This window comes from Anaerolineae bacterium (assembly GCA_013178015.1).
In the GTDB taxonomy this organism is placed as follows: Bacteria; Chloroflexota; Anaerolineae; order DRVO01; family DRVO01; genus Ch71.
Window position 1 is genome coordinate 1 of sequence record JABLXR010000005.1, and the last position, 111,279, is coordinate 111,279.

93 protein-coding genes and 1 pseudogene are annotated in these 111,279 nt (G+C 66.5%); 42 read left to right on the forward strand and 52 right to left on the reverse strand.

Features of this window, described 5'->3' with window-relative positions; genetic code table 11:
• Both HPY83_02470 and HPY83_02475 read left to right on the forward strand, forming a co-directional pair.
• Positions 1-769 (forward strand): methyltransferase (locus HPY83_02470; protein NPV06811.1); only part of this gene is annotated, 769 nt, incomplete at its 5' end.
• Entirely contained in the window at positions 760-1,479 is a 720-nt protein-coding gene (locus HPY83_02475; GenBank protein NPV06812.1) for a GNAT family N-acetyltransferase, read from the forward strand. The genes HPY83_02470 and HPY83_02475, both read left to right, overlap by 10 nt.
• A gap of 35 nt (positions 1,480-1,514) precedes the next feature.
• On the opposite strand, the gene rpsU is transcribed toward HPY83_02475, so the two are convergent.
• Together rpsU and HPY83_02485 are read right to left on the reverse strand one after the other, a co-directional pair.
• On the reverse strand, positions 1,515-1,733 hold the full coding sequence (rpsU, locus tag HPY83_02480; GenBank protein ID NPV06813.1) for a 30S ribosomal protein S21: 219 nt from the start codon (positions 1,731-1,733) through the stop codon (positions 1,515-1,517).
• A 988-nt stretch (positions 1,734-2,721) separates the two neighbouring features.
• Complete coding sequence (locus HPY83_02485) at positions 2,722-3,090, reverse strand: hypothetical protein (protein ID NPV06814.1); 369 nt, start codon at positions 3,088-3,090, stop codon at positions 2,722-2,724.
• Positions 3,091-3,820: 730 nt separating this feature from the next.
• On the opposite strand from HPY83_02485, the gene HPY83_02490 reads away from it, so the two are divergent.
• The 6 genes from HPY83_02490 to HPY83_02515 all read left to right on the forward strand — a co-directional run bounded on the left by HPY83_02490 (position 3,821) and on the right by HPY83_02515 (position 9,125).
• Positions 3,821-5,461 carry a hypothetical protein gene (locus tag HPY83_02490; GenBank protein NPV06815.1) on the forward strand — a complete coding sequence of 547 codons (1,641 nt, stop codon included), beginning with the start codon at positions 3,821-3,823 and terminating at the stop codon, positions 5,459-5,461.
• A 37-nt stretch (positions 5,462-5,498) separates the two neighbouring features.
• Positions 5,499-5,660: a DUF1059 domain-containing protein gene (locus HPY83_02495; protein NPV06816.1), complete on the forward strand. Its 162-nt coding sequence runs from the start codon at positions 5,499-5,501 to the stop codon at positions 5,658-5,660.
• Between the two features lie 121 nt (positions 5,661-5,781).
• Entirely contained in the window at positions 5,782-6,771 is a 990-nt protein-coding gene (locus tag HPY83_02500; GenBank protein NPV06817.1) for an aldo/keto reductase, read from the forward strand.
• Positions 6,772-6,825: 54 nt separating this feature from the next.
• Positions 6,826-7,080: a hypothetical protein gene (locus HPY83_02505; GenBank protein ID NPV06818.1), complete on the forward strand. Its 255-nt coding sequence runs from the start codon at positions 6,826-6,828 to the stop codon at positions 7,078-7,080.
• 769 nt (positions 7,081-7,849) lie between these two features.
• Entirely contained in the window at positions 7,850-8,389 is a 540-nt protein-coding gene (locus HPY83_02510; protein NPV06819.1) for a PH domain-containing protein, read from the forward strand.
• Positions 8,390-8,681: 292 nt separating this feature from the next.
• A complete protein-coding gene (locus HPY83_02515; protein ID NPV06820.1) occupies positions 8,682-9,125 on the forward strand; it encodes an SRPBCC domain-containing protein in 444 nt (147 codons plus the stop codon).
• Between the two features lie 275 nt (positions 9,126-9,400).
• On the opposite strand, the gene HPY83_02520 is transcribed toward HPY83_02515, so the two are convergent.
• On the reverse strand, positions 9,401-13,966 hold the full coding sequence (locus HPY83_02520) for a PAS domain S-box protein (GenBank protein NPV06821.1): 4,566 nt from the start codon (positions 13,964-13,966) through the stop codon (positions 9,401-9,403).
• 398 nt (positions 13,967-14,364) lie between these two features.
• On the opposite strand from HPY83_02520, the gene HPY83_02525 reads away from it, so the two are divergent.
• The 5 genes from HPY83_02525 (at position 14,365) to HPY83_02545 (ending at position 18,788) form a co-directional block, all read left to right on the forward strand.
• Positions 14,365-15,489: an amidohydrolase/deacetylase family metallohydrolase gene (locus HPY83_02525; GenBank protein ID NPV06822.1), complete on the forward strand. Its 1,125-nt coding sequence runs from the start codon at positions 14,365-14,367 to the stop codon at positions 15,487-15,489.
• A 92-nt stretch (positions 15,490-15,581) separates the two neighbouring features.
• On the forward strand, positions 15,582-15,818 hold the full coding sequence (locus HPY83_02530) for an AbrB/MazE/SpoVT family DNA-binding domain-containing protein (GenBank protein ID NPV06823.1): 237 nt from the start codon (positions 15,582-15,584) through the stop codon (positions 15,816-15,818).
• Entirely contained in the window at positions 15,808-16,239 is a 432-nt protein-coding gene (locus HPY83_02535) for a type II toxin-antitoxin system VapC family toxin (GenBank protein ID NPV06824.1), read from the forward strand. The genes HPY83_02530 and HPY83_02535 overlap by 11 nt, the downstream gene beginning before the upstream one ends.
• Positions 16,240-16,295: 56 nt before the next feature.
• A complete protein-coding gene (locus HPY83_02540) occupies positions 16,296-17,414 on the forward strand; it encodes a beta-lactamase family protein (protein ID NPV06825.1) in 1,119 nt (372 codons plus the stop codon).
• Positions 17,415-17,642: 228 nt separating this feature from the next.
• Positions 17,643-18,788 carry an aminotransferase class V-fold PLP-dependent enzyme gene (locus HPY83_02545; protein NPV06826.1) on the forward strand — a complete coding sequence of 382 codons (1,146 nt, stop codon included), beginning with the start codon at positions 17,643-17,645 and terminating at the stop codon, positions 18,786-18,788.
• 82 nt (positions 18,789-18,870) lie between these two features.
• On the opposite strand, the gene HPY83_02550 is transcribed toward HPY83_02545, so the two are convergent.
• Entirely contained in the window at positions 18,871-19,662 is a 792-nt protein-coding gene (locus HPY83_02550; protein ID NPV06827.1) for a sugar phosphate isomerase/epimerase, read from the reverse strand.
• 16 nt (positions 19,663-19,678) lie between these two features.
• On the reverse strand, positions 19,679-20,473 hold the full coding sequence (locus HPY83_02555; protein ID NPV06828.1) for a 2,4-dihydroxyhept-2-ene-1,7-dioic acid aldolase: 795 nt from the start codon (positions 20,471-20,473) through the stop codon (positions 19,679-19,681).
• Between the two features lie 250 nt (positions 20,474-20,723).
• Here HPY83_02555 and HPY83_02560 point away from each other — a divergent pair, with 250 nt between their 5' ends.
• Together HPY83_02560 and HPY83_02565 are read left to right on the forward strand one after the other, a co-directional pair.
• Complete coding sequence (locus HPY83_02560) at positions 20,724-21,962, forward strand: amino acid permease (GenBank protein ID NPV06829.1); 1,239 nt, start codon at positions 20,724-20,726, stop codon at positions 21,960-21,962.
• 100 nt (positions 21,963-22,062) lie between these two features.
• The gene (locus HPY83_02565) at positions 22,063-22,548 is read left to right on the forward strand and encodes a hypothetical protein (protein ID NPV06830.1); all 486 of its coding nucleotides are present in this window, start codon (positions 22,063-22,065) and stop codon (positions 22,546-22,548) included.
• 131 nt (positions 22,549-22,679) lie between these two features.
• Here the strand turns inward: HPY83_02565 and HPY83_02570 are convergent, their stop codons facing one another.
• The 5 genes from HPY83_02570 to HPY83_02590 form a co-directional block, all read right to left on the reverse strand.
• Positions 22,680-23,183 (reverse strand): hypothetical protein, encoded by a 504-nt coding sequence (locus tag HPY83_02570; GenBank protein NPV06831.1) that lies wholly within the window; start codon positions 23,181-23,183, stop codon positions 22,680-22,682.
• Between the two features lie 38 nt (positions 23,184-23,221).
• Positions 23,222-24,121, reverse strand: coding sequence for an amidohydrolase family protein (locus tag HPY83_02575; protein ID NPV06832.1), 900 nt, complete (start codon positions 24,119-24,121; stop codon positions 23,222-23,224).
• Positions 24,122-24,192: 71 nt separating this feature from the next.
• Complete coding sequence (locus HPY83_02580; GenBank protein ID NPV06833.1) at positions 24,193-25,365, reverse strand: Gfo/Idh/MocA family oxidoreductase; 1,173 nt, start codon at positions 25,363-25,365, stop codon at positions 24,193-24,195.
• 132 nt (positions 25,366-25,497) lie between these two features.
• Positions 25,498-26,565 (reverse strand): LysM peptidoglycan-binding domain-containing protein, encoded by a 1,068-nt coding sequence (locus tag HPY83_02585; protein NPV06834.1) that lies wholly within the window; start codon positions 26,563-26,565, stop codon positions 25,498-25,500.
• 61 nt (positions 26,566-26,626) lie between these two features.
• Positions 26,627-26,797: a hypothetical protein gene (locus HPY83_02590; GenBank protein ID NPV06835.1), complete on the reverse strand. Its 171-nt coding sequence runs from the start codon at positions 26,795-26,797 to the stop codon at positions 26,627-26,629.
• Between the two features lie 522 nt (positions 26,798-27,319).
• On the opposite strand from HPY83_02590, the gene HPY83_02595 reads away from it, so the two are divergent.
• Together HPY83_02595 and HPY83_02600 are read left to right on the forward strand one after the other, a co-directional pair.
• The gene (locus HPY83_02595; GenBank protein NPV06836.1) at positions 27,320-28,258 is read left to right on the forward strand and encodes an ABC transporter ATP-binding protein; all 939 of its coding nucleotides are present in this window, start codon (positions 27,320-27,322) and stop codon (positions 28,256-28,258) included.
• A 40-nt stretch (positions 28,259-28,298) separates the two neighbouring features.
• Positions 28,299-28,982, forward strand: a complete 684-nt coding sequence (locus HPY83_02600) for an ABC transporter permease subunit (GenBank protein NPV06837.1) — start codon at positions 28,299-28,301, stop codon at positions 28,980-28,982.
• 372 nt (positions 28,983-29,354) lie between these two features.
• Here HPY83_02600 and HPY83_02605 read toward each other — a convergent pair whose 3' ends face one another.
• On the reverse strand, positions 29,355-29,798 hold the full coding sequence (locus HPY83_02605) for an Rrf2 family transcriptional regulator (GenBank protein ID NPV06838.1): 444 nt from the start codon (positions 29,796-29,798) through the stop codon (positions 29,355-29,357).
• Between the two features lie 278 nt (positions 29,799-30,076).
• Between HPY83_02605 and HPY83_02610 the strand changes: the two genes are divergently transcribed.
• Positions 30,077-33,355: an error-prone DNA polymerase gene (locus HPY83_02610; protein NPV06839.1), complete on the forward strand. Its 3,279-nt coding sequence runs from the start codon at positions 30,077-30,079 to the stop codon at positions 33,353-33,355.
• A gap of 302 nt (positions 33,356-33,657) precedes the next feature.
• Here HPY83_02610 and HPY83_02615 read toward each other — a convergent pair whose 3' ends face one another.
• On the reverse strand, positions 33,658-33,798 hold the full coding sequence (locus HPY83_02615; GenBank protein ID NPV06840.1) for a type II toxin-antitoxin system Phd/YefM family antitoxin: 141 nt from the start codon (positions 33,796-33,798) through the stop codon (positions 33,658-33,660).
• Positions 33,799-34,002: 204 nt separating this feature from the next.
• Between HPY83_02615 and HPY83_02620 the strand changes: the two genes are divergently transcribed.
• The 4 genes from HPY83_02620 to HPY83_02635 all read left to right on the forward strand — a co-directional run bounded on the left by HPY83_02620 (position 34,003) and on the right by HPY83_02635 (position 39,075).
• Positions 34,003-34,857 carry a sugar phosphate isomerase/epimerase gene (locus HPY83_02620; protein ID NPV06841.1) on the forward strand — a complete coding sequence of 285 codons (855 nt, stop codon included), beginning with the start codon at positions 34,003-34,005 and terminating at the stop codon, positions 34,855-34,857.
• 14 nt (positions 34,858-34,871) lie between these two features.
• Positions 34,872-36,299, forward strand: a complete 1,428-nt coding sequence (locus tag HPY83_02625) for a hypothetical protein (protein ID NPV06842.1) — start codon at positions 34,872-34,874, stop codon at positions 36,297-36,299.
• Positions 36,300-36,433: 134 nt separating this feature from the next.
• A complete protein-coding gene (locus HPY83_02630) occupies positions 36,434-37,783 on the forward strand; it encodes an IS4 family transposase (protein ID NPV06843.1) in 1,350 nt (449 codons plus the stop codon).
• Between the two features lie 218 nt (positions 37,784-38,001).
• Positions 38,002-39,075 carry a TIM barrel protein gene (locus HPY83_02635; protein NPV06844.1) on the forward strand — a complete coding sequence of 358 codons (1,074 nt, stop codon included), beginning with the start codon at positions 38,002-38,004 and terminating at the stop codon, positions 39,073-39,075.
• 215 nt (positions 39,076-39,290) lie between these two features.
• On the opposite strand, the gene HPY83_02640 is transcribed toward HPY83_02635, so the two are convergent.
• Entirely contained in the window at positions 39,291-40,076 is a 786-nt protein-coding gene (locus HPY83_02640; GenBank protein NPV06845.1) for a hypothetical protein, read from the reverse strand.
• Positions 40,077-40,932: 856 nt separating this feature from the next.
• Between HPY83_02640 and HPY83_02645 the strand changes: the two genes are divergently transcribed.
• Positions 40,933-41,247 carry a hypothetical protein gene (locus HPY83_02645; GenBank protein NPV06846.1) on the forward strand — a complete coding sequence of 105 codons (315 nt, stop codon included), beginning with the start codon at positions 40,933-40,935 and terminating at the stop codon, positions 41,245-41,247.
• Positions 41,248-41,250: 3 nt separating this feature from the next.
• Here HPY83_02645 and HPY83_02650 read toward each other — a convergent pair whose 3' ends face one another.
• The 11 genes from HPY83_02650 to HPY83_02700 all read right to left on the reverse strand — a co-directional run bounded on the left by HPY83_02650 (position 41,251) and on the right by HPY83_02700 (position 51,737).
• A complete protein-coding gene (locus HPY83_02650; protein ID NPV06847.1) occupies positions 41,251-41,730 on the reverse strand; it encodes a hypothetical protein in 480 nt (159 codons plus the stop codon).
• Between the two features lie 110 nt (positions 41,731-41,840).
• A complete protein-coding gene (locus tag HPY83_02655) occupies positions 41,841-42,371 on the reverse strand; it encodes an ECF transporter S component (protein ID NPV06848.1) in 531 nt (176 codons plus the stop codon).
• A 114-nt stretch (positions 42,372-42,485) separates the two neighbouring features.
• Positions 42,486-43,988: a PLP-dependent aminotransferase family protein gene (locus tag HPY83_02660; GenBank protein ID NPV06849.1), complete on the reverse strand. Its 1,503-nt coding sequence runs from the start codon at positions 43,986-43,988 to the stop codon at positions 42,486-42,488.
• 270 nt (positions 43,989-44,258) lie between these two features.
• Positions 44,259-44,984 carry an aspartate/glutamate racemase family protein gene (locus tag HPY83_02665; protein ID NPV06850.1) on the reverse strand — a complete coding sequence of 242 codons (726 nt, stop codon included), beginning with the start codon at positions 44,982-44,984 and terminating at the stop codon, positions 44,259-44,261.
• 8 nt (positions 44,985-44,992) lie between these two features.
• Positions 44,993-45,622, reverse strand: coding sequence for a DUF1847 domain-containing protein (locus tag HPY83_02670; GenBank protein NPV06851.1), 630 nt, complete (start codon positions 45,620-45,622; stop codon positions 44,993-44,995).
• Positions 45,623-45,697: 75 nt separating this feature from the next.
• Positions 45,698-46,960, reverse strand: a complete 1,263-nt coding sequence (locus HPY83_02675; GenBank protein NPV06852.1) for an MFS transporter — start codon at positions 46,958-46,960, stop codon at positions 45,698-45,700.
• 93 nt (positions 46,961-47,053) lie between these two features.
• On the reverse strand, positions 47,054-48,697 hold the full coding sequence (locus HPY83_02680) for a DUF4445 domain-containing protein (GenBank protein NPV06853.1): 1,644 nt from the start codon (positions 48,695-48,697) through the stop codon (positions 47,054-47,056).
• 292 nt (positions 48,698-48,989) lie between these two features.
• Positions 48,990-49,664 (reverse strand): class I SAM-dependent methyltransferase, encoded by a 675-nt coding sequence (locus tag HPY83_02685; GenBank protein ID NPV06854.1) that lies wholly within the window; start codon positions 49,662-49,664, stop codon positions 48,990-48,992.
• Complete coding sequence (locus HPY83_02690; GenBank protein ID NPV06855.1) at positions 49,661-49,918, reverse strand: hypothetical protein; 258 nt, start codon at positions 49,916-49,918, stop codon at positions 49,661-49,663. Before HPY83_02690 ends, HPY83_02685 begins: the two co-directional genes overlap by 4 nt.
• 27 nt (positions 49,919-49,945) lie before the next feature.
• The gene (locus HPY83_02695) at positions 49,946-50,623 is read right to left on the reverse strand and encodes a DUF1638 domain-containing protein (GenBank protein ID NPV06856.1); all 678 of its coding nucleotides are present in this window, start codon (positions 50,621-50,623) and stop codon (positions 49,946-49,948) included.
• A gap of 262 nt (positions 50,624-50,885) precedes the next feature.
• Positions 50,886-51,737 carry an MBL fold metallo-hydrolase gene (locus tag HPY83_02700; protein ID NPV06857.1) on the reverse strand — a complete coding sequence of 284 codons (852 nt, stop codon included), beginning with the start codon at positions 51,735-51,737 and terminating at the stop codon, positions 50,886-50,888.
• 564 nt (positions 51,738-52,301) lie between these two features.
• Here HPY83_02700 and HPY83_02705 point away from each other — a divergent pair.
• Both HPY83_02705 and HPY83_02710 read left to right on the forward strand, forming a co-directional pair.
• Positions 52,302-52,553 (forward strand): cold-shock protein, encoded by a 252-nt coding sequence (locus HPY83_02705; GenBank protein NPV06858.1) that lies wholly within the window; start codon positions 52,302-52,304, stop codon positions 52,551-52,553.
• A gap of 175 nt (positions 52,554-52,728) precedes the next feature.
• Complete coding sequence (locus HPY83_02710; GenBank protein ID NPV06859.1) at positions 52,729-54,423, forward strand: hypothetical protein; 1,695 nt, start codon at positions 52,729-52,731, stop codon at positions 54,421-54,423.
• A gap of 189 nt (positions 54,424-54,612) precedes the next feature.
• Here HPY83_02710 and HPY83_02715 read toward each other — a convergent pair whose 3' ends face one another.
• On the reverse strand, positions 54,613-56,019 hold the full coding sequence (locus tag HPY83_02715) for a hypothetical protein (GenBank protein NPV06860.1): 1,407 nt from the start codon (positions 56,017-56,019) through the stop codon (positions 54,613-54,615).
• Between the two features lie 328 nt (positions 56,020-56,347).
• Here HPY83_02715 and HPY83_02720 point away from each other — a divergent pair, with 328 nt between their 5' ends.
• Both HPY83_02720 and HPY83_02725 read left to right on the forward strand, forming a co-directional pair.
• Complete coding sequence (locus HPY83_02720; protein ID NPV06861.1) at positions 56,348-57,523, forward strand: phosphoribosylaminoimidazolecarboxamide formyltransferase; 1,176 nt, start codon at positions 56,348-56,350, stop codon at positions 57,521-57,523.
• A gap of 235 nt (positions 57,524-57,758) precedes the next feature.
• Positions 57,759-59,930, forward strand: coding sequence for a response regulator (locus HPY83_02725; protein NPV06862.1), 2,172 nt, complete (start codon positions 57,759-57,761; stop codon positions 59,928-59,930).
• On the opposite strand, the gene HPY83_02730 is transcribed toward HPY83_02725, so the two are convergent.
• The gene (locus tag HPY83_02730) at positions 59,887-61,080 is read right to left on the reverse strand and encodes a response regulator (protein ID NPV06863.1); all 1,194 of its coding nucleotides are present in this window, start codon (positions 61,078-61,080) and stop codon (positions 59,887-59,889) included. The genes HPY83_02725 and HPY83_02730 overlap by 44 nt on opposite strands.
• 650 nt (positions 61,081-61,730) lie before the next feature.
• On the opposite strand from HPY83_02730, the gene HPY83_02735 reads away from it, so the two are divergent.
• The 5 genes from HPY83_02735 (at position 61,731) to HPY83_02755 (ending at position 67,649) form a co-directional block, all read left to right on the forward strand.
• The gene (locus tag HPY83_02735) at positions 61,731-62,879 is read left to right on the forward strand and encodes an extracellular solute-binding protein (GenBank protein NPV06864.1); all 1,149 of its coding nucleotides are present in this window, start codon (positions 61,731-61,733) and stop codon (positions 62,877-62,879) included.
• Between the two features lie 153 nt (positions 62,880-63,032).
• A complete protein-coding gene (locus HPY83_02740; protein ID NPV06865.1) occupies positions 63,033-64,169 on the forward strand; it encodes a hypothetical protein in 1,137 nt (378 codons plus the stop codon).
• Positions 64,170-64,174: 5 nt separating this feature from the next.
• Positions 64,175-65,104: a sugar ABC transporter permease gene (locus tag HPY83_02745; protein NPV06866.1), complete on the forward strand. Its 930-nt coding sequence runs from the start codon at positions 64,175-64,177 to the stop codon at positions 65,102-65,104.
• Positions 65,105-65,115: 11 nt separating this feature from the next.
• Positions 65,116-66,015 carry a carbohydrate ABC transporter permease gene (locus tag HPY83_02750; protein NPV06867.1) on the forward strand — a complete coding sequence of 300 codons (900 nt, stop codon included), beginning with the start codon at positions 65,116-65,118 and terminating at the stop codon, positions 66,013-66,015.
• Between the two features lie 197 nt (positions 66,016-66,212).
• Entirely contained in the window at positions 66,213-67,649 is a 1,437-nt protein-coding gene (locus HPY83_02755; protein NPV06868.1) for a hypothetical protein, read from the forward strand.
• A 64-nt stretch (positions 67,650-67,713) separates the two neighbouring features.
• On the opposite strand, the gene HPY83_02760 is transcribed toward HPY83_02755, so the two are convergent.
• The 7 genes and pseudogenes from HPY83_02760 to HPY83_02790 form a co-directional block, all read right to left on the reverse strand.
• Entirely contained in the window at positions 67,714-69,162 is a 1,449-nt protein-coding gene (locus HPY83_02760) for a radical SAM protein (GenBank protein ID NPV06869.1), read from the reverse strand.
• 8 nt (positions 69,163-69,170) lie between these two features.
• Positions 69,171-69,542 carry a GxxExxY protein gene (locus tag HPY83_02765; protein NPV06870.1) on the reverse strand — a complete coding sequence of 124 codons (372 nt, stop codon included), beginning with the start codon at positions 69,540-69,542 and terminating at the stop codon, positions 69,171-69,173.
• Positions 69,543-70,544, reverse strand: coding sequence for a flippase-like domain-containing protein (locus HPY83_02770; GenBank protein ID NPV06871.1), 1,002 nt, complete (start codon positions 70,542-70,544; stop codon positions 69,543-69,545).
• Positions 70,545-70,596: 52 nt separating this feature from the next.
• Positions 70,597-71,574, reverse strand: a complete 978-nt coding sequence (locus tag HPY83_02775; GenBank protein NPV06872.1) for a glycosyltransferase — start codon at positions 71,572-71,574, stop codon at positions 70,597-70,599.
• A 43-nt stretch (positions 71,575-71,617) separates the two neighbouring features.
• Positions 71,618-71,853: pseudogene (locus tag HPY83_02780) on the reverse strand (DUF2283 domain-containing protein).
• Complete coding sequence (locus HPY83_02785) at positions 71,841-72,149, reverse strand: hypothetical protein (protein NPV06873.1); 309 nt, start codon at positions 72,147-72,149, stop codon at positions 71,841-71,843. Before HPY83_02785 ends, HPY83_02780 begins: the two are co-directional and overlap by 13 nt.
• Positions 72,149-73,549, reverse strand: coding sequence for a radical SAM protein (locus tag HPY83_02790; GenBank protein ID NPV06874.1), 1,401 nt, complete (start codon positions 73,547-73,549; stop codon positions 72,149-72,151). Before HPY83_02790 ends, HPY83_02785 begins: the two co-directional genes overlap by 1 nt.
• Positions 73,550-74,079: 530 nt before the next feature.
• Here HPY83_02790 and arfB point away from each other — a divergent pair.
• A complete protein-coding gene (gene arfB / locus HPY83_02795) occupies positions 74,080-74,505 on the forward strand; it encodes an aminoacyl-tRNA hydrolase (GenBank protein ID NPV06875.1) in 426 nt (141 codons plus the stop codon).
• A gap of 157 nt (positions 74,506-74,662) precedes the next feature.
• Entirely contained in the window at positions 74,663-74,839 is a 177-nt protein-coding gene (locus tag HPY83_02800) for a DUF1059 domain-containing protein (protein NPV06876.1), read from the forward strand.
• Between the two features lie 85 nt (positions 74,840-74,924).
• On the opposite strand, the gene HPY83_02805 is transcribed toward HPY83_02800, so the two are convergent.
• Complete coding sequence (locus tag HPY83_02805) at positions 74,925-75,977, reverse strand: Gfo/Idh/MocA family oxidoreductase (protein ID NPV06877.1); 1,053 nt, start codon at positions 75,975-75,977, stop codon at positions 74,925-74,927.
• Positions 75,978-76,748: 771 nt separating this feature from the next.
• Here HPY83_02805 and HPY83_02810 point away from each other — a divergent pair.
• The 4 genes from HPY83_02810 (at position 76,749) to HPY83_02825 (ending at position 82,948) form a co-directional block, all read left to right on the forward strand.
• Positions 76,749-77,978, forward strand: a complete 1,230-nt coding sequence (locus HPY83_02810; protein ID NPV06878.1) for a glycosyltransferase family 4 protein — start codon at positions 76,749-76,751, stop codon at positions 77,976-77,978.
• A gap of 43 nt (positions 77,979-78,021) precedes the next feature.
• The gene (locus HPY83_02815; GenBank protein NPV06879.1) at positions 78,022-79,518 is read left to right on the forward strand and encodes a PIG-L family deacetylase; all 1,497 of its coding nucleotides are present in this window, start codon (positions 78,022-78,024) and stop codon (positions 79,516-79,518) included.
• Between the two features lie 64 nt (positions 79,519-79,582).
• Positions 79,583-80,335, forward strand: coding sequence for a GNAT family N-acetyltransferase (locus HPY83_02820; protein ID NPV06880.1), 753 nt, complete (start codon positions 79,583-79,585; stop codon positions 80,333-80,335).
• 240 nt (positions 80,336-80,575) lie between these two features.
• Positions 80,576-82,948, forward strand: coding sequence for a hypothetical protein (locus HPY83_02825; protein ID NPV06881.1), 2,373 nt, complete (start codon positions 80,576-80,578; stop codon positions 82,946-82,948).
• A 69-nt stretch (positions 82,949-83,017) separates the two neighbouring features.
• On the opposite strand, the gene HPY83_02830 is transcribed toward HPY83_02825, so the two are convergent.
• Positions 83,018-84,445 carry a thioredoxin domain-containing protein gene (locus HPY83_02830; protein ID NPV06882.1) on the reverse strand — a complete coding sequence of 476 codons (1,428 nt, stop codon included), beginning with the start codon at positions 84,443-84,445 and terminating at the stop codon, positions 83,018-83,020.
• A 124-nt stretch (positions 84,446-84,569) separates the two neighbouring features.
• Positions 84,570-85,565: an ABC transporter ATP-binding protein gene (locus HPY83_02835; protein ID NPV06883.1), complete on the reverse strand. Its 996-nt coding sequence runs from the start codon at positions 85,563-85,565 to the stop codon at positions 84,570-84,572.
• A gap of 628 nt (positions 85,566-86,193) precedes the next feature.
• On the opposite strand from HPY83_02835, the gene HPY83_02840 reads away from it, so the two are divergent.
• The 3 genes from HPY83_02840 to dnaA all read left to right on the forward strand — a co-directional run bounded on the left by HPY83_02840 (position 86,194) and on the right by dnaA (position 90,127).
• Entirely contained in the window at positions 86,194-86,964 is a 771-nt protein-coding gene (locus tag HPY83_02840; GenBank protein ID NPV06884.1) for a sugar phosphate isomerase/epimerase, read from the forward strand.
• Positions 86,965-87,175: 211 nt separating this feature from the next.
• The gene (locus HPY83_02845) at positions 87,176-88,492 is read left to right on the forward strand and encodes a coproporphyrinogen III oxidase family protein (protein ID NPV06885.1); all 1,317 of its coding nucleotides are present in this window, start codon (positions 87,176-87,178) and stop codon (positions 88,490-88,492) included.
• Between the two features lie 276 nt (positions 88,493-88,768).
• Positions 88,769-90,127 (forward strand): chromosomal replication initiator protein DnaA, encoded by a 1,359-nt coding sequence (gene dnaA / locus HPY83_02850; protein NPV06886.1) that lies wholly within the window; start codon positions 88,769-88,771, stop codon positions 90,125-90,127.
• A 213-nt stretch (positions 90,128-90,340) separates the two neighbouring features.
• Here dnaA and HPY83_02855 read toward each other — a convergent pair whose 3' ends face one another.
• From HPY83_02855 to HPY83_02875, 5 genes are all read right to left on the reverse strand, one after another.
• Positions 90,341-91,012, reverse strand: coding sequence for an L-2-amino-thiazoline-4-carboxylic acid hydrolase (locus HPY83_02855; GenBank protein ID NPV06887.1), 672 nt, complete (start codon positions 91,010-91,012; stop codon positions 90,341-90,343).
• A gap of 44 nt (positions 91,013-91,056) precedes the next feature.
• Positions 91,057-91,662: a pentapeptide repeat-containing protein gene (locus tag HPY83_02860; protein ID NPV06888.1), complete on the reverse strand. Its 606-nt coding sequence runs from the start codon at positions 91,660-91,662 to the stop codon at positions 91,057-91,059.
• 9 nt (positions 91,663-91,671) lie between these two features.
• Complete coding sequence (locus tag HPY83_02865) at positions 91,672-92,172, reverse strand: pentapeptide repeat-containing protein (GenBank protein ID NPV06889.1); 501 nt, start codon at positions 92,170-92,172, stop codon at positions 91,672-91,674.
• Between the two features lie 712 nt (positions 92,173-92,884).
• A complete protein-coding gene (locus HPY83_02870; protein NPV06890.1) occupies positions 92,885-93,289 on the reverse strand; it encodes a DUF2089 domain-containing protein in 405 nt (134 codons plus the stop codon).
• A 218-nt stretch (positions 93,290-93,507) separates the two neighbouring features.
• The gene (locus HPY83_02875) at positions 93,508-95,613 is read right to left on the reverse strand and encodes a xylan esterase (GenBank protein NPV06891.1); all 2,106 of its coding nucleotides are present in this window, start codon (positions 95,611-95,613) and stop codon (positions 93,508-93,510) included.
• Between the two features lie 212 nt (positions 95,614-95,825).
• Between HPY83_02875 and HPY83_02880 the strand changes: the two genes are divergently transcribed.
• Positions 95,826-96,497: an MBL fold metallo-hydrolase gene (locus tag HPY83_02880; GenBank protein ID NPV06892.1), complete on the forward strand. Its 672-nt coding sequence runs from the start codon at positions 95,826-95,828 to the stop codon at positions 96,495-96,497.
• 130 nt (positions 96,498-96,627) lie between these two features.
• On the opposite strand, the gene HPY83_02885 is transcribed toward HPY83_02880, so the two are convergent.
• The 11 genes from HPY83_02885 to HPY83_02935 all read right to left on the reverse strand — a co-directional run.
• On the reverse strand, positions 96,628-98,550 hold the full coding sequence (locus HPY83_02885; protein ID NPV06893.1) for a glycoside hydrolase family 127 protein: 1,923 nt from the start codon (positions 98,548-98,550) through the stop codon (positions 96,628-96,630).
• 226 nt (positions 98,551-98,776) lie between these two features.
• Positions 98,777-99,808 carry a hypothetical protein gene (locus HPY83_02890; GenBank protein ID NPV06894.1) on the reverse strand — a complete coding sequence of 344 codons (1,032 nt, stop codon included), beginning with the start codon at positions 99,806-99,808 and terminating at the stop codon, positions 98,777-98,779.
• Between the two features lie 201 nt (positions 99,809-100,009).
• Entirely contained in the window at positions 100,010-100,618 is a 609-nt protein-coding gene (dhaL, locus tag HPY83_02895; protein NPV06895.1) for a dihydroxyacetone kinase subunit L, read from the reverse strand.
• A gap of 38 nt (positions 100,619-100,656) precedes the next feature.
• Entirely contained in the window at positions 100,657-101,685 is a 1,029-nt protein-coding gene (locus tag HPY83_02900; GenBank protein NPV06896.1) for a dihydroxyacetone kinase subunit DhaK, read from the reverse strand.
• Positions 101,686-101,759: 74 nt separating this feature from the next.
• The gene (locus HPY83_02905) at positions 101,760-102,566 is read right to left on the reverse strand and encodes a fructose-bisphosphate aldolase (protein ID NPV06897.1); all 807 of its coding nucleotides are present in this window, start codon (positions 102,564-102,566) and stop codon (positions 101,760-101,762) included.
• Positions 102,567-102,950: 384 nt separating this feature from the next.
• Complete coding sequence (locus tag HPY83_02910; protein ID NPV06898.1) at positions 102,951-105,764, reverse strand: hypothetical protein; 2,814 nt, start codon at positions 105,762-105,764, stop codon at positions 102,951-102,953.
• A gap of 52 nt (positions 105,765-105,816) precedes the next feature.
• Positions 105,817-106,920: a DUF4432 family protein gene (locus tag HPY83_02915; protein NPV06899.1), complete on the reverse strand. Its 1,104-nt coding sequence runs from the start codon at positions 106,918-106,920 to the stop codon at positions 105,817-105,819.
• A gap of 37 nt (positions 106,921-106,957) precedes the next feature.
• Positions 106,958-108,076: a hypothetical protein gene (locus HPY83_02920; GenBank protein NPV06900.1), complete on the reverse strand. Its 1,119-nt coding sequence runs from the start codon at positions 108,074-108,076 to the stop codon at positions 106,958-106,960.
• Between the two features lie 70 nt (positions 108,077-108,146).
• A complete protein-coding gene (locus HPY83_02925; GenBank protein ID NPV06901.1) occupies positions 108,147-109,031 on the reverse strand; it encodes a polysaccharide deacetylase family protein in 885 nt (294 codons plus the stop codon).
• Positions 109,032-109,056: 25 nt separating this feature from the next.
• Positions 109,057-110,223, reverse strand: coding sequence for an aminopeptidase P family protein (locus tag HPY83_02930; GenBank protein ID NPV06902.1), 1,167 nt, complete (start codon positions 110,221-110,223; stop codon positions 109,057-109,059).
• A gap of 82 nt (positions 110,224-110,305) precedes the next feature.
• On the reverse strand, positions 110,306-111,279 hold a 974-nt coding region (locus HPY83_02935), incomplete at its 5' end, for a hypothetical protein (GenBank protein NPV06903.1).

Sequence of the window (111,279 nt, forward strand, 5' to 3'; positions counted from 1 at the left end):
GGAGTTCGGGCCCATCTCGGGAGAGGACCTGGCCCACTGGGAGCGAGCTGTCCGCCGAGCCTTCGACGACACCGACCGAGCCACCATCGCCAACTTTGGGGGCACCGGGTTCGGGGACATTGCCCTGGTGCCTGCCCCTTGGCTCAAGCACCCCAAGGGCATCCGGGACGTGGCCGAGTGGTACATGAGCACCGTCACTCGCCGTGACTACGTCTACCGCGTCTTCGAACGTCAGGGCGAGATCGCCCTGGCCAACTTGGAGCGCATCCATCGGGTAGTGGGCGAGCGGGTCACCGTGGTGAGGGTCACCGGCACCGACTTTGGGGCTCAGCAAGGTCCTTTCATCTCCCCCCAGTCTTACCGGGAGCTGTTCTACCCCTTCCACCGGGCGGTCAACGATTGGGTGCATGAGCACACCAATTGGAAGACCTTCATCCACTCCTGCGGCTCCGTGCGCGCCTTGTTGCCGGACTTCATCCGGGCCGGGTTCGACGTCTTGAATCCGGTGCAGTGTTCGGCGGCGGAGATGGATCCGGGGGAGCTCAAGCAGTGCTATGGGGAGGAGGTAGTGTTCTGGGGGGGTGGGGTAGACACCCAGCGCACTTTGCCCTTTGGCACCCCGGAGGAGGTGCGTCGGGAGGTGCGGGAGCGGATGGAGACCTTCTCTCCTGGGGGAGGGTTCGTATTCGCCGCGGTGCACAACATCCAGGCTGGTGTGCCGGTGGAGAACCTCCTGGCGCTCTTCGATGCGGTGAGAGAGTGGCGATAGTGGATGGCGGATCGCGGGCAGGGGGAAGTGGCGGCGCCGGACGGGAGCACGTGCCCCCACCGGTCGCCATACGCCGCTCGCACCGCCTGCGAGGCGAGCTCCGCCAGCAGTTCGAGGCCATCTACCGGGACAGCTTCCCTCCGGAGCAGAGGGAGGACCTGGACCGCCTGGCAAGAAGGATCGCCCTCGGTCAGGCGGTGCTATACACCGCCCACGGCCCCTCGAAACTGGTTGGCTTCGCCCTCATCCTCCCCCTAGAGGTACAAGGGGTGTACCTCCTCGACTACCTGGCAGTGGACCCCGCCCATCGCGGCTGCGGTGTGGGCCGGTCGCTGCTGGGCCACGTGAAGGGCGCCCTGCGCCGGTGCCCCGGGGCCTCGGGGATCTTCATCGAGGTGGAGTCGGACGAGTGGGGGGCGGAGGCGGAGAGGGGTCTGCGCAGTCGGCGCATCGCCTTCTACAGGCGCAACGGCGCTGTGCCCCTGCCGCTGCGCTCGCATCTGCGCGTGCCAGCTCTGGCGGGCGGGGGTCACCTGTACAGCAGGCTCCTCTGGGTGTCGCTTGGGGGGCCGCCGCCGAGGGGGGAACGGCTCAGGCAGTGCATCAGGTCCTTCTTCTCCCAGGCCTACGGCATGTCGCCGGAGGATGCTCTGGTGGCCGAAGCGCTGGGAGGCATCGGAGAGAACGAACCGGGGCCTACCTCGAGGTAGGCTCCGGTTCATCTGTACTCGCGGAGGGCGCCGGGCTAGTAGCTCCGGGCGCGGCGCTCCTCCGCCTGGCGAGCTTTGCGGCGAGCCTTGCGGACGGCCTTGGCTTTGGCCAAGCGGTCTTTCTCTCCCTTGCTCACGTGCCAGCGACGCTTGCGCACTTCAGAGAGGATTCTCTCTCGCTGCACCTGCTTCCGGAACCGCTTGAGCAGCTGCTCCTGGGACTCGCCGGGGCGACGCTCTACGCGCATGTAAATCTCACCCCCTAACTGACCAGGATACGCGGGGCAAAGACGCTTTCACCCTGCCGCGGTCTTAACTTTGATCATACCACATATTAGCCCCACGGCTCAACGTAGAGCCCAGACGCGTAGGGCGTTGTCGAAGTCCTGTGCCAAGCCAGCAGAGATGGGTACCGGAGAATACTGCGGGCGAACACAAGGTTCGCCCCTACGGCTGGGGGGTTGCCGAAGTGCTGGGGCAGGCCACCAGAGATGGGTACCGGAGACACTGCGGGCGAACACGAGGTTCGCCCCAAGGCTAGGGCGTTGTCGAAGTGCTGGGGCAGGCCACCAGAGATGACTATCGGAGCCAGGCTGGGCGCTATCGGGGGCTACATCGCCTCTGTTCCCTGCCTGCTCGCTGGCCGGCGGTGGTTGCTGGCTCGACTGTGAGAAAGCCCTACCAGAAGCGAGCAAAGGGCGTTACTGGGCGATCCCGCTCAGGTCCTCTGCTGTTCCGCCCTTGACGCAGAGGCGCCCATCCTGGTAGGGGCGCCGCCTTGCCCTGCCGCACCATGGTGCATCGTGGCCTGGCAGACTGCCGCACCGCGGCTTGCGGTACTCAGGAGCACCCCGGAGCTAGAGCCGGCAAGGCAAGCAGTCCGGTCGGCCTGGGGAGCAAGACGACGGCGTCCCGGCGGGCTGAGGCCGCTCTTGGGTAGTCAGCACCCCCAGGTGCGGCAGCATCCAGATGCCTACGCAGGCTGTTGGAGCTCAGTGGGGCGTCGGCGCGCGAACTCCTCTGACGATATCGAGCCCCGAGCCACTAGGAGGCGGAGCTGGCCCCTGTGCTTCATACCGGGGAGGCTCCCGGCTGGTAGTGAGACTCGGCCAGGCCGCCAAGACAGGCTTGGCTCGCTGTGGCCTGGCCGTTCATGAGCGGGCGCGTGAATGCGCCCAGCCACCGATCCTGAGCGGTTGCGCCCCAAGGTGTCCCAGGACGGCGGCTGCCCCGGCCCGCCGTTCAGGCCGCCCCGAAGGCCTGCTTTGCCTCCGGCTGGAGCAGGTACCATATGATCAGGGCCCCGATGACGGTCCAGATGGGGAAGCCCAGCAGTGAGATCACCGCCAGGATGATAGCTCCCCACCGACCCCAGTCTCTCAGTTGCCAGAGACCGATGCCCACCGCCAAGTAGGCCACGGCCAGAATGAGGGCGATCAGCAGGCCGAAGCCGACTGCGAATAGCCCGAAGATTGCCCCCGGGTCGTTGGCGGCAAAGAGGATGGGCAGCACGGCAAACAGCACTATGGCCAGGCTGCCCAGGAAGAAGAGCGCGCTCATCACGAAGTGGTAGATAGCGGTTATGCTCACGCCGTCGGGTCTTCTCTGCATGCCACACCTCCAGACCAATCGCTGCAGACCAACGCTTGCCATTATGCCACACTTCGTGTCATGTGTTGACCGCGTCCGGTTCCAGAGGAGGGGCACTCCTGCCCCGGGGATGGCAGGAGCCCGCATCCGACAGCGGCCTCGGGGTTAGCTCATGGCTCCTGAAGGCGCGCCTTTACAGCCTGCGTTGCTTTCCCTATAGTGTTCCCAACACGTAGCTATGAGAGCTCAGGATCGGCGGAACGAGTGTGTTCAGATGGCAGTCGCAGGGAGTAGACCCGCGTAAGCGCATTCTACACAGGCCTCCAGGGCCCGCTCTTCGGCCGGCTACGAGGACAAGGCGATGTGGTTCAGCTCCTTCCTGAGGAGTGAGCGCCCCGGGCTCGGCGAGCCGGTGGAGGCATGGCGCGCGTGGGCGCGCGCACTCCTCGGACGGAGGTACGCCAAGCGCGGCGAGCAAGTGGGAGTATAGCGCGCGTGGGCGCGCGCACTCCTCGGACGGAGGGTGCACCAGGCGCGATGGGCCGGTGGAAGCATGGCGCGCGTGGGCGCGCACTCCTCCTAGAGAGGGTGGAGCTGGAATGCAGCCGGGGCCTGCTCTCGCAATCTGAGCGCAGCGAAGGACCTGAGCGGCAGTGGCCGTCTCAGGACCCATCCCTGCCGATCCTGAGGTGTGGCGCTTAGCCGACAGCGTGATGTCAGCCTTCGGTGTCGTAAGGCGAAGGAGTTGGAAATGCGCGCCAATGTTGTTGTCGATGCTGTCCGTTCCCGTGCTATTCGTCTCTATTGCGGCCTTCTCATCTTGGCTCTCGCCGCTACGCCGCTGGGGGCCGTGGCGCAGGACGCCGAGACCGATGCCCCGCTGGAGCCCGCCGTCCATGAGGGGGCCGACGAGGTCGTCCTCATCAACCGCAACGACGGCCGTGTTGTGATCCAAGACTTCGCCGTCGAGCCCGGCACAGCGGATCTCACTGGCAAGTACGACATCTTCGGCGGGCCCTACTACGACGTGGCCGCCGGAGACTTTGACGGCAATGGTCGGCGGGAGATCGTGGTGATCGGCGGACTGGCGGTCACCCAGCCTGGACCCATCCTCAACGTGTGGGACCCGGTGGCCCTGCGCGCTGGCGAGCCCCAACTGCCGAATCTCTCCGTGAACGTCAGCCCCAACGTCTGGACCCACGTGGCCGTCGGCGACATCAACCACGATGGGCGAGACAAGATCGTCGCCATACGTACCGCCGATGAAGGCATCATACGGGCCCACATCGTCGCCTTCGGGTTCGACCCCGGCACCGGCCAGTGGCGACCCAGCCCCCTATGGGACCTGCCTACCGCCGGCGGCTTCGTGGACCTAGACGTAGGTGACTTCGACGGCGACGGCGCGGACGACGTCATTCTGGCCCGCGAGGGCCGCATCATCATCGTCAACGATGGCGAGGCTCCCACCGTCACCCACTTCCAGGCCGAGATCGGTACCCTATCCAGCTGGACTAGGGCCAAAGTGGGCAACATTGACGGTGTGGGCACCCCGGAACTGGTGCTCCTCCGACCGCAGCCTGCCCTCTCGGATGGTGTGCCCGCCGCCGTGCTGGCTATCCACCCCACTGGAGTCTCAACCTGGACCGACGTGGCCCGCTGGGGATTCACTGACCCGCCGGTAGACATAAGGCTGAGTGACATCAACACCGACGGAGTGCCCGAAGTGATTGCCCTCACCACCGGGGCCGGTGCCTCCATCTACACCCTCAACCCTCGCCTGCCCGCGGAGGCCGGTGGCATAGAGGACCGGCTTCTCATCGGCGACAACCTGTGGGGTCCGGTGCTCCGCCTGGGCGACGCCAACGGCGATGGGCGGCCGGAGCGTATGCTGGTGGAGCGCAACGGGACCTTTCTGCGAGTCTGGGACTACTATCCCGGCGGGGGCACCGCGGACGTTGTGGGCAACGGGCCCTATTGGCGGAACTTCGTCGCCGCTAACCTGGACGGACCGGGCGTCCAGCTTCGGCCGCGCCTGAGGGTTCCGGATTACGTCAGCCTCTTCTATCACTTGAGCGCGGCAAGGGGCACGTCGGAGACCATAGCGATAGAGAACGTGGGCAGCGGTTCCTTCAACTGGATCGCGGTGATGGGCGCCTGCCCCTGGCTCAACGCCTCTCGCCTGGTGGGTACGGCCGGACAGACCATCACCTTCAGTGTCGTGAGCGCCTTTCTCCCTGGCACCACGCCTGGTACCACTGCCACCTGTCCGGTAGGTGTGCAGGCCACCGCCACGGACGGAGGTATCGTCTTGGAGAACAACCAGGCGGTCACGGTATCGCTTCTGCTGGTCTCCAACCTGCGGACCACGCGTCTGCCTCTGGTATTCCGTTAGTGTCCGGACGATAACCAACAAGAAAGAGGAGTTAGTGATGGCCAAGCATTTTCAGTGTGGTTACTGCGACTACGTTGCCCGAGGCGAGACGGACGAGGAGGTCCTTGCCGACATCGCCCGACACAACCGCGAGGCGCACGACATGCAGATGACGGAGGAAGTGCGCCAGCGCGTCCTCGCCGGCATCGAGGAGGAGTAACCCGCACCACCAGTATTGCCGGAGGATCGGGAACCTCGTTCTCCGATCCTCCGCGTTCCTAGGCAGGCGCTTCCTCACCCTGATACAATGCGGCCAACCCTGGCATCAGCAGGAGCAGCTAATGCAGTACCGTCGATTGGGGCGCACCGACCTGACCGTCTCCGTTCTAGGCCTGGGTTGCTGGGCGTTCGGAGGTGGTCCCTACTGGGGCGACCGCGACGAAGGGAGATCCATCGAGACTATCAGGACTGCCTTCGAGGTGGGGGTCAACTTCTTCGATACCGCCGAAGGCTACGGCGATGGTCACTCGGAGGCCGTACTGGGCCGCGCCCTGGTCGGGCGCCGTCAACAGGCCATCATAGCCACCAAAGTGAGTTCCGGACACTTGGCTGCCGAGGACCTGCGGCGCGCTTGCGAGGCCAGCCTACGCCGGCTACAGACCGACTACATAGACCTGTACCAGATTCACTGGCCCAGCCGAGAGGTCCCCATGGAAGAGACCCTGGCGACTCTGAAGGGCTTGCGGGATGAGGGCAAAGTCCGGGCGCTCGGAGTGAGCAACTTCGGGCCCCAAGACCTGCGCGAAGCCCTCTCGGTAGGGCGGATCGAGTCCAATCAGCTGCCTTACTCGTTGCTGTGGCGGGCTATCGAGTACGAGATCCAGGACCTTTGCCTGGCGAACGACGTGAGCATCCTGTGCTACAGCCCTCTGGCTCAGGGGCTGCTCACCGGGCGATGGCGGACCGCTGACGAGGTGCCTCAGGGCCGCGCTGTCACCCGATTCTACTCCTGCGAGCGTCCCGGAGTGCGCCACGGCGAGCCAGGGGTGGAGGCGGAGACGTTTGAGGCCATAGCCGAGATCGAGCGAATCGCGAACGAGTTGGCCGAGCCCATGGCCAACCTGGCTCTGGCCTGGCTACAGCATCAGCCTGGCGTTGCCTCGGTACTGGCCGGCGCTGGCAGTCCGGCTCAGCTGCGGATGAACGCCCAGGCAGCCGACCTGAAGCTGGATGCGGACGTCCTGGATCGCCTCGACCAGGCGACCCAGGGGCTCAAGGCTCGGTTGGGGCCAAACCCCGACATGTGGCAATCGACGTCGCGCTATCGCTAGATCCGCCCCGGCCACACCTCCGGTACGGGAGGAAGTGTCAGCGAGGTGGCAAACATGGGCCGCAACCGAGACTACCTGCCCGAAGGCATCGAGGTGCCGGAGACGTTTGCCGGCGAAGAACGACTGCGCCAGTGGTTCATCACCGGGGTGCACGACGGCATAGACGAGATGGGCCTGCCCAGCGAGAACGGCTTCAGTCACAGCCACGAGCCCGATGCCTGGCAGGCGTATCGGGCCGGGTATGAAGCGGGGCGGCGCTGGCGCCGCGAACCTCCTGACACCCTCATGGAGGAAGACGAGCCTCGCTAGTACGCGCGCCTGGCGGGGGTGCGCCTGCCCTACCACTGGAAGTCGGGCCGCGGCACTCCGGCCTGCGTGGCTTTCTCCCAGGCCCACGCTCGCAGATGCCCGAGGAGTTGGCGCGCCTAGGCGCGCAAGGGCCCCAGCACCAAACGGTCCCGCGTGAGTACCTGAGGATGCCGACGCTTCGGAAGTGGCTTGCGCGCACCAGGCCGCAACACCTTGCTCGGCCGGCCGGACGGGCTCCGCGCTTCGCCAAATCTCGAGGAGTTCGCGCGCCCACGCGCGAGAGGGTCGTGGCGGGCTGCTGCTCTGCCCGGGCTCGCCTCGCTGAGCTTGAGTGGCTGCGCCCCCAGTTGGCAGAAGCTTGGGACCGAGGGGACGAGTGGATTGGGCAGGCAGTCCTGTGAGGCACACCCGAGTCAGGTGGCTTCTTCACAGGCTGTCAGGGCAGGCTCTCTGCCCAGTTGGGAGGGGGAGGCGATAGCACTCAGGTGCCACTTGAGGAGTCAGCGGCCCAGGCGTGGTAGGCACGCGGAGACAGCGCGTGTGAGCGCGGGCGCTTCGCGAGCGAAGGTACCTGGAGCGCGATCGGGGCTTGCTTCGGCAGCCTGACCGCACTGGAGTCCCTGAGCGGTGCTGCTGGGGCGAATGCTTCCCGCGATTCTGGGCTGTGACTCCAGTTGAAGCGCCTTGCCTTTGGCCCTATCATGGTACTGTCGGTGGGTACCTCCATATGTAGAGGGTGCCGGGAGCGATGCCGACTCATGGGGGGCACATGGCGTCAGTGGAAGAGGTGAGAGCTAAAGTCTCCGCGCGTATCTGGCAGTCCGTCGCTCAGAGTGGGGTGGAGCTGGCGGCTATACCCAGCGACCAACTACAGGTCTTGGTGGACGCCATCACCGACGGGGTGCTGGTGGCGGTGGACGAGGTGTTGGATGGTCTGTCAGCCGAGGGGGCCTCGGCCGATGAAGCCCCGACGGACGAGGGAGAGACGGTACTGTGGGCTGGGCGGCCGTTCCTCTCGCTGGTGGAGCACTATCTGGTGACCTCAGAACGCATCCGGATCACCCGAGGGCTGCTGGGGAAGGACCGCCAGGACATCGAGCTGGCGCGGCTGCAGGACATAGACCACAAACAGACCCTAGGCGAGCGCTTGCTCAATCTGGGCGACATCATAATCCACAGCCACGACCCGGCCCGTCCGCACGCAGTCCTGCGCAATGTCTCTGATCCGGTGGAGGTCCACGAGGTGATCCGCCGGGCGATGCTGGACGCGCGTCGGCGGCACCGCCACACCTTCCAGGAAGAGATGTAGGCATGGTAGACTGGCCCAATCCCGCGTCGGCTCTCTGGTGCCGCCGCCGGTCGGAGAAGGATGGGGCGGCTGACGAGGCTTGGCCGGACGCGGCTTGAGTGAGGAGGTGGGACTGCTGAAGCTCTAGGTCGCTTCACCGACAGCCTGGCAAGCTCGGCCGCGAGGATGCCGGCGATCCGGCAATGGACCGGACACGGTAGGCCCGCAACTGGGGATGTCCACCTGCTATCGGCATTGCTGAGGTCGCGCCCTCAGCGACGGGGGCGAGGCCCTAGGCAGACAGGAGGTTCCCATGAAAGAGGTCCGCTCTGAGATCGAGATTGACGCTTCTCCCGACCGGATTTGGCAGATTCTCACCAATTTCAGCGCCTATCCCGAGTGGAACCCCTTCATCACCCGGGCGAGTGGGGTCGCCAAGACGGACGCACGCCTCAGCATCCGCATAGAACCGCCGGGTGGGCGCGCCATGACCCTCAAGCCGCGAGTGCTCAGGACGGAACGGAACCGCGAACTGCGATGGCTGGGGCGGCTATGGGGAATCGGAGGCCTGTTCGAAGGCGAGCACGCACTCAGCATCCAGCCTCTGGATGGCGGCCGGGCGCGCGTCGTCCAGCAGGAGAGCTTCCGCGGGCTGCTGCTGCCTCTCCTCAAAGGAACGGTGGACGCCACGCAGAAGGGCCTGGAGGCCATGAATCAGGCCCTGAAAGCCAGGGCGGAGCAGTCGTCCGGCGGCTGAGGCCAAGGTGCCATGGTCTGCGGGAGCCAGGCCTCTCCTCCGCGCCGGAGCAGGCGTCGCCGACTGGCGCCACAGGCTTGGCTCCGACCGCATTTCCGCTCCTCTTTGAGCCGGTCTCGGCTGGCACGGAGCTCCTCTCCAGGCCGCTCCTGGGGCAGGCACGGTGGCCTGCCCCGTAGCAAATGGCGGGACCTGCGGGGGCCGGAGGAAGCCCTCCTCGCTGGTCTGGTTGAGTCCTTCGCTCCTGTGGCACGGCGCCGCGCGCACAGCTCGCTTCACGAGGAGAGGGGCAGGTGCACCCGGAAGGTACTGCCGCGGTTGAGCCTGCTCTCCACCTCCAGAGTGCCCTGGTGAGCTTCCACTATGCTGCGGACGATGTAGAGCCCCAGGCCGGTGCCTCCTCTGTCTTCCCCGGCCACGTTCCGGGCCCGGTAGAAGCGCTCGAAGACCCGGGGCAGATCCTCCTCCGGTATGCCAATACCGGTGTCCCGTACCTCGACTACGACCCCCGACTCGTCTGGCCTGGCTACTAGCGTCACCCGCCCGCCAGCCGGGGTGAACTTAACCGCATTGCCCAAGAGGTTGTCCAGGACCTGCCCCAAGCGTCTGGCATCCGCTACCAGAGGCGGCAGGGCTCGGTCCACTTCCAGCACCAGGGTGACCCCTCTATCGGCTGCCGCCGGGCGAACCTGCTCCACCGCCCTCTCTATCACCTCGGGGAGCGCGACTTGCTGCTTCTTTAGCGTGTAGCGCCCCGTTTCCATGCGGGACACATCCAGGAGATCGTTGATGAGCCACTCCAGTCGCTGGCTGCTCTCGTAGACCGTCTCCAGGAAGTCCCTCTGAAGCGGGCTCAGCTCCCCGGGGCCGCCGTCTAGCACGATCTCGGTGTAGCCCATGATGGCGGCCAGCGGCGATCTCAGCTCGTGGGAGACACTGGCCACGAACTCCGACTTCATCTGCTCCAGCTTGAGCCTTTCGGAGACGTCGCGCACCGAGCACACGTATCCCAGTCGCCGGCCCTCCTCGTCATCCAGGGGCGTGACCACACGTTCGGAGGGGAAGACGCTGCCATCTCGTCTGCGCATGGGGAACTCCGCCAGCATGAGGAATCCCTGAGCGGCCACCGCCTGGTCTCGAGTGCGGCAGAAGCTCGCGTGGGCTCCCTCATCTACGTGCAGCATGCCCATGCTGTTGCCCAGCATCTCCTCCCGCTGGTAGCCGAAGGTATCACAGGCTGCCTGATTGCAGTCCAGAATCACATCGCCATCGGCACTAGTGACAAAGATGGCGTCTCTGAGAGCGTCGAAAGTCCGCTGCAGGAGTCTCTGTGAGCGGCGCAGCTTCTTCTCTGCCTCGGTTCGCTCCGACACCTCCTGACGCAGCCGCAGGTTGGTGGCGAGCAACTGCGCCTCAGACGCTTGCACTCGCTCCAGCAGTGCCTGTCTCTGTCGTTCAGTCTCGCGTATGGTAGTGACGTCCTGCACTACTGCCACTGCCCCGGTGATGCTGCCGTCACTGCCGTGAATGGGGGCACTGTTGATGAGTAGGTCTCGGCGCGGCCCATCGGGAGGGGCGAACTGCACTGCCACCCCATGGAGAGAGACGCCCTCCCTGGCCGAGCGGGTCAGTGGCCTGTCCTGCTCTGCCAGAGGCGATCCATCAGGCAAATGAAGCGGCGGAAGTTGCCGCGACCAAAGCGGGCTTGACAGCGACATGCCATAGATGCGCTCCGCTGCCGGATTGGCCAGCACCACCCGGCCGTCCTGATCCGTCACGATGATGCCCTCGGGGGCGTTGTCTATGATCGCTTTGAGGCGGGCGCGCTCGGACTCGATTTCCAGCGCCAGCTTCTGTAGCTCCTCTCGCTGCGCCAGCAACTCCTCGGCCTGAGCCTGAAGTTCCTCTGATTGGACGAGGAGCTCCTCGTTCGCCTCCTGGAGGTGGATCTGTGTCTCCCTCAGAGGGGTCACGTCACTTAAGGTCACCACCGCCCCCCATATCTGGCCCTCGGCATCGCGGATGGGAGCGGCACTCAGCGAAAGCCAAAGCTTCCGACGCGAGCCAGCCGGACGCACCGACACCGTCTCGGACTGGACCGTCTCCCCTCGCAGCGCCCGATAGGGAGCGGTCTCTTCTGGGGGGATGGGCAGGTCGTCCACGCCTCGCGGGTCCAGCGCCTCAATTCGCCGAACCAGGGGAGCCTGAGGACCGCCCTCTGGATAGTGGAGCATGTGCCGGGCGGCGTCGTTCATGCGCACTATCTCGCCGGAAGGGCCGTACACGATCAGACCATCAGCGATGGCGGCCATGATCGCCTCCAGCTCGCTGGCACGGCGCTGGAGCTGACGGGCCAGTTCTTCCACCCACTGCCGGGCTAGCACCGACTCGGTCACTTCCAGGAGCGAGAACACCAGCCCGCGGACCTTTCCCCGGTTGTCCTTGACGGGAACCAGGGTCCAGTCCCAGTAAGTCACCCCCCGTTCCGGCTGATCGGCATAGGTGAAGGGCTTCTCCGAGAAGCGAACAGCCTCGCCCGTGTCCCGCACCCGTTCGAAGATGGCCTGGTTTTCCTCGTTGGGGAAGAGCTCGAAGTGGTTGCGGCCTATCAGCTCTTCCCGGGAGTGCCCACACCCGGCCACGTAGGCTGAGTTGACCAGCACGAAGTTGAACTGCGGATCTAGGTAGGCTAGCTGCGCCTGGGTGTTCTCCATGATGGTCTGCAGAACATCGCGCTCGCGAGCCAGGTCGGCAGCCAACGCCTCGATCCGCTCCCCGGCCCGCACCCGTTCGGTGATGTCATAGATGGTCCCCTGAACCCGATAGGGCCTGCCCGTCGCTGGGTCCGGAACACTGGCGATAAACTCCTGCACCCACCGCACCTGCCCGTCCTTGCGCAGGATACGATACTCCCGTTGGTCGCTGAAGCCAGGCTCTGACACCAAGCGTTGGGCGCTGGCCAGCACCCGCGGCTGGTCTTCCGGATGGATGACCTGATCCCATCGAGGGGACCCGGCGGTGAACTCCTCTTCGGTGTAGCCGGTAATGGCCTCCACTGCCCCGTGGAAGAACTCGGGGACGAAGTCCATCCCGCCGCGATAGGCGATGCCCTGGAACGCACCCATGAAGGCCCGGTATCTTTCCTCGCTGGTCCGAAGGGCTGCTTCTGCCGTCAGCCGCTCTAGCCCCACTGCCAGGCTGCCCGCCAAACCCTCAAGGAAGGAGACCGCCTCGCGATCAACCATGCCCTTCCGATGATCGGCCAGATAGAGCGCGCCCACCGTCGCCTCGCGGGCCCGCAGGGGAACCACCACCAGAGACTCGAAGCCTTCTATGACACATCGGCCGCGGAGTTGCCCCTCCAGCTCTTGCAGGTTAGTGGTATGCAGCAAGTCGCTGATGCTGGGAGTCCAGAAGCTCCCACCCTCGCTCACGTAGGGATAGCCGCGTCTGAGCCGCCCTTCGATCACCGCTCCGCATATGCAGTCCAAGGAACCGGACCTCCCGCACGCGGCCTGCCCGGTGGTCGCGGAACGCAGGCTATCCTCGGCCTGGATGAACTCCGAGCTGAGGCCTTCGCTAGCGATGAAGCGGTAATCACCATCGCTATGCAGGCGGACGGCGACCATCTGGCATCCGGCGGCGCCCCTGAGGATGGCAGTGACGCCGCGCATGAGCTCGCCCACCGAGGAAGCCGAGTTGAGGAGCTCAAGCAGCTGGACCGACGCCCGGCGCCGGTAGGCAGTGGCGTGTTGCCCGGTCACATCCCGAATAACTGCCGCCACCCGACGCACTTGACCTGACGCATCGCTGACCGGGTAGTACGACACCAGGAGACGACGCCGCCCCAGATGCTCATAGTGACGAGTCATTTCGAAGTGCAGCTCTTCACCCTGAAAGCAACGATCCAGCAACGGGCGCAAGGTCCGTTCGAATAGCTGTGAACCTAGGACCTCCCCCACGCGTCGGCCCACAACCTCTTGGCGCTCCCGGCGCTGGTAGTGCAGGTAGGCGGAGTTGGCCAGGGTCACGACGTACTCACGGTCCACCGCCACCACCAACTCCCGTGCCGCCTCCAGGGCCACTTCGATGTCCTGCCGAGTCCGGGGCGCGATCTGGTCCAAAGCGTCACAGGCGAGGTCCAACACGCCCACTGGCTCCCCCGCATTGCCCAGGATCGAAACCGCAGCGCGACGTACGGTGCGTGAGGCGTCGCCGGTAAGCTGCAGGTGGACGAGCGTCTCCTCACATAGCTGCTTCAGCAGGTCCTTATCTGCCACTGCCGGCGGTAGAGATGCCAGAGGATGGTTCGGGAGCAAAGCGGAGATGTGCTGGCCCAGAGCTTCAGAGGCAGGCAGACCGTAGAGGCTCTCTGCCTCGCGGTTCCAGTAGGTGATCCGACCGGTCAGATCAACTGCCAGCGCCGCCCGCGCCAGCGCCTCCAGTACCCGGTTGGCACCGGTATCCGACGCTGACTCGAAAGCCCCGCAGTAGAAGACCTGATCCCCAACGGGGCAGGCGGCGACCTCGACCCGGACAGGTAGCCCCTCGCCCGCAGGGGTCAGCAGCACCAGTTCGGCCTCGGCCTTCCCCGCCCCCAGGGCCTCCTCCTGGATTGCCTGCAGCACTCCAACGTCGGCAGGTCGGAGCAGCTCTTCGCTGAGACTCAGGCTGGCGAGGTTCGTGCCTTCCCGGCCCACCAGGCTGGCGAAGGAGCGGTTGTGTTCCACTAAGACCCCGTTAGGAGACCAAACTGCCGCGGCCGTAGCCTGTCGGTTCAGCATCTCGCGCAGCAGAGCCAGTCTGACCTCAAGCCCAACTCGGTTCTGTGTGTCAGTCACTTCAAACCCCAATCGGTCCAGTTGTGCTAGGCTGCTCAGTCTGCGCTGCCGGTCCGGAGAGCAAGCCAAGGTCAGCCAACCGATGGCAGTCACCCTACGAACATGTCGGAATCTCTAAGCCTCAAAGCACGATTATACACTCACTGGGACATCCACGCCTGTCGGTTGACCGAGAAGCTACCGCTAGCGAGCCCAGGCGCGGACCCCAGGCGGAGACCGCCAGGCTCAGCGCTCATCCGCAGTGAGGTAGCGGGAACACTCTGGGCCGCCATACCTCCGTCCCGCTAGCCGCCTCTTATGTCAAAACGTCCCGGCCATTGCAGTGGTTCCGGGATGCTGTTGGCAAGGCGGCTATGAGCTCCTACACTGGACAACACACTAGCATCGCGGGGGGTTCGATGAGCTACGACCTGGTGATCCGAAATGGCCGCATCCTGGATCCCTCCGTCGGGAGGGACGAACGGGCCGACGTGGCCTTGGCTGGCGGCCGCGTGGCCCGGGTTGCGCCGGCCCTAGACGGCCAGGGGGCGCCCTCCTTCGACGCTTCCGGCTGCCTGGTGACTCCCGGCCTGATAGACATGCACACTCACGTCTTTTGGGGATGTAGTTCCCTGAGCCTGGAGGCCGACCGCCACGCCCCCGGCAGCGGGACAACCACCTGGGTCGACGCCGGTACCGCGGGCGCCGCCAACTTCGCCGGATTCCGCCGCTTCCTCATCGAGCCCTCTACGGTCAGGATCGTGCCCTACCTCAATGTATCCACTCCCGGCCTCACCGCCTACGGCGGTGCCCACAAGAACGCCGAGCACTTCGATGCCGACGCTGCCTATGATACGGTGGAAGCGAACCGCGACCTCATTAAGGGGATCAAGGTGTTAGCTAGCGGGCTCCAGGTGGGCCAGAACGACCTGACGCCGGTGCGCGTGGCCCGCGAGGTGGGCGAGGCGACCGGCCTCCCAGTCATGTGCCACATCGGTGTCCCGCCGCCGGGGCTGTGGGCCATTCTTCCCGTCATGCGGCCGGGGGACATCATCACCCACGCTTACAAAGGACGCCGGGGATGCCTGGTCATCCACGGCAACAAGGTTCGACCGGAGGCTTGGGAGGCCCGAGAGCGCGGGGTGCTCTTCGACGTCGGTCACGGCTCGGGCAGCTTCGCCTGGGAGGTGGCACGGGCGGCCCTGGAGCAGGGCTTCCTGCCGGATTCCATCTCCACCGACGTTCACACCGGCAGCATCAACGGCCCCGCCTACGGCATGACGTCGGTCATGAGTAAGTTCCTGCACTTGGGGATGGACCTGATGGAGGTGGTCCGCCTTTCCACCGCCGGCCCGGCGCGGATGCTGGGGATGGAGGGCGAGATCGGCACGCTCCGCGAGGGCGCCTGCGGAGACGTGGCCGTACTGCGGATGGAGGAGGGCGAGTTCCCCATGAGAGACTGCGAAGGCGTCACCGAGGTCCTATCCCGGCGCCTGACCGCGGTGCTGACGGTGCGCGCCGGCCGGGCTCTGGAGAGTGCGTAGAGGGGCCTCCAGCGCACCGGCACTCTGGCGCACGGTGGCTGGTCGTTATACAATGCGACCCGTGGGTATAACGTTCGACACGGGAGTATCCAATGGCGGTTCTTACCGTCTCTAGCAAGGGATGGATCGTGATTCCGGCGGAACTACGTCGCAAGTACGGCATTGAGCCCGGCTCCAGAGTCCGGATCGTGGACTACGGTGGCGTCCTCGCCCTGGTGCCTGTTGCCAAGGATCCAGTGCGTCAGGGAGCCGGCATGCTCAAGCCCAAGCATTCGCTGACTGAGGCTCTACTGGCCGAGCATCGGGCCGAGCTCGGTAGTGACGACTGAATCGCGCTCGTACGTCCTTGACAGCTACGCCCTGCTGGCCTATCTGAGCGGGGAGCCCGGCTTTGAGCAAGTGCAGTTGGTGTTGGCCCAAGCCGAGCACAGCCGATATCGAGCCTTCGCGTCCATCATAAACGTGGGCGAGGTGCTGTACATCACCGAGCGGGAACTCGGTCTTGGCCGCGCCCGGGCGGTTCTCGCCATGCTGGACGATCTGCCCATTCGGATAGTGCCCGCCGGGCGACCGGAAGTCCTGGCTGCCGCTCATGTGAAGGCCAACCACCGGATCTCCTATGCCGATGCCTTCGCCGTCGTGGCCGCCCAGGCGGTCGGCGGCATTGTCCTCACAGGTGACCCCGAGTTCGAAGGGGTCCAGGATATCGTGACGGTGGAGTGGATGGCGAGGAAGCGAGACGGCAAGTGAGGAGATGTGGTCGCCACCACATCCACCGCCCTTTAGCTTAGGGGAGACACCCAACTATGTCTGCAGCACCTGAGGACCTGGGCCTCTCAAGCGAACGTCTGGAGGCTGCCCTGAGCCTGCTCCGAGAGCGGGTAGACTCCGGCTTCGTGCCCGGAGCGGTGGTGGCCGTCTTTCGTCGTGGCCGGCTGGTCCGGCTGGCGCCCTACGGCTATCGCGACCCGGAGACCCTTAGCTTACCGGTGGAGACGGACACCACCTTCCTTATCGCCTCCCTCACCAAGCCCATCGTGGTGGCCGGGGCGGTGTTGCTCCTGCAGCAGGGGAAGCTGTGTCTGGATCAGCCGGCCGCCCACGTCATTCCCGAGTTCGGCGCCCAGGGCAAGCAGGGGGTGACCATTCGCCACCTGATGACTCACACCTCGGGGCTCCCCGACCAGCTGCCTCAGAGCCCGGAGCTGCGCCGGCGGCAAGCCCCCAAAGACGACTTTGTGCGGGCCGTGTGCGAGCTGGCTCCTCTGTTCCAGCCGGGCTCCCAGGTCAGCTACCAGAGCATGGGCATCCTCATCCTGGGGGAGATCATCGAGCGCCTGACGGGGATGGAGTTGAGGGACTACCTACAGCAGCGCCTGTTCCTGCCCCTTGGGATGGACAGCAGCGTCCTGGGGATGCCACCCACCGGGCTGGAACACTCGGCTCTGTGCCTGCCTCTCAGGCTGCCCCCGGAGAGCAGGGACGTGGGCGATGACTTCAATACCATCTACTGGCGCGACTTCGGGGCCCCCTGGGGTGGGCTGCATTCCACCGCCGCGGACCTGTCCCGGTTCCTTGGGCACGTCCTGGGGGACCTGCCGGGGCCGCTCAGCCCGGCAGCCCGCCGGGCCATGGTGCGCGATCAGCTGGCGGGCATGCCTGGAGTGCGGTCGGAGGAGGGGCTCAGCCGGCGATGGGGCCTAGGATTCATGCTGGGAGCAGCTTACTTCGGCGACCTGGTCTCGCCGGACACCTTCGGACACGTCGGGTCAACCGGCACCATGTACTGGGCCGACCCCGACAGCCGTTTGGGCTGCGTCCTGCTCACCAACCAGCCCCAGCTCCTTCGAGATGAGTCCGGCCGCAGCGAGCATTTCCTCCCCCGCTTCTCCAACGCCCTGGCCGCCGCGATAGAACGCTGGTAAGGCGCCGATTGGCACTGATCAGAAAGAGGTCAAAAGAGGATCAGTGGTGATGGGCGTGAGAGCCACGTCATCAACGTTGTATTGCTGTTTTGACAGCGCGCACGGCGGCTGCTAGAAGGGCTCAACCGATCCGCCGCGGCTCTCTCCTCCTTGCAGCTGTGCGCCCACGCTCAGGGCGTGGACACACTTGCCGGCGGGTCGAAGCTGTCCCCGTGGGGGCTCTATTGCATGGACGTGTACGCAGAACTGGGGATAGTGCCTCTCATCAACGCTGCCGGCACCCTTACGCGCTTGAGTGGGTCCTTGATGCCGCCCGAAGTGGTGGAGGCCATGGCCGCAGCGGCTCGCAGCTTCGTCGACATGGATGAACTGCACCTGGCAGCCGGCCGTCGAATCGCTGAGCTGATCGGCGTCGAGGCGGCTCACGTCTGCAACGGTGCGGCGGCGGGCATTGCCCTGATGGCCGCCGCCTGCATGGCCGGGAGCGATCGGGCCAAGATCGCTCAACTGCCGGATACCACCGGCATGAGGCACCACTTCGTCATCCAGCGGGCCCATCGTAACCCGTTCGACCAAGCCCTGCGCCAGGCCGGGGGCGTTTTCGTCGAGGTGGGCCCCGGAGCCGCCGAGCTGGACGACGCACTGGGCAACCACGTGGCCGCCGTCTACTACACCTTGTCATGGTTCTGCTTCGGCGAGGCCCTTCCCCTACCGGATGCGGCCCGTATCGCTCACGATTCCGGAGTGCCTCTCATTCTGGACGCAGCGGCGCAGGTGCCCCCGGTCACCAACCTATCCCAGTTCGTTGAGTTGGGTGCCGACTTGGTCACCTTCAGCGGCGGCAAAGCTATCCGCGGCCCTCAAGGCAGCGGGCTCATCCTGGGCCGAGCCGATCTAGTGGAGGCTTGCCGCCTGAACGACAACCCCCACATGGGCATCGGACGCCCCATGAAGGCAAGCAAGGAGGACATCGTCGGCCTGGTGAAGGCGGTGGAACTGTACGTCACCAAGGACCATGCGCAGGAAGCCGAAGTGTGGGAACGGCGGGTCAACTACGTGGTCAATGCCCTGTCCGACCTGGACCACGTGAAGGTGGCCCGCCGCACCCCGTACGGCATCGGGCAGCAGGTGCCCCTGGCAGCCATCAGCTGGAACGTGGAAGCGATCGGCCTGAACTACGCCGAGGCGGCTCGGCAGCTACTGGAAGGAAGCCCTCGCATCGCCGTGCGGGTAGTGACGCCCGACAACTACGCTTTCGCCGGCTTCACCCAGGGCGAGATCCGCGTCTACGCCGATAACCTCCAGGACGGAGAAGAGGTTGTCGTCGCCCGCCGCCTGCGCGAGGTGCTGACGAGGAGGGCTCAGGGAACCTAGCTCCCCAGCCCCCCTTCCCTGCAAAGGAAGGGGAGACGCACTCCCCTTTCTCTTCAGGAGAGGGGCCGGGGGAGAGGTTTCCCTATACCTTCAGGAACCAGTCCAGCCACTTGCCGATGCCCTGCTCGGGGGGCTCGTCGTGCACTTCGTATTCAATGGGGTAGTCGCCCGTATAGCCGATGCCCTCCAGCGATGCCACCACCCAGCGGTAGTCAATGAGGCCGGTGCCCAGCCACACCACCCGCATCTTGCCCTCGATGGGGTAGCAGTCCTTGATGTGCATGTGGGTGATGTGGTCCTTCATGGTGTCGAAGGCCTGCTTGTAGTCCACCCCGGCCACCATGAGGTTGCAGGGCTCGTAGAGAACGCCGGTGTACTTGCTGCCCACCCGGCTGAAGAACTCGGCCAGCAACTCGGGGTTGCCGCTCACGGGGCCGCCGTGGTTCTCCACTCCCATGTAGATGCCCTTCTGCTCGGCGTACTCAGCGGCCCGCTGGTAGTAGGGCAGGATTCGGTCCAGTAGCTCGGGAGCCTCCGGTCGACCCAGCACGCTACGCACCGATCGGGCGCCGCAACGGGCGGCAGCGTCCAGCACCTTTCTGGTATCCGCCAGTTCCTTCTCTCGCTCCGCCTCGTCGTCGCTGGCGAAGCCGCCCCCGCAGTAGGAGCCGATGTTGGCGATCCTCACCCCATACCGCTCCGACAGCTTCATGACGGCGTCGAAGTCGTAGGAGGGGTCGGTGACGTCGAAGTGAGGCAGACGCCCCCAGAGGTCCACCTTCCTGTAGCCCGCCTGGGACAAGGCGCGGAAGACGTGCTCGGGCTCCTTGTCCCGCATGGGATAGGAGCAGCAGGATATGCGGTTGATGTCCATGGAATCCCCCTTTGCCTCAGGCAGTCTCGACCAGCTTGCGGAGGTCGTCGCCGCTCTTCTTCCACCACTGCGACAGGATGACCAGGTCGGTGCCGATGCAGAAGTGCTTGACGCCCAGGTCCAGGAAACGCTTGGCCTGCTCCACCGAACCGATCTCCGCCCGAGGCGCTACGCCCATCTCGAGCGCCTTCTTGATCATGCGGACCTGGGCCTCCCATACCTCAGGAGACGATCCCTGCCCGGGCCTGCCGATGCTCATGGAGTAGTCGGTCGGGCCGAACTGGACCATGTCCACGCCCTTGACCGCCAGGATCGCCTCCAGCTCATCCATGGCCCCCTTCTTCTCGATCATCAGAGCCACCACGGCATCCACCGTGGACTTGACGAAGGCAGGGGAGCCCGGTTCTAGCAGGTAGCCCACCGAGCGGCGCATGCTGGCGCCGTGGATGCCGCCGGTCTCCGGTGTTTCGGCGCGGACGATGCGGACGCACTGGCGGGCATCCTCGGCCGACCGGACGTCGGCGAAGAGCAGGTTCTGGATGCCGCAGCCCATGGCCCGCTGAGCCAGGTAGGCACGCGGCTCCTGATCCACCTTGAACATGGCGCTGAAGTCGTCGAACAGGTCTACGGCGCGGCCGAAGTTCTCGAGGGAGTAGAGGTCATAGGGCGCGTACTCGCCCACCAGTTCCACGTAGTCGTACATGCCAGTCTGGCCGATGATCTCCACCACGGCCGGCCAGGTGATCTGAACGTGGGTGCCGATGCTGGGCCTGTCCTGGTCCAGGAGTTGGCGCAGGCGGTTGGGTCTCATTGGATCTGCCTCCAATTGGTCACAGCTGCAATGAGACAACGATAGCCGGGAATGGGCGGGGCGACAAGGCGAATGAGGGCACCCCTATCCTCATTCTGCCGCGCCCCGTGTACAATGGCGACGCCGGACCAAAGACCGGCACCGGAATCTAGGCGGATGTCCTGACAGTGCACGGCATCGAGTTCGGCAGCCCGAAGAGGCCGGCACCGGCGATGGGCACCGCTCTCACGTGGGTTGGGAGGCCTCGTTGGTGGGCGAAGGTAATCAACTGGTGCGCAGATTGGGTCTAGCCCAGACGACCGGGATCGCTCTGGGAGCCATGATCGGGGCGGGTGTCTACGTCTCCCTGGGCGAGGCTGCCGCCACCACCGGGGGGTCGCTGGTCCTGGCCGTGGTCATCGGCGCCCTGGTGGCCATGCTGAACGGCCTCAGCTCCGCCGAGTTAGGAGCCACGGATCCCCGCGCCGGCGGAGCCTACGAGTTCGGGCGCGAATTCCTCCGTCCCTGGGTAGGGTTCCTGGCCGGCTGGGTCTTCCTCCTCGCCGCCGTCGCTGCCGGGACCACCTATGCCCTCACCTTCGCCGCCTACCTCCAACCGCTGATGGGCGTTCCGGTGCGCTGGGTGGGGCCGGCGCTGATCTTCCTGGGCGTGCTGCTCAACGCCGCGGGAGTGCGCGTGTCCGCCACGGCCAATCTGGCTCTGGTGGGCTTCAGTCTGGCGGTCCTGGTCGCGTTCGTAGCTCTGACGCTACCCGCCTTCCGGCTTCCTGCACTGCAGCCCTTCCTGGCCGGCGGCGCGGTCGGGTTGTTGCAGGCCGGGGCGCTCCTCTTCTTCGCCTACTCCGGCTACGCCCGGCCGGTGACCGTGGCCGAAGAGGTCAAGGGGCCGCGCTCTACCCTCCCCAAGGCCGTGGTGGCGGCCGTCGCCGTGACCCTGGCTCTCTACCTGGCTGTGGCCGCCGGTGGCCTGGGCGCCCTGGGCGCAGACGGCTTCGGCGAGGCCGATGCCCCTCTGCGCCAGGCCGTGGCCGTCACTGGCCCCGCCTTCGCTCCCACCCTCTTGTCGGCGGGGGCCCTGGTCGCCAGTGTCACCGTCCTGCTCACGGAGATCTGGGGCCTCTCCCGCTTGACCTTCGCCATGGCCCGCGGCGGCGACTTACCGGGCTGGCTGGCCCACCTGTCGGGCGAGGACCGCATCCCGCGCCGGGCCGTCCTGGTCGTGGGCGCGGTGCTCTTGGTCCTGGCCAGCGTGCTGGACCTCCGGCCGGCGCTGGAGGCCAGCAGTCTGGGGCTGCTGGTCTACTACGGCATCATGAACTTGTCCGCCCTCCAGCTGGGACCGGGAGAGCGGCTCTACCCTCGCATCATCCCGGCGTTGGGGGCGGTCTCCTGTGCCCTGCTGGCCCTATCGCTGCCGGCACACACCATTCTGGTCGTGACGGCGACGGCCGCGGTGGGCATGGTGTACTACGCACTGCGACGATGGTAAGGCGGGCCTGACTGAACGGACCGGTACTCTTTCCCTACCAAGCGCCTGGTGTTCTAGCCGATAGTGCAGGTAACTAAGAACCTAGGGTGGGGAAGCTACCATGGACGCCATCCAACCGGCGCAATCGGCGGTGCCTCGAGCGGGGCTGCCCACTCCTCCTTCTCCTTCCTCCCTGCCAGGGTGGGCGGAGCCCATGGCGCCCGGGTGGCTGACGCCGGAGCAGGCCAGGGAGGTAGAGCGCCTCAAACAGCGGGACGCGGAGGTCCGTCGCCACGAGCAGGCTCACCGAGCCGCCGGTGGCCCCTACGTCAGGGCAGCTCGGTACCAGTACCGGGTTGGGCCGGACGGCCGCAGGTATGCAGTGTCGGGGGAGGTGGAGATGGATGTGGCCGAAGTCCCGGACTCTCCCGAGGGGACGATCCGCAAGATGCAGATCGTGGCCCGCGCTGCCCTGGCGGTTGCGGACATCTCCCCTGCCGACCGCCGGGTGGCGGCACAGGCCCGAGCCATCGAGGCCCTGGCCCGACGGGAGCTGCACGCCCGCGCCCTGAAGGCGGCCGCTTCCCCAGTGGACGTCACTACCTGACCAGCAGGGCTAAAGTCCTGGCCGTTCTTGCCGATAAGGAGGTGGAGCGAACGGCACCCTTCCACTCCTAAGCCAAGCTCCAAAGCAGACGCTTCGTGCGGGGCGTCTGCTCTTCTTTTCCCCTCTTCTCCTCAACTGGCCGGCCCCGCGAGGCGGCGGCGATAGATGGTGGCAGCCGATACCGTCGCGGCGAAAACGAGCCCGGCTACGATCAGCCAGGTCTGGGCCGTCTCCGCGCCGGGAGGCCAGAAGGCGCCTCGCTGCAGGGCGAAGAGAAGGTCGAGCAGGGCCAGGAACAGCATGGCTCCGTTGGCGAGAAGGCAGAGGTAAGCCCCCCAGGGGCGCCGGTGCACCAGGCCGAGAGCGCCGAGGAGGGCGCAGGCTGCCATCCAGCCGTCAGCCAGGGGGAAAGCTTCCTCGTGGGCCAGGTATGCCTCCCGGCCTGGTGCGCCGGGCGGTACGGACTGGACCGCCTCGGGCGCGAAGTGCCAGGCCGTCCAGAAGGCCACCACCGCCAGGGCCACGGCCCCGTTCACCCCGGCGACGAAGAGACGTGCTGCGTGACGCGTGACGCCCGAGGTGTGGCGCGCGACCAGGGAGGAGCGATCCGTCAGCAGTGTATCCCTGTCTCCCACTGCCCACTCATCACGCGTCACGCGTCACGAATCACGCCTCACATCCCCAGGATCCTCATGGCGTTGCCGCCCGCGATCTTGTCGAACGCCTCCTGAGTGAGGCTGCCCTCGTCCCGCAGTCGCTGAAGCAGGCCCAGGTGATCGGTGCGGGCCTGCGGGCTGTTGCTGGTGACGTCAGTGGCGAAGAGCACCTGATCCTCGAACTCCTGCAGGAAGCGGATGCCGAACTCGCGGTCGCGCGTCAGCGCCCGGTACCCGCTGCCGGCGGACATGTCGCAATAGAGGTTGGGATACCGGCGTAACAGCCTGGGCAGAGACCCTTCCTCTGCGATGGGCCCCGAGGGGTAGCCCATCTTGTCTTCCGGTGTGATCCCAGCGCCGATTTCGGCCCAGAATCCGGGGCCGTGGCCGACGATGACCGTCTGCGGCGCCTCCCGGAGTAGCCTCTCCAACCGAGGAGAGCCCGGTTCGTCCTGCAGACCGTAGGTACCGGGGCCAAAGCCCACCCCGTGGAAGACCACCGGCAGGCGTCGCGCGCCCGCCTGGCGGAACATGGAGATCACTCTCGGGTCATCGAAGGGCAAGTTGGCGGTCACCTCGCCGATGCCGCGACAGCCCTGCTCCTGGTACCAGTCCAGGAAGGCACTGAAGCTGCCCTGCAGAGCACTGCCGGCCCAGCGAGGGTCCAGGTTCCCAAAGGGGATGATCCGCTCCGGGTAACGGCTGGCGTCCACCACCTGGTCGTGCATGGACATGCGCGGCTCGATGATGAAGCCCGGATAGATGGCGTCAGGCGAGGCGTAGACGGGCAGCAGCACCGCTTTGTCTATGCCCTCGTCGTCCAGACGGGCGATCAGGTTCTCGAACGTGACTGGGTCCCTGTCTTCCTGACGGGTACGGCCGAAGTTCCCCACGTGCGTGTGGAAGTCTATGATCAATGTCTCCTCCGTAATGGCCGGTGAATGGTGGAAAGTGGTTGGCCGCCCCCCACCATCCGCCGGTGGCTGCCTTACTGCATCACCGTCACCGGGCGGCCAGCCTCGGCTGACTCCACGATGGCGGCCACGACCGCGGTCTGCTTCCAGCCGTCCACGTGGTTGGGCAGGGGGCCGAGGTGGGAGGCGCTGGACGGCGTCAGGGTGTCCTCCAGGATGGCGTTCACGAAGTGTTCCACCAGCACCGTGGGATGGGCCAGCGATTCACCCCGGAATTCGAAGGCAGGCACAAGCCGGCCACCGCCGGCAGCCAGATGCCCCGTTGTGGGAGTGGGCCGGTGCAGGAGCACCCCCACGTTGGCTCCTGCCGCCAGGAGGTGCTGTTGGTGGGTGAGCGCTGCCTCTGGGGTCAGGTCCGCCTTCAGGTTGGCCCGCCAGCCTGGCGAGCCGCCGAAGCCGGGCCGCTTGTTGTAGATGAGGGTGCCCTGAGCTCCCGAGAGGCTGATGTAGAACTCCACCAACTCGTCCATGTGCCGGATCCACTCTGCCTTCACCCGCACCCGGGCCCCGCTATTGAAGGTCAGGTAGGCATCATAGAGATCGGGGGTGTACTTGAGCACCTCCCGCTGCGAGATGGCGTACACGTCGGTCACTTCAGCGGGGGCCATATACCAGCGCAGGAGGTCTACCACGTGGCTGAGCAGGAAGTGGGCGGTAGAGGAGCCTCCGGCCCACTCCCGGGTGCGGGCCCCCCACATGGCGGTGGGGACGCTGATGTTGTCATCCAGCCGCACCTCGCCATAGACGACCCTCCCCAGCAGGCCTTCCTGTACCACGTACCGGGTTGCCACGTCCATGGACCCCGCTCGATTGGCAAAGTTGATGAACAACCGAGCGCCGCGCTCCTCCACCTTGTCGCAGATGGCGGCCGCGTCCTCACGGCTGGTGGCCAGAGGCTTTTCCAGGATGAGGTTGGGCACCCCAGCCTCCAGAGCCGCCACTGCCGGCTCACGGTGCAGCGGGTCCGGCGTGGCCACCACTACCAGGTCCAGGCGATGCTCCTGAAGCATCCGACGGTAGTCATCATACGCTTGAGCGCCGGCACCGGCGGCCACGTCGTCGGCCGCTTCGCGCCGTATGTCCGCCACAGCGACCACGTCCACCGACGGGTTCGCCCGCAGAGCCTCCACGTGTTTGCTTCCCAGGATTCCCAGCCCGATCACGCCGGCCTTCAGTCTGGCGGCCACTGTTCCCTCCTCAAGTGCATGTCATCCGGCCAGGAGCGCTGTCTCACGCGTGGTCACGGGTGGCCCGGACCGAACCGCGCCAAAACGCCCCCGGTCAGCTCGCCACCGACCGGGGGATGTGCTCTTTGGCCTCTAGAACTCCCTCACCACCCAGCGGGAGACGAACTGAGCCTCGTCTAGCTCCCCCTGCAGGAACTTGGAGATGTCCGGCAAGCGGGCCCCTATCAGGGCGGCGGCGTTTCCCTGCGAGGTCGCGATCACTACCGCTACGCTGTCGAGGTCTGCCTCGGCCCCGGCTGCGAGGGCCACCTGGTAGGCGGTGATGAATATGGCCCCCAGGGGCAAGCGAAGGTTCTCCTCGCTCTCCTCCTGCTCCAGCGTAAGGTAGAGAGTGCCGATGGCCACTCGAGCCCCACCCTGGTCCCGAGCGTCCACGATCACCACCCTACGGATGTCGTAGATCGCTAGCGCCTCCAGCATAGCTGCCGCCAGCGCCTCGTCCTCCGGAGTGCCGTTCACGGCTGCGCCAGAAGGTACGGCCGTCGCCGTTGGAGCGGCGGTAGCAGTGCTGGTCGCGGCAGCCGTAGCCGTCGCCGTGGGCGGGACCGGCGTCGCCGTTGGAGCGGGGGTAGCAGTGCTAGTCACGGTGGCCGTAGCCGTCGCCGTGGCGGTCGAGGTAGGCGGGACGGGCGTCTCCGTAGGAGTGGGAACCGCCGTCGGCGTGCTAGTCCCGGTGGCTGTGGCCGTAGCGGTTGCGGTGCTCGTTGCCGTGGCGGTAGCCGTCGCCGAGGGCGTGATGGTGGGCGACGCTGTCGGCGTGCTGGTCGCCGTGGGCAGCTCCGTCGGCGTGGGAGAGGGCTCGACGGGGGTGGGAGAGCTCTCTGGCGTCGACGTCAGAGTGGCAATGATCAGGGTCTGGCCTACCTCGATCCGGTCGGGATTCGCGATCTGGTTGACCTCGATCAGATCCTGCACCGACACGCCGAACGACCGAGCAATGCGGCTCAGGTTGTCCCCCCGGACCACCGTGTAGACGATGGGCTCGGGGGGAGGAGCCGTTGGGGTGTCGGTGGGGACGGTCGTAGCGGTGGACGTTGCGGCCGTCTCCGGTGTCGGCGTGACCGGGACACACGCCACTAGGGCAACGGCGATCGCAATGAGCAGGCAGGCTCTAGGCGTCACCTTGAGAGGCTTCTCCAGTTTGGGCGTGCTCCGAGGCGAGTGGCCTCGGAAGCAGAATGCTGGCTGGGACGAATGCTCCCTAGGGCCAGACCCCCGTGAGCACCAGCACGATCAAGAGAATGAGCCCCAGGAGAATGGGCGTCAGTATCGTGCTCACCAGCACCCAGCCGGCGGCGAACGCGGCTCCCAGCTTGAACGCGGCCGCAGGGCGGATCTCGTTCACTTCCCGGCCCAGACTCCACTCAGACACGGCATGCCTCCTAAATGGCTTGGTTTCAGCGCGAGCGGCCGAGGCCCTTCGCGCCTGGGTCGCGTTGATGGTACGCCGCTCAGGTGACGACACCTCTCTGGTTCCAGCCGGTGCACCACCCCCTGCCGGTGACCGATCACCCTCTAGCTCCGTCAGCACCGGGTGCTCGGGCAGGCCGCAGCACCTCGGCGCGCTGGCTGTGTCCCCGTCCGCAGAAGCGATAGTTCCCCTGCCGACAGCCGCGCCTGCTTGAAACCTGACAGGTCCGTACGGGCTCCGGCACCTCGGGTACAAGTATGACGGCATTGGGCCCAATAATCAAGCGCAACCAGGCCCTTTGTGCCCCTCGCCGGCGTCCCATTTGGATGTTCGCCTGCCAGGGCCGTCACAACGATGCGGCAGAGACTGGAGAACTCTCGCACTGCTGGCTTTCGGAGCCCCCCTGGCCAGCGCCGGCGCATTCTAGTACAATCGCCACCGCTGCGGGGAGTACGCGCTGGTGACATCACTCAGGAGCAACACATGAACTCTCCGTCCATCGAGTGTAGGAACCTGTCTCGGACCTTCGGCACCGTGCGCGCCCTCGACGGGCTCTCACTCGAAGTACCTTCGGGCCGCATCTTCGGCTTCCTGGGCCCCAACGGCGCCGGCAAGACCACCACCATCCGCCTGCTCCTCGGTCTGCTGGAACCCACGGCCGGGGAGGCTACTGTCCTCGGGTACGACGTCCGCACTCAGGCAGACCAGATCCGCCTGCGAACCGGGGCGCTGCTGCAGAACCCCGGGCTGTACGAGAGGCTCACGGCGGAGGACAACCTGGAGTTCTTCGCCCGCATCTGGCACCTGTCAGCCGCCGAGCGGCGCGAGCGCATCCGGGAGCTCCTCACCCACGTGGGCCTGTGGGAGCGCCGCCGCGACCTCGTCTCCTCCTGGAGCGGAGGCATGAAGCAGAAGCTGGCGGTGGCGCGTGCCCTGCTCCACCGTCCCTCGCTGGTCTTCCTGGACGAGCCCACCGGCGGGCTGGACCCGGTGGCGGCATCGGCCTTGAGGGAAGACCTGAGCCAGCTGGCCGAGAGGGAGGGCGTCACCGTCTTTCTCACCACCCACAACCTGGCCGAGGCGGAGAAGCTATGCCATCGGGTGGCTGTAATCAAGGACGGCCGCCTGGTGGCAGTGGGCTCCCCGGAGGAGCTGCGGAGCCGTCGCGCCGCGCCGCGAGTGGAGATCATCGGGCGCGGCTTCGGCGAGGAGGTGGTGTCGGCCCTGCGTCAGCGGCCGGAAGTGGTCTCCGTCCGGGTTCGGGAAGGGAGGCTAGAGGTCGAGGTCCAGGAGGGGGCCGCCTCAGCGCCGCTGGTCAGCCAGGTGGTGGCCGCCGGGGGCGAGGTGGAGGAGGTGGTGAGGCCGCGGGCCAGCCTGGAGGAGGTGTTCCTGACCCTCATGGAGGAAGAGCGTGCTGACTGACCTCTACACCATCGTGTGGAAGGAGTGGAGGGAGTACGTCATGCAGCGGGGCAACCTGCGAGGTGGGTGGGTGGGCCTGCTGCTGGTGCTGGGAGTCTTCGGCGTGCTCCTCCCCTATCAGAGTGGCCGCAGCTGGGTGGATTCGCCTCTGGCGCTGGTCTACTGGGCCTGGCTCCCCCTCTTCCTGGTCATCAGCGTGGTGGCGGATTCGTTCGCCGGCGAACGGGAGCGACACACTCTGGAGGCTCTGCTGGCCACCCGTCTGTCGGATGGGGCCATACTCCTGGGTAAAGTGGTGGCCGCGGTGGCATACGGCTGGGGCTTGACCATGATCGCCGTGATCCTGGGCCTAATCACAGTGAACCTGTTTCACGGCGAGGGAGAGCTGGTGCTCTACGGCCCGCTGGCGGCGGTGAGCATTCCCGTCATCACCTTGCTGGCCTCACTGCTGGCCGCCAGCGCGGGCGTGTTGGTCTCGCTGCGGGCGTCCTCCGTGCGCCAGGCGGCTCAAACGCTCAGCATCGCCGTCATGATCCTGCTCTTCGTGCCCCTCTTCGGCTTTCAGCTCCTGCCTCCGGAGTGGCAGACCAGGTTGGCCACCGGCCTGGCCGACGCCAAGCCGACGGCAATAGTGGTAGGGGCGGTGGCCGTGCTGGGGCTTCTCGATGCTGGGCTGCTGGCGGCCGCCCGGGCGCGGTTCAGGCGGGCGAGGCTGATCCTGTAGCGTTCGCCTGACGCTACCGGCTGACCATCAGCGACCACCGATTCGCGCTGATCACCCGCGTCCGGCCCTGGCGGGTCCAGCCCAACCCCGCCATCCCCGCCGTCTGGCGAAGCCAGAGGGCGGACTTCCCCGAGGAGAGCGCGCCCCGACGGGGCCAGAACTCCTGTCTCCTGAAGTGGAGACGGGGCTAGGGGAGAGGCTTCCCGGACCGAGACGTCGCCAGCCCCTGACGCCCGAAGCCCTGACCGCCCACCTGCCGGCACGCTCAGGCCAGCGGTTGGAGTATGAGATCCACCGTGAAGCACATCGAGCCCAGGTCTGCCGGTCCGCGCTTCCAGTGCCTGCGCCGCCGGTGACCGGTCTAGCGGGGCTCTACTCCGGTCCCTCGCCGGCCAGAGCGGCGCACTCCCTAGCTTGCTCGGTGAGCTCCTCGAGCGTCACTGAGTCGAGCGTATCGCGCACCACCTCGGATAGCCGCTTCCACAGCAGATGTGCGGCACAGGCGTCTATCCGCGGGCAGTTCGCCCTGCCCCTGGCGACGCACGCGACCAGGTCCAGAGGCTCCCCCACCCCGCGCACCACATCACCGATGAGGATTTCGGCAGGACGCCTGGCCAGCTGATAGCCGCCGCCTGGCCCCTTGGAGCTTGTCACTAAGTCGGCTCTGCCCAGCCGCAGCAAGATGTGCGACAGATACAGGGGCGATATGCCCTGCCTCTCGGCGATCTCGTCCCTGGTCACCGTGCCCTCGGTGCCGTGGAGCGCCAGGTCAACCATGGCGCGCACTGCATATCGGGCCTTTGTCGAAAGCCGCATACTCCACCCCCAATCCGGGCCCCAGCTCCATCGCTATGGCGCCACATCGGCCACGATGTCGCGTCAGACAAGCAGCGCTCACCGCCCGGCGGTGTCGCGACGTGGGTCACCCTGCTCTGCCATGGTCCGCCCCCAAGGAAGAAGCCCTCGCGGTGGTCACGATGTTGCCTCTATGGCGCTCGCACTCAGTCGGATGGTCGAACCAGAGGGGCCACCACGGTTTACGGCTGAACCATTCTAGCGTAACATTGGCTCTGGCCGCGAATCAGAACTCCTTTGTGAACGTCGGCTCAATGTCCGGCTACGCCGAACTGCACTGCCATTCCCATTTCTCCTTCCTGGACGGGGCCTCCCCGCCGGAGGTGCTGGTGCAGAGGGCCCTCTCGCTAGGCCTGGAAGCTCTGGCCCTCACTGACCACGACGGCCTCTACGGCAGCGTCCGCTTCCACCGGGCGGCCCTCCGAGCCGGCATCAGGCCGATCGTCGGCGCCGAGATGACCCTCACCGACGAGAGCCACCTCACTCTTCTGGCCCGGGACGCCCGCGGCTATGCCAACCTGTCCCGGCTCATCTCGTACGCCCGTTGTCGCCAACCGAAGGGAGTCTCCCGGCTGGACCCTGGACTGCTGGCGGAGCACGCCGAGGGGCTGATCTGTCTGAGCGGCTGCAACCTGGGCCCGGCCGCGCGGCTGATACTGCGGGGAGACCTCGAGGGGGCCGAGCGCCTCCTGGCCCAAATCGCCTCCTGGTTCCCCGCGGGCGACTTCGCCGTGGAGGTGCAGCGCCAGTTCCGGCGGGAGGACGGGCCCTTGGTGGCAGCCCTGGCCCATCTGGCCGGCCGATTAGGACTGCCGGTGGTGGCGACTGGCAACGTGCACTACGCCACTCGGGAGGAATCCCGACTGCAGGATGTGCTGGTCTGCATTCGGCACAACGTAAGCCTGGCCGAGGCCGGGCGACTACTGCGCCCTAACTCAGAGGCTTACCTGCGCTCGCCCAGGGAGATGCAGGAGCTCTTCGCCGATCTGCCCCAGGCCCTAGAGAACGCCGCCGCCGTCGCCGAGCGGTGCCAGGTGAGCCTGGACTTCTCCGATCTGGCCGTGCCCGAGTACCCGGTGCCGGGGGGCATGGCAGCCGATGACTACCTGCGGCAGCTATGTGAGCGGGCTCTACCGGAGCGGTACGGGGGGGAAAGGCCCTCCCCTCCTAAGCGCGCTTCCTGCTCACGGGGGAAGGAACCAGGGGGTGAGGGCTCTTCCCTTCTCTCGGCCGCCAGGCGCCAACTGGACCACGAACTCGAAGTCATCCGCCAAACGGGCCTGAGCCAGTACTTCCTCGTCGTCTACGACATCGTCCGCCACGCCAGGCAGGAAGGCATCCGCTACCAGGGGCGGGGCTCGGCGGCCAACTCCATTGTCGCCTACCTCTTGGGCATCACTGCCGTGGACCCCCTGGCCCACAACCTCCTCTTCGAGCGCTTCCTCTCGGTAGAGCGCTACAACGTAGACCACGCCATGCCCGACATAGACCTGGACTTCGAGCGGGACCGGCGCGAGGAGATCATACAGTACGTCTACCAACGCTACGGCTGGGAGCACACCGCCATGGTGTGCACTCTGATCACCTTTCGCGCTCGCAGTGCCATCCGGGACGTGGGCAAGGCCCTGGGCTTCGCTCCCGAGGCTCTAGACCGGGTGGCTAAGTCGGTAGACTTCATGCGCGCCTCGGAGGTAAGCGCCGAGGCGCTCGGCCACGTGCTGGGCGAGGACGCCGACACCGAGCGCTGGCAGCTGCTCTTCGACCTTTGCCGGCAGATTGATGGTTTCCCCCGTCATCTGGGCATCCACGTGGGCGGCATGGTGGTGACTCGCAAGCCGCTGGTCGAGGTAGTGCCGGTGGAGCCAGCCACCATGCCAGGCCGAGTGGTCATCCAGTGGGACAAGGACTCGGCCGAAGACGCGGGGCTCATCAAGATAGATCTGCTCAGCCTAGCCATGCTATCCGCCATCGGCGAAGCGGTGGACCTGATCGAGGAGCGCACCGGGGTGCGGCCGGCGGTGGAGAACCTGACCCTGGACGACCCGGCCGTCTACGACCTCATCTGCAGGGGCGACACCATCGGCGTGTTTCAGGTCGAGTCTCGGGCTCAGGCCCAGATGCTCCCTCGCCTGCAGCCCCGCAACTTCAACGACCTGGTGGTGGAGGTGGCCCTGGTCCGACCCGGGCCCCTTCAGGGGGGCATGGTTCACCCCTACCTGCGCCGACGCCGCGGCCAGGAGCCGGTGCGCTACGAGCACCCGGGGATGGAACGGGCCCTGGCCGACACTCTGGGCATCGTGGTCTTTCAGGAGCAGGTGCTCATGGTGGCCCGCGACGTGGCCGGGTTCAGCGCCGGCGAGGCGGAGCTGCTGCGGCGGGCCATGAGCCGCAAGCGCTCCCACGAAGAGATGGAGGCCCTACGCCAGCGCTTCGTGACCGGCGCCATGGCCAATGGCATACCTGAGGAACAGGCTCACCAGGTTTACGATCGGCTGTCCGCCTTCTCCGGCTTCGGGTTCAACCGGGCCCACGCGGCCTCCTTCGCCCTGCTCACCTACGTCTCCGCCTGGCTTAAGCTGTACTATCCCCTGCCCTTCTACGTGGGGTTGCTCAACAACCAGCCCATGGGCTTCTACTCCCCCTCGGTGGTGGTGGAGGACGCCAAGCACCACGGTGTCCGCCTCCTACCGGTGGACGTAAACCTCTCCGGAGAGCGGTGCACCTTGGAGGATGGCGCCATCCGGCTAGGGCTCAACTACGTGCACGGGTTCGGGCCCGAGGTACGCCAGGCGGTGGTCTCGGCCCGGGGGAATCGGCCGTTCTCCGGGCTGAACGATTTGGTCCGACGGACCCGATTGGGCCGCGAGGCCCTGGAGGCCCTCATCATGGCCGGCGGGTGCGACCGGTGGGGCCTGCCCCGCCGACAGCTGCTGTGGCGGCTGGGGCGAGCGCTGAAGGGGAGGGCCGACCTAACCCCCCCAGTCCCTCCTTCGGCAGCCTCAGCCCAGGCTCTTCTGGGCAGAGGAATGGAGGAGCCCTCGTCTCCCGCCCTTTCCAGGGGAGGGATTAGGGGTGAGGTTCCCTCTGGATTCCTCCTCGACGACCTGCCCGACGTCTCGCTGCCCGAACTCACCCCCAACGAGGCGCTGGTGGCCGAGTACGCCTTCACCGGCGTCAGCAGCGGCTCCAGCCCCGCCTCCTTGTACCACAAGGCCCTCGCGCGGGCCGGAGCCGTCAGCAGCGCCGAGCTGGCGGCCGCCCCCAATGGGGCCTGGGTGCGCGTGGGTGGCCAAGTGGTGGTGCGCCAGCGGCCTCCCACCGCCAAGGGGTTCACCTTCATCACCGTCCAGGACGAATGGGGCCAGATGAACCTGGTGCTCCGCCCCGACCTCTACCCCAAGTACCGACTGGACGTGCGCGCCCCCGGCCTCCTGGCCGAGGGCGTGGTCGAGCGGGACGCGGGCGTGATCAACGTTCGGGTGGAACGGCTGACTCCCCTATCTCCCGAGCTGCGCTGACGGCCGCTGCCGGGCGCGAGGCCTTCCCACCCTAATCACCGCGGGTCAGCCGCACGTAGTCGCGCTTGCCTTCCAGCTTCCGGGCCAGCCTGGCGTCTGCGGTCCAAAGCTCTGCCCCGACCTCCTCCGCCAGGGCCAGGTAGTGGGCGTCATAGGTCCTCATCCCGCTCCTCCCGGCCCTGCCTTATCACCTCAGCCGGATCAGGGAGCTCACGCCCTCCGAGGTCCTTCTCCACTCTCTCCCGCGTCAGGGCGAGCATCTCCCGCCAGCCGAGAGTGCTCCCGCTCCGGGCAGCCATGTCTCAGTAGCGGCGTACCGACAGGATGACCACCTGTTCCTTGCCGGCCCGCTGTACCATCACCGGGCGGTCGCTCTCCACCACCTCCCGCATCAGCTCGCCCAGATGTACCCGTGCTTCGGTGGCGCTCACTACCTTATCCATTGCACCGCCCCACCAAGTGACCAATCAATCATGCATCTCAGTGCGCCAGGGCACAGACCCACGACCCGATCGTCATGAGGCTGCGGACGCCCTCCTGGTAGCTGGCGCGTTCGGTCGTCGGTGCGCCACGCGTCGCAGTTGACGGGCCCGCCCTACTGCCGGTATGAATGCCAAGCGAGTGCCGCACTGGGGGAGACGGACCGCATGAAGCTGAGCGTGATGGCATACTCCTTCGCCCGGGCGCTGGGCACCGGCGAGATGACCTTGCCTCAGGTCCTGGAGTACATCGCCTCCCTCGCAGTGCCGGCCGTGGAGCTCATGGACGTCCACGTGGCCGCCGCCGGCGAGCAGCAGACCCTGGCGGCTCTGGAGCGGCTGGGCCTGACCGTCTCCTGCTATGACCTGGTGAGCACTGACCTCGTCCAGACCACGCCGAACGAGCAGGGCGCCGCTCTGGCTCAACTGAGGCGAGAGCTGGACGTCGCCGAGCGGCTGGGAGCGAAGACGGCTCTGGTGGTGCCGGGCCGCTGGAAGACAGGCATCGAGCGGGACTATGCGCGCGAGGCGCTGGTCGCGGGTCTGGCCGACCTGGGCGCCTATGCCGCAGCGCGCGGCATCTCCCTGACCATCGAGGATCACAGCCTGGAAGCGGCCACGGGATGCACGGCAGAAAGCCTGGAGCACCTCTGCGCCGCTGCCGCACCCCACCTGTACGTGACCTTCGATACTGGCAACTTTGTCTTTGGGGACCAGGACCCCCTGGCCGCCTGGGAGAGACTGGCGCCCCGGGTGCGGCACGTGCATGTGAAGGACTGGGAAGTACTAACCGAGCAGCAGGCGGCGGGAAGGGCCTACCGTCGGGACCTTGCCGGCCGTGCCTACCGAGGGACAGCCTTGGGGTGCGGCATCATCCCTAATCCGGCGATCGTGGACCGCGTCGCCCGGTCCGGGTACAGCGACTACCTCTCGGCGGAGTACGAGGGCGAGGGAGATCCCCGCGTGGCTGTCAGCGACGGCGTCCGCTATCTCCGAGGTCTGCTGACGGCAGCCGGAGTCTAGAGATGGGAGGCGAAATGCTCAAGGTCGGTTTTGGCGAAGCGGACATCACCCCCGCGCTCGGGCTACCTCTGGCGGGAATGCTGGACCCGCCCCGGGCCCAGGGGGTGCGCTGGCCCCTGTATGGCCGGGTGGCCCTCTTCGAGGCTGGGGGTCAGCGAGCCGCCTTGGTGAGCCTGGACCTCGTGGCGCTCGTCTACCCTACGGTTCTGGAGCTGCGCCAGGCGCTGGCCGGCCCCGGCGGCCTGGCGCCTGAAGATATCATGATCTCCTGCCAGCACACCCACCGGGCGCCCTACACCGTGCCGGTCATGGACGAGCCGATGGACTTCGCTTACATAGACATCCTGCGCGACCGCCTGGTGGAGGCCATGCGCGCCGCCGCTGGGTCGCTCGGACCGGCCAGGCTCAGGGTAGGCCACATTCAGGCTCCCGGCTGGACCTGGAACCGCCGGCCGGTGTACCGCGGCAGGAGCAGCAGTTGCGAGTGCCCGCACGAGCAAGTAGGCACTCAAGGCCCCGTGTCGGGGCCCGACTTCCTGCGCATGGAAGGGCCGGAGGACAATGAGCTGATCGCCCTGGCCGCGGAAGACGAGTCCGGCCGAGTGCTGGGTGGCATGGTGAATTTCGCCTGCCACGCCACGGTCATGGGGAGCCTACCCTACTACTCCGCCGACTTCAGCGGCGCCCTGGTGGAGGAGATGGACGCCCGCCTGGGCGGCACGTTCATGTTCGTTCAGGGCGCCGCCGGCAACCTCTGGGCCCACGACGAGCGCACGGCCTGGCCCGGTAGCACCGGCGGCGAGGAGCACAACCGGGCCATGGGGGAGGCCCTGGCGGACAAGGCCGTCGAGGCGCTGACGGCGGGCGGGTACGTGGCGGGCGAGGCGGTGCGGGTGGAGCGTCGGGTCCTCAGCATACCTCAGCGACAGCCGACTCGCGAGCAGGTGAACCTGGCCCGCTGGTACCTGGAGCACCGGCCGGCTGACCTGGACGAGGACGAGTTCACCCGCCGCCTCTACGGCCACGACTACACCTTCTACCACAACAGCCCCCGGGTGCAGGAATGGTTCTGCCGGGAGACGGTGGCTATGTGGGAGTGGCAGCGCCATCAGGCCGTGCGCCAGCCCAGCGACGCGGTGGAGGTGATGGCCATCTCGGTGGGGGATAGCCTGGCCTTCGTGGGCTACCCGGCGGAATACTTCACCGAGTTCGGTTTGGAGACCAAGGCCCGCTCGCCCTTTGCCCACACCATCGTGGCCGAACTGGCCAACGGTTGGGTGGGCTACGTGCCCACTCAGCAGGCCTTCGCCCACGGCGGCTATGAGACCCGGCTGGCGTACTCGAGCCGGCTGGTGCCCGAGGCGGGGGACATCATGTGTCGCGCCGGCATCGGGCTGCTGCACCTGCTAGCCGCAGCCGCAGCGCCCCCGGTGATGCCGTAGGGGCGAACCTCGCGTTTCCCCGTGGGCTCGTGTTCGCCCGTGGGCAGGGATAGTGGCCATCTGTGCCAACTAATTGGGCGTTGGCACGGCAGTTGAAGTCCCATGCGGCATCAGCAGGACAGATGAGGTGATGCATGGGACAGGCCAGAGAGACGATGGCGCGGTCTAGCGAGCAAGAAGGTGTAGTTGGGGACATCGAGGTCTTCCTGCAGGATGCCATCCTTGGCCTGGAACCGGACCGCCAGGCAAACCGGCGCCGCGGCCCTGGTCGGCCCCCGGTGTTGCCCAGCCTGTGTCTTTGGGCCGGGCTCCTGGTGTGTGTGCTGCGTCGGGGCTTCACTAGCCAGACGGCGCTGTGGCGCCTGCTTTGCCAGAAGCAGCTCTGGTCCTACCCTCGCTTTCTGCTCACCGATGAGGCCGTGCGCAAGCGCCTGGCCAAGGCTGGCAGTGCCCCGCTGGAGAAGTTCTTTGCCCAAATAAGCTCCCTTCTTCGTCAGCGCCTCCGAGGCTATGCCATCCCCGATCTGGCCCCCTTTGCCAGCACGGTGGTGGCCCTGGATGAGACCACCCTGGACAAGGTGGCCCGCTCCCTGCCTGCTCTCAGGGGGGCGCCTGCAGGAGATGACCGGCTCCTGCCGGGCAAGCTGGCTGGCCTCTTCGACATCCGCCATCAGCAGTGGCTCAAGGTGCAACATGTGGAGTCGGCGCGCCAAAACGAGAAGGTGCTGGCCCAGAAGATGGTGGAGGCTTTGCCCCGGGCAAGCCTGATCCTGGCTGACCTGGGCTACTTCGGCTTTGCCTGGTTTGACTGGCTCACTCAGTCTGGTCACTACTTCGTCTCCCGCCTGCGGGCCAAGACCTCCTACAAGGTCATCCACGCCCATTACCAGAAGGGCGACTGCTTTGACGGCCTTATCCATCTGGGTGCCTACCGGGCCGACCGGGCCCAGGAGGCGGTGAGGCTGGTGACATTCCGGGTGGGCACTACCACCTACCGCTACATCACCAACGTCCTTGAGCCTATCACCCTCAGTATCTACGACATCGCCCGCCTGTATGCTTACCGCTGGGACATCGAGCTGGCCTTCAAGCTCATAAAGCGTGAGCTGGGCCTGCACCTGCTTTGGTCGGCCAAGGTGGGGGTCATTTTGCAGCAGGTGTGGGCGGTGCTCATCATCTCTCAGATCCTTCAGGCCCTGCGCCTTGAGATCGCCGGCCGCGCCGGGGTGGACGTGTTTGAGGTGTCCATGCCCCTTCTAGCTGAGTACGCTCCCCGCCTAGCGGCAGATGGGCTGGACCCGGTGGAGGTCTTTGTGCAACAGGGTCGACACCTTGGCTTCATCCGCCCCTCCCGGCGCACCAAGATCCAGGCACCAATCATCCCTCCAGAGGAGATCATACCTCCACCCGAGGGACTAGTCCTTACCCGCACTGCCCGCCATGCCAACCGCAACTGCGGCCCCAGACCCAAGGAGACCAATTAGTTGGCACACATGGGATAGTGGCCTGCCCCTACCAGGGGATCAGCGCGGTAGGGCGAGCCGCGGCGTCCGCTGTGGGCCAGCACCGGCCATGCTCCCACGCCTGCATGGCGGCGACAGGCGTTGCGGTGGCCCATGCCCTGGGCAGCTGTACCTCCGCCTACCGGTTACGGTGCCCGGAAGCGCACAGTCGCCACACACCCCACCATGGGAGGGCTCACATGCCAGAGAATCACCTCTACCCGATGTCCGTCATCCCCGGTTACTACTCCTCCCGGCCCGGGATCCAGATCGCCACCCAGATGCCTTCCCGCGCCACGGAAGAGGCGGGGGTGCGGGTGCCGGTGGCCTCCGGCGAAGAAGACATCCAGTTTGCACAGCAGCTGGGCATCGAGTGGGTGATGACGGGGCTGGACGACCCCCGAGACCACAACCTGGAGAGCTACCTGGCCCTGCGCCGGCACTACGAAGCTCACGGGCTGAAGATCTACCGCCTGGCTAACCACTCTGTGCACAACATGGAAGAGGTCACCCTGAACCTCCCCGGGCGGGAGGCTAAGATAGAGGAGTATCTAGCCTACATTCGCAACCTGGGCGCGGCTGGCATCCACTACGCCACCTACGCCCACATGGGCAACGGCATCTGGAGCACTGGCCGGGAGCCCATCCGCGGCGGGGCTATGGCCCGAGCCTTTCACCTTGATCAAGCCACTGAGGGCTCGTGGGTAGGGCGTACCTGGCGGGCTCCGCTCACCCACGGAAGGCGCTACACCGAAGAGGAGCTATGGGATAACTACACCTACTTCATCCGCAGGGTGGTGCCCGTGGCCGAGGAGGCCGGCGTCTACATCGGCATTCACCCCGACGACCCGCCCGTCTACGACCTGGGAGGGGTGCCCCGGTGCATCTTCGGCACCTTCGAGGGCTACCGTCGCGCCTTGGAGATCGCCGACAGCCCCAATGTGGGGGTGTGTCTGTGCGTGGGCTGCTGGCTGGAAGGCGGGGAGGCCATGGGCGCCAGCGTGATCGAGGCCATCCACTACTTCGGCTCCCTCAGGAAGCTGTTCAAAGTGCACTTCCGCAACGTCACCGCCTCCATGCCCGAAGGCTTCACCGAGACCTTCCTCGACGAGGGCTACGGCGATATGGCCGCCATCATGCGGGCCTTGCACGAGGTCGGCTTCGACGGGGCCGTCATCTCCGATCACCTGCAGGAGATGGTGGGCGGCCGGCGCGCGGCCGAGGCCTACGCTATCGGCTACATGCGCGGCCTGGTCCAGGCAGTAGAGAGTTAGGGGGAAGGGGGCTCACGCCAAGACGCAAAGGGAAACCGCTATGTGGGCTCCGCGCTTTGCCGTCTTTGCGTGAGGCGGGTACCTCCAGCGGATGGGGCTGAGGCGCTACCAGGGCGCGGGCGGCTAACACGGCCGGCGGTCCGCTCGCGCTAGCGACGGGCGTCACGAGAAGCGACGCCCGTCGCTGGCTGTTTTGCCGCGACGCAGTGCCGTCTCTATGGCGCTGGAACCTGCCAAGGCGTGTAGCTGTCCGTGGCCGGGTACACCCGGAACTCCGGCTCTCCCCGAGCGGTGTCGCCCACGGAGGCGACCAGGCTTCCCTCGGCCCAGAGTTCCACCTTATACGGGTGGCCGTTGCCTCCGTAGCGCCACATGTCGACGGGGAAGCCATCCAGCTTGAGGAAGCCGTTGGCATCTATGCGGCCATACCCCCTCGGGTTGACGTCCAGCCACTTGCCGTCTTCCCAACGGTACACCTTGATCCAGGAACTGCCATAGGGCCGCACGGCGGTGATGATGTTGCCCCCGTGGGCCGGCACTCCTAGCCACTCCCAGGTGAGCCTGGCAAAGGCCGCCCCCATATGCTCGTAGTACTCCATGCGGACGTGGTGCGGCCCTTCGCTCAACTCCACTTCCGCCGAGTGCGCCGTCCGCGACATGTCGTGCCAGCGGTCTATGACCAGCCGGCCGTCGACGTACAGCCGGACGCCGTCGTCGGTCTCGGTGGTGAACCGCCACAGGCCCGCTTGCAGGTGAAGCGTCCCCGTCCAGCGAGCGGACCAGTTGTCGGAGGGGATGCGCCCGTCGGGGGAGCCGTAGCCCCAGTCGAAGCTGAGGGCGCTCTCATTGCGGGTGACGGAGGGCGGTCCAGTTAGCCAAGGGTTGCTGTAGTACTCGGCGTACCACTGTCCTTCCTGAGCCGACGCCAGGGTGGGGGATGCCAGCACGGCCAGGCCCAACACTACCGCTACCAAGACCTTCAGTCGCAGTCCTCTGAGCATCTTGTCCTACCTCCTTCTCCTCTCAGCACTTCGCAGCCCGACGGCTGAATCATAGCCTGACGCACCCGCCGAGACGCCGGGCAACAGGCGAGTCCGCTCACCGGCCTGCCGGCGAGTCTTTCGCCCGCCCGATCGGGCAGGGAGCTCACGTCCGAGCCGGAACCGAACTCGGCCCGACCGCCTGCGACCGGGTGCACAGTCCTGTACCGCGCAGCTATACCATCACCTCTACTATCTACCTTATAGACGTCAGCACATGGTCCCTGGTTCCGGGAGGAAGACACGTTAGCGGGGCCGAACTCGCTCAGCTTTCGGGATACTGATGCCGCGCCGGGAACGCCCAGGAGCTGCTTTCCGGTGCACTTCTTACAGCGCCGGGCTACCATGCTGCGGCGACTGGCTACTCTGATCTGAGCTGCTGACTTCCAGCCTCGCCGAGGCCGGTGAGGGATCAGTTCGGCAGGGGGCAGGCCGACCCGACCGATGGCGCCGGCTACCCACTGGCAACACCCTGGGGGACAGCGGTGTCTACCCGGTGCAGCATCCGCCCGACCTCGACTGATCGCTGCCCTACGTCGCAGTAGTGCTGTTCTCTGAGCGCTGGTTGGTGCTGATCATGGAGGTCCCAAGTATGGCGACTGTGCACCTCGCCTCCCAGGGGGAGGACGGGTAGCTAATGGGGCGAATCGGGGAGGCCAAGGCGGATTACGGGAGGGCCGTACCGGCGATGAGTCTCGTGGCCGGCCTGTCGCGATCGGTGCGGCGCGGCAAGCCGATCGAGAAGCTGAGGTAGCCACCTCCGCGGCCAGACGGGGCCGAACGGCTGTGCCCGGCTCGGGTGTCGCGGTCTGAGAGCATGACGATGACGCTGCCGGACATAAGGCTTACGTCGGAGATGCTTTGGTGGAGCGCGCTCGTCACCGCTCTGATTGACGTCGGGCTGATCCTCCTCCTGGTCCGTCGCATTCCGCGCGCCCGGTTCAACCAACTGCACTGGCCGGTGGCGCTGGCCGCGGGCATCTTCTGGGTGAGCTACGGGCTGCTTCTCTTCGCCCTGCCGGAGTACGTCCTCTACTGGGCCAGCGTCTTGAGCCTCGCTGTTCTGCTGCAACGCGGCCAGCGCTGGTGGGGAGCACGGCGAGGCCTGCGAACTACTGGGTCTCGTTGGTAGAGATCAGGACGCCGGCCGCACGCTGCGCGATCCAAGCGGTGTTGGCCTGGAGTGCGCCGGGAGCCTTCGCATGCTCGACCGATGCAGCATCCGCGACTGGCGCCCGCTCCAGTCGGGTCCGCCATCGGCGGGGGCCATGGCTCCACCCGGCGCCGATAGGAGGACTAGGCCCGCGCTGCTGAGGCCCACCAGCACCAGACCCACGTCCTCCACGATACCCAGGGAGACGGGGATGACCCCACTCAGCGAGTAGAGCACCGGCATCACCAGGATGTACCGCGGCAGTCCTTTCTCGCTCCACAGGAGCAAGCCCTGAGTGAAGGCGGTCAGCGGGCAGGGCACCAGGCCGAACGGCAGCGGCCGGAGGTACCCTCGCCAGAAGCAGGATGCCCTGGCGCGCGTGGCCCAGATCGTGGCCGAAGCCATCCAGCAGGACCGATCGGGCACGGCGCCGGTGCCCAACCTAACCGACGCGAGCTGCATGCATCCGCCCCGATAGAGCGGGGCCGGGCTCCGGCCTCGCCCTACCTTGGTCCCTTCGGACGTCGCCGCTGCGCCCCCCGGACCGGGCCCTGGCAGGCGTGTGGGGCCGCTCAGCGCTCCCGCCAGGTGGTGGGGGTGGCCAACCGCTGCACCGGAGGCCACGCCCTCCGGATGGCGGCTGCCAGAGGTAGCCCGATCAGCCCGCCGGCGATAGCCTGGCTCAGGTTGCCGGGCACCTCGGTCGCGGCGGGGCCCAGCCCGTATAGGATGACCTCGGCCAGGAAGTACCCGCCGATCATGATGATCGAGCCCACCAGCCAGCCCAGGAGATGGCCGCCTCGGCCGCCCCGCAGGGCCAGGTAGCCCGCCACCAGCCCCTGGAAGCCGTGGAACAGGAAGGACAACGGCGCCCAGTGGGCGTAACCTCCCAGGACGTCGGCCAGCCCCGTGCCCAACCCTCCGGCGACGAAGCCAATGGCCGGCCCGAAGGCGAAGGCGGCGAAGTACACCCCGGCGTCACCGAGGTGAATGTAGCCTCGCGTGGGGGCGATGGGCACTCTGACCATGAGCGTCAGCACGGCCACCACGGCGGTCAGAACGCCGGCGACCACCAATCGGGAAGCGCTCCAGTTGCGAAACATCCGGTAACCTCCTTGCCTCTGCAGAATGATGCGTGATACGTGATGTGTGATGCGTGACACGTGGGCTGTATCGGCGAGAGTGGATGTCACGTATCACGTATCACGCATCACGCATCACACGAACGGGCGCTCTTGGCTGGGATCGGCGCGGCGGACGCCTGGCCTCCGGGCCAGGTCTTCGATCGCCCGGGCTAGCCGGCGCACTCCCTCGGCGATCTCGCCCTCGCTCCGGAAGGCGAACCCCAGGCGCATGAAGCCCTCACCGCCCGCGTGGGTGAAGAACATGGGCCCAGGGGCGAACGAGACTCCCAGTTCCCCAGCTCGCTCCAGCAGGTCGCTCGAGGCCACCCCATCCGGCAGCGCGCACCACACGTACAGCCCGCCCGCCGGCTGGCTCCAGCCGACGCCAGCCGGCATATGTCGCTCCAGCGCCTGCAGCATGGCGTCCCGGCGGCGGCGGAACGTCTGCCTCAGCCAGTGGAGATGGGCCGGAAAGGATTCACCTCGCAGCAGATCGTGGACCACCAGTTGCACCAGGTTGTTGGGGTGGAGGTCCATATCCTGGCGCAGCCGCAGGAGGGGTTCCACGATGGGAGGCGGCGCCAGCACCCATCCCAACCTCAACCCGGAGCCTAGCAGGGAGGAGAGACCACCCAGATACACCACGTAGCCCCCGTCGTCCAGCGAGCGAATGGGCGGCGGCAGGGGGTCCTCGAAGTGAAGCTCCCCATGGAGGTCATCCTCCAGGATGGGGATCTGGTGGCGCCGGGCCAGGGCCAGCAGCGCCGCCCGGCGGTCGAGGCTCATCAAGCTGCCGGTAGGGTTCTGGAAGTTGGGGTTGGTGTAGATCAGGCGGACGTCGGCGTGAGCGAGGTAGTGTCCTGCCGCTTCCACCTGCATGCCCTCGTCGTCCACGGGCACGCCCACCGGCCGGGCTCCAATGGAGCGGAACACGGAAAGGGCTCCCAGGTAGGTGGGAGACTCGACCAGGACCACGTCACCCGGGTCCAGCAGCAAGCGCGCTACCAGGTAGAGCCCCTGCTGGGTGCCAGAGGTGACGATCACCTGGCCGGCGGAAGCGTCCCGGCATCCCTTGAACCTGAGCTCCCGTGCCAGTTCCTCCCGCAGCGGAGTGAGACCGGCGATGGGCGAATCCTCCAGGAGGGCGGCCATGCGGCTATTGACCACTCTCTGGACCACCTGGGCCAGGGCCAGGTGCGGAGAGCCGGTGATGTCTGCCACCCCAGTGGCGAAGGAGATCACGCCCGGCCGGGAGCTCAGTTGGGCCACCCTCTCGCCGATGCCCGTCTCCGGCCACCGAGGACGGGACCGCATCAGGCCAGACCAGGCCAGAGGAAGCGCGGGCGGCTCGGCGAGCTCCTCCGTCGCGCCCAGCACCACGGTACCCACGCCGACGCGCCCTTCCACCAGGCCATCGGCGGCCAGGCTGCCGTAGGCGTTGACCACAGTGGTGCGGTTGACGCCCAGGCGCTCGGCCAGCTCCCGCTCCGAGGGCAGCCTGTGACCGGCGGGTAGGATCCCCTCCAATATGAGCGCGCGTATCTGCTGCTCAATCTGGCGGTAGAGAGGGACCTTGCCCTCTCTATCAACGGTCACCTGCACGGCCGCTCTCCTAATGGATGCATCCACTATAGGGTAGCTGCGGGCATGGCGCCTGTAAACAGCCAATGCTGCCCCTGTGGGCGCAGTCCATTGAGGAAGTGGATTGGTCCGGCCGGGTCCCCCCGGCCGGGGCGCAGTACGCCCCAGAGCCCGGTCTGACGCACCTCCCGGCGGGCAGGCAACTGCCGCCTTCGCGGGGGAGGGCAGGAGGCCCCAGGGCGGGCGCCGGGCCGAGGGGCCTGATGGCCCAGGGTGAAGGTCGGTCTAGGTGCCTCGCCCCGCCCTTGGGAGAGGGCGCTCCTCCAGAGCGACGGCCAGCGCTGCCTCCGCGTGGAGGCGGGTAGTGTCGAATACTGGCAGAGCCAGGTCGTCCTGCCCGATGAGAAGGGGGATCTCGGTGCACCCGAGGATGACACCTTGAGCCCCCTGCGCCTCCAGTTCGGCGATGGCTTGCAGGTAGGTGGCTTTGGACTGGGGCCGGACCTCCCCGTTGGTCAGCTCCTCGTAGATGATGCGGCTCACCTGCTCTTGCTGGTCGGCAGAGGGCACCACCGCCGTCAGACCGTAGGCCGATAGCCGGTCACGGTAGAAGGGATGCTGCATGGTGGTGGTAGTCCCCAGTAGCCCCACCCGCGTGAGCCCTCTGGCCAGGATCGCCTCCGCGGTCACGTCAATGATGTGGAGCAGCGGTATGGGGGAGCGGCGCTGGGCCGACTCGAAGGCGATGTGCATGGTGTTGGTGGCGATGAGGGCGAAGTCGGCTCCGGCAGCGTGGAGCCGGCGAGCGGCGTCGCCCAGGGCGGCCGCGGCCTCCTCCCAGGCCTGATCGGCGGTCCAGCGGCGGCAGTCGGCGAAGGGCACGCTGTAGATGACGACGGGCGGGTAGTTCACATCGCCGTGATGAGCGCGGTACGTCCAGTGGATGTGCTCGTAGTAGACCAGAGTGCTCTCGGGGCTCATGCCCCCTATGATGCCGATGGTCTTGCGCATGGCTCCCCCTATCGCTTCAGCCGGCTGTAGTAGGAGTGGCTGGTGTAGAGCACCGCCGCCGGGTTGTGCCCCGTGACCCGATCTTTGGCCACCAGGACGGTGACGGGCGCCTCCGAGTGGCGGAAGAAGAGGCTATCGTGTCCCACGCACAATCCCACCGCCACGTTCAGGTGCGTCCCTGCCCGGTTCAGCAGCGTCGCCTGGCTGATGGGGTTGCAGAGCGCCTCAAACTGGCCCGGGCGTATCTTCTCCTCGTCCGTCAGGCCAATCTCCTCTTTGGGAATGGAGCCTACCTTGCAGCACACGGAGGCGACCTCGAAGCCGTTAGCTTCGAGGATCTCCTGCAGCATCGAGGCCTCCCGTATCAACCCCACGCAGGAGGCAATGCCCAGGCGCGTGGCCCCGATGCGGCGGGCGAAGCTCATCACCTCCTCCACCCGGGGCTCCAGAGGGTATCGGTCGGCTTCGGTGCGGGCGGCGGCCAGAGCGAACTCCTGCGTCGCCCGGTCGTCGTAGGCTCGCCTGGCGTCGGCCAAGATATCGGCACTGTGGCTCATGGGGCAGAAGGCTGGGTATGGCTTGGTTCCCGGTGCAGCCCTGCAGGCCTGTACCCGGCAGGTGGCGCATCTAAGCTCCATGATGACACACTCCTCATGTGACGGTACGGTGACGGGCGGGCTCCGGGCGCCGCTCCTGTGGCCCAGTCGCTCGTTCTAGCGGCCGGCGCCATCATGTCGTAGGTCGCGGTGCAGGGTCTCAGGCACGGTCGCCAGAAGGGGCAGACGCACCGTCAGGTCAATGACGATGGGCAACAGGAATACCCACGCGGGATTCCAGTGCCGGTAGATCAGGCCGCCGATGACGGGCGCCGGAATGGTAACCACGCCGCCCAGTACCCCCAGCACCCCGTGCCATCGGCCGGCCATCTCAGCCGGTACCAACTCCAGACCCATGGCACCTGCGGCCCCCGACGAGATGCTGTAGAAGGTGTACAGCGCGGCTGCGCCTATGAGCATGTAGGCATCGTGCGCCAGGACCAGCAAGATGAAGGCGCCGTACCATAGCGGCGTGAGGGCATAGATAAGGCGCTTCCGGCCCAACCTATCGGCCAACCGTCCCAGGGGAATGCCGAAGGCCAGCCGGGTCAGGATCATGGCAGTCGTCATGGCCGCCAGGATCACGGCATTGGCCCCCTTGAACTCGTAGGCGTAGAGCTGCATGAAGGGAGTGGTGATCGCCAGCGGGATGGACGTCAGCATGGCCACAGCGGTCCATCTCTTGAGCGGGCTACCGGTATCGAGGAGTTGCCGGAAGTCCGCCGCCACGTCCCTCAGCTTGATGCCGTGCAGCCCTCGGATGTGAGACGGCTCCTGCAGCCAGCGGAAGACCAGGTGGAAGACCATGAGGTAGCCTATCACCCGGATCCAGTACAGGGGCCGGATGCCCTCTGTCGTCAGCCCCCCGGAGTGGGCGACCAGGGCCGCCGCGATCATGGGCGCCACCAGGCTACTCAGACTGGCCAGGGTCACACAGGTGTTCTGGGCCGTGACCCTATCCCTGTTGGCGACAGAATCTCGGCAGATGACGCTGCATCCTGCGCTCAGGAATTGGGAGGCGGGGACCATGGCGATGCTTGCCAGGACGATCAGGTGCCAGGTGGGAGCCAACCCGTATAGGAGGGTGCCCACGGCCGTCAGCAGGACGCCCGACGCGTACAGCTTCCTGAGGCTGTACCGGTCCACCAACCAGCCGACAGGTAGCGAGAGCATCGCCCCGAAGGCAGAGGCTATGCTGCTGATGCTGCCAAGTTGCACCGGATTAGCCCCCAGCCCGGTGACGTAGATCGAGTCGTACTGGGCCGTCAGGTTCATGAGGAAGCTGCTCATGGCCTGACGACCCACCGCCACCCGGTAGTTGAGCTTCTGTCGGGCCATGAATCCCTTGGCGTTGGTCACCGCATCAGCTAGCGCCTTCATCTCTCCCACTCACAGCCGGATAGGCCGGCTACTGAACCCATCAGGCCAAAGGCTGCCTGAACGGCTACACTCCCTGAGCGGCGGAGTGTAGGCCTATGGCCAGGGCCTGAGGTAGAGCTCACGCACGTAGCGGTCCAGGAAATCAGCCTCCTCCGAGAGCTTGACATGGCCGATGCGGGGGGCGATCCGCTCAGCATCGGCTCTCCTCTCCCGAGAAAGCAGCATCTGTCTGGCCCCGGTCAGAGCGCCGTTGCCGATCTTGACCAGTTTCTCCTTCCTGGCCGGAAGAACGCCGATGGCCATGGCACTATCCAGGCTCACGTAGTTGCCGAACCCCCCCGCCAGATAGATCCTGTCAACCCCTTCCAGGTCGACCCCGTACTTGCGCATCAGGGTCTGCTGGTTGAGGGCGGAGCCCGCCTTGGCCAGCCTCAGCTCGTTTATGTCCTTCTGAGTGATGCCGATCCTGCGGCCGTTCTGGGAGATGACAAACTCATTAGCTGCCCTGTAGGCCTGGGCCAGCCTGCCGCTCCGATCGATAATTCCGTTCTTCAGCATCTCGGCCAGCAGGTCTATGAGACCTGACCCGCAGATGCCCACTGCGGGCTTGTCCCCAATGGTCTCATACCGGACCGCCCCATTCAGGATGCTGACGTTCTTGATGGCTCCTTCTATCGCGCCCGTGCCGCAGCTCACGGTAGCGCCCTCAAACGCGCCCCCGGCAGCGTTTGAGGCGGCCAGGATGCGCTCCCGGCTCCCAATGGCCACTTCGCCGTTGGTGCCGATATCTACCACCATGACGGGACGCTCCACTCGGTGTAGGCCGCTCGCCAGAATGACGGCTAGGCAGTCGGCCCCCACCTGGCCGGCCACGAGAGGAGCGCCGTAGACGTTGGCTCTGGGGTTGATCTCCAAGCCGACTGCATCGGCATCCAGGTTGATGGGCGAAATGTCTTGAGGCTCATACGGGCTGGTACCCAGTGAGTGGACGCTCAGGCCGAAAAAGAGATTGCGCATGGTGGGGTTGCCCACTACCACGGCCTCGTAGATGTGATCCACTGTGCTCCGGCCCTCTCTTCCCTCGAAGGTGCGCAGAGCCGAGTTGACCGCCTCCACTACCACGCGCTGGAGCCGTCGGAGGCCATCCTCGTGAGTGTCGGCATAGCCGATCCGTGAGATGACATCGTCTCCGTAAGCCGCCTGGGGGTTCCTGCAGGCCAGGGTTGCCACTACCTCGCCGCTCTCCAAGTCCACGATCTGGGCTACCAGGGTAGTGGTCCCCACATCCACAGCTAGGCCGAGAAGCTCGCCTTCGTATGCTCCCAGGGAATGGATCCGCTCCTCGCGCAAGACGACCCGGTCCCCCTCCCTCGACACGTGGGGATCCAGGCGGATCATCCCCTGGTCCGTGCTCTCCGTGAGGATGGTGTACTCACCGGCCGCCCAGATGTAGACGACGACATCCCTAGCGCTTGATATGATCCTCGCCTGGCAGGCCAGCCGCTCGTCTCGCGCCAGGGGGAATCTGCGCTCGGCCTCTGTCCTCTCTGCCAGACTCTCGCCTCCGCTCTCCACCCTGACCACACACTTGCCGCACTGCCCTCGGCCGCCACAAGCGCTGGCTACCTGAATCCCCAGCCGCCAGGCGTGATCCCATAACGTCGCCCCTTCCTCAATCGAGACGCCGTTCCTGCCCCGGGCGTACTGGGGGAATATCACTCTGTGCTCGTGTGCCATGCGTGCTCCTCTTCTGTATGCGGTTCTGATCATGGCAGCCGCCGGTGATCCGCACGGATATCACCATGGGCCATCGGTGTGGCCTCAGTCTCCCCCGCGACTCCCGGCGACCGGCCCGACCGGGCGCCAGCCTGGCCGTTCCGACCGGAGTCCACGTGGCCGGCCCAATGCTGCCGGGAGGCTGTGAGATGCTGTCGCCGAGGCTTGCAGCCCTTCACGAGGGGCGTTCCGTCGCACCCACCCCGCACGTGCCCTCACGGGAGGTGCCCTCGTGCCGGGGGGACCACGGGCATCATGGTGCACTCTCCTTGACCAGAGCCATGCCAATGAATCCTCCCCAAGGTATGCGAGCATGCTCGCATGGCGGCCACCGGGGGAAGAGCGTGGTGTACCACACGATGCTGACCTGCGCGCCGGAGGCTGACCGCAGGAGTCGCTCCAACTCGGCAACGCTGTAGAAGTGGGCCTGGTTGTAGACGGTGGGGCGGAGTAACCCCTCCAGCCGCCTCCGCAAGCCGAGCCAGCTCCAGCGGTTGAGCACCCCCAGCAGCAAGCCACGCCCCGCCACGCGCAGGGCCTCCCCGAGCGCCTCTTGGGGGTATTGCAGAAACTCGAGCGTGGTAATGAGCGCCACTAGATCGAAGGCGTCAGTGGGAAAGGGAAGCTGGACAGCGCTGCCCTGCACCAGTGGAACACCATCGAGCAGTCGAGCTTGAGCCAGCATGGCCTCCGACAGGTCGAGCCCCACGACCGCCAGCCCCCGCTCGCTCAACCAGCGAGTGAAGTGGCCCGTGCCACAGCCCACCTCGAGCACACTGCGTGCGTCGGGGAACGCCCTCAACAGCCGCACCAGGACGGCCTTCTCCAGGGCATCCACCCTCTGCCCCTCCGGGGTCTCGTACCAGGCCTCGTAGTGAGCTGCAGTCCACCTGTCGAAGGGATTCTCGTCGACCGCCATCCCAGTCATGGCTCCTCGGGCACCTCACAGGCGTTGGACAAAGTCACCGTCATCACGGTGTCTCCGTGCTGCATAGCCTTGACGAAGGCGCCTTCGAGGCCACGAAAGACAAGGTGTCCTTCTCCCCACACCAAGGTGCTCATCTGGCCGACGCGCACGTTCAAACCCTGCTGACGCAAGACGTTCACCGCCTCCCGAATGGCAGGCGCGATAGTATCCTGACGCAAGGGATAGATGCTCAGCTGCGCTGTCACGATCGCCATCTCGCTGCATCCTCTGCGCTCATCGCTTCACCGATGGCGGGGGGAATGCACGGAGACGGCATCCGCCATCAAGCCTTCCAGACGGTCGAGCGTGATGGGGTGGAACTCAACCTCCAGGCCGGTCCAGTCGAAGAGCTCTAGGACCTCCTCGGCGTGCTCGGCAATGTACTGCTTGGAGAAGCCCAGTCCGTCCAGGACCACTATCTTGTCGTAGAACCCGGGGAAGTTGGCGTTGGCATCGGCACGATCCCAGCCGAAGTACCCCTGGTAGACCTTCTTCCAGTTCCTGAGCCAGCCGGGCGTGAACCACAAGATCTTGTCTTGCCTGCCCCCGCTGATCTGCTGCCGATCTTCGAAGCCAGCCAGTATGTCGTAACCATAGTCCCCTTGTACCCTCACCAGCTCTGGCCCGGCCGCCTGCAGAATCGTATCCACCCGCTTGAGCGGATCATCGGCGTCAACGTAGCACTTCTTGCCGTAGACGACGATGATGTCACGGTCGCGACATGACTCTCGCGCTTGCGCCAGCCTCTGGAGCAGATGCTCCTCGAGCCTGTGCGGGAGGGCGTGCAGGCCGGGTGGCGTGAAGAGGACTCGTCGGGCATTGAGGAAGCCCGTCTGCCTCAGGTAGCGGATCTCCGGATATAGCATCCCACACGATATGAGACAACGACCTTCGAATATCGGCTTGGCTGTATCAGTCATGAGCCTCTCCTTGGCAGTCGGTCCGCCTCACGGGCAAGCCCTCGGCAGCCCATTTCGGCAGCAGCCAGTCCACCCTCGGCTCTCACGCTCCCGATCGCGGACTCAGCGGCAGGCTTACCTCGATGGCCTGATCTGTCGCAGGCCTCCGTCCGCGCCCCGCGTCTCAGGCTGCCCCCGTCGGTCACCCCTTGCTCTGGAGCTGCACACCGTGTCGCCGTCATCTGGGCTAACCTCACTTGCGCTGCTGGCTATGCGTCCTCTATCACTGCAGCGCGATGCTCCAGCCCACGCCGGATAGAATACAGTCCTCCCCGTACTCGGCAGCGAAGAGCGCCCGCGCCGTGTCGCCCGAGCAGTGGCTGGGCGCCACCTTCTCCACTCCCAGACGGCGAAAAGCCGAGACAATGCCCTCGATCTGGCCGGCGCTCTGGCTCCCCAGGTGGAACCCCCCCAGCACCAGATGCACGGCCACGTCTTCGCCGATTCGCTTGGCCTGCTCCACCATTCTGACGATGCCCGGGTGGGCGCAGCCGGTGATAACCACCAGCCCCTCTGCAGACTCCAGGACCAGCGCCTGTTCGCGGATGTCCTCTCCCACCTCGCCCGTGCTCCAGACACCAGGGATTATCGCCCTCGGCCCGTCCACCTCCACCAGTTGGGCGTCGGCATCCCGCACCTGCTCTTTGAAGCCGACGGGGAACGAGCGAGGGACGTACACGGTCACACCCCGCGCCCGATTGAGCAGGCCGGCCAGCCCGCCGGTGTGATCGCTGTGAATGTGGGAGAGAACGACGGCCTCGATCCGCTCGGGATCGAGGCCGAGCAGAGCCATGTTGCTCAGCAGCGCGTCGGAGTCTCCGCCAGTGTCGAAGAGGAGGAGATGGCCACCGTAGTCAATCAGGCAGGAGAAGCCCCAGGCCGCCTTCAGGCTGGGGTCGTCAACATAGTTGTCGTACACGATGGTGATGGTCACCGCAGCCGGTTCCACTTGCGTGGGCTGCGGAGAAGGTGCGGGAGCGACGGCCAGCGCACCTCCATGAGCGGTTGCGGTGGCGAGCCGGCATCCGGTCAGCGCCAGGGCAGCCAGAGGCAGGAGAATCAGGAACGCTTTCACCCCATCCCTCCAGGACACGCCTGCGCATGTACTTGGCTCCGCACCCTGTCGCGCGGCGCTCTGGCCGGCGCACTCCTCTACCACCACCAGCCTGAGGACGGCCGGGCGGAGCCGCTGTTGCGGCATGCCTGGTGCAATCCTACCATAGTACTGGGCAGTCGTACAGTCTTTTGGTACTAGTGCGCTTACGTTTCCTGGTCCCATCTCCCGACCGGGCAGCGGCGGCCGAGGTCAGGACGGAAGGCGGCACCATCGCGAATGTGCCCAGGCTGAGGCGGGCTCTCTTGGGGAGGCTCTCTCAGTGTGGCAGGCGGCGCAACGCCGAGCCCCTGGGCGGGCCTTCCTCGCGATGGACTCAGAGCATCTCTCTCAGCCACTGGTCTGGAGCACTTGCCGCCCTCAGGGGCTGGCGCTGGCCACCGACATGTGGTATAAGGGGTCCACTACCCGGAAGATCGGACGCGGGTGGTATGCCACTGCACGATTGCGACGCCTGAGGACTGACATCCCAAGGTCGGAAAGTGTAGCACGGCAGTTGATTACCCAACAGGGGGTGCCAGTAAGATGGCAGAGCGAATCGAGGGAACAGTCAAGTGGTTCAGCCGGGATAAGGGCTACGGCTTCATCATCCCGGACAGCGGTGGCAAGGATGTCTTCGTGCACTACTCCGCGATCGAGGGCTCCGGCTTCCGCAATCTGGAGGAGAACGATCGAGTGGAGTTCGAGATCGAGGACTCCCCGAAGGGCCCGCAGGCAGCTCACGTCACCCGACTCTCCGGGGGACAGGCTTCGACCCAGACCTGGTCGTACAGCTAGACTGATCGAGCACGAAAGGCAAGCCCCGACCCCACCGGTCGGGGCTTCTGTGCGCCCGGCCCCAGCCCGGCAGCCAAGGCGGCGCCCACGGCGGGCCGCGGGCGTCTTCGCAGCTCTGCTAATCCTGTTGCTGGTGCTGGGAGGGTGCGCCTCCGCCCCTCGACGGTGGTCCCGGGTGGAGTTCCCCTCGCCCGCCGCCTCCACCGTCACCGACGTGACCTTCTCCGCCTCCGGGCAGGCGCTGGCCGCCCTGTACGAGCCCGGCGGGGTCTACCGTGCCTCTTCTGACCCCTCGTCTTGGGAATGGCTGGGAGAGGACCTGGCTGGCCTGACGCCGCTGTCGCTGCTGGCGGATGGCCCCGGCGGCTGTCTGTGGGTGGGCACTGTGGACGGTGTGTGGGCGGCGTGTGAGGAGGGTACCTCGCGGATCCCAGGGCTGCTCGGACCGGTCTACTCCCTGGCGAGAGCGCCCCGGGGCGTGTGGGCCGCCGCGGAGGCGGGGCTGTTCTCCTGCTCCGCCGGAGGCTGCGAGCGGGCGACGCTGCCCACCTCTTCCGTGCTGGCTGTGGCCTCGATCCCCGGGCTCGTCTGCGCCGGGACGGCCGACGAGGGGCTGTGGTGCGCTAGCCAATCCCACCGGGAGTGGTCCAGGCTGGAGGCCCCGGTGGGCATCGTCAACGACGTAGTCCTGGGAGAGGATGGCTGGGTCCACCTGATCTCCGTCGGTCACCTCTTTGCCTGCGAGGCCGATGGCGGCGCTTGCCGCGAGGTGTCCCTGCCAGGGGAGACCGCGGCCAAGGTGGTGGCTCGCGCCGGCGGCACCCTGCTGGTAGGCACCGCCGATGGGGGCGTACACCGCTCTACGGACGGAGGGGAGACCTGGTCGGCGGCCCACGGCCCGCCAACGTGGCCCGAGATATCGGCCCTGGCAGTTGGCCCCGAGGGGACGGCTCTGGCCGGCACAGTGGGTTCCGGGTTGCTGCGCTCGCTCGATGGCGGCGCCACGTGGGAGACCGTAATCGAGGCTCCGGGCCGGCGCCCGGTTCTCGCCCTGATCGGGGCCGAAGACGGCTTCATCTATGCCGGTACCACCACCGGGGTATACCGGGCGCCAGCGCCGGAGGGCCCGTGGCGCCGGCTCGAGGCCGGGAACGGCCCTCCTGCTACATTCGCCTTGATTTGGACCGGCGGTTGCCTCTACGCCGGCTCCGCCTGGGGCGTGCATCGGCTGGAGGAGGCGGATGGTTCCTGGACCCTGGTGACCGAGGAGTTGGGCCGCCAGACCGTCTTCGCCCTGGCAGCCGACCCCCACCATCCCTCGCACCTCTACGCCGGATGCTGGGGTAACAACGTGCTGGCGTCGGAGGACGGCGGCTCAACCTGGGCCCCGGTGCACCGAGGGTTGGAGACGCTGTCCGTGCACAGCCTGGCGGTCTCGCCCTTCGAGCCGGGACGGCTCTACGCCGGCACGGTAGAGGACCTCTTCCGCACTCGGGACCGAGGTGAGACGTGGCAGAGCTGCGGCCCCGCCCCCGAGACGGTGTTCGCCTTGGCCCACTCGCCCCGGGACGTCTGCACCCTCTACGCCGGGACCACCACCGGAGCCTGGCGGACGGAGGACTGCGGCGATAGTTGGGAGCGCTTGCAACTCCCGGGCCCGGTCACCGTCTACAGCCTGGCTATTCCTTCAGGCCAGCCGGACGCCCTACTGGCGGGCACCGAGGAGAGTGGCGTCTGGTTCAGCGGCGATGAAGGGAGGAGATGGCAGACGTGGGGGCTAGAAGGGCGGGATGTGTATTCCCTCTACGTCGGCGATGATGGCAGCGTCCTCGCAGGCACCGACGACGGGCTGTACGTGACTTCCTTCTGAGCATCACGGGGGTCCCTCCGCGGGCTGGCGCGGTAGGGTGGACCACCGCGTCCGCCCTGGGCAGGCACGGTGGCCTGCCCCTACCGGGTCACGGGTACCGCGCCTACGCCCGGGTCTCAGCTGCGATCGGTGGGTGCGATGCGGGTGCCGTTCTCTCCGTTCGCCCCAATGGCCGGCGCGCTCGGCGCCCTACCGCCTGATCAACCGCACGTTGCGGAGCTGCACACTCTCGTAGCGCACGTCCTGCTGGGTGCGCAGCCGGGGGCTCAACTCCACCCGGAGCCGGTTGGCTCCCGAGCGCAGCATTCCCGGCGGTACCTCGAGATGCACCGTCGTCCACACGGAGGCGAAAGGTGTCTTGCCTGTCACCGGGATGGCGGCCAGCCGTTCTCCGTTGAGGTAGACGAAGTTGGCTCGCTCCTCCAATTGCATGGTCTCCATGACCAGATCCCACCGGTTCGAGCCAGGAGCGTCTAGGTAGAAGGTGGCCTCCCAGCTGCGGGCGGGGGCGGTGCCCCCGTAGGGCTTGGCCCAATGGACGTAGGCGGTGGCGGTGTCGCTCAGTCGCACCGGAGCGTCCAGTGCCAGCACCTGTACCTCGTCCGAGTTGGCGAAGAGCTGCTTCGCCAGCCCGGACAGGGCGCGGGTGAGGCGCGACCACCGCAGGGGCATCTGCTGGTTCAGGGCGACCAGCGCTGGGCGGGCCTGGCCATCGGGAGCCACCAGTCCGTACCCGGACATGGGGTCATCGGCGGCCAACGCGGGGGCCAGGTTCCACACGGCCAGGAACTCCACGGAAGGTAAGGCCCGACGAACCATCGCCACTGCGCTCGCCAGGTAGCGGGCCTGTAGCTCCGGGCTCACCAGTTGCCAGGCGTCCTGAGGCGAAGCCGGGCCGACCGTCCAGCCAAACTCGGTGACCCACAGGGGCAGGTGGGGAGAGCCCTGCTCCGCCAGGATTCTCCGCCATACTGCCAGCCGGGCGAAGACGAGGCCGTCGTGGTCGGCCGCGGCGTCAGGGGGGTGGGCGAAGCCATAGGGGTGGACCGCCTGCGCATCCCAGATAGGGCGCTCCCCGAGCGGGTACAGCGCCCGGAGGAAGCTCAGGTCGGACACGGCCTCCCGATCGTTCTGGTTGGTGGGGGCCAGTCCGGCGGCCACCACCAAGGCCGCCGGATCGCCTATGCGGACAGCTTGGGTGCCGACCTGGAGGAGTTCGGCGTATCCCTGGGGGTCGGGGGTTTGGCCGTTCCATTCCAGGGCCAGGTTGGGCTCATTCCAGATGATGTAGGCCCGGACTCGGCCCCGGTACCGACGAGCCACTCGCTCTACGAAGGCGCCGTAGGCCGCCACATCGAGGGGAGGGGACTCACCGGGCCGCAGAGCCCAGTCGGGCGGGTGATCCAGGCGCAGCACTAGGCTCAGGCCGTAGTGCTCGCAGGCCTGCACCAGGAAATCGGGGTACTCCCAGTAGTGCTCTCCGGGCGCTGGCTCCACCTGGCGCCACTCCAGCAGCTGCACTACGGCTCGGAACCCGGTGCGCGCCGCCAGATGCAGCACGGCGTCATCGGCTCCGATGGTGTGAACGGCCAGCACGGGCCCTCCGGTCGCGCCCCAGAGGGCGGCGGCCAAGAGGGCGGTCGCTAGGGGCAGGCCGAGCCTCCGACCGAGAGTATGCACAGGGGTACACCTCCCCGGCGCATATTGGCGGCATACCGGCTCGCCCGCAAGTGCCCTGGCCCCAGAGGCGTAGGGCCACAGAGAAGCGGGTGACGTTCCTGAGTACGGGCATGACTCAATCCACTCAAAGGGGAGTTCCCTTGTTCCATCCTCTGTGTCTCGGTGTCTCTGTGGGCCTCCCTATCTTGGCGGTGCGGCGTGGTTGCGCTAGAGTTGCGTCCAGCTCAATCACGGAGGGTCGCGAGTGGCGGAAAGAGAAATGAGCCTGCGTTATGGGATGAACCCCCACCAGACGCCGGCGAGGGTCTTTGTGGACGAGGGTACGCTGCCCATAGAGGTGCTGAACGGGCGCCCGGGGTACATCAATCTGCTGGATGCGCTCAATTCGTGGCAACTGGTGCGGGAGCTGCGACAGGTGCTGGACCTGCCTGCGGCCGCGTCGTTCAAGCACGTCAGCCCGGCGGGGGCAGCGGTGGGAGTGCCACTGAGCGATGATCTGCGGCGGGCGTACTTCATCGAGGAGGAGGACCTCTCTCCCCTGGCGGCAGCATACGCCCGGGCTCGTGGGGCCGACCGGATGTCTTCCTTCGGGGATTGGGCGGCTCTGAGTGACCCGTGCGACGTGGACACAGCTCGTCTCCTGCGCCGCGAAGTCTCCGACGGTGTCATCGCGCCGGGGTACGAACCTGAGGCGCTGGAGATCCTCAAGGCCAAGAAAGGCGGTGCCTACCCGGTGATTCTCGTGGACCCCGCTTACGCGCCACCGGAGATGGAGACCCGTCAGGTATTCGGGATCCGGTTCGAGCAAAGGCGGAACGAGGCCCTGCCCACGCCCGAGTCGTTCCGGGAGATCGTCACTCGCCGCAAGGATCTCTCCCAGGAAGCGCTGCGGGACATGATGGTCTCGTTCGTCACTCTGAAATACACCCAGTCCAACTCGGTGTGCCTGGCTAAGGACGGCCAGATCATCGGCAACGGGGCGGGGCAGCAGTCGCGGGTGCACTGCACCCGGCTGGCGGCGCAGAAGGCCGACCTGTGGTGGCTGCGCCAGCATCCGGCGGTCCTGGGACTCCGGTTCAGGAAGGGGTTGGGCCGGCCCGAGCGGGACAACGCCATTGACCAGTTCCTGCGGGACGACGTGATCCCGGCCGAGGAGCGGGTGTGGCGACAATCCTTCGTCGAGGTGCCGAAGCGGCTGACGGCAGAGGAGAAGCGCCGGTGGATCGCCGGCCTGAAAGGGGTGACGCTAGGCTCGGACGCTTTCATACCCTTTGCCGACACCATCAACCGGGCGGCGCAGAGCGGGGTGGAGTACATCATGCAGCCGGGCGGATCGGTGCGGGATGAGGATGTCATCGCGGCCTGCGATGAGTACGGGATGGTGATGGTCTATACGGGGGTGAGGCTGTTCCACCACTAGGGGGTGCCGCGCCCTCTGAGTCACCTGACTTCGGGCCAGTACCCTTTGTGCGCTTCAGCCAACAGGGAAGCACTCCGCTGTTTCCTGCCGCGGAGTGCGTGGGCCGCCGACCGGCCAGCCGCAACTGCCTTCCCGCTCATTCCCGCGCCCGGAGCGCTGGGGGCCAAGCCTGCCCGTGTTCGGGTCAGCGGTGCGCCGATCGGCACAGGGTGAGTAGTCTGAGGGGGAGGGGCAGGTGCTGAAGACTCCTTCGGGCGCCATCGAGCTCAGTTGGCGGGCGCTGCAGCGTGAGGTCGGCCTCAGGGCGGGTATCGTCCTAGCGGCGGTCGGATACCTGGTGTGGTTCCAGCAGCTCAGCAGCGGCTCGGAGGACCCGAGCCTCTTGATCCTGGTCTTCGTCGTCACCTCGGTGTGTTTGTGGCTGGGCACGAGCAGTCCCACGGCGGTCCGCCGCTACGTGGTCGGGCTTCAGGTAGTGCTTCTGTGGGCGGCGCTGGTGCTTGCCTATCTAGCTCTCGGCTGTGCCGATGCCCTGCTGTTCCTCTCCGCGCCAGCCTTGCTGGCAGCCCTGGGGGTGAACCCGGCGGCGGGAGTCGGCGTCGCTGCCTCTGGTGCGGCCGTGATCGCTCTACGTTGGCCGGAGGTGGATCGGGTCGCAGTCCAGGCGCTGTTCCTGCTCATGATGGTGGCCGGGCTGGGTGCGCCCATGGCGGGACGCCTGCGGGCTCATCTCCAGGAGGCCTGGGCGTTCACCCAGCATGCAGCGGACCTGTCTCGAGAGCTGCGGATGCGGCAGGAGGAGGTGAACAAGCTAAACAAAGCACTCACCACCGCAAACGGCCTGCTGAAGCGAAGCCTGCGCGAGTTGACCCTTGCCCAGCAGGAGGCACTGGAGGCCCGAAGGCTGAAGGAGCAGTTCGCCACCACCGTGAGCCACGAGTTGCGTACACCGCTGAACACGATCCTGGGGTTTCTGGAGGTAATGCAGCGCTATCCGGAAGTGTACGGCGACGTGACCTGGACGACGGAGTTGCGCCGGGACATCAGCGAGATCCAGGTAAGCGCCCGCTACCTCTCGGGGCTGGTGGACGACATCCTGGACCTCGCCCGCGTTCAGGCTCTGCACATCCCCGTGAGGCGCGAGGATGTGGACATCGCTCAGGTGATAGCCGAGGCGGCAGACCTGGCGAGGAGGCTGCTCGCCGGCAACAAGGACGTTGAGTTGAGGTTGGAGCTGCCACAGGGCCTGCCCCAACTCAACGTGGACCGGATGAGGATCCAGCAGGTCATTCTGAACTTGCTAGCCAACGCCTGCCGTTTCACCGAGAGGGGTCACATTCAAGTTGAGGCTGAGTTCACCGGCGAGGAGGTAGTGGTCTCCGTGTCCGACACCGGGGCGGGCATCCCGGCTCACGAGATCCCCCGCATCTTCGAGGAGTTCCACCGCGCCAGCGCTGCATCGGCAAGTGGGCTGGGCAGCGCGGGCAGTGGCCTGGGGCTGGCCATCGCCAAGAGATTCGTCCAGATGCACGGGGGGCGGATCTGGGTCGAGAGCCAGCCCGGGGAGGGCAGCACCTTTAGCTTCAGCCTGCCGTTGACGGCCAAGCAGGTGTCACCCTTGAGCCTGCCGCGTCCTCAGGGCACTTCACGGCCCGCTGGAAGGCCCTCGCTCGTCCTAGTGGGTGACGAGCACGGGGCGTCCTTCCTCTCTCGCCGGCTGGAGGGGTACGAACTCCTGGTGGCGGCCGATGTGCGGGAGGCCCGAAGCCTGGTCTATGACCGTCACCCCGATGCCGTCTTGCTCGATATCCCGCTGGAGAGCGGGGAGAAGGGCTTCGGCCTGGCGCCGCGCATACTGCCTGAGCCGGTGCCGGTGATTAGCTGCTCCCTGCCCGGGAGCCGCAGGCACGTCGGCAGTGACCTCTTCGCCGAGTGGCTGATGAAGCCGATTAATAGCGACCGACTGGCCGAGGCTCTCAGGAACGGCCCGAGGGCCAGTCGGGTCATGGTTGTGGACGACGACGCGTCCTTCGTCCGTCTCATCGAGAGGTACCTGGAGGTGGGGTCCATTGGGGCTCCGGAGATCGCCTGTGCCCGGAGCGGGGAGGAGGCGCTGGCTCTGGCGCGGAAGTTCAAGCCGGACGTGGTGCTTCTCGACATGGCCCTGCCCGGGATAGACGGCTGGGAGGTGGCTCGGTCACTGCGGGAAGAGGAGCTGGACCCTCAGCCTAGATTGGTGGCGGTCACGGCTCTGGACCCCACCCAAGGGCTGGCCGGGAGCGCGCGCACCTTCTCGGTGACCAAGTCCGTGGGGCTGTCGGAGGGAGAGACGGTTGGGCTCATCCAGGCATGCCTGGCTCAGCTCAGGCCAGCCTACTCCTGCGACTCACCTGTCTCAGAGCCTTGAGTAGGTCCAGGCGGGAGACAGGCTTGGTAAGGTAGGCGGCAGCTCCCAGCAAGCGGCCCAGTTCCGTGTCCTTGAGGACGGAGCAGATCACTACGGGCACCTCCCGCGTCCGTGGGTCTGCCTGCAGGGCTCTGAGGACAGTCCAGCCGTCGGCATCGGACATCATGATGTCGAGCACCACAGCGTCAATGTCACGGGTGGCTACCCATTCGCACGCCAGGCGCGGGTGTGGTACCCGGACCGGGTCCCACTCGCTGGTAGCGAGGTAACGCTCGTAGAGAGCCGCCGCGCCGGGGTTGTCCTCCACGATCAGGGCCCGCCGCCGCTTGTCCAGGGGCAGCTCGAGAGAGAGGTTCTGCCTGCCGGTCTCGTCGGTCCAGAGGCGATAGTCCAGCTTCTGCTGCTGCGCGATCAGCAGAGCCGCCTGGACCAGGTCGTGTCGGGCAAGGCGTCGCGAGCCCTCGAGGGGCATCGTAATCGTCACCAGACGAGGCGTTCGCGCCACCGTGATCGTCAACTCGCGTTCGGCTGTCCCCTGAACGACGGCGCTCAGGATCAAGGTGAGTACCTCGCGCAGGACCGCGGGGGTGACGGCCACCGCCAGTTCCGTCTCGGGCTTACAGACCCGTAGGTGCACCCCTTGCTTTTGGGCCAGGGGGGCGACGGTGGCCAGTGCGGCCTCGATCAGGCCCGCCACCTGGACAGTTTCGGGCTTGTGGGCCAGGTGCCGGAGCTCCTCCTCGAAGGCCCCGGCGCGATTCTCGTCAGGTTCCGGGGCCTGGGCTTCCGAACAGTCTGACTCAATCAGCCGGGCCAGCTGTTCCTCGGCCCATCCCAGGTCGCGATAGACCTGTCGCGGGCTGACCGCCAGTTGCCGGGCGACTTCGTCCACTCGAAGGCCGGAGACGTAGCGGAGCCTCAGGCAGTCATAGGCGCGGGAGGCGGTGGCGGAGGGAGCGGAGCGGGAGGCGGGTCGCAGCATCTCGATGGCATCCAACAGCTTGCCGCGGAGCAGCTGGGCTCTTTCCACCATGTCTTCGGTCGACTGGGCCACGGGCAACAGGCTGGCCAGCCGGCAGTTGGCGAGTTCTGCTGGAACGTAGAGGGAAAGCAGGGCCTGATGCACGTCCTCGGCAGTCACTTGTGCCATCGTCTGGTACCAGTGGGGAAGAAGTCGCAGGTCACAACAGGAATTGTCGCAGTTCTGTCAGTGTTGTGTCAACGGCTATGGGCACTCGGGCGCGCGTTGGCCGGGTATAATCGGCAGTAGCGCTTCGTGCGAGGCTGCCGGCACCAGCATCCTCACAGACTCTGCGGAGGCTCAGCAGTGGAGGGTGGCAAGGACAGCTGAGCCGTCGGGTGAGGCCCGATGTCCCCGCTGCGATGGACAAGGCGGCTGGCTCGCCGATGCAGTCAGCGAGACGCCTGGGAGGAGCCGGTTGGGGGTCAGGAAGTGCAGGGAGCCAGGGGAATCCTCCCCATAGCGTGGCTACGTGAAAGGAGGTGTCACGACAAGTTCGCGAGTATGCCAATAGGCAGGGACGAGAGCGTGCTGGTGACCGTATAGTCACGGCGTTTCGTCAGGTGCTGCGTGTTCATGGGAGGGAGAGGAAGCAGATGAACGGCGACAAGCGATACACACGGCGCGGTTTGCTCCAGGCGGGCACGTTCGCGGCTGCAGGGGCCATCCTGGCCTCCTGTGCCCCGGCAACGCTGGCGCCCGTCGCTGAGCAAGAGGAGGCTGGTGCTACCACTGCTGCGCCAGTCGCATCTGGTGCACTCGACATCTGGACGTTCCCGATGACGGAGGACGATCAGGGTATCATCTGGGATCCGCTGATGGAGAGATTCCATGAGGAGTACCCCGATATCAAGACCACCATCGAGATCCTGCCGTGGGGCGGCCGTCGCGAGAAGATGCTGGCGGCCTACGCTGCTGGCCAGGCACCTGACATAGCCGCCACCGACATTGACACGATCCAGCAGTTCGGGCGGAGCGACTGCATGGAGCCGCTGGATGACATCCTGGGCCCGGAGGTATGGTCCGACATCCCGGAGACGCTGTACGCGGGGCTATCCTGGCAGGGCAAGCGGATCATGTACCCGAAAACGTTCTACTGCGATGGCTATGTGGCGAACAAGGCTTTGGTTGCCGAGGTAGGATGGGATCCGGAGACGCCTCCTGCCACGTGGGACGACTTCCGGGAGCTAGGTGCGCTGGCGGCGGAGAAGGGCTACTTCCTCACGGCCGGGACTACGGTCTCCATCTGCTATACCTTCACTGGCTGGGTGTGGCAGGCAGGGGGACGGGAGCTGACCGACGATGGCAACACCAGCCTCATTGACGGCGAAGCGGGCGTGGCTGCCTGTGCCTTCGAGGCCGAGATGTTCGTCAATGGGTGGGTGCCCATTGAGGGAGCAGTGGGCTCGGAGGAGGAGGTGACCAGCACCAGCGACTACTTCCTGCAGGGGCGGCAGGTGCTGAGCTCGGCCATGACCGCGGGGAGCTACGTCATGGCCATGCGCCAGGCACCCGAGATCGAGATGATACTGTGCCCAGCCCTGAAGAATGTGCGACAGGTGAAACCTGGCTGGGCCGACTGCTGGTCCATCTTCAGGAACAGCGACAAGTCCGCGGCGGTGTGGCTATCCTGGATGGCCAGGCCGGAGAATGCCGGCTTCTACTGCTCCGCCACTGGCTACACCCCGCCGGGAGAGAAGGCAAAGGAGTATTGGCAGACAGAGCCAGAACAGATAGCGTTCATGGAGGCGAACTCACCATACACGGAGATGAACCAGGACAACTTCGCCTGGTACCAACTACGAAAGCTGACGTATGCTCCTTACCGACAGGCGGCTGCGCTGGGCAAGATGACCCCGCAGGAAGCAATGACGGCGGCGGCCGCAGAGCTCAACGCCAAGATCCAAGAGGAACTGGCCGCGGTGTAGCCAGACGCGGGCGATGAGGCACGGCACTCCCGAGCTGCTGCCGATGTGGCGGTGCCGGGAGTGCCTGGTCACCTCCCAAACGCGGTACACTGCGCAGCTGGGGCGCATTGTGCACAGAGCGAACTGCGCTGACGTCCGGAGGCGTGGCTCTCCATGACCAGCAAGGAGAGAGTGCTGGCGGCGCTGAGCTTCCAGAAGACAGATCGGGTTCCCATCTTCGATGAGTTCTCTCCGGAGTGGACCAGACGCTGGCGCCGCCAGAAGAATCTGGGTCCTGATTCCGATCCGCGGGAGTACTACGAGATCGACATGGAGGTCTTGACTCCCGACGAGACCCCGTTCCCATCGGCAAAGGGGGTGGTGGGCCAGGCTGGTGAAGCTTTGCTGGAGAGGACTGGGTGGGGGGATGTCCGGCGACGCCGTGGGACGGCCCAGTTCGAGGACAAGTGGACGTACCCGACCCAGGCCCTCGAGGTCATCGAGGTGGCCATTCCGAGGAAGAGGGATCTGGACCGACTTGAGTTCGAGAGCGCGTCACTAGATTCGCGGTTTCCGCCTCGGGATGAGGTGGCAAGGAGGAAGGCCAGGCGGTGCGTGTTCGGCAAGACTGGCGGTCCCTACCTTCGTAGCTCGTACCTGCGGGGCGCAGTGCAGTGGTTGATGGACTTGGCAGAAGATCCAGTGTTCGCCTGCCAGCTCGCCATGAGAGTCGCGGACCACCTGATCGCCATAGGGCTGGAGACGATGCGCCGGTACGATCTCTATGACACTGGCATGTGGTTGGATGATGACATCGGCAGCAACCATGGTCCGGTGTTCTCGCCAGCGACCTTCGAGCAGGTGTTCCTGCCCTGTTACCGAAAGATGATAGGCGCCTACCGCCAAGCCGGGGCCCGCATCGTGATCTTCCACTCCGATGGGAACATCGAGAGCGTGCTCGATATGCTGGTGGATGCCGGCGTGGATGCCATCAACCCTCTGGAGTACAAGGCGGGTATGGACGCGGTACGGTTGCGGGAGAAGTACGGGCGAAGGCTCGCTTTCATCGGTGGCCTAGACAACGCTCATACCTTACCGGCCGGCTCACGGTCGGAGATCGAAGCCCACGTTCTGCGGCTGTTGAGCATAGCGGAGGATGGGGGACTGGTGGCAGGGTCTCACTCGATTGGAGCCGATGTCCCGGTGGAGAACTACGAGCTGGTCTGGCAGCTAATCAGAGCCACCCAAGACAGCCGAACCAGCAGACCCGGATCCTCGCAGCTGCTGGGCTGGCCCCCTGGGAGGCAGTGACAGTGATGCGACAAGTACAGCTGATGGATCAAGCACCAGGGGCAACGCGGACGAGATTCTGGCGCAAGGCGAAGGATCAAGCAGGCTGGTTCCTGTTCATCGCGCCTAACGTTCTGGCCTTCCTCCTCTTCAGTCTCTCCTGCTACGTGTTCGTCGTCTACTTGAGCTTCCAGCGTTGGGACCTGATTGGCGTAAGGAAGTTCATTGGACTGGACAACTTTGCCCGGCTGGCCACCGACCCAATCCTCGCCAAGTCCTTCGCTAACATCGCTAAGTACGTGTTGATGTTCGTGCTGCCGGTGTCTGCTGTTTCGCTGGGGCTCGCCTTGCTGGCAAACCGGCGAATCCGGGGCATGTACTTCTTCAGGAGCGCCTACTTTCTGCCCTGGGTCACCTCCACCGCCGTGATCGCCGTGATCTGGAACTTCGCTCTTATCCCGAGGGGGGAAGGGCCTCTGAACTACCTCTTGGGACTGATAGGGATCCCGCCGCAGCTCTGGCTGGTGGACACCAACTTGGCCCTACCGTCGCTGGCAGGGATCAACATATGGACGAGCGCCGGATACTACATGGTTCTGTGGTTGGCCGGCCTCCAGAGCATTCCCGAGACTCTGTACGACGCGGCGAAGATGGACGGGGCCGATAGCTGGGCGCTGTTCCGCCACGTGACGCTCCCGATGCTGAGCACCACCACCGTGTTCATCTTGACCATCACCATCATCGGTGCCTTCCAGATGTTCGGCCTGGTCTACACGATGACGGGCGGCGGCCCTATGTATGCCACCATCAGCCCCGTGTACTACATATGGCAGACAGCGTTCGTCCGCTACCACATGGGCTATGCTTCAGCCGTCTCTCTGGCGCTGTTCGCGGTCATCATGGTTGCCACTGTGTTGCAGCGCAAGATCACCGGTTGGGGCGAGGAGATGTACTGAGGAGGCAAGCGGTGGTCGAGTGGGCTGAGCGCGTCTCGGGGCCAGAGGTTTCCCGCGTCGGGTCGTCGCCAGCAGCTGCAGCGAGATGGATAAGGCCGCTTCTGAGCAACTTGCTGACCTACCTGGTGCTCCTAAGCCTTGCCGCGATCACGGCTGGGCCGTTCGCGTACATGGTTTCGATGTCACTCCGGCCTGACTTCAGCTTCATGTACTTCCCCATCGGGCTCATTCCGGAGAGGATCAGCCTGGAGAACTACGCTGTGCTGTTCCAGCGCAGCGGTATTCTCCGCTGGCTGCTGAATAGCTTCTTCGTTTCGACGAGCGTAGTGCTGACGAACCTGGCAACTTCCTCTCTGGGTGGTTACGCGTTCGCTCGAGGGCGCTTCTGGCGCCGCGACGCCATCTTCCTCATGCTAGTCGCGAGCCTCATGGTCCCATCCACTGTCACTACAGTTCCACTGTTCATCATCGTGTCCAGGCTCGGCTGGGCGAACACGTACATGGCTCTGATCCTGCCGTCGTCCGCGAACGTATTCGGCACCTTCCTCATCCGCCAGCAGATGATGACCATCCCCAGGGACTATGACGACGCCGCACACATAGACGGTGCCGGCCGTTTCGACATCTATCTGCAGGTCCTCCTGCCACTAACCAAGCCGGCGCTGGCGACGATCGCCACGCTCAGCTTCCTGGGCGCTTGGAACGATTTCCTCTGGCCCCTCGTTGCCACCAGTTCCGGCAGCATGCGGACTCTGACGGTGGGGTTGGCCACCATGGTCATGCGGATCGGTGGCGCCGGTTTCCAGCTTGCCGGAGCTACAGTGGCTTTCTTGCCAACGTTCATCTTCTTTCTGTTAATGCAGCGCTACGTGGTGCAGGGCATCGCCATCTCCGGCGTAACAGGGACGTGAGCAGCGGTGCCAGGTTCCACTTCCGGGATCGCAGCGCCTCCGGCAGGGCTGACCGAGCTGCTTTCTGTCCACCCTCACAGTAGCCGTGGTGGGGGAACGCAAGGCGGGATACTGTGGCAGATGCGTCGCAACTGATCGAGCGCCTTCAGCAACCGGAATCGGTACGTCAGCAGGCCCGGTGTCGAGGTACCGGTGGCATGAGCGAGCTCTGGGCCGGGGCGGCGAAGGTGGATGTGACCGGCACCGCCAGCGGAGCGGCCAACGATCGCCTGTATGTCAGGGCGTTGGCGCTGAAGAACAGCGCCACTGCCGTGGTCATTGTCTCGCTCGATGCGGTCGCGATAGGAGAGATCGGACCGGTAGCCGACCACTACTTACCCGGGGTGCGTTCGCGTCTTCAGAAAGAACTGGGTATTGCCCCGACTCACGTGCTGGTCAGCGCCAGCCACTGCCATGGGATCGTGTGCGATGATGTTGAGGAGCGGACCATTCAGGCGATCAGGGAAGCGTGGCGGAACCTGGAGCCCGTGCATGTTGGAGTTGGCGCTGGCCACGAGGACCGCATCCAGGAGAACCGGCGCTTTCGGTTGAGGAACGGCCGGGAAGCCGATGCCCGCCGAGCCTATGCCCTCCCTCCAGACGATGAAGTGATCGGCGTCGGCCCAATTGACCCCCAGATTGGCATTTTGCGGCTGGACCGAGCCACTGGACAGACACTGGCGGTGGTCTACAACTTCGCCTGCCATCCGATACAGGGCGTCCCCAGCGAGGGTAACACCGCGGACCTGACGGGCTTCGCCTCTGCAGCAATCGAAAGGAGCCTAGGCGAGGGCGCCATTGCGCTCTTTCTGCAGGGCTGCGCTGGGGACGTGAACCCGGCTCTGTACAAGGGGGTGGACGCTCCTAAGAACGCCGAGGTGCTTGGCAGCCTGCTCGGGTTGAGTACACTGGCGGCCATCAGGCAGATACGGACCAGGCCCGGTGGCAGCATCGAGCTCATTAGCGAGATGGTCGAGCTTCCTACGGCCGACCTATCACCGCACATCGAGGCGCTTCGGGCGGAGCAGCTGCGGCTCCTGGGCTCCCTCGAAGGCACCAACCTCAACTTGAGAACGTTCGTCTATCTAATGACCAAGCATCGGCTGTTTCCTGATTTCCCCTCCTACTACTCGTATGGTTACCTTCATGAGGAGCAGATAGGGAGAGAGCACCTCAGGAGCCTTGATGCTGAGAACAGACGAGAAATGGAGAAGTACCTCCGCAACGTGCACGTCATGGAACAGCTGACCAGAGTGCAGACCAATCTGGCCCTGCTAGAGAAGCACCGGGGCCGGATTGCCGCGCTGAAGAAGGGCAGCATATCGGTGGAAGTGGCTGGCCTAAGGGTGGGGGAGTGGGTCCTGATTACCTTCCCGGGGGAGCTGTCGGTGCAGATTGGCCTCAATATCAAACGAGCGTCGCCTCATCGGTACACCTTCGTATCCGGTTGCACCAATGGCTACATCTACTATGCCCCAACCGCTGACCAACTCGCCAACAGGGGCGGCGCCCAGGAGGACAGCGACTGCGTGCTGGCGCCGGAGTGGCAGTCCCTCTTCGAGGGCAAGGCAGCGGAGATTCTGAGCCGTCTCTAGTGGCGGGCGGCGCAATGCCGCAATCGGCCAATCCTCATCGGCCCAAGCCGCCTGAGCCAACCCCCTACCTCCTGACAAAGAACCGCCCGAAGTTCGACACGTACGTGGGCAGGCGGCGCCAGGTGTCGGGGGAGGTGGCGCGCTGCCAGATCCGGCGGGGACGAAAGTAGAAGCGCCGGTAGGCCTCGTGGAACTTGCGCTCCACCAACCCCGCCGTCATGTCGCCCATCTCGAAGCGGGCGCGCTCACCGTGAATGGCCAGGTCGTGGTATCCGCTCGCCAGCAGCCGACCCTCCCGCTGCACCATCTCGTACAGCTCCGTCCCGGGCAACGGGTCGGCCATCATGAAGTTGGCCAGGTCCGGGTCCAGCTCTAGCGCCAGCCGAATGGTGTCCTCCATGGTCTCTTCGGTCTCTCCCGGTAGGCCGAAGATGAAGAAGCCCATGGTCTGAAGTCCGGCAGCCTTGGCGTTGGCGAAGGCAGCGCGCACGTCCTCGATCTTCTGTCGCTTCTTGATGGAGTCCAGGATGGCCTGGTTGCCGCTCTCCACCCCGAAGCCCACACGCTTGCAGCCAGCCCGCTTCATGAGGCGAAAGAGCTCGGCGTCAGTGTGGTCCGCTCGCATACCGTGGATGGTCACCCAGGGGACCGACGCCAGGCCCTCGTCAATGAGCAGATGGCAAATGCGCTTGGCCCGATCCAGGTCCAGATTCCAGACGTCGTCGGTGACCCCGATCTCGGTGGCCCGCATCTCCCGCACCAGATAGGCCCACTCTTCTACCACCCTCTCCGGGGACCGAGCGCGCCAGGTGTTGCCGGTGATGGGCTTGGAGCAGTAGATGCACTGGTAGGGGCAGCCGCGCGAGGTGAGCAGGGTGTAGGCGCGGGCGTGCTTCTGCAGGCCGTCGGTGAGGGGCTGCAGGTTGGTGTAGCGTTCGATGGGGAAGAGGTGATAGGCGGGCCAGGGCAGGGCATCCACGTCCTGGCGCAGGGACCGTCCGGGGTTGTGCACCACCTTGCCCTGCTCGTCGCGGAACGAGACTCCGGCGATGCCACCCCAGACCTCCGCCCGAAAACGGCGTCCGCCCTCTCCCTCCAGGCCGCGGTCGCGTTGCAGGGCACGCATCACCTCGATGATGGTATCCTCGGCCTCGCCGCGCACCACCAGGTCCACCTGGGGCTTCTCCAGGGACTCGCCGGGATGCAGGGTGAGGTGTGGTCCGCCGAGTATGGTGATGGCGCCGGCGCGGTGGGCCACCTCGGCCGACTGCCAGGCTTCCTCGATCAGGGGGGTGGGGCTCGAGATGCCTACGACGTCGTAGGAGGCAGATGCCAGCCGGTCCGAGAGGGACCGGTCCTCCACCGACTCCTCGAAGATGTCCACCCGGTAGCCGTGCTCAAGGAGGGACCCGGCCAGGTACCCCAGGCCCATGTGTATGTGCGCCCGCGAGTCCCACACGCGGGAGGTGGGGCTGACGAGGAGGATGTCACTGCCACAGAGGCACGGAGACACAGAGGAGCTCATAGGATGAGACGTTTCACTCCTTGCCTGAGGAGGCGGGTGTTGAGGTTGATGGGCAGGCCGGCTCTCTTGCCGGTCAGGCGCAGGTAGGTTAGCAGTTGCGCCTCGAAGACCGGATCGTGTCTCTCCACGCTCTCGATCTCCACGATCACGCTGTCGCCAACCAGCAGGTCGAGGCGGTAGTCACCGATGGGGTGACCATTGTAGACGAAGGGTACGGCCACCTGACGAGCGAACGGGACACGTCGCAGCTGCAGCTCCGGCGCCAAAGCCTCTTCGTGGGCCACTGCCAGAAGCCCCGGCCCCAAGTGGCGGTGGACCTCGATGGCTGCCTCTATGATCTGTTCGGTCAGCCCGTTGATCTCGTCCAATCAGCCTCTCTGTGCCTCTGTGCCTCTGTGGCTGGTCTCGACGGCCAGCGTTCGGCGTCGCTTGCGCAGCCACAGGAGCCCGCCGGGGAGGCTGCTGGTGTAGATGATGAGTTGCATGAGCAGCGAGACGGCGAGCGCTCCCGCGGGCGAGACTACCCCGCCCAGGCTGGAGTAGAGCAGATCGTAGGCCCCCTGATTGACCCCCAGCCCCCCCAGAGAGGGCACGATCAGAGGAGCGAAGGCGAGCATGGGGTTGAAGAGAAAGACGTATCGCAACGGTATCCCAGCCCCCACCGCCGTGGCCACCACCCAGTTGACCAGGTTGGAGGTGACGATGACCGCCAGGCCGATGCCGTAGGCCCGGGCCAGGGCGCCGGGATGATCGCGATAGGTCTGCAGCGCCTCGGACAGGCGACCGTAGACCGGCTCCAGCCGGGATAGCAGAGGAAGCCGAAAGAGCTGCCCGATGAGCAGCCTGAGCCGGCGGCTGAAGAGCATCGCCAGGAAGCCGAGCGCTCCAGCGCAGGCAAGCCAGACCACTCCGGCCAGGGGCATCAGGTCGCTGCGACCCCAGCCAAACACGGCCACCGCCGACATGGCGGCGGCGCTGGTGATGAAGGCGGTGAGGCCCACCAGCCGGTCCACCAGGACGGATATGGCAGCGTCCTCGACGCGACTCAGGTGTCGGGCCAGGTCATACCCTCGCACCAGGTCGCCCCCTACGTTGGTGGGGAGGAAGTTGCCGAAGAAGAGCCCGGTGAAGGTGAAGGCCAGCAGGTCCGGGTAGGGCAAGGTCGCGCCCTGGGCCCGCAGGAGCAGGCTCCACTTGGCGGTGTTGAGGGCGATGGCGCCAAAGTACACCGCCAGGGCGGCGACCAGCAGAGGCACCGAGGCCCCGCCGAGGGTCGCGGCGACGGCATCCAGGTCCACCCGCCAGAGCAAGTAGGCGATCAGCGCCAGGCTAACCGCGATCTTCACCAGGTCTACGGCCCTCAGCCGCATCGGCGCTCCCTGGAGACTATCCGGCAGGCGGTCGGGCAGCGAAGATTGAGGTTCATCGCCGGCTCTGAGGCGCCGCCTGCCCCTCCGGCGACGGTTCGGGTAGGGCGGCTCTCCGCTTGGAAGGCACCGACCGGGCCCCCACGTCCCCCTTCTGGCTCCAGGCCATGTCCCAGACGACATGGGTGCGCCGGCGCACGTAGTAGTCGTAGCCGCCTAACACGCGCGACAGCGCCTCCACCATGGCGAGGACCGCCAGGGCATATAGCAGCCACAACGCCGACTTGACCTCGCGCCAGGCCACCTTCAGCACCAACCGATTGTCCAGGCTGGCCACCTTGTGGCCGTACTTGTCCCTGAGGTAAAGGTGGCCAGCGTAGTTGCGCCGCCTCTGGCGCACAAAGTCGGTGAACGATTCTGGCCCCAGGTTGTACACCACCGCATCGGGGGCGTAGACCACCTTCAGTCCGCGCTTGATGACCAGGCTCTCCACAAAGGCCTCGTCCATGGCCACGTCGGGCGGTATGGCGTCGAAGACCTTGCGGAAGGCGATGAGCTCACCCAACCGGGGGATCTCCAGGCACAGGTTGTGCTCCATGGCCAGGCGCAGGTGGGTGAGGAAGCCCACGATGTGCTCCGGGGTGTTGACGGGCACCTTGTGCGCCCCGGTCATGCCTACCGTGGGGTCTCGAAACATTCCGATCAGGCTCTCGAAGGTGTCGGGGCCGGGCAGGGTATCCCCGCTCTCCACCGCGCAGATGTCCTCGGTGGCATGCTTGAGGAACACGTTGACGGCCGAGGTCTTGCCCTCGCGCCTTTCTTGGGTGTAGAGCTCTATGCGAGGGTCCCGGGCCATGAACTCCCGCACGATCTCCTCGGTGCGGTCGGTGCAGGCACTGGCGACCACTACGATCTGGCTAATCGCGACGGTGCTGAGCTGCTGATCCAACAGGGCCTGGAGGAGCCGGCCGATGTTGGCTTCTTCGTTGTAGGCGGTGATGCCGACGCTGCAACGGATGATCTGGTCAGTCATGCCCCTCACCCAGAGCCACAGAGACACGAAGACACGGAGGTACTCACCGGCGTTCCCTCTGGCTGGCGTTCAGCACGGTCACGCCCACCACTTCCCCTTCCTGGTAGCGTATGATGATTCATCATCGGTGAGCTCGGAATCGTCGGCGTGGCTCGGCTTGCGGAAGTTGATGTAGAGAACGTCTGCCTCCTCATCGTACGTCACCCAGATTCGCTTGTGCGAAACCCCAAGCAGTCCAGGAACGAGAGCCAACACCCTATCCAACTCTACTGTGGCCACAGCTTCACCCTCCTCTCCAACCGTGCTCTTCGTCGGGTAAGGAAGGCAGTGATGACGAAGCCGTCACTGGCACTCAGCTCTCGATACACCACCAGATACTTGCCCGGGTCTACTTCTCTTACCGCCAGGCACTCACCTGCGCTACCCTGATAGACCGCCTCGGCTCCTACCACCGCCTCCAGGACCTCGAAGTAGTAGCCGGCCAATTCGGAGTGTTGCTCAGTGATATGAAACCACCTGTCCTGAGAGAGCCGAATGGGTACACCCTTTCTGGAACTGACCGTTTCCGAGCTCATCACCCGAACGCCGTCCGCCAGGCCACCCGCACGGTGCGGGGCAGGTCGCGGTAGGTGCTCCAGCGGGTGAGCTGCCGGAGGATGCGGGCGGGGCGCCAGTAGAAGCGGCGATAGGCTTCCTTCCACTTGCGCTCCACCAACTCCGCCGGCAGCCCCGGCATCTCGAAGGCCGCCTTGCCCTCGAAGAAGGCGTAGTCGTCATAGTCCTTCACCAGGATGCGGCCACCTTGCCTCACCTGCTGGTACATTCGGGTGCCCGGGAAGGGGGTGGCCATGGAGAAGTTGGCCACTAACGGATCCAGCTCGCAGGCGAAGCGTATGGTGTCGTCTATGGTCTCTTCCGTCTCACCCGGGAGCCCCACTATGAAGAAGCCGATGGTCTCCATCTTGGCCGCCCGAGCAGCGGCGAAGGCGTGACGGACCTGCTCCAGGGTGAGCTTCTTGCCGATGACATCATCGAGGATGCGCTGATTGCCGCTCTCCACCCCGAAGGCGGTGCGAACGCAGCCGGCCTGGCGCATCCGCGTCAGCAACTCTTCGTCCACCAGATTGGCCCGGATGCCGTTGATCATGATCCAGGGCACGTGGTTGAGCCCCTCCTGGATCAGCCGGTCGCATATGGCCAGCACACGCCTGCGGTCTATGTTGAAGGAATCGTCCAGGACGCCGATCTCCTTCGCCCCCAGGTCCCGCACCAGCCAGCGCCACTCGGCCACCACGCTTTCGGGGGAGCGAGCCCGCCACAAGCGAGGCCCCGTCTGGCAGCAATAAGAGCAGCTGTAAGGGCAGCCACGAGAGGTGAGGATAGGGTAGCTGGGGACCCGAGGCGCGTCTATGGTGGGTTGCAGGTTGGTGTAGCGGTCCATCCGGAAATGGTGGTAGGCCGGGAAGGGCAACCCATCCAGGTCCTTGATGGGCGGGCGCTCACGGTGGTGCCGGACTTGCCCTTCGAGGCGGTGGCTTATCCCGGCTATGCCCTCGACGGCAGCCGGCCATTCCTCTCGAACGCGCCCCTCGAGCGCGGCGCACAGCTCCGTCCAGGTGTCCTCACCCTCGCCGCGCACCACGAAGTCCACTCCCGGTTGGGCCAGGCTCTCCTCCGGAAGCACGCTCGGATGCGGCCCTCCCAGGACGACAGGAGCAGAGGTCAACTCCCGCACCAGAGCTGCGTCCCGCCAGGCCGACTTGACCTGGATGCTGTTGGCGCTGATGCCTACGATGTCCGGGCCAAACTGGCGCAGGATCTCGGCCAGGCTCTGCCGCTCCACGTTCCCATCGTACACGCGCACCTGGTCACCTCGCCTCTCGGACACCGCGGCCAGGTAGGCCAGGCCCAACGGGGGCGAGGTGCGAGTCTCTATGGGCAGATGGACGCGAGGGGCAACGAGAAGGACTCTCACCAGAGACACTCCGGCAGGGCCGCACACGGCCCCGTTCCACGTGTGGAATCGGCGCCAGTATAGCACAGGCCACCGGCGGCCAAAACCCACGTACACATAACTGAGCCACCAGCGCGCCTGGTCAAGGCACTCTACTGCAGAAGCCGTGCCCGGGCGGCGCCCCTAGCACCGACTGCCGGCATCTCGGGATCACCGGTGGCTATGATGTGCCCCTAGGGAGGGCATTGGCGAGCCCCTCATCCAGTGGGGACGGCATGCCGAGCGCCGCCATCCCGCCAAGCCACCACCTGGCCGGCATCTCTTCGCCCCTCGGCCGGACAGGCGGTATGATGACTCTGTGGCCCTTGATCGGTATCCGGCACCGATGGGCAGAGGCGGTCCCGGCCGTGCACGATGTCGGCGTGGCCGAACCCATACGCAACTGGGGCTACCGTGCCGGAGCGCCGGGTGCCATGCTCTCTTGGGACAGGCAGTAGTGGGGAGGCTAACCTGAGCCTGCTTCCTGCCTTGCGCTGCGACGGAGTGGCTCGATGCTGCAGGTAACACCGGACATAACCATAGATGAGAGCGAGCTAGAGGAGGAGTTCGTCCGTTCGTCGGGGCCAGGTGGCCAGAAGGTGAACAAGGTGGCCACAGCGGTGCAACTGCGCTTCAACGTTTTCCAGTCTTCCTCGTTGCCCGAGCCGGTGCGGGAGCGGCTATTGCGGCTGGCGGCCGGGCACATCTCCGACCAGGGTGTGCTCACCATCAACGCCCGCCGCTTTCGCTCCCAGCAGCGCAATCGCCAGGACGCGCGCGAGAGGCTGGCGGAACTGGTACGTCAGGCGGCCCGACCGCCACGGCGCCGTCGCCCCACCCGGCCCTCCGCTGCCTCCCGCTCCCGGCGCCTGGAGAGCAAGCGGCGGCGGGGCGAACTCAAGCGGTTGCGGCGTCCTCCGGCGTCCGATTCCTCGTAGAGGCAGCAGTTCGCCCTGTCCCCCGGATCAGGGCTCGATCTCGTGCTGGTGGCGGCCCTTGACAGGCCACTCGCACCACTATTACACTCGCCCCCAGGGGCAGGTGAAGTGGAAGTACCCCCAATCAAGTTAGCGCCTGCCCAGGATGGAGGTTAGTATGGCCATGACCATTACCTGTCCGTTCTGTGACCATCGCATCACCGCCGACTCTGAGGACCAAGTCATGCGAGAGGCAGCCGAGCACATGAGGTCCGTGCACAACCGCGAGCCGACCGAGTCCGAGAAGCGCATGATCCGGGAGCAGTTGAGCACTTCCGCCGGGTCGCCTCGCTAGAGCGCGCACGCCCGGCCAAAGAACGACAGAGAGCCGGCGGCTTTGGCGGTCGCCGGCTCTCCTGCTACCTCCTGACTCCTCTTCCCTACAGCGGCAGACTGACCGGTCGGCCCTCGCGAGCGGACCTGTAGATGGCTAGGTTGACCTCCACGGCCTTACGGGCTTCCCGTCCGTCTATCATGGGGGTGCCGCCCTCCTCGATAGCTCGGATGAAGGCGGCGATCTGATCCACGTGGGCGTCCACCGCCGGACGGCGCAGCGCCGCCCTGGGATCGGCAGCCCCGGTGACGCTGGCGCCTTTCCCCGTGTCCTCGGGCTTGGGCATGCCCTCTACGTCCCAGTAGGTGACCTCATCGGAGACGAGGAAGATGTTGCCCTTCTCCCCATGCAGGTCCATGCGGGCCGGTAGCCCCTTGTAGATCGAAGTGCTGGCCTGGATGGTGCCGATGGAACCATCCAGAAAGCGGACAGCCGCCACGGCCACGTCCTCCACTTCAATCCGCTCGTGGTGGGCGGCGATGTCGGCGTAGGCGAAGACCTCCTTCACCCCGCCCATGATCCACTGGATCAGGTCCACATAGTGCACCCCCTGATTCATGAGGGCGCCGCCGCCGTCCCACCGCCAGGTGCCGCGCCATTCGTCGCCATCGTAGTAGGACTGGGCCCGATACCAGGGGACGAAGGTGTTGCCGATCACCATCTTCCCCATAGCCCCACTGGATACCGCCTGCTTGGCGGCACGGTACGATGGGTAGCTGCGGAACTGATGCACCGCTCCTAGCTTGACCTGGTTGTCCTCGCAGGCCTCGATAAGCCGATCTATGGCCTCCAGAGTCACGTCTATCGGCTTGGTGACGAATACGTGCTTGCCCGCCCGGGCCGCTTCCACCCCCACCTGAGCGTGCCGGCCGCTCCACACCACCACATCCACGATGTCTACGTCGCCGCGGGCAAGCACGTCCTTGAGGTCATAGCAGGGCTGGGCGCCGTACTTGGCGGCCAGCTCATCCGCCTTCTCCTTGACCACGTCACACACGGCCACCAAGCGCGCGTTCGGCAGGGCGCTGATAGCTTCGGTGTGCACCGGCGCGATGACGCCCGCGCCCACTAGGGCTATGCCATACTGCTTCCCTGACATCGCTGCACCTCCACTGATCTTGAGGAGGTGGAACAAGCAGCGGGCGGCACGCGTCCGCGCTCGTGGCACCCCGGAGGACGAGGCTAGCTCAGCCGCTGAGCTGTGTCAACGCGCTGGATAGAACGCTGATGCCGCTGATATCACGCTGATCTACGCTTATCGGAAAGAAGACCAAGGGAAGGGATAGTGTGCCATCAGCCGAATCAGTGTTCTGTCGGCACCGGCGCGGCCCGCCGGTTGGTAAGAGCTCAGGATCGGGGGGACGAGTGTGTTCAGCCGGCAGTCGCGCGCAGGTGGTTTCCCCACCGGCTTTCGCGGCAGGCTCTTCGGCCGGCTAGGAGGGCAAGGCGCCCGCATCCCGGCAGGTCCCAGCCTGTTTCTGAGGAGTGCGCGCCCCAGGCGCGGTAACCACCTGGGGGGACGGCGCGCATGGGGGCGGGCAGTCCTCGAAGCAAGGTGTTCCTGCGGTGCAGTCGGGGCTGGCTCGCCTAGCCCGAGCGCAGCGCAGGCCCTGAGCGACGGCGGTGGGCGGCATGTGTCTCCCCGATCCTGAGCTGCAACCGCCGGTTCGGGCGCGTAGCGTACAATTGTGGTATAAGATACATGAAAGGTACTCTAACCCTACTGCGGGACCGGAGGGCCTCGGCGGTGATCCTGCCGGACCCTAGGCCCTGAACTTGCAGACAGACCTTCGCCCATCTCCTCCACGGGCGGGGAAGGCCCACCGGTCTGGCGGCGCACCGGGAGTCTACCAGGGAGTATCTGACAGAGATGGCGGAACTGAGGGTCTGTCTCGCGACTGACTGCTATCAGCCCGGAATTGGAGGGATCGAGAACCACGTCCGCAGCCTGGCCCAGGGTCTGGCCGAAGCTGGGCACCAGGTGGACGTGGTCACTCACCGGGCGCCCTCGGTCGGACACACGGCCTGCGTCGCTCCAGCAGACGGTGGCGATGGCTTCCGGGTTCTGCGCCTGGAAGGGGCAGTCGTGTCGTATGGGGGCGCCGACCCCATGGTGGACCCCCGGGTGTTCGGGCGCGTTTACCGCCTTCTGCAGGGCAGCGGTTACGACATTGTCCACGGCCACTCCTTCGAATCGCTACTGGTGCTGGGGGCCCTGCGGGCGGCCACCCGGCTGGGCATTCCCACGCTGCTCACTAAGCACTCTATGACCGCGCGGGCTAACCGCCCCGCCCTCTTCAACCGGCTGGCGGTAGCGGCCGAGAAACGGGTGGCGGCACGATGGACGCTGGGGCTCATCGTGCTCAGCGCTGCTGGTGTCAGAGAGATGGCCGGAGCGGGAGTCCCCATTCACCTGGTTCACGGAGGGGTGGACGCCCAGCGCTGGCGGCCCAACCGCGAACTTCGGGTCCGGACCCGGGAGCGGCTGGGATACCGGCCGGAGGAACTGGTGATCGGCTACCTAGGTCGCCTGGTCTCTTCTAAAGGCGTGCTCAGCCTGATAGAGGCGGTCGCCCCGCTGATGCAGACGGCGAATCACCTGCGGCTTCTCTTGGCAGGAGACGGCCCCCTTCTTCCTGAGCTCAGGCGGCGGTTGCGCAGCCTGGGTCTGGAGGGGAGGACACTGATGATCGGCGCCGTGCCCTGGGCCGAGACGCCCGCCTACTTGAATGCCATGGACGTGTTTGCCTTCCCCAGCTACACTGAGGCGTTCGGACTGGCACTGCTCGAGGCTATGGCCTGCGGCCTCCCGACAGTGGCCCGAGAAAGCGCCGGCACCGAGGAGCTCGTGCAAGACGAGCGCACCGGATTCCTAGTGCGGACGGATCTGGAGCTACGCCAACGGCTAGAGAGACTGATCCAGGACGCAGAGCTGCGTCGCCGAATAGGGCGAGAGGGGCGTGCCCTGGCCGAGTCCCGGTTCAGCTGGGCGGGCATGGCCTCGACGACGGCCGCCATCTACCAGGAGACCATGCAGCAGGCTCTAGCCCGGCGGTCCCCTTCCGCTATGGGAAGCGAGCGGGTGAGCCTGCCCAAGTGAAGGACCCCCTGTGTTCCGGCGACATTCAGGAGCAAGCCTATCGGTGAGCCTACGGCGGCTGCGCGCCCTTGATTCGGGAGCCGGCAACTCCATCGGCAGCGAGAGGGAGAGCGGCCGGCGACGATGGGGGACCATTGGGCGCGTCCTGCTCCTTCTGGCCATCCTTTCAATCGTCCTGGTCAGCGCCAACCTGTACGTGGGACGCCTCGCGGCCCTGCCCGCTCCCTTCATTGACGACCTGGCGAACGCCGAGAACATCATGAGGTTGCTGGTGATCTCGCCTCACCCGGACGACGAGGTGATCGCGGCCGGCGGGCTGATGCAGCAGGTACTCCAGCGAGGGGGCGAGGTGCGCGTGGTCATCGTCACCAGCGGCGATGGCTCCCTGACCGGAACCATGGTCGAGTTCCGCCGCCCTCCCCGGTCAACCGACTACATTCAGTCCGGGCTCAACCGGCAGCAGGAATCGCTCCGCGCCTTGGCTACCCTGGGTGTGGCGCCCGGTATGGTGGAGTTCCTCGGCTACCCGGACCGGGGCATTCAGGCTCTCTGGTGGAACTACTGGGAGGACACTGACCCTTACCGCTCGCCCTTCACCCGACTGGCTCACAGCCCCTATCCCCTCACCTACAATCCGTCCTCGGTCTACTCGGGGCAGTCTCTGCTGGCCGACCTGCGGACCATCCTGAGTCAGTTCCAACCGGACACGGTTGTAGCGCCCCATTTTGAGGATAGCCACCCGGACCATTGGGCTACGGGCGCGTTTGCCGCCCTCGCCCTGGCCATGGAGCGCCCGGATCCGATGCCCCGGCTGCTTCTGTACCTGGTTCATCGGGGAGACTTCCCCACGCCCAGGGGCTACCTCCCCTTCGCTCCGCTCTTGCCTCCCCTCAGGCTGGTTAACGACGGAGTCTACTGGCAGAAGCTGACCTTGACCGACGAGCTGGTCAGGGTCAAGGGCGAGGCCATGGAACAGCACCGCAGCCAGCTGCCCCTGCTGGGCGCGTTCCTTCGCTCCTTCGTGCGCCAGAACGAGCTATTCTGCGAACTGAACTACGCCGGCGCTCTGATGCTGGTGGAAGACCAGCCGGTGACACCAGTGGTCACCGACTGGGTCTTGGCGGACGAGGCCGAACTGCGGCCGGTTCTGTGGGACTCGGTGGGGGACACTCTCACCCAGGAGTTAGGCCCGGGCACCGATTTCGTCGCCCTCTACGTGGCCACCACGGCCGAGGAGGTATGGATAGCAGCCGAGCTCAGAGGGGGCTCCAGCCCCCTGGTCGAGTACCGGGCTTTCGTGCGCGCTGCCGATGGCGAGAACGCGTCCCGCGCTCGCGTGCTCTACCCCGTCCGGCTCATGCCTCGGCCCCGAGATCAGGCCCGCGGTCGTTTCCTGCTGGCCCGGTTCCGGCTGGACGAGCTGAGTAACCCGCACACGGTAGTGGTCAGCTTCGAGGCTGCCTATCCGCGCGGGCGCGTCGTTGACCGCATCGGCTGGATAGCGGTGAGCCTGGAGGACCAGGCTGTCCCTGCCTTCTGATCCGGCTCGGAGACGGGCCGCCGTCGTCCGCGTGCGTCCCTATCGCCCCAGCGACCGGGAGGCTGTGCGCTGCCTTTACGCCGACACCGCTTTCTTCGGGGAACCGGTAGAGGCTTACTTCGACGACCGCAAGCTCTTCGCCGACCTGGGTGTGAGCCTCTACCTGGATCACTACCCCGACTACGCCTTCGTGGCCAGGCAGGTTACAGGGGATAGGTTACAGGTGACAGGGGACAGGTTACAGGGAGTGGCCCACGGGACCGAGAGAGGCCCGTCCTCACCCTGTCCCCTATCCCCTGTCCCCTGTAACCTATCCCCTGTCACCTGTAACCTATCCGGGTACATTGTGGGGAGCCCGCACGGGGATGCCGACGTGCATCGGCACCTGATGGCGCACCTTCCTGCTATCGTGGGAAGGCTGGTGCGGGGACGCTACCGCCTGGGCCGCAAGACCATGCTCTACTACCTGGACAACGCCCTGGCCTGGCTGCGAGGGCAGCTGCTGGAGATCCGCGACCCCGCCTATCCCGCCAACCTGCACATCAACGTCGCCTCGTCTCACCGAGGGCAGGGCCTGGGATGGGAACTGTTGTCCGCTTACCTGGAGCACCTGCAACGCTGCGGGGTGCCGGGGGTGCACGCGGTCACCACGGATCACAGTCGAGGTGCCGTCAGGCTCTTCCAGAAGGCTGGCTTTCGGCTCTTGGAAGAGAAGAGCACCTCGGTGTGGCGCCGGCACCTGGGCCGGCAGGTGAGGCTGCTTGGGTTCGGCCTGCGGCTGGATCAGGACGGGCCACCGCCGAGGCGGCCATCCTAGGGTTCGACGGCCACCGATGACAGTTGCCGTCTGCGTCAGGGCCACCGTCAGCTCCAGACCCGAGCTCTGATCGGCACCCTCACTGGGCATCGAGTTTACGTAATCTTTACGAGAGATTTACGGTAGAGGGACTACCCATCTCCCCCACGGTTGCTCCACACTTATGTCGAGGCGCCCCAGGGTCCGGTCAGCCCACCAACTTCAGTGACCGGATCCGACCCCAGGGGCGCGGGGGGAACAGTGTTCGCCAACCGAAGACCGTGCCGGGGTATTGTCCCGACGGCATTGGCTGTCGTTCTGCTGCTAAGCCTGGTGCTGCAGAGCATGGCATCGGCCCAGTCTCCGTCCGGGCCCATGGCCTTTGGGTCTCGTCTCGACGCCGACGTCGTCGCCATGTTGCCTTACCAGATCGAGGGCGACATGTGGGGGGTCATGTACCACGGGGACCTAAGTAAGGTGGAGAGGCCACTCTCGATCGTGCCCGCCTACACTCGCATGTTCATGACTCCCACCCTGGATGGGGTAGAGGAGGCCCTGTCCCGGCTCAGCATCGAGGTGGCCTACCTGGGGTACGACCTGGAGCGCTGGGATCAGACTCCCATCTGGGAGCAGGAGAACCCGGTGGAAGCGGTGAGGCGTATGCGGGACATCGCTCGCGCTCACGGGCTGCAGTTCGTGCTGGGGCCGTCGCGCTACTTCAACGTGAACTTCGCCGCGGAAATGGCGCCCTACGTGGACATCTACATCCCCCAGGCCAAGGCCTACCAGGCCAACCTGAGCCTGGACGAGTATCGCGACACCCTACGCAGCCTATTCACCACCATCAAGCAGGCCAATCCCAACGTGAGCATCTGGCTGGACGTGGCCCCCAACCCCAAGGGCGTGCCCAAGACGGCGCAGGAGATGATGGACTGCGTCAATGCCGTGCGCGACCTCATTGATGGCGTCTGGGTCACCCCCACGCAGGACGATGGTACCGTCATGCGGGAGTTTCTGAGGCTGCTGGGGCGCACCGATGCCCCAGAGTCCACGCCTACGAACACGCCCACGCGTCAGCTCACGGCGACCTCGACTCCGACGCACCAACCAACAGCTACTCCCACCAGTACTCCTACGCGTCAGCCCACGGCCACTCCCACCGCCACCACGCGGCCCGCCTACACTCCTACCGCCACCTATGCGCCCACATCCATGCCCACTGCGACGCCGTACGTCCCCCCGACCAGCGCGGTGACTCCTATCCCGACGTCCACGCCCACCGCCTCCGCGACGCCGGCCACTCCTGAACCCACCTCCACGGCTACTGCCACCCCGCTGCCCCCGCCGGCCTCGGCGCCGGAGGTCCTGCCCGACCTCAGAGGGGGGAGAGTTAGGGTCAAGCCCCTATCGCTGGAGCCGGAGGGCTGGAACTGCGACGTGAGCGTATCCATCAGGAACCAGATCCCGGCCGCGGCTCAGGACTTCGTGGCCGCCGCGAGCATAGCGGCCGAGGACCGGCCGGACACCGTCCTGTTCCAAGCCCTCTGGAGCGTGGACTACCTCGGGTCTCGAGAGACGATCGTCCTCTCCCAGTCGGTGGTGATCCCGGCGGGCCAGTACGTCATCTGGCTGGACCCCAACATCGGCGGCCCCAACGGTGAACCCATCGCCGAGGCCGACACGAGCAACAACCGGAGCGGCCCCTACTCTTTCACTCTGACAGGGACCTATCGCGGCAATGGGAACGGTTCCTCGGCTCAGCAGAAGGCCGAGTCCGGCGCTACCGAACCCGCTGGCCCGCCACCGCTCAGCCCCAGTCCGGCGCCGTCCACACCTCTTCCCGCGGCCGGGACAGAGGCGGCGCCTTCTGCTCCATCGTCGGAGGCGGGAGCGGCACCTGACGCCACCCCGACCACGCCACCGGCTACCGTGGCGCCCGAGGTGCCGGTGGAGGCCACGGCCACCGCGCCGACGCCGCCCCCAGCAGTGCCGACCCCAACCCTGGAGGCTACCAAGCCGGTGGCTCCCCCTGCCGAGCCGACGAGACCCCCGGCCACGAAGGAAAGACCCACCGCTCCGGCCACGGTCGCGCCCATTGTGGCCCCCACGGCCACACCCGTCCCCACTGCTACCGCGGTGCCCCTGCCCGAGCCGACTGACACACCCATACCTGAGCCCACCGCCGAGCCGACGGCCACGCCGGTGCCGGAGGCCACCACAGCCTCATACTACGTGGACGCCAGAAGCGGGAACGACGGGAATTCGGGCGCCAGCCCCGACCAGCCGTGGCGTAGTTTGGCCCGGTTGGCAGCTGTCCAGTTGCAGCCGGGCGACGTGGTCCACTTCGCTCGCGGCTCGCGCTGGGACGAGGGGCTGGTGATAGACGAGGCTGGCTCGCCCGAGCGGCCCATCGTCTTCAGGGCCTACGGCGAGGGCAGGCCACCGGTGTTCCGCAGCCCGGGCCCACCCTCGTTCGCCCCCTCTATCGAGGTCCGTGCTCCCTGGGTTACTTTAGAGGGCCTCCTGGCCCGGGAAGGTCCCCACAACGCGGGCATCAGCATCGCCAGTGGGTTGGAGGGCGTCTCGCTGGTGGACTGCCAGGTGGTAGGAGGGCCAGAGGACGGAGCCGACTGACACCCGCCAGGCACAACTCGGGGGGCACGCCAACGCGTGCCCCCGCCGTCTGCAGTGGGTGCTCCGGCCCTATCTGCTACCAGCCTCGGTCAGCATCTGCTGTAGAGCCGTCCGGAAGTCATCGAGGGGCAGGGATCCGCGTAGGATCCGTCCCTGCCCGCCGTAGAGGACGATGAAAGCGGGAGTGCTGCTCACCACGCCCTGGCCGTCCTGCATGTCGCTGAGGACGGGCTCGAGAGATCCGCGGCTGTCCAGACACTCGCGGAATTGGTCCTGGCTCAGGCCTAACTCTTGGGCCAGGGCCACCAGTGTCGCGTCGGGGCTTTGCTGTGTCCAGCGGTCTACGGTGCGGAAGAGGAGTTCGTACATCTCCCAGAACCGTCCCTGAGCGGCGGCGCACTCGGCAGCGGCGGCCGCCACCGGAGCCTGGGGATTCGTCTGCGCCGGCATGTGCTTGAACACCCACATCACTCGACCTGTGTCCACGAACTCCTCATCCAGGGCCGGCTGTACCTCCAGGGAGTGTTGGCGGCAGGGCAGGCACTGGAAGTCGGTGAACTCCACCACCACCAAGGCCGCCTCAGGGTCACCCTTGTACTGGTCTCCTGCCAGGGTATAGCCGGGGCGCTCCGGGTCAGGAGCCAGGCCTTCGCTGCTGGCCCAGTAGGGCAACTGGGGCGCCTCTGCCTCCTCCGCCTCTGGCTGAGGTGGGGCCTCTCCCGCCAACAGGGCCTCTATCCAGGCAGTGAAGGTATCCAGGGACTCGGCGCCCACCAGGATGTAGTCCTCGCCGGTCTCGTTCTGGACGAACTGGAAGCTGGGCGTGCTCCCGATCCCCAGGGCCTGACCGGCGGCCAGGCTGGCCTGGATGGAGGCATTGCTGCGGCCCGAGGTTATGCATCGGGTGTAGACCTCGCCGTCGGCGCCTACCTCCGTGGCTAGGTCCGCGAAGTAGCCGGTGGGGTCGGGCAGGGAAGCCCACTGGTTCTGGCGGAGGAAGAGCTCCTCGTGCATCTGCCAGAACAAGGCCGGGCCCTGCTCCGCCACGCAGAGGGCCGCCGAGGAGGCGTTGGTGGCGTTCGGGTGCAGGGAGGGCAGGGGGAAGTCGCGGAAGATGAAGTTCACCTGCCCGCCGGGGCCGTACGTCTCCACCAGGGCGGGGAAGGTCTGGACGGAGTGGCGGGCGCAGAAGGGGCACTGATAGTCGCTGAACTCGATCAGGGTGACGGGTGCGTCGGGGTCCCCCAGGAGGGGGAAGCCTTCCTGGGTGAGGCTAGTCTCGACTCCGTGGAACAGGCCCGACTGGGCCGAGATGGGCGAAGCCTGGGTGGAAGTCGAAAGAGCGGTCGGGCTCGCCAGGGCGGCGGTGGGGCTGGCGGCTGGCTCCTGGGTGGGCGGGGTTGCTTCCTCACCGGAGCAGCCCGACGCCAGGACGGCGATGGTCAGCAACACCGCGACGGCAATCCGGCTCCCGATTGAGACACGCAATGACTGCACGGACATTCTCCTTACAACTCACTCTCAGTTGACTGCACGGTCGGCGCACAGGCCCAGGGACTGGGAGTCCCGCGTGCGCCGAGGCGAACGCGGCTGGCCTGAAGGCGGCATCTCGCTCTGGCACCTAGTCCCTACCCACGGTGGCGTACACGTGGTAAGCGCGGCTGTAGCTCACGATGGCGTCCAGGCAGGAGGCGGCCGTGATGAAGGCCGCTGCCACCTGGGCCATGTAGCCGATGATCTTGGCGAAGTCCCCCGGGGTCATGCCCAGGCGCTGCCGCATGGCCAGGGCCAGGAACACCACCAGGAACTGGCTGCCCACCAGGATCGCCTCGCGAGCGTACAGATAGAACTGGCTCTTGGTGATTAGGCTGACGTAGATGCCCCGGCGGGTGCTCATGGCCTCCTGGAACTTGTCCCGAGCGGTGAGGTTGTCCTTGTCGCTGATGGTCTTGATGCCCGCGCCCGAGACTCGGCTGATGACGGAGTATTGCGAATCCAGGAGCACCCGCAGTCTGCGGTTGAAGAGCACCGTCATGACCGTAGGGATGGTCAAGCTGATCATGTAGACCAGCCCCAACAGCCGATTGTACGCTAGCAAGCTGCCAGAGACGATCACGATCTTTATGATAACCGGTGTGAAGCTCCCCAGCACGTGGTAGGTGGCGTTGGTGATGCCGCTGACGGCGTTGGCCGCCCGGGTGTAGGCCGCCGCGGCCGACTCGGTGTCCCCGTATTCGCCCCGGTCTGACACTTTGAGCACCAGCTCGACCATCTTGCGGAAATCGGTCTCGTAGAACAGCTTGTGCCGCAGCACCACGTTGGCCCGCGCCAGGGCGGGGTAGAAGAGGCTGGAGCCCAGCAGCAGCCAGATGACGTCTCCCGGGTCGCCCTCGGTGAGTCGGTCAATGAACTGGCCCAGCAAGCTGACGGGCCACAGGGCGGCGAACTCCTGGAACACCGTCACTACGAGGATGGCGAGGCTGAAGTAGCGGTACTCCCAGATCAGGCGGGCCACGTCGGCGACGAACTGCCAGCCGGGGTTGACGGCCAGTTCGTCCTCCAGGAGCCGTCTGAGCCGAGCCGGCTGCAGGTTCAGGCGGGCATAGCCTCGGGCCAAAGCGCCTCCCCCACCGCCAGGAGATAGGGCCGCGTCGCCGGGCCCGGCGACGGCAGGGCGTGCCAGGATGCTAGCTTGCGGCGCCGGCGTGTCAAGTCTCTCGCCGGCCCTGTCTGGGTCGCCTGGCAAGGGCTATACTATCCTAGTAGGCATAGGCGTCCGCGGGGAGCTGGAGTGGGCCGGGAGCGGAGCCGGACGCGGGGAGAGGGATAGCGATCGGGCGGCACATACGCCGTCTGCTCACCGATGGGCTGGTGGCGCCCGCAGGCCAGATGGTGGCCGAGTTGTGGCCCGAGGGCGGGGACACCGGCTGCCTTACCATCTCCCCCCTGGGATAAGGGGGAGCTCTGGCGGCGGTGCTGCACCTGGCGTTCGAGATACGAGCGTAACCGCAGCGGGGATTCACCGCCGAGATCGCCGAGACCGCAGAGAGAAGCGGAGGAAATGAGATCCGATGTCGTCGCCGCGGTCGCAATGAGCTACGGGGAAGAGGTGGGTCGGACGGCTGCTCCCGGCCCTGACGCGCCTCAGCAGTGCTTCAGTCGCCTGCCATGTCGTTCTTAGCTCTCTGACTTCTCGACGACCTCTGCGGTCAACCCCCTCTTCTCGCGTCTATACGGAGGCAGCTATGACTCAGTTTGGCTTTCGCACTGCCGGTTTCCGCCGGCCTACCCTGGAGGAGGCGCTGGACGCCATCGCCGGCGCCGGCTACGACGCCGTGGAGCTCTGCCTGGAGTACCACGGGCTGGTGGAGCTGGCCCCTGGGGAGTTGCGGGGCGTTCTGGACGACGTGGCGGGGCGCGGACTGGCGCTCTCTTCGCTCAGCTATCATGGGGACGGCGAGCCGCCGAACGAGCGCTGGGCTAACATGGCACACAGCCTGGAATTGGCGGCCGCGTGCGAGGTGCCCATACTGGTGATCAACGGCGACCGCCCCGGTGACGAGGCCACCGCGAACCGGAGTGAGGACTTCATCCGGCGGGCAGGCCCTCTCGCGTCTCGGGCGCAGGAAGCGGGTGTCCTGCTGGCTGTGGAGCCTGAGCCGCTCCTGTCGGTGGCCAACACGGTAGACATGGAACTGGTGCTGTCCGAGTTGCCGTCGCCGCCCATGGCGGTCAACCTTGACGTGGGCCACGCCTTCCTCACCGACGATCTGACGGACACCTTCGAACGGCTCGGCCCGCACATTGCTCACCTGCACGTGGAGGACATGCGCGCCGGCGTCCACCGTCACCTGCTGCCGGGGGACGGCGACATAGACTTCGGGCTGGTGCGGTCGCTCGTGGAGAGAGTGGGATTCGCCGGTCCTTGGGTGGTGGACTTGTTCAGCTCCGACGCCGACCCCATCCACTACTGCCGCGAAGCCCTGCGGCGAGTGCGGCAGGTAGTAGGAGACTAGTGGCAGGGACTCACCGCAAAGATCGCAGAGACCGCAGAGGATTGGCAAAGGCGAAGGGAAGAGGGATGCAAGTCGCCGGGGGGATGGGAGGGCAGTGGCTCAGGTGCCCTTGCGCTGGCGGGCTGCGCTCTCTGATGCTCCCTGTACTCTCTCTGCGTCTTCTCTGCGTTCTCGGCCATCTCTGCGGTGATATCCCTCCAGGGTGATGCTGATGGACTGCTGTGTCGGCCTGTACGTCCATATCCCCTTCTGCCGGCGGAAGTGCTCCTACTGCGACTTCGTCTCCGTGCCCGGGCACGAGGAGCTCTGGCGACCATACCTCGAGGTCCTGCTGGAAGAGATCGCCGCCCTGCCTCCCCGATGGCCGCGCACCCTCTACCTGGGCGGGGGCACCCCCACCCTCTGGCCCGCCGCACACCTGGCCTCTCTGATCGCCGCTGCCCACGCCGTCGGGTTGCCGGGGGACGCCGAGGTCACGGTGGAGGCCAACCCGGGGACGGTAGACGCGGCCAAGCTGGCCGCCCTCCGCGCCGCCGGCTGCAACCGGCTCAGCCTGGGGGTGCAGAGCACGTTCGAGGAGGAGCTACGGCTCTTGGGCCGGGTGCACACCTTCGCCCAGGCGCAGGAGGCGGTGCGACTGGCTCGGGCTGCCGGATTCGACAACCTCAGCCTGGACCTGATCTACGGGCTGCCGGGCCAGCGGCTGGCCCGGTGGGAAGCCGACCTGGACCGAGCTCTGGAGCTGGGAAGCGAGCACCTCTCCCTCTACTGCCTGTCCCTGGAGCCCGGCACTCTCCTGGAGGCAGCGGTTCGCTGCGGAGACCTGCCCTGCCCCGATGCCGACTTGGCGGCGGACATGTACCTGGCCTCGGAGGATCGCCTAGCGCGGGCCGGCTACGGACACTACGAGATCTCCAATTGGGCCCGGCCGGCGAGAGAACCTAACCCCCCGGCCTCCTTCGCTGGAGGGGAAGGGAGAGCCAGACCGCCTCTTGCTTCCCACAATGGGGGCCAGGGAAGAGATCGCCTCAGAGGAGACCAGACCACCCTTCGGCTGAGCGGAAAGGAGCCGGTCCCCTCGTCTTCCGAGTGTGGAGGGGAGGCCGGGGAGGAGGGTTCTCCACTTCTCTTGACCTGCAAGCACAACTTGATATACTGGCGGAACGAGCCCTATGTGGGTCTGGGCGCGGGCGCTCATTCCTTCCTCGATGGTCGCCGCTTCGCGCGTGTGGATAGCCCCGAGGCCTACGTGGCTGCTACTCCTGAGGGCCGTGTGGTCTTTTCCGAAGGCGTGGATCGGTCGCTGGAGATGGCTGAGACGGCCATTCTCGGGCTCAGGTTGGTGGCCGGGCTGGAGAGAGCGCGGTTCCGGTCTCGCTTCGGTGAGGATCCGGTGGAGAGCTACCGGGAGCCCATCCGTTGGGCGACGGACCGGGGCCTGCTGGTGTACGATCAGTGCAGCGTCCGCCTGACCAGGCGTGGACGTCTCTTGAGCAACGAGGTCTTCGAGCGCTTTCTACCCGACTGATCGCCCTGTGGCTCCGCTTCTAGGCGGGCAGGAGCCGCAGCAAGGCGGGTGATGGGTTTGCCTCAGCTGCATCTTCGCCACGCCCTCCGCTCTTACGGGGCTGAGGCATATCGGCGTCCGTGTCTGTCGTGCCCTGGCGCCCGGCCGATATCGGTGGCGTCCGGAGCTCAAACGGTGCCGTCTTCGTGGCTTCAGTGCGGACATGCTCTTGATCTGGGCAGATGTTAGTTGTAGGGCCTGGGCTTCGCAGCCGGCCCCTCTACCGGGGGAACCACAATGGACGCTGAGCGACTCTGGCAGACGGCTCAAGGTGAACTGCAGGTGCAGATGACCCGGGCCATGTACGACACCTGGCTGCGGAACACCGAGGCGGTCTCGATGGAGGAGGGCGTCCTCACGGTGGCCGTGCGCAACTCCTTCGTCAAGGACTGGCTGGAGAACCGCCTCATAGGCACAGTGCAGCGAACGGTGAGCAGCATCGCCGGCGAGCCCATAGACCTGCACTTCGTAGTGGCGGCGGCCGCTTCCTCCAGCGACGAACCCGAGCCGGCCGTCCTCAATTCCTCCAGCGAGGAACTACGGGCCAATGGGGGCAGAGAGCGTCCGGTGCGGACGTCAAACATGCTCAATCCCCGCTATCGGTTCGAGACCTTCATCGTGGGACCCGGCAATCGTATGGCCCACGCTGCCACCCAGGCGGTGGCCGACAACCCTGCCACCGCCTACAACCCTCTATTCATCTACGGGGGGGTGGGGCTGGGCAAGACCCACCTCCTGCACGCGGCCGGGCACGTGCCTCTGGAGAAGGGGTACAACGTCCTCTACGTCTCCTCCGAGGAGTTCACCAACGATCTCATCAACTCCATCCGCAGCCACACCACGGAACAGTTCCGGGGCAAGTACCGCAACATAGACGTGCTGCTGATTGACGACATCCAGTTCATAGCCGGCAAGGAGCAGACGCAGGAGGAGTTCTTCCACACCTTCAACACCCTCCATGCTGCCAACAAGCAGATCATCATCTCCAGCGACCGACCCTCGAAAGCCATTCCCACGCTGGAGGAGCGGCTGCGCTCCCGGTTCGAGTGGGGCCTAACGGTGGACATCCAGCCGCCCGACCTGGAGACGCGCACGGCCATTCTCCGGTCCAAGGCCGAGTATCAGCCCATCGCCGTCCCCGACGAGGTGCTGGACCTGATCGCCAACAAGGTGCAGAGCAACATCCGCGAGCTGGAGGGGGCGCTGAACAAGGTGGTGGCCCACGCCACCCTCACCCGCACCGCGCTCACCCTGGCTATGGCGGAGCAGGTGCTGGCGGAGATGTTCGGCCAGCCGGTGGCGGTGGACATCCCCGAGATCGTGGAGGCAGTGTGCCGGCACTTCCGGGTGACCAGCCAGGCCATCTACGGTCGCAGCCGGCGGGCGGACATCGCCCTGCCCCGCCAGATCGTCATGTACCTGGCCCGTACGGAGACTAACGCGTCTCTACCCCAGATCGGGGAGGCCCTGGGGGGGCGGGACCACACCACGGTGCTTTACGCCTGCGACAAGATCTCCGACTTGGCGGAGCGGGACCCGGACTTGCGGCGGGACCTGATGGCGATTCGGGAGTTTCTATATCGGAAGGGAGGGTAGGGCTCTCCACCGAAGCGGGAGGGCGGGGCGCCTCCAGCCGCCCAACGCCCTGTCAGTCCGGCCGAAGTGCCGGAGAGGCGAATCCGGCACCCAGTCTCGCCCAGGCGGCCCCCACCATCTCGCCCAGACCTCACGCAAAGACGCCAAGGCGCAAAGGAGTACGGCAAGGGATCTTGGCCTCCTTGCGCCTTTGCGTGAGTATCCCTGCTCCAGTCACCCGGAGTCTCTCAGGAACGGCGGAGGCCACCCACACGCAGTGCCCTCTCCCCGGCGGTAGCGGAAGTCGCAGCGGTCGTGGCCCTGGGCCAGAGTCTTCGTCCGGGAGAAGCCCCAGCCCTCGGCCCGGTGGGTGACGAAGTCCAGGTAGCAGTAGAAGGGCAGGAACTCCTCCGCCCCGTGGGCGCGATACAGCTTCTGGGTGCCGCACTGGAGGAAGTCGTAACCGTACTCGGTGCGCCCGCCGTCCCCCTCGACGAACTCCCACACCCAGTCCCCCGGATACCGGCGCTGACGCGAGCGCGCTGCCTCCTCCCGCTTGGCCGCCACTTGTTCCTGCGTCAGGCCATCGAACGCCTGCCGAGGTAGGGTGGCGACGCGGGCGGCGACGGCGTGGTAGATCACCCAGCCGGCTTCCTCGGCTGAGTGCCCGGACCGGCGCATGGCCAGGTACAGGGCCAGGCTGGTGACGGAGCGCCGGAGGTGACGGGTCATGGGGTTGGCGTCGCCTCCGATGTCGGGGATGGTGGGAATGATGCGCTCCAACTCCTTCCGAGCCTCCCTCGCGATGCAGTCGGCGGCAGCCTGGCCGTGCCTCTGGACCAGGAGCGGTCGCCAGGCCTGGGCGTGGTCGTGGAACAGGGCCAGGACCTGGTCCCGGTCCGACAAGGTCCCCGGGGAAGCCGAGATCTCTTCGATGCGGTCCCTCCTCCCTAGTCCTCCCGACGCGCTGCCAGCAGCTCTCGTAGGCTCTCGGCGGTGAGGCTGGCGCCGGTCAGGTCCAGCCCACTGAGGTCGAGCCCCTGCAGGTCTGCTCCCTCTTCGAGTACGGCCCCGGTGAGGTCGGCGTTCTCCAGGTTGCTCCCTTGCAGGTTGACTCTGGGCAACACCGCTCCCGTCAGGTCGGCCTGGCGCAGGGTGGCTCCCTGCAGGTTGGCCTCCCGCAGGACGGCCCCGGTGAGGTCGGCCCGGCGGAGGTCGGCGTTCTGCAGGTTGGCCCGTCGCAGGACGGCTCCGGTGAGGTCGCTGCCGCGCAGGTCGGCACCCTGCAGGTTGGCGTCCTGCAGGTCGGCTCCCGTGAGGTCGGCGGCCTCCAGCCTGGCGCCCCGGAGTCGGGTGCCCCTCAGGTTGGCTCCGGCAGCGTTGTCCAGGACAGGCCGGGCGCGGGGCGGCCTGGGCGGGGGCTCCAGCCTACCCCGTCGCGAAGAGGGAGCAGCCGGTTGCCGGTGGGCGAGGGCCGCGAGGAGGCCGTCGGCCTCCTCGGCAGTGATGCGGCCTTCCTGCACCATTCTCAGTATCCGCATTCGCTCTTCGCTCATGCCTGCCTCTCAGTTAGCTTCGCGCCGCTGGCGCAGCGCGCGCACCTCCGCGGCGCTCAGGCGGGCGCCGGTCAGGTCGAGGTCCCGGAGATCCAGGCCGCTCAGATCGGCACCTTCTTCGAACACCGTGCCCATCAGAGACGAGTCCCTCAGGTCTGTCCCCTGGAGGTTGGCCTTGGGCAATACCGCCCCCATCAGGTCGGCATCGCGGAGGACCGCGCCCTGCAGATTGGCGCCGTCTAGGACTGCGCCCATCAGGTTGGCGTCCCGTAGGTCGGCGCCCTCCAGGTTGGCGTCCCGCAGAATGGCTCCCTTGAGATCGGCATCGCGCAGATCGGCGTCGTGCAGGTTGGCGCCGGTGAGGTTGGCTCCCTTGAGGTCGGCACCCTCGAGCCTCGCCCCCTCTAGGTTGGTGCCCTCCAACACTGCCCCGGCGAGGTTGCCGAATGAGGCCCCGTGCCTGTCCGCCCTCTCTGCCCTGGCGGCGTCCCTCTCCAGGCGCGCGGTCATCCGCTGCAGCTCGGCGTTCAGCCGGCGCACGGCCGCCTCGATCTGGGGCTGCACCTCTTTCATCGTCTGCTCGGTGGCGGCCCGCACCGAATCCACCAGCCGCTCCGCCTGAGCCGCTATCTGCTGCCTCTGGGTGGAGTCAACCATCTCATTGATCATCCGGCTCACTTCCTGGGCCAGCCTGTTCGCGTGCCCCTCGAACTCCTTCCAGTACTCGGAGTGGAAGCCGGCTCGCACAGCCTCGCCTACGCTCTCGCCCAGGTCCGCCAACTGCTCCTCCACCTCGCGCCAGGCCTCCTGGGTGCGCTTCCAGTCCTGACGCTGGCGCTCGGGCTCGGGCGCGCCGGGCATCTTCTCGGCGACGGGCTTTCCCTCGGCGGTCGGCGGCTCCGACGTCTCAGCTACTGGTTCCGGCGAAGGCTCGGGCGGCCGGGGCGGTTCCTCTACCACCGGCGGCTCGCCCAGGGCCTCCAGGAGGTCGTTGGCCTCCTCGGGGGTAAGCCTACCCTCCTGGAGCATTCTCAGTATCCGCAGCCGTTCCTCGCTCATGGCCATCCCTCCCGGATTGGCTACCTCTGACTCGGCCACCAATCTTGTCTCTTTCCTCCCCGGGCTCGACGCTCTCCGGTCTCCCACAAGGCGGTGCCACACTCCTCTTAGGGTCGAACTCCGCGCTCCGGGCATGCCACTGTTCATGATCGTGCCTCCTTGCTCAGCTGCGGTCGCGCTCTGAGGCCAGGGACGAGAGCAGGGTGGCCGCCTCCTTGGCCCCTATCTCCCCGGCCTCCAATTGGTCCAGCACTTCCCTTCGCCGAGCTGCCACTTCCTCGGGAGTGGGTGCTCCCTCCGCCTCGTCGAACCCCATCTCCTGGATTACCTCGCTGAGACGGGTACGCAGAGTCCAGTAGGACTCTCCCAGCTCCCGCTCCATCTCCTTGAGGTTGCCCCGGCGCCGGACGAAAAGCTCCACGAACCGGAGGCTCTCAGGCGAGAGGTTGCCCAGGGCGCAGGGCTCGTAGCGGGCCAGAATGACGGTCTCGCAGTCTCGACACTCCAACCTGGTCGCTTCCAGCCTGCCGCCACAATTGGGGCATCTGGTCAACATCGTGCGTGCCATCCCCTTCACCTCCGCACGTTTTGCGGCAGTCTACAACAGCTTTGGCAGGCTGTCAAGAGGGGGTGACGCAGGAACGGCTAGAACGAGGATCGAACGCAGATCGCGCGGATGCTACGCAGATCAACGCTGATCGGGAAAGGCGAATGTCCAACCCTCAGCGGAGGTTAGCGTAGTATCAGCAGCATCAGCGTTCTGTCGCTCTACGGCTCCGCCGCAGGTTAAGAGGGTAGGACCGGCTGGCCTGCCAGGGCTGGAGACTTCTGCCAGAGCTCGTGGGAGACCGTCTTGAGAGCGTCGGCCGCCCTTGCCTCGGCGTAGGCGCGGCGGGCTGCCTGCAGCTCCTCGGCGAGAGCCTCCCGGCTCAGACGGACGCCGTTTTGGTCCATCGCGTTCACCAGCGTCAGCGGGCGGGGTGCCAGGGAAGCCATCAGATCGGGCAGATCGTAGGCAGTCAGGGCACCGGGCACGAAGGTGGATGGGTCGGCGGCGTAGAAGCGGCTGGCTACCACCGAGCAGTAGGAGGCCAACGGCTCCACCAGGGTGACTGCAGCTATGCCGTCGTCAAAGGCGGCGGCATGCAGCAGGGCCGGGCAGAGGGTGCCCCGGGCCAGGCCGCTCACCCCTGGGCCGCTGACCTGGGGTTTGGCGGACAAGAATCGGCAGCAGCGGACGAGGTCGCCCGCCTGGATGCCCACCACGCTCCGGCCTATGAGTGCGGCGGCGAAGGCCTCCTGGTAGGTGAGGCGCCCCTCGGGGCCGGCCAGCTCGCCGTAGCCGAGGAGATCTGGCGCCAGGACCGCGTAGCCCTCGGCCACCAGCCGCTCCATCTCCTCTCCCGGGGCGGCATCAGCCTCCTTGCCCGCCGGGTTGAGGTACAACAGGCCGGGGAAGGGACCATCCCCATCGGGCACGAGCAGCAGCACCGGTAGGCGGTAGTCGCCTTCGCCCCGGATCAGGTAGCGCTCGATGCTGTACCCCTGGCGCCGGTAGCGCCCAGTGAAGACGGCGTCGGGCTGAGGTTCCGGCTCGACGTAGCCGGACAGCCGCCGGGCGGCCGTCACCGCGTCTCCCGTCCGAACGGCCGCCGCTGTCTCGGCTTCCTTGGCGTTCAGGCTGCAGACCGTCTCTCCGCCCAGGGAGGTGAGTGCCTGACCCGTGGCGGTGATCTGCAGCTCCTCGGCGGTAAGGTACTCCACCTCCTCCTCCGCTGGGTCGCCGGGCAGGTCTAGGTAGCGCTGGAAGAAGTCGTAGGTGGCCTCGCGGATGGTGGGAGTGTAGCCGTGGATGTCGTCGTCCTCGGCCAGCAGGAGATCGTCCTCGCGGCCCAGGGCGGCGAAGGCGCGGCGCACCTCGGCCACCGTCTCCCGCACCCCCTGGATGCTGAAGAAGTCGCGGGTGGTGGCCACGACCAGGGTGGGCTTGGGAGCGCGCGCGATGAGCAGGTCGGCGTGGTCCAGGCCCTGGGCGATGCCGCGGGGGAAGTTCTGCTCCGCGTCCTGGGGACCGATGGACTCCAGCAGGCGGCGGAAGCCGGTGATGTAGCAGGCGGGGGACGACGCCGCCACCCGGTCGTCGAAGGCACTCAGGTACGCCGTGGCCGTGCCCCCACCGGACAGGCCGGTGACGCCGAGGCGCTGCGGGTCCACCTCGTCGCGAGAGGCGAGGTAGTCGAGGGCCCGCATGCCGTCCCAGATCCAGTAGCGGGCCAGGCAGGAACCGGCCAGGAAGCACTGGTGGCCGACGTAGGAGTGCTCGGTGGTGGAGCCACCTATGCGCGAACGGCCGATGGCGGGATCGTAGTACTGCAGGCGCTCGCCCTGCCCGGGCGGGTCGAAGGTGAAGACGACGAAGCCCTTCTGCACCAGGTTGAGGATGAGCTGCTGGTAGTACCAGGCGCGGAAGGCGATGTCGGTGTGGCCGATAGGGTTGAGGATGGCCGGTGCCCGCCCCTTCAGGCTTTCGGGGACAAACAGGCAGCCGGTGAGGTAGAACTCCGGCCGCACTTCCAGGACCACCTTCTCCATGCGGTACCCTAGCTTGACCAGGGTGCCCACCGTGCGGGCGTTGAGGGGCGTTCGCTCGGGGAAGGGGCCGACCACTTCCTGCAGCCGGTCCCTCACGCTCTGTCGGTACTTGGCCCACTTCTCCGCCGTGTCCAGACAGGCGACTGTCTCCTTGCGCCGGCGGAGAAAGTCGAACGCCTGGCCGGCCAGGTGCCGATAGAGAGGGCTGGCCTGGCCCGAGTACATGAGCCATGAGGACAGCACCGACAGGTCTTCCGCGGGGGCGGGGTTGACGCTACGAGGGGATCTCACTGACGGCATCGTTTGGTCCCTCCGGCCTGTGCGGCTGTGTCTGCATCATACCACCGGCGCCGCTCGTATGGGAGAGGACATGGCCGGGAGCGCTCGTCAGCCCTTGTGGGCCTGCCGAGCCAGATCCGAGATGCGAATGGCGCGCTTCGCCAAGGGACTCAAGTAGGTCCCACCTTGAACTTGGTCTAGAATGGGGCCAATCGGGACCAGGGAGCGCAGGCGTGGACGTACGAACCATCACCGTTTCATTCATCCTCAACTTCTCGGTGAACTGCTACCTCGTCAGCGCTGGCGAGGGCTTCGTCCTGGTAGACACAGGGGTCTCCAACCGGCGCGCCTTTCTGGAGAGGGAGTTGGAGCGAGCCGGCTGCCATCCGAGGGACCTCAACCTCATCATCCTCACCCACGGCGACTTCGACCACTCGGGCAACGCCGCCTACCTCCGGGACCGGTTCCAGACGAAGGTGGCCATGCACCAGGGCGACCTCGGCTTCGTCGAACGCGGGGATATGTTCCACAACCGCAAGCAGCCCAACGCCATGGTAAAGGCCTTGATGGGCCTCTTCTCCCGCCTTGCGCCGGAGGACCGGTTCACCCCGGACGTCTACCTAGAAGACGGGGCAGACCTGTCCGAGTACGGACTGGACGCCCGCGTTATCAACGTCACCGGTCACTCGCGGGGCTCGCTGGTGATCCTGACGGGAGAGGGCGACCTGTTCTGCGGGGACCTGATCGGCAACACGCGCAGGCCGGAGCTCTGGAGCATCATGGACGATCGGGAGGCCGCTCGAGCCAGCGTGGAAAGGCTCAAGAGGCTGCCGGTGCGGGTCGTCTATCCAGGGCACGGGAAGCCGTTCTCGGGGGAGGAGTTGCGCCAGATCGGCGTGAGGTAGGCAGACGGACTGGTGCCGTAGGAGCTACGCAAGAACCACTGGCAGATCAGTGTCGGGCTTGCCTCGGCCCCTCGCGAGAACGGCTGAGGTCGCCTGCTCCTCTGTGAGGGTGTGCCGGGGCAAGCAGCCCTCATTCCCGCATCCACACCAGCATGTCCCCCGGCTCGCGGTTGGCCCAGGCGTAGTAGGGCACAGCCACCACCTCCACCGGCACCTCGGCCGGTGGCGCCGACCGGTACAGCCGGCCGTCCCATCCGGAACGGCCCCGGCGCGTGCCCTCGCCCCGGACGATCATGACCCCGCCCAGGAGGTCTGGCTCCCAATGCGCGCGGAGCTCCGAACTCCGCGGCAGGCGGATGTCCTCCAGGTTGGGGCCGTTGTCGACCTGCTCCAGGCAGTAGACCAGGGGGCCCCGCTGCAGGGCTACCCGTCCGGCATCGTCCCGCACCTCGGGATGGGCGTACACCCGCTCCACCGGCATGGGCAGCATCAACTCGACTACGTCGCCGGCCTTCCACTTCCGGCGCAGGTAGGCGTAGCCGTCTTGCGTCACCTCGTGCACCGGGATGGCCTCGCCGTTCACCGTCAGTTCGGGCTCCCGGCACCAGCCGGGCAGGCGCAGGGCCAGGGTGAATTCGGTCTCGCGTTCAGGCTCCACCGTCAGGCGGACTTGCTCCCGCCAGGGATAGCCCGTCTCCTGAGTGAGCGCCACCTGGTTCCCGGCCAGACTGACCGCGGCCCGGCCCCCGACGTAGAGGTGGACGTAGAGAGCGTCCTCGCCCAGGGAGTAGAGGTACTGGCCCAGGGAGGTGAGCATCCGGGCGATGTTGGGCGGACAACAGGCACAGGGGAACCACTCCTGTCGCTCCGGCGCTACGACCGACCGCCCGAACAGTTCTACCTCGTGCCGGTAGGCCTGGTAGTCCAGCGCCAGGGGGTTCACGTAGAAGAAACGATCCCCGGACAGGGAGATGCCGCTGAGGACGCCGTTGTACAGGGCCCGCTCCATGGCGTCGGCATACTCGCCCTTGGGCTCCACCTGCAGCAGGCGGTGGGCCCAGAACACCAGGCCGATGGCGGCGCAGGTCTCGGTGTAGGCGGAGTAGTTGGGCAGATGATAGTCCCAAGTGAAGCGCTCGCCTTCGCGGGCCGACCCGACGCCGCCGGTGAGGTACATGCGTCGCTGGGTGACATTGGCCCACAGCCGCTGCACCGCCTCCAGCAGGGACCGGTCGCCCGTCTCGGCGGCTACGTCGGTCATGCCGCTGTAGAGGTACATGGCCCGCACGGCATGGCCCTCGGCCGTCTCCTGTTCCCGCACCGGCAGGTGGGCCTGATTGTAGCGGTAGTCGCGCCCCTGCCAGGTGGCGGGGTCATCGCCGCGGGCCTGGGCCTCCAGCTCGTAATAGTGGGGCTGACGCCCGCGCTCGTCCACGAAGAAACGGGCCAGGTTCAGGTAGCGAAGCTCGCCTGTTTGCCGGTAGAGCTTCACCAGGGCCAGCTCGATCTCCTCGTGGCCCGGGTACCCTCGGCGCTGCCCCTCCTCGGGGCCGAACCGGGAGGCGATGTGGTCGGCATAGCGACAGAGGGCCTCGAGGAGGGTGTCCTTGCCGGTGGCCTGCTTGTGGGCCACGGCCGCTTCCATGAGGTGGCCAGCGCAGTAGAGCTCGTGCCAGTCGCGCAGGTTGGTCCAGCGCTTGTCCGGCTCCACGACGGTGAAGTGGACGTTAAGGTAGCCGTCGGGCTGCTGGGCGGAGACGATGAGCTCCACCACCTCATCCAGGGCCCGCTCCAGCTCCGGGTCGGGGTGGGTGGCCAGGCTGTAGGCGGCGGCTTCCACCCACTTGGCCACATCCGAGTCCCAGAACATGTGGGGCGGATTGGGCTGGCCGGGGCGCCACTCCAGGCGGAAGGCATCTATGCGGCCGGTAGCGCGGCAGTGCCGCAGTTCTACGGGCAGGGTGACGCGGCGGGTGATCTCCTGCCGCGGGGCCCAGAAGGTATCGGACAGGGCGACGCTGTGAAGGGGTACCGGTCGAAGGGGCGCGTTCATATGGCCTCCTGAGCGGTAGTGACCCCCATTGTGGCGGTTGGCGGCGGGGAGTCAACCGGAGAGGGATTCACTGCAGAGACCGCTGAGACCGCAGAGAGAAGATGAAGAGGCTGGGCGAAGGCCATCAGGTTCTCAGGCTAGCCACATTCCCGCCGACCGTCTTTCCCTGTCCCCTCCCTTCTGAGCGCTTTCTCCGCGGTCTCTGCGTTCTTTGCGGTGAGACCCTTCACGCCCGAATCGGATACCCGCCGTACTTCTCCACCGCCTCGGTGAATGCCACCACGTTCGTCGGGTCGAGATACCCTGCCAGGCTGTTGCCGCTGGTGATGATGTAGCCGCCTCCCGGGCCGACGTTGCGCATCAGCCAGCGGACCTCGTCCTCCACCTCCTGAGGAGTGCCCAGGCCGAGGATGTTCAGGTCCAGGTTGCCCAGCACGCAGATGCGATCCCCGTACCGCCGCTTCCCCTCCACGATGTCCATGGCTCCCTTCTCGTTGGGGTGCAGCCCGGCGATGCCCAGGCTGAGTAGGCCCTCCATGAAAGGCATCAGGTTCCCGTCGCTATGGATCACCCAGGGCAGACTGACCCTTCGTCCTACACGGCGAAACCGGGGCAGGACTAGGTCGTGGAACACCTGAGGGGAGAAGAAGGGGCCGCTCTTGAAGGCCATGTCATCCGTGGACACGAAGACGTCGAACCCCAGGCTGCACACTCTCTCGGCTACGGCTTCGGCCCAGTCCACGTACCGATCCAGCACCGCCTCCACGAACCCCAGGTCCTCGTAAAGGGAGACGCTGAAGGTCTCGGTGCCCATACCCAGCATGGTAGGGAAGATGCCCACTCGGGTGACGAACCAGCAGGAGTAGTCCTCCTTGCCGTCCACGAACCGCTTGGCTCCCTCGTAGAGCCGCTCGTCGGTGGGGTCGGGCAGTTGGATCATGTCCATGTCGGCCCGAGCGCGGATCATGCCCTCCCCATAGAACAGGCGCCCGTCCTGTCCGGGAAGCTTGCGGGCGTACACCGGAGCCCGGAGCACATAGTGGATGTTATCCAGCTTGAGGAAGGAGGCGATGGCCTTCTCCTCCTCCAGCGTGTAGGGGTTCTGCTCCAGGTCATCGCGCTGGCTGAGGGGTCCACCCCACTGCAGGAGTTGCTGCGCTAGGGCGCGGTCCACACCCAACTCACAATGCGGCACTCTGTCGGGCTGTTCCCGCCGCAGCGCGGCCGCCACTCTCTCTCGAGACGTCATGTCCGCCATGTGCTTCTCCTATCTTCAGGGAGTCCGACCGCTGGGACGCAGACGCGGAGAGGGGGAGACACGGAGACACGGAGAGGGGGAGAGGGGGAGATGGTGAGACGCGGAGAGAGGGAGACTGCCCCCTGGTCGTAGCGTCTCGGTATCTCCCCCTCTCCGCGTCTCCCCCTCTCCCCCTCCCCAATGGCCACGGGTGCCGCCCCGCTAAGTCTGGCCCAGGCCCGTCAGGTACTCTAGCATGTAGCGGAGAATCAGGCACAGCGACAGCGCCCCCGGATCGGGGTGGCCGAGGGAGCGCTCGCCCAACGTCTTGGCCTTGCCGATTCTAGCCACCATGCTCTTGGTCGCCTCCACCCCCGACCAGGCGGCTTCGCCAGCCGCGCGCAAAGCCTCCGGCAGGGGCGCCTCCCGGTTCGACCGGGCCGCTTCGGCCGCGGGTGCCAGGGCGTCCACGACCGTCTTGTCGCCCGGCGCCGCCTTCCCCCGCCTCTGTACCGCCGTCAAGGCCTCTTCCAGGAAGTCGGCCAGCCCGGCAGCGTCCAGTGTCTCTCTCCCCCTCAGGGCCGCCGCTCCTGCGCGGAATAGAGTGCCGAAGATGGCCCCGGCGGCCCCGCCCACCGAGGTGAGCAGGGCCGTTCCCGCGGCCTGAAGGGCATCGCCGGGGAGGTCGATCTCGGCACTCCGCAGTCTGGCCGCCACCGCAGCGAAGCCCCGGGCCATGCCCACGCCGTGATCGCCGTCGCCCACGGCCCGGTCCGCCTGGGTGAGAAGGTCGGCGGTCTCCTGCATCCGGGCGGCTACGTGCAGGAGCATGTCTCTTGTCTGGGCTGCGGTCAGCCCTGTCACCGGGCTCATCTCCTGCTAAGGCCCAACGAAGAGCAAGGCGCATCGTAGTAGGCTTTGAGTTCCTCATCCAGCCGCAGCAGGGTGAGGGAGAACCCGGCCATTTCCTGGCAGGTGCAGAAGCTGCCCACCACGGTGTCGTGCGCCTGCAGGCCCTCGCGCGCCAGGACCTGGTGGGCCCTCCTGCAGGCCACCAGGAGCTCCATCCAGGTAGTGGAGCCCAGGTCGTTCACCAACAGGCACACTTCGTCGCCGGGGCGAAACAGCCGGCTCTCGAGCCGCCCGGCGGGCGGGTCCGCCAGGATCCTCTCCAGCATCTGGTCCACCAGCGCATCGGCGAGCATCATCGGGCCGCGGGCCACCCCGGGCTCGCCGTGGAGGCCCATGCCGATCTCGATCTCGTCCTCGCCCAGCTCGAAAGTGGGCTCGCCGGTCTCGGGGATGGACCCGGCGGCCACGGCCACCCCCATGGAGCGAGTGTGGTCGCGGGCCTTGGCCGTCACCCGTGCTACCTCGCCCAGCTCGCCGAGGGCGGCAGCGGCGGCTCCGGCCACCTTGATGACGAACAGATCGCCCGCGATCCCGCGGCGATCCTCCAGGCGTTCCGGTGGAGCGGCGGCGACGTCGTCCCATACGCGCACCGTCTCCACCCGGATGCCCTCCTCCATCGCCAGCTCGGCGGCGATGTCGAAGTTCATGTTGTCGCCAGCGTAGTTGCCGTAGAGGTAGAGGACGCCGGCGCCCCGGTGGACGGCGCGGGTGGCGGCCAGGATGACGTCCGGGGTGGGAGCGGCGAAGACGTGCCCGCAGGCGGCTCCGTCGGCCAGGTTGTCGCCGATGAAGGCGGGGAAGAGGGGCTCATGGCCGCTGCCGCCGCCGATGAGGAGGGCCACCTTGCCCTCGGGAATGTGGGCTTTGGCCAGGGCGCCGGTGGGCTCGAGCAGGCGCATTGAGCCGCCATAGGCGGCGACCAGCCCCTCCAGAAGCTCCGGCACCGCGCGGGAGGGATCGTTGAGGATCTTCTTGGCTCTAGGCATATGGGGCCTCCTGAAACGTGAGACGTGAGGAGTGACAGGCGCCCAGCGGCGCCTGGAGGTTCACGGGTCACTTGTCACGCGTCACGCATCATCCTCTCCGCCTGCTCCGGCGTCGCTCCCCGATGCACCACCTCTGCCAGCGCCTGCACCATCCGCCGTGGGTTCTGGGACTGCCACACGTTGCGGCCGAAGGTCACGCCGGCCCCGCCGGCCGCGACCACGTTGTAGGCCATGGTGAGGGCCTCCAGAGGAGTGTCGCACCGGGCGCCGCCGGCGGCCACCACCAGCGCCGGGGCGGCTGCCTCTACCACCTGGGCGAAGCTCTCCGCCGACCCGGTGTAGAAAGTCTTGATCACGTCCACTCCCAGCTCCATGGCCAGCCGAGAGGCGTACGCCACCCGGGCGGCGGTGTAGCGCTCCTCGGGCGGGACCAGGCTGCCGTTGGGGTAGGCGTGCACTACCACCGGCATCCCCACCGCCTCGGCCTCGCGCACCAGCGCCGCCAGGCCTTCCAGCAGCTGGGGCTGCTCCGGGCTGCCCACCGTCAGGGCCATGGCGATGGCGTCGGCTCCCAGCCGGAGGGCGTCCTCCATGTGGCTCACCCACACGTCCCGTTCGGGATGGTAGGGGGACAGGGTGGAGGACTTAAGGATGAGAGCGATGCGCCCGGCATAGGGCTCGAAGCAGCGCTCGGCCGTGCCCTTCATCAGCAGTAGAGCGTCCGGCCCTCCCCCCGCCACCTGCGCTATGGCCGCCCGGATGTCCTCCAGCCCGGGCAGGACCCCATAGCTAGGCGCGTGGTCCAGCGCTACGGTGAACACGCGCCCGGAGTCTTGGTTGAGCAGCCTTCCCATCCGAACCAACTTGCCCAGCGGGGCCATGCTCGTCTCTCCTTCTTGCATTGGGCAGTAGGTGGCCTAGCCCTTGACCGCCGTCAGAGGAGGACCATGGTCCAGCGGCGCCTGCAGCTCCAGAGGCGAACCGGGACTCTACCCACCGGATGGCATCCACGTACGGTCTACCTCTCCGCCGGTGATGGGCCAGGCAGCGCTATCATGCCTGCTGGGAGGGTTCCGGACAAGGCGGGGCCCCCATCGCGCGCGCTGCTCGTCGTCATCGCCGGCCGCCCACCAGAGGGACAGCAGGCCGGCTCTCGGCTGCACCCGGTAAGCCTGTTGGGCAGACGCTTCCGGCAGCGTGCCATGCGTCTCTCCCGCAAGCCCAGGGAATGTCGCGGCCGGCCCCGTAGCTGGGCCTCACGCCGCTCAACCTTGGTCGCCCAGGCGCAGGGTCTGGGACACCTGCTGGCGGAAGTTCAGGTACATCAGCGCAGCCACAGCGGCGCCGAGCACCAGGGCGGAGGCTGCTCCCACTGCGCCGATATCCAGCCAGGCGACACGGGGCACAAAGGGTGGCACCGGCGCCGACGCGTCTTCCGTGAGCTGGAAGTAGGGCACGAACACGAGAGAGGCAGCCACCCCCAACGTGGCCCCACCCGCTGTGCCGTAGACGACCACGGCCAGGAACTCGACAGCCGAGGTGGCTACCAGTTGGCCGGCACTGAAGCCAATGGCCCGCATCATGGCGAAGCGCTGCACCCGGGTCGCAAGCGACTCCCACACGTGGAGGAGCAGCCCCGCGATGGCCAGGGCCCCGGCGGCCATGAACCCCAGCGACAGCACTCCGTACACCGCCGCCCGTTCCAGGGAACCTTGGCTCCGCGCCAGCATGCCTCCCAGATCGCGAACACTCCCGGGGACCACACCTCGCTCCACCAGCGCCGGCCGCAGGCGGTCGGCGTCCATGCCCGGAGCCAGGGTGAGCCATGCGTGCCAGATGAGCTCGCCCCCCACCGTCCGCTCCAGGTACTCGAGGTTGGTCACTACCACCGGCGGCCAGCCGGGCAGCATAGTGGGGAAGTGGTCGAAGACGCCCACGATGGTGAACTCCAGCTGTCGGCGCAGGTACCCGAAGCTTGTCTCTAGCCGGGTGGTATCCCCCAGCGAGAGGCCGGTCTGGGCCAGGAAGCTACTAGGCACCAGGATGCCATCCGAGTGCAGGGCCAACTGGTTCATGAGAGCCCCCAGCGACTCGGGGGCGTAGTCCGGACGCCAGTGGACGACCCGCTGGAAGCCCAATCTTTCTACGGCCAGCATCTGGAGGGCTATCCGACCAGGCACGCCCGGCGCCGAGTACTCGGCCCGGAACTCGCCCACCCGGGTGCCATCCTCTACGCCGGGTATCTCCAGATACGCGCTCAGAGGAAGGGTGACTGGCTGGCCGTCCTCTCTGGCCAGAGGGAGAAAGGTGAGGTCAGAGCCGGAGCGGTACTCCAGGCGCTCGACGAACCAGAGGTCGGCGCTGGCAGCTAGGGAAGCCTGGAAAGAGCCCACCGCCAGGCACAGAACCACCAGGAGCAGCGAGCCGGCATAGTGGCCGCCCTCGCGCCCGAGGCTGCGCAACCCCACGTAACCCGGCAAGGACAGAAATCGGGCCACGACGGCGTCGCCGAGACGGGCCAGCAGAGGGAAGACTCCGGCCAGAAGCACCGCGCCAGCGAGGAAGAACAGAGTGGGCGCCAGGAACACCAGCGGCTCGTGAAGGGGGCTGCCGGAGGCGTCCCACGACAGCATGCCCAGGGTGCCCCGCTGGTCGAGTTCCCACCAGGCATAGGCGGCTGCCGGGATCAGGAGCGCCAGGAGCCCAGCCCGCAGCCAGCGCGGCGATGCGGGTGGGCGGGAGCGGCGGCGACCGTGCTCGGCGACGCCTATGGTGCCCGCTGCCCAGGCCGAGGCCACATGAGCGACGATGATGAGGCCAACCGCCGCCGCCAGTACGCCCCGGTCCAGTCCTCGCAACCCGCCTTCGGGTAGGGCTCGGTGGCTGAAAGCGAGGAAGCCGCGACACTGACCCGCCAGGCGAGAGAGGAAGTAGCCGGTCCCCAGGCCCAGAGGCAGGCCGACCCCGGCCAGCACCGCCCCTTCTGCCAGAGCGATGCTGAGCAGGTGCAGGCGACTGGCCCCCCGGCTGGCCAGCACTGCCGTCTCCGCCAACTGCTGACGGGCGCCTGCCACCGAGATGAGCGCCAGCGAGAGGTAGAGAAGAGTGATCACGGGCAAGCTCAAGCCGTAGAGCATGGTGACCAGCATAGTCTTGCGCCGGTGGGCCGTCTGAAGCGGCTCCAGCGGCGACAGGTCCAGCCCGGGACGAGGTAGCCGGGCGCCTGCCACCAGGCGAACCCGCTCCAGGCCCCGGGCGTAGCCATCCACTCGATCCAGCTCGATCCGGTTGTCGTCGAGGACGTAGTACCAGAAAGCGAACCCGATTCCCTCCTCCACCGCCGGCTCCACGAACCGGCGGTATGCCAGCTGCGTGGTGAGGAAGTGGAAGCGCAGCGACTGCTCTGGATCGGAGTACCAGAAACCGCTCGAGCTCTCCTTTGGCCGCCAGACTCCGGCGATGCGGATGGGGATCATGCTTCTCAGCCCGGATGCCGAGTACGACAGGTGGTGCGTGTCCCCCACGTTCAGGCCCAGCTGCGCCGCCAGGCGCTCCTGCACCCATACAGCCAGGTGAGAATCATCCGGGGAGACCTGGAAGGGCTCTCCCTGCGTCACTTCGAGGTGATCCTCGGCGCCGGGCACGAAGGCAACGTTGAAGGGGGTGCCATACCCGGCTGGCTCCGACTCGCTTCCCCGGGGAACGAAGCGCACGGCCGGGCTGTCTACCTGGTGGTAACGGTGGGCGACAGGTAGTCCGATCTCCCGTTCGGTTAGCTGTCTCAGCCAGGCCTCTAGCTGGTCCGCCTGGACGGCGCTCATGGGCCAGTCGGCCGTGGGGAGGGAGTAGTAGCGCAGGCTGAAGAGAGCCCGTCCGGTGCTCCCGGCGGCGCCCTCCAGCTCCTCCAGCAGCACCTGGCGGGCGGCCAACTCGGCGAAGACGGGGATGGAGACGATCAGGCCAAGGGTAATGCTCACCCCCAGGAGCGACAGGGCGGCGAATCCGGGCCGGGCCCGCAAGCGGCTCCACGCCAGCTTGATCGCCAGGAGGGCGTAGGTCCCCATCCGAGCTACAAGCATAGTCTGCCGGCCGAGGCACTGCCGCCCTGGCCGCCACGCTTGTCGTCTGGCCTCATCCGCCCGGCCGACCCCCTAGCACTCGGGCGATTCGGGCCTCCATATCGGCAGCCTGAGCCGCCGTCAGGGCGCCCATCACCATGTGGCAGCTCCACGTCCCTCCCGGGCCCAGGACCTTGATGTTGCCCTTGGCCTTCTCGGCCGCATAGCCCTCCGGCTCGGCAGTGGCAGGCAGCACGATCCCCAGGGCGTCCTGGTCTGGGGTGCGGCAGATCCAGCGAATCCCCTTGTCCAGCTGCTCCGGGCGGTGAGCCACGTAGTCGGCATAGCCATCGGGATGCACCTGCATGGTGTGCGCCCACCCCTCCTCGTCGGCCAGGTAATCGAGGGTGAGCACCGCCTCCGGGTCGTACGGGAGATCGGGCGAGAGGACGTTGTGCAGGGTCGGGTCGGCCTGCAGCCGATCCAGGAACTCCCGATATCCCGGCGGGACCTGCACGTGCGACGGGATGCTCCGGCGGACCCGGGCATGTTCGGGCGTGCAGGGGGCCGTGTACACCAGCCGCCCATAGTCCACGGGGCGGAAGTTGATGTGCGCCAGATACATGAGCTCCATGTCGGTGTTCTTCAGGTTGGTCACCGAGAACTCCGAACGCAAGAGGGTGGAACCGGAGTAGAGCTTCAGCAGTGGCACCGCCACGTAGTTGTGGTTGAAGGCTACCGTGTGCTGGTACTCGCCGCTCAGGCCCAGGTAGCGCCCGTGCTCATCCTCGCCCGCTACTAGCCAGGCCTTCTGATAGGGCGCGTTGGGCAGTTCCCCGTGCAGAGGATGCGTGTCCTTCTCACTGGGGACTCCCATGGCGGTGACCCCACAGTGGAGGAGGAATCCGCCGTAGTTGGACAGATAGTCCCGCGTAGCCCGTGGATCGCTGAACATGGAGCGCATGGTGAGCTCGCGCCCAGCGAAGTTAGCGGACCATACCTGCTGGCCCTGGAAGGGCAGGAGCACCACCTCGCCCAGGTCGTTTCTCAGCCGTAGCCCCTCCACCCCGCTATCGTACCGCCAGATGGAAGCGGTCAGGTCATCGCTCTGCAGCAGCGCTCTCTCACTCTCTCCGAAGAACCTGGGCTCTAGCTGTACTGCGAAGTCATTTGCCATGTTACCTCCTTTGCCTGCCCCGAGCCTGCCCTGCCGGCTACGGGGAGAAGCAATCTACCTCGCGCGATATCCGCCGAACGGTCTCTAGTTCACCGTCCGGGGGCACCTGATCGGCCACTCCGAGGGCGAATCGCCCCTCCCGCCCCAGCACCGTCATCGCCCGGCGGACGTGCTCCTGGATCTCGGGCCAGCGGCAGTGGGGAGCGAACATGGCCCCCGGCATGCCCCCGATGACGATGCACTCCGGCCCCACCGCCGAGCGAATCTCCTCGAAGCCCATGTCCCCTACCGGTGCCGGAGTGACCGCCTCCACGAAGTCCAGTCCCGCCTGGGGCAGCTGGTGCAGCAGGCCCCGGAGAGTGCCGTCAATGTGTACTCCCACCTTCTTGCCTGCCGCGTGGAGCTGAGCCGCCCTTTCCTGATAATACTCCAAGCTGTAGCGACGGAAGAAGGAAGCCTGTACCGTGGCCGACAAGTTGTCCCCGATCTCGATCACGGCGCCCGGCGAGTGGGCGAGCAGCTCGTAGTAGCTGTCTTGGGCCTGCCGCAGCCGCGTGATGGATCGCTCCACCTCGAGGGGCTCGTCCGCCACCAGATAGGTGAACCCCTCCACTCCGGCCCACTCGGCCACCAGGGCAGCCAACGGCGTCCGCGCCGTGCCGATGAAAGGGTACCCCATATCACCCCACTCCCTCTCGCTCTGATGGAATCCCTCGTAGCTGGCCTGGTAGCGAGCCCCCTCGGCCCAGGCGCAGACCGCCTCCAGATCCCGAACGGTCTTCACCGGCCACTCCACTGGCGCCAGCGAGCCGCCCTCGATGCCGCGGTACACGGCCCTCAGGGTGCCGGCCGGCGTGTGCCACACCCGGCGCACCAGGTCGCCCTCGGCCTGCTCCTCGTAGTGGAAGAGGTCGGGATCGCGGTATACCCGCACCACCGGCCTCACGTAGAAGGTGCGGCCGGCCCCGGTATCCTCGTGCAGCCGCTGCAGCCCGGCCTCGCCTCGATAGCGGGGCGGCAGCGTGCCCAGCGCCGACCGCCCCGACTGCCAGTAGGTGAGGTCGGCCACCCACGGTATCCGCTCTGGCCGCCTTCCGGCGAACAGGTCGAGCAAGCGCTGCCTCTGAGAAGGCAGGCTGGCCTCCGCTGCACCCACTATCCGCCCTCCCGGCAGCACCTTGCGCTGTCCCATCTTCGGGCGCCCTGCGCGTTCATCCCGCCCCCGCTCACGCCAGAGCCGCGGCCTGGCGCGCCTGCATGAACTCGGTGCCGCGGGCGAGCAACGCGCTCACGAGGGCATCGAGCTGCTCGACGGCGTAGGGGCCGCAGTTCTTGACGATGAACGGGTCCGGGATGACGCTGGCCTCCCCGAAGTGGATCGGCCCCTCGGGCATGGGGTGGAACTCCCACGGGTGCAGGTAGAAGCACAGGAACGGCTCCACGTCGCGCTGGCGGCAGTAGGCGATGTAGCCGTCAATGTGCCTGAGGACAGCCTCGGCGCTCTCGGTGCGGAAGAGAGGCCACTGGTCCATGTCCCGACCGTACTGGTCGTGGGACTCCATGGACAGATCGGCGAAGTTCGGCAGTTCGGCGATGCGCATGTCGCCCACTTGGGTCCAGTCCGTCCGATTGGGGTGGTAAGGGCGCAGCCGCTCGCGGTAGAAGTACATGGGGTAGGTGGCGTCGGCGACGTAGCCCAGGTCCTCGAGGGCATTGACAACGGCAGTGGAGCCGAAGAGGCGGGGGGCACGGAACGACACCGGCCTCACGCCTGTCGCCTCCTGCACCCACTCGGTGGCGCGACGCAGCCGGTTGGGCACCTCCTCGGGCAGCAGGGGGTAGAGGCCCGGGATGTCGAAGAGAGGATCGCCAACCGTCTCGTGGTAGAGGCTGTGGGCGCCGATCTCGTGGCCTGCGTCTTTCACCCGTATTGCCACCTCCGGGTGCTGCCGGGCCGCATCACCGGTGAAGAAGAAAGTGGCGCTTATGCCGTGACGGGCGAGCACTTCTAGGATGATGGGCGTGCCGCGGGCCAGCCCCTCGTAGAAGGGGGTGAAGCTACCGACGTCGGTCTCCATGTCGAAGCCCAGTACGGCCTGAATGCCGGCCATAGTGAGTGCACTCCTTACCGTGTCGTTACTGAGTGAAGCGGCCATCCATCTTCGGGCTGAGCGGCTCGCAGCCCGAGTCGGTGATCAGGTACCCCGTCTCTATGCGGGCGCCGTGGAACTCCGGGTGGCCGAAGAAGCTGACGTCCACGCAGACGGTCATGTTGGGCCGAAGCACGTCGTCGCTGTTGGGGCCGAAGAAGGGCGCCTCTGCCTCGTGCAGCCCGATGGTATGGGCGAAAGGACACACCAGGTAGGGCATGAGCCCCGTCTTCTCGAAATAGGCCCGAGCCGGGGCGTCTATCTCGCGGCCGATGGCTCCGGGCCGGAGCTGCTCCCGCGTGAGCATCAGGGCGTGGGTGAGGTGCTTGAGCAACTCCTGCTGGCGCGGCGTATAGTTACCGGTCACGGGCAGGACATCCCCGACGACGCCGGCGTAGCCCCGCACCTTAGGGGCGATGCCGATCATCACCAGCTCGCCGGGCACCAGGGCCTTGGAGCTGGCGGTGGGCACCACAGCGTTAGAACGAGCGCCGCTGCCGACGATGGCGCTGAAGCCGAAGCCGCTCGCGCCCCGGCTGCGCGCCTGATACTCCCCCTCGGCCGCCACCTGGATCTCGCTCACCCCGGGGGCGATCTTTGCCTTCATGGCGTCATAGCACAGGTCCGCCAACTCGAAGGCAGCCCGGATCTGCTCGATCTCCCACGGTGACTTCACGTAACGCAAGCGGACGTAGTCGTCCGTGATGTCAACCAGCTCGACGCCGCGAAACCCCTCGGCGATCTGGCGATAGCCGGCGGCAGGCATGCGGTCGGCGCCCACCAGGCCGACGCGCCTGACCTGGCCCAGAGTGCGGTTGAGTTCGTCGAAGAGTTGGGGGAAGTCAATGATGGTGGCGTTGGGGTACTCCTCGTCGGGTACCATGAAGACGGGGAAGTTCCTGGTTTCGGTGATGCAGCTTTCCTGCTTGGCGAAAGGCTCGCTCTCCGGGCCGCCCAGCAGCATCGGCTGGCCCTTGAGAGGCACCAGCACGGCGCCGCTCTCGAATTGGGGGCACCAGCCGGTCAGGTACCAGCCGTTGCCGATATTGAACTCGTCATAATAGACGAGCGCCAGGTCGAGCTCGTTGGCTGCCAGGAGCTGGCGCACCCTGGCGATACGGGCATCGCTCTCGCTCTGCTCTAGGTATGGCACGCTTACCTCCGGCGATGTGTGAGGCTGCTTCCGGGCCAGGCCGGGGCGCGGGGGAACCGGTCCCCCCGCGCCCCGTGTCGGATCACCGCGTCAGGTTCAGAGCCTGGCGGTACTCGGGTATCTCGTGATCAATCACCCGGCGCACCACGGCGATCTTCCATTCCAGGTGACGCCGGTCGGTCATGTACTCCATGCTGGGCTCGAACCCCAGCCTCGAGTCCCGTTCTACCAGGGGGATAGTGTCTTGGGCGTTGGCGATCTCCCGCTCGGCCAGCTCCACCATCTGGTCCAGAAGAGCGTTGGCCCGCTGAGGATCGGCCTCGCCTTTGAGCTCGTGCTTGAGCAGCCACCACTGCTTGAGGTGGATAGTGGTCTGCAGGCAGCGGGAAATGAACCGGCCCAGATTGATCATCTCCTCCAGAGCGGGCCGCTTCTTCTCCGGGGTCACCTCTAGGGCCTGTTCGAGTTTCGCCAGCCCCTGCCCCCAGCGCTCCCGCATGCGCTCCAGGCTGCGGATCTCCACCGGGAAGCGGGCCGGCCCGGGCGACTGACGGGCGCTCTCCCGAGGGCCATAGTCGGGCATGATGATGCGGTTGCCGAACATGGCGTACCAGGCCTGGGGGAGGTTGACCACCCAGCGGAAGAGCATGGGGTAGGAGGGCCCCACTCGGAAGGGGCCGTACTGATCCTCGTTGGTGGGCACGTAGTCCCGGGAGGCGTCGCTCCAGTCCTTCCAGGCCTCCACCACCAGGGGGGCGGCCTGGGGCCCGAAGTCCCGGCGGGCGATGGCCTGGGCCCGATCCTCGGTGGAGTCCCCGCCGGACCAGAAAGCGTTCTTGGCCAGCTCGCTGACAAACGAGGGCCACCAGCCGTAATGGTGGGACTCCATCAGGCCACTGAGGCCCCAGTCCTCCCGAGCCTTCAGCAGGGCCTGCCAGCGCCGGTCCCACTGGAAGGGTGCAGGCTGATACGGTATCACGCCGAAGTCCCAGGTGAGGCCGGCGGTGTTGGACATGGTGTAGAGCCTGAGCCCTCGCTCGTGGGCGGCGGCCGCCT

Bases quoted from the DNA above. Each gene is read 5' to 3' on its own strand.
- HPY83_02915 (NPV06899.1), bottom strand. From the start codon at position 106,920: ATGGCAAATGACTTCGCAGTACAGCTAGAGCCCAGGTTCTTCGGAGAG.
- HPY83_02550 (NPV06827.1), bottom strand. From the start codon at position 19,662: ATGGACATCAACCGCATATCCTGCTGCTCCTATCCCATGCGGGACAAG.
- HPY83_02540 (NPV06825.1), top strand. From the start codon at position 16,296: ATGTCTGCAGCACCTGAGGACCTGGGCCTCTCAAGCGAACGTCTGGAG.
- HPY83_02775 (NPV06872.1), bottom strand. From the start codon at position 71,574: ATGACTGACCAGATCATCCGTTGCAGCGTCGGCATCACCGCCTACAAC.
- HPY83_02500 (NPV06817.1), top strand. From the start codon at position 5,782: ATGCAGTACCGTCGATTGGGGCGCACCGACCTGACCGTCTCCGTTCTA.
- HPY83_02685 (NPV06854.1), bottom strand. From the start codon at position 49,664: ATGACTGGGATGGCGGTCGACGAGAATCCCTTCGACAGGTGGACTGCA.
- HPY83_02875 (NPV06891.1), bottom strand. From the start codon at position 95,613: ATGCCGTCAGTGAGATCCCCTCGTAGCGTCAACCCCGCCCCCGCGGAA.
- HPY83_02680 (NPV06853.1), bottom strand. From the start codon at position 48,697: ATGGCACACGAGCACAGAGTGATATTCCCCCAGTACGCCCGGGGCAGG.
- HPY83_02690 (NPV06855.1), bottom strand. From the start codon at position 49,918: ATGGCGATCGTGACAGCGCAGCTGAGCATCTATCCCTTGCGTCAGGAT.
- HPY83_02740 (NPV06865.1), top strand. From the start codon at position 63,033: ATGACCAGCAAGGAGAGAGTGCTGGCGGCGCTGAGCTTCCAGAAGACA.
- HPY83_02870 (NPV06890.1), bottom strand. From the start codon at position 93,289: ATGGCACGCACGATGTTGACCAGATGCCCCAATTGTGGCGGCAGGCTG.
- HPY83_02695 (NPV06856.1), bottom strand. From the start codon at position 50,623: ATGACTGATACAGCCAAGCCGATATTCGAAGGTCGTTGTCTCATATCG.
- HPY83_02730 (NPV06863.1), bottom strand. From the start codon at position 61,080: ATGGCACAAGTGACTGCCGAGGACGTGCATCAGGCCCTGCTTTCCCTC.
- HPY83_02645 (NPV06846.1), top strand. From the start codon at position 40,933: ATGACGATGACGCTGCCGGACATAAGGCTTACGTCGGAGATGCTTTGG.
- HPY83_02810 (NPV06878.1), top strand. From the start codon at position 76,749: ATGGCGGAACTGAGGGTCTGTCTCGCGACTGACTGCTATCAGCCCGGA.
- HPY83_02615 (NPV06840.1), bottom strand. From the start codon at position 33,798: ATGGATAAGGTAGTGAGCGCCACCGAAGCACGGGTACATCTGGGCGAG.
- HPY83_02495 (NPV06816.1), top strand. From the start codon at position 5,499: ATGGCCAAGCATTTTCAGTGTGGTTACTGCGACTACGTTGCCCGAGGC.
- HPY83_02860 (NPV06888.1), bottom strand. From the start codon at position 91,662: ATGAGCGAAGAGCGAATGCGGATACTGAGAATGGTGCAGGAAGGCCGC.
- HPY83_02865 (NPV06889.1), bottom strand. From the start codon at position 92,172: ATGACCGCGCGCCTGGAGAGGGACGCCGCCAGGGCAGAGAGGGCGGAC.
- dhaL (NPV06895.1), bottom strand. From the start codon at position 100,618: ATGCTCCTGCACGTAGCCGCCCGGATGCAGGAGACCGCCGACCTTCTC.
- HPY83_02545 (NPV06826.1), top strand. From the start codon at position 17,643: ATGGACGTGTACGCAGAACTGGGGATAGTGCCTCTCATCAACGCTGCC.
- HPY83_02785 (NPV06873.1), bottom strand. From the start codon at position 72,149: ATGAGCTCGGAAACGGTCAGTTCCAGAAAGGGTGTACCCATTCGGCTC.
- HPY83_02620 (NPV06841.1), top strand. From the start codon at position 34,003: ATGAAGCTGAGCGTGATGGCATACTCCTTCGCCCGGGCGCTGGGCACC.
- HPY83_02630 (NPV06843.1), top strand. From the start codon at position 36,434: ATGGGACAGGCCAGAGAGACGATGGCGCGGTCTAGCGAGCAAGAAGGT.
- HPY83_02675 (NPV06852.1), bottom strand. From the start codon at position 46,960: ATGAAGGCGCTAGCTGATGCGGTGACCAACGCCAAGGGATTCATGGCC.
- HPY83_02515 (NPV06820.1), top strand. From the start codon at position 8,682: ATGAAAGAGGTCCGCTCTGAGATCGAGATTGACGCTTCTCCCGACCGG.
- dnaA (NPV06886.1), top strand. From the start codon at position 88,769: ATGGACGCTGAGCGACTCTGGCAGACGGCTCAAGGTGAACTGCAGGTG.
- HPY83_02485 (NPV06814.1), bottom strand. From the start codon at position 3,090: ATGCAGAGAAGACCCGACGGCGTGAGCATAACCGCTATCTACCACTTC.
- HPY83_02755 (NPV06868.1), top strand. From the start codon at position 66,213: ATGAGCGAGCTCTGGGCCGGGGCGGCGAAGGTGGATGTGACCGGCACC.
- HPY83_02600 (NPV06837.1), top strand. From the start codon at position 28,299: ATGCAGCGGGGCAACCTGCGAGGTGGGTGGGTGGGCCTGCTGCTGGTG.
- HPY83_02770 (NPV06871.1), bottom strand. From the start codon at position 70,544: ATGCGGCTGAGGGCCGTAGACCTGGTGAAGATCGCGGTTAGCCTGGCG.
- HPY83_02925 (NPV06901.1), bottom strand. From the start codon at position 109,031: ATGGCCGGCATTCAGGCCGTACTGGGCTTCGACATGGAGACCGACGTC.
- HPY83_02595 (NPV06836.1), top strand. From the start codon at position 27,320: ATGAACTCTCCGTCCATCGAGTGTAGGAACCTGTCTCGGACCTTCGGC.
- HPY83_02800 (NPV06876.1), top strand. From the start codon at position 74,663: ATGGCCATGACCATTACCTGTCCGTTCTGTGACCATCGCATCACCGCC.
- HPY83_02890 (NPV06894.1), bottom strand. From the start codon at position 99,808: ATGGCGGACATGACGTCTCGAGAGAGAGTGGCGGCCGCGCTGCGGCGG.
- HPY83_02525 (NPV06822.1), top strand. From the start codon at position 14,365: ATGAGCTACGACCTGGTGATCCGAAATGGCCGCATCCTGGATCCCTCC.
- HPY83_02910 (NPV06898.1), bottom strand. From the start codon at position 105,764: ATGCTTGTAGCTCGGATGGGGACCTACGCCCTCCTGGCGATCAAGCTG.
- HPY83_02605 (NPV06838.1), bottom strand. From the start codon at position 29,798: ATGCGGCTTTCGACAAAGGCCCGATATGCAGTGCGCGCCATGGTTGAC.
- HPY83_02635 (NPV06844.1), top strand. From the start codon at position 38,002: ATGCCAGAGAATCACCTCTACCCGATGTCCGTCATCCCCGGTTACTAC.
- HPY83_02840 (NPV06884.1), top strand. From the start codon at position 86,194: ATGACTCAGTTTGGCTTTCGCACTGCCGGTTTCCGCCGGCCTACCCTG.
- HPY83_02565 (NPV06830.1), top strand. From the start codon at position 22,063: ATGGACGCCATCCAACCGGCGCAATCGGCGGTGCCTCGAGCGGGGCTG.
- arfB (NPV06875.1), top strand. From the start codon at position 74,080: ATGCTGCAGGTAACACCGGACATAACCATAGATGAGAGCGAGCTAGAG.
- HPY83_02490 (NPV06815.1), top strand. From the start codon at position 3,821: ATGCGCGCCAATGTTGTTGTCGATGCTGTCCGTTCCCGTGCTATTCGT.
- HPY83_02530 (NPV06823.1), top strand. From the start codon at position 15,582: ATGGCGGTTCTTACCGTCTCTAGCAAGGGATGGATCGTGATTCCGGCG.
- HPY83_02670 (NPV06851.1), bottom strand. From the start codon at position 45,622: ATGGAGCTTAGATGCGCCACCTGCCGGGTACAGGCCTGCAGGGCTGCA.
- HPY83_02650 (NPV06847.1), bottom strand. From the start codon at position 41,730: ATGCAGCTCGCGTCGGTTAGGTTGGGCACCGGCGCCGTGCCCGATCGG.
- HPY83_02905 (NPV06897.1), bottom strand. From the start codon at position 102,566: ATGGCCCCGCTGGGCAAGTTGGTTCGGATGGGAAGGCTGCTCAACCAA.
- HPY83_02640 (NPV06845.1), bottom strand. From the start codon at position 40,076: ATGCTCAGAGGACTGCGACTGAAGGTCTTGGTAGCGGTAGTGTTGGGC.
- HPY83_02845 (NPV06885.1), top strand. From the start codon at position 87,176: ATGGACTGCTGTGTCGGCCTGTACGTCCATATCCCCTTCTGCCGGCGG.
- HPY83_02735 (NPV06864.1), top strand. From the start codon at position 61,731: ATGACGGAGGACGATCAGGGTATCATCTGGGATCCGCTGATGGAGAGA.
- HPY83_02705 (NPV06858.1), top strand. From the start codon at position 52,302: ATGGCAGAGCGAATCGAGGGAACAGTCAAGTGGTTCAGCCGGGATAAG.
- HPY83_02805 (NPV06877.1), bottom strand. From the start codon at position 75,977: ATGTCAGGGAAGCAGTATGGCATAGCCCTAGTGGGCGCGGGCGTCATC.
- HPY83_02900 (NPV06896.1), bottom strand. From the start codon at position 101,685: ATGCCTAGAGCCAAGAAGATCCTCAACGATCCCTCCCGCGCGGTGCCG.
- HPY83_02505 (NPV06818.1), top strand. From the start codon at position 6,826: ATGGGCCGCAACCGAGACTACCTGCCCGAAGGCATCGAGGTGCCGGAG.
- HPY83_02510 (NPV06819.1), top strand. From the start codon at position 7,850: ATGGCGTCAGTGGAAGAGGTGAGAGCTAAAGTCTCCGCGCGTATCTGG.
- HPY83_02655 (NPV06848.1), bottom strand. From the start codon at position 42,371: ATGTTTCGCAACTGGAGCGCTTCCCGATTGGTGGTCGCCGGCGTTCTG.
- HPY83_02885 (NPV06893.1), bottom strand. From the start codon at position 98,550: ATGAACGCGCCCCTTCGACCGGTACCCCTTCACAGCGTCGCCCTGTCC.
- HPY83_02555 (NPV06828.1), bottom strand. From the start codon at position 20,473: ATGAGACCCAACCGCCTGCGCCAACTCCTGGACCAGGACAGGCCCAGC.
- HPY83_02625 (NPV06842.1), top strand. From the start codon at position 34,872: ATGCTCAAGGTCGGTTTTGGCGAAGCGGACATCACCCCCGCGCTCGGG.
- HPY83_02745 (NPV06866.1), top strand. From the start codon at position 64,175: ATGCGACAAGTACAGCTGATGGATCAAGCACCAGGGGCAACGCGGACG.
- HPY83_02665 (NPV06850.1), bottom strand. From the start codon at position 44,984: ATGCGCAAGACCATCGGCATCATAGGGGGCATGAGCCCCGAGAGCACT.